Annotated in this window: 108 protein-coding genes, 1 tRNA gene and 1 pseudogene (1 of these 110 running past the window's edge); 45 read left to right on the top strand and 65 right to left on the bottom strand. The window is 65.2% G+C overall.

Annotated elements, in window-relative coordinates; translation table 11 throughout:
- Positions 1–1520, bottom strand: the 5' portion of a protein-coding gene (locus CI41S_RS26845; protein WP_139862346.1) for a glycoside hydrolase family 17 protein. 106 nt of this gene lie to the left of the window's left edge; the window shows 1520 of its 1626 coding nt (coding positions 1–1520); the start codon lies at positions 1518–1520; its stop codon lies off the left edge, out of view.
- 244 nt (positions 1521–1764) lie between these two features.
- Here CI41S_RS26845 and CI41S_RS26840 point away from each other — a divergent pair, with 244 nt between their 5' ends.
- The 5 genes from CI41S_RS26840 to CI41S_RS26820 all read left to right on the top strand — a co-directional run bounded on the left by CI41S_RS26840 (position 1765) and on the right by CI41S_RS26820 (position 7284).
- Positions 1765–2367 carry a beta-1-3, beta-1-6-glucan biosynthesis protein gene (locus CI41S_RS26840; protein WP_139862345.1) on the top strand — a complete coding sequence of 201 codons (603 nt, stop codon included), beginning with the start codon at positions 1765–1767 and terminating at the stop codon, positions 2365–2367.
- Between the two features lie 190 nt (positions 2368–2557).
- Complete coding sequence (locus CI41S_RS26835; RefSeq protein ID WP_139862344.1) at positions 2558–5425, top strand: glycosyltransferase; 2868 nt, start codon at positions 2558–2560, stop codon at positions 5423–5425.
- 215 nt (positions 5426–5640) lie between these two features.
- Positions 5641–5716: transfer RNA gene (locus CI41S_RS26830), tRNA-Lys, on the top strand.
- Between the two features lie 113 nt (positions 5717–5829).
- Positions 5830–6297, top strand: a complete 468-nt coding sequence (locus CI41S_RS45410; RefSeq protein WP_139862343.1) for a deaminase — start codon at positions 5830–5832, stop codon at positions 6295–6297.
- Positions 6298–6990: 693 nt separating this feature from the next.
- Positions 6991–7284, top strand: coding sequence for a hypothetical protein (locus CI41S_RS26820; RefSeq protein ID WP_139862342.1), 294 nt, complete (start codon positions 6991–6993; stop codon positions 7282–7284).
- Between the two features lie 261 nt (positions 7285–7545).
- Here CI41S_RS26820 and CI41S_RS26815 read toward each other — a convergent pair whose 3' ends face one another.
- Positions 7546–7755 carry a hypothetical protein gene (locus CI41S_RS26815; RefSeq protein WP_139483462.1) on the bottom strand — a complete coding sequence of 70 codons (210 nt, stop codon included), beginning with the start codon at positions 7753–7755 and terminating at the stop codon, positions 7546–7548.
- 586 nt (positions 7756–8341) lie between these two features.
- Between CI41S_RS26815 and CI41S_RS26810 the strand changes: the two genes are divergently transcribed.
- Positions 8342–8563: a hypothetical protein gene (locus CI41S_RS26810; RefSeq protein WP_139862341.1), complete on the top strand. Its 222-nt coding sequence runs from the start codon at positions 8342–8344 to the stop codon at positions 8561–8563.
- Positions 8564–8573: 10 nt separating this feature from the next.
- Here the strand turns inward: CI41S_RS26810 and CI41S_RS26805 are convergent, their stop codons facing one another.
- The 4 genes from CI41S_RS26805 to CI41S_RS26795 form a co-directional block, all read right to left on the bottom strand.
- The gene (locus CI41S_RS26805; RefSeq protein WP_139862340.1) at positions 8574–9032 is read right to left on the bottom strand and encodes a hypothetical protein; all 459 of its coding nucleotides are present in this window, start codon (positions 9030–9032) and stop codon (positions 8574–8576) included.
- Positions 9033–9059: 27 nt separating this feature from the next.
- Complete coding sequence (locus tag CI41S_RS43695) at positions 9060–9224, bottom strand: hypothetical protein (protein ID WP_172628208.1); 165 nt, start codon at positions 9222–9224, stop codon at positions 9060–9062.
- Positions 9225–9382: 158 nt separating this feature from the next.
- On the bottom strand, positions 9383–9637 hold the full coding sequence (locus CI41S_RS26800; RefSeq protein WP_139862339.1) for a DUF3551 domain-containing protein: 255 nt from the start codon (positions 9635–9637) through the stop codon (positions 9383–9385).
- A gap of 642 nt (positions 9638–10279) precedes the next feature.
- On the bottom strand, positions 10280–11131 hold the full coding sequence (locus CI41S_RS26795; RefSeq protein ID WP_139862338.1) for a 3-hydroxybutyryl-CoA dehydrogenase: 852 nt from the start codon (positions 11129–11131) through the stop codon (positions 10280–10282).
- 570 nt (positions 11132–11701) lie between these two features.
- Here CI41S_RS26795 and CI41S_RS26790 point away from each other — a divergent pair.
- The 8 genes from CI41S_RS26790 (at position 11702) to CI41S_RS26755 (ending at position 16998) form a co-directional block, all read left to right on the top strand.
- Positions 11702–12028: a hypothetical protein gene (locus CI41S_RS26790; protein ID WP_139862337.1), complete on the top strand. Its 327-nt coding sequence runs from the start codon at positions 11702–11704 to the stop codon at positions 12026–12028.
- 439 nt (positions 12029–12467) lie between these two features.
- Entirely contained in the window at positions 12468–12767 is a 300-nt protein-coding gene (locus CI41S_RS26785) for a hypothetical protein (protein WP_244626709.1), read from the top strand.
- A gap of 103 nt (positions 12768–12870) precedes the next feature.
- The gene (locus tag CI41S_RS26780) at positions 12871–13074 is read left to right on the top strand and encodes a hypothetical protein (RefSeq protein WP_139862336.1); all 204 of its coding nucleotides are present in this window, start codon (positions 12871–12873) and stop codon (positions 13072–13074) included.
- 139 nt (positions 13075–13213) lie between these two features.
- Complete coding sequence (locus CI41S_RS26775) at positions 13214–13537, top strand: hypothetical protein (protein ID WP_244626708.1); 324 nt, start codon at positions 13214–13216, stop codon at positions 13535–13537.
- Between the two features lie 434 nt (positions 13538–13971).
- Complete coding sequence (locus CI41S_RS26770; RefSeq protein WP_139862335.1) at positions 13972–15261, top strand: hemolysin family protein; 1290 nt, start codon at positions 13972–13974, stop codon at positions 15259–15261.
- A gap of 104 nt (positions 15262–15365) precedes the next feature.
- Positions 15366–15962: a formyltransferase family protein gene (locus CI41S_RS26765; protein WP_139862334.1), complete on the top strand. Its 597-nt coding sequence runs from the start codon at positions 15366–15368 to the stop codon at positions 15960–15962.
- 189 nt (positions 15963–16151) lie between these two features.
- Positions 16152–16487 carry a hypothetical protein gene (locus CI41S_RS26760; protein ID WP_139862366.1) on the top strand — a complete coding sequence of 112 codons (336 nt, stop codon included), beginning with the start codon at positions 16152–16154 and terminating at the stop codon, positions 16485–16487.
- Positions 16488–16620: 133 nt separating this feature from the next.
- A complete protein-coding gene (locus CI41S_RS26755; protein WP_139862367.1) occupies positions 16621–16998 on the top strand; it encodes a hypothetical protein in 378 nt (125 codons plus the stop codon).
- Positions 16999–17071: 73 nt separating this feature from the next.
- Here the strand turns inward: CI41S_RS26755 and CI41S_RS26750 are convergent, their stop codons facing one another.
- Positions 17072–17467 (bottom strand): RidA family protein, encoded by a 396-nt coding sequence (locus CI41S_RS26750; RefSeq protein WP_139862333.1) that lies wholly within the window; start codon positions 17465–17467, stop codon positions 17072–17074.
- 144 nt (positions 17468–17611) lie between these two features.
- Here CI41S_RS26750 and CI41S_RS26745 point away from each other — a divergent pair, with 144 nt between their 5' ends.
- Positions 17612–18490, top strand: coding sequence for a DMT family transporter (locus CI41S_RS26745; protein WP_139862365.1), 879 nt, complete (start codon positions 17612–17614; stop codon positions 18488–18490).
- 64 nt (positions 18491–18554) lie between these two features.
- Here CI41S_RS26745 and CI41S_RS26740 read toward each other — a convergent pair whose 3' ends face one another.
- Together CI41S_RS26740 and cysK are read right to left on the bottom strand one after the other, a co-directional pair.
- Positions 18555–18794, bottom strand: a complete 240-nt coding sequence (locus tag CI41S_RS26740) for a BrnA antitoxin family protein (protein ID WP_139483442.1) — start codon at positions 18792–18794, stop codon at positions 18555–18557.
- Between the two features lie 3 nt (positions 18795–18797).
- Complete coding sequence (gene cysK, locus CI41S_RS26735) at positions 18798–19772, bottom strand: cysteine synthase A (protein ID WP_139862332.1); 975 nt, start codon at positions 19770–19772, stop codon at positions 18798–18800.
- Positions 19773–20001: 229 nt separating this feature from the next.
- Between cysK and CI41S_RS26730 the strand changes: the two genes are divergently transcribed.
- Positions 20002–20217 carry a hypothetical protein gene (locus CI41S_RS26730; RefSeq protein WP_139862331.1) on the top strand — a complete coding sequence of 72 codons (216 nt, stop codon included), beginning with the start codon at positions 20002–20004 and terminating at the stop codon, positions 20215–20217.
- Positions 20218–20226: 9 nt separating this feature from the next.
- Here the strand turns inward: CI41S_RS26730 and tgt are convergent, their stop codons facing one another.
- Positions 20227–21372, bottom strand: a complete 1146-nt coding sequence (gene tgt, locus CI41S_RS26725; protein ID WP_139862330.1) for a tRNA guanosine(34) transglycosylase Tgt — start codon at positions 21370–21372, stop codon at positions 20227–20229.
- 240 nt (positions 21373–21612) lie between these two features.
- Between tgt and CI41S_RS26720 the strand changes: the two genes are divergently transcribed.
- The 4 genes from CI41S_RS26720 (at position 21613) to CI41S_RS26705 (ending at position 25821) form a co-directional block, all read left to right on the top strand.
- On the top strand, positions 21613–22743 hold the full coding sequence (locus CI41S_RS26720) for a patatin-like phospholipase family protein (RefSeq protein ID WP_139862329.1): 1131 nt from the start codon (positions 21613–21615) through the stop codon (positions 22741–22743).
- A 96-nt stretch (positions 22744–22839) separates the two neighbouring features.
- Entirely contained in the window at positions 22840–23589 is a 750-nt protein-coding gene (locus tag CI41S_RS26715; protein ID WP_139862328.1) for a TetR/AcrR family transcriptional regulator, read from the top strand.
- A gap of 249 nt (positions 23590–23838) precedes the next feature.
- A complete protein-coding gene (locus CI41S_RS26710) occupies positions 23839–24498 on the top strand; it encodes a PepSY domain-containing protein (RefSeq protein WP_244626707.1) in 660 nt (219 codons plus the stop codon).
- Positions 24499–24795: 297 nt separating this feature from the next.
- Positions 24796–25821: an aspartate-semialdehyde dehydrogenase gene (locus CI41S_RS26705; protein ID WP_139862327.1), complete on the top strand. Its 1026-nt coding sequence runs from the start codon at positions 24796–24798 to the stop codon at positions 25819–25821.
- An 84-nt stretch (positions 25822–25905) separates the two neighbouring features.
- Here CI41S_RS26705 and CI41S_RS26700 read toward each other — a convergent pair whose 3' ends face one another.
- From CI41S_RS26700 to CI41S_RS26670, 7 genes are all read right to left on the bottom strand, one after another.
- Positions 25906–26838: a sugar-binding protein gene (locus CI41S_RS26700; protein ID WP_139862326.1), complete on the bottom strand. Its 933-nt coding sequence runs from the start codon at positions 26836–26838 to the stop codon at positions 25906–25908.
- Between the two features lie 94 nt (positions 26839–26932).
- On the bottom strand, positions 26933–28015 hold the full coding sequence (locus tag CI41S_RS26695; RefSeq protein WP_172628205.1) for an ABC transporter permease: 1083 nt from the start codon (positions 28013–28015) through the stop codon (positions 26933–26935).
- Complete coding sequence (locus CI41S_RS26690; protein WP_139862324.1) at positions 28015–28809, bottom strand: ATP-binding cassette domain-containing protein; 795 nt, start codon at positions 28807–28809, stop codon at positions 28015–28017. The genes CI41S_RS26695 and CI41S_RS26690 overlap by 1 nt, the downstream gene beginning before the upstream one ends.
- Positions 28810–28915: 106 nt before the next feature.
- Positions 28916–30232, bottom strand: coding sequence for a carbohydrate porin (locus CI41S_RS26685; protein ID WP_430650046.1), 1317 nt, complete (start codon positions 30230–30232; stop codon positions 28916–28918).
- A gap of 178 nt (positions 30233–30410) precedes the next feature.
- Complete coding sequence (locus CI41S_RS26680; RefSeq protein ID WP_139862322.1) at positions 30411–31472, bottom strand: ABC transporter permease; 1062 nt, start codon at positions 31470–31472, stop codon at positions 30411–30413.
- Entirely contained in the window at positions 31469–33010 is a 1542-nt protein-coding gene (locus CI41S_RS26675; protein ID WP_139862321.1) for a sugar ABC transporter ATP-binding protein, read from the bottom strand. The genes CI41S_RS26680 and CI41S_RS26675 overlap by 4 nt, the downstream gene beginning before the upstream one ends.
- A 62-nt stretch (positions 33011–33072) precedes the next feature.
- Positions 33073–34038 (bottom strand): sugar-binding protein, encoded by a 966-nt coding sequence (locus CI41S_RS26670; RefSeq protein ID WP_139862320.1) that lies wholly within the window; start codon positions 34036–34038, stop codon positions 33073–33075.
- Between the two features lie 264 nt (positions 34039–34302).
- Here CI41S_RS26670 and CI41S_RS26665 point away from each other — a divergent pair, with 264 nt between their 5' ends.
- Together CI41S_RS26665 and CI41S_RS26660 are read left to right on the top strand one after the other, a co-directional pair.
- Positions 34303–35583, top strand: a complete 1281-nt coding sequence (locus CI41S_RS26665; protein WP_139862319.1) for an ROK family protein — start codon at positions 34303–34305, stop codon at positions 35581–35583.
- A gap of 77 nt (positions 35584–35660) precedes the next feature.
- Positions 35661–36419: an SDR family NAD(P)-dependent oxidoreductase gene (locus tag CI41S_RS26660; RefSeq protein WP_139862364.1), complete on the top strand. Its 759-nt coding sequence runs from the start codon at positions 35661–35663 to the stop codon at positions 36417–36419.
- A gap of 110 nt (positions 36420–36529) precedes the next feature.
- On the opposite strand, the gene queA is transcribed toward CI41S_RS26660, so the two are convergent.
- From queA to coaD, 5 genes are all read right to left on the bottom strand, one after another.
- Positions 36530–37627: a tRNA preQ1(34) S-adenosylmethionine ribosyltransferase-isomerase QueA gene (gene queA / locus CI41S_RS26655; protein WP_139862318.1), complete on the bottom strand. Its 1098-nt coding sequence runs from the start codon at positions 37625–37627 to the stop codon at positions 36530–36532.
- A gap of 62 nt (positions 37628–37689) precedes the next feature.
- Positions 37690–38154 (bottom strand): peptidylprolyl isomerase, encoded by a 465-nt coding sequence (locus CI41S_RS26650; RefSeq protein ID WP_139862317.1) that lies wholly within the window; start codon positions 38152–38154, stop codon positions 37690–37692.
- On the bottom strand, positions 38130–38567 hold the full coding sequence (locus tag CI41S_RS26645) for a hypothetical protein (RefSeq protein WP_139862316.1): 438 nt from the start codon (positions 38565–38567) through the stop codon (positions 38130–38132). Before CI41S_RS26645 ends, CI41S_RS26650 begins: the two co-directional genes overlap by 25 nt.
- A 6-nt stretch (positions 38568–38573) precedes the next feature.
- A complete protein-coding gene (locus CI41S_RS26640) occupies positions 38574–39116 on the bottom strand; it encodes a peptidylprolyl isomerase (protein WP_139862315.1) in 543 nt (180 codons plus the stop codon).
- 47 nt (positions 39117–39163) lie between these two features.
- Positions 39164–39661 (bottom strand): pantetheine-phosphate adenylyltransferase, encoded by a 498-nt coding sequence (coaD, locus tag CI41S_RS26635; protein WP_139483413.1) that lies wholly within the window; start codon positions 39659–39661, stop codon positions 39164–39166.
- Positions 39662–39949: 288 nt separating this feature from the next.
- Between coaD and CI41S_RS26630 the strand changes: the two genes are divergently transcribed.
- The 4 genes from CI41S_RS26630 to CI41S_RS26615 all read left to right on the top strand — a co-directional run bounded on the left by CI41S_RS26630 (position 39950) and on the right by CI41S_RS26615 (position 43892).
- Positions 39950–40207: a hypothetical protein gene (locus CI41S_RS26630; RefSeq protein ID WP_139483412.1), complete on the top strand. Its 258-nt coding sequence runs from the start codon at positions 39950–39952 to the stop codon at positions 40205–40207.
- A 187-nt stretch (positions 40208–40394) separates the two neighbouring features.
- Positions 40395–42260, top strand: coding sequence for a potassium transporter Kup (locus CI41S_RS26625; protein ID WP_139862363.1), 1866 nt, complete (start codon positions 40395–40397; stop codon positions 42258–42260).
- A 101-nt stretch (positions 42261–42361) separates the two neighbouring features.
- On the top strand, positions 42362–43321 hold the full coding sequence (locus tag CI41S_RS26620) for a phosphotransferase family protein (RefSeq protein WP_139862314.1): 960 nt from the start codon (positions 42362–42364) through the stop codon (positions 43319–43321).
- 121 nt (positions 43322–43442) lie between these two features.
- The gene (locus tag CI41S_RS26615) at positions 43443–43892 is read left to right on the top strand and encodes a hypothetical protein (protein WP_139862313.1); all 450 of its coding nucleotides are present in this window, start codon (positions 43443–43445) and stop codon (positions 43890–43892) included.
- 135 nt (positions 43893–44027) lie between these two features.
- On the opposite strand, the gene gyrA is transcribed toward CI41S_RS26615, so the two are convergent.
- The 3 genes from gyrA to CI41S_RS26600 all read right to left on the bottom strand — a co-directional run bounded on the left by gyrA (position 44028) and on the right by CI41S_RS26600 (position 48085).
- Positions 44028–46754, bottom strand: a complete 2727-nt coding sequence (gyrA, locus tag CI41S_RS26610) for a DNA gyrase subunit A (RefSeq protein ID WP_139862312.1) — start codon at positions 46752–46754, stop codon at positions 44028–44030.
- Between the two features lie 214 nt (positions 46755–46968).
- Complete coding sequence (locus tag CI41S_RS26605) at positions 46969–47367, bottom strand: DUF2306 domain-containing protein (protein ID WP_139862311.1); 399 nt, start codon at positions 47365–47367, stop codon at positions 46969–46971.
- A 229-nt stretch (positions 47368–47596) separates the two neighbouring features.
- Entirely contained in the window at positions 47597–48085 is a 489-nt protein-coding gene (locus CI41S_RS26600) for a single-stranded DNA-binding protein (RefSeq protein ID WP_139862310.1), read from the bottom strand.
- 435 nt (positions 48086–48520) lie between these two features.
- Between CI41S_RS26600 and CI41S_RS26595 the strand changes: the two genes are divergently transcribed.
- The 3 genes from CI41S_RS26595 (at position 48521) to uvrA (ending at position 53482) form a co-directional block, all read left to right on the top strand.
- The gene (locus tag CI41S_RS26595; RefSeq protein ID WP_139862309.1) at positions 48521–49276 is read left to right on the top strand and encodes an outer membrane protein; all 756 of its coding nucleotides are present in this window, start codon (positions 48521–48523) and stop codon (positions 49274–49276) included.
- Positions 49277–49584: 308 nt separating this feature from the next.
- The gene (locus CI41S_RS26590; RefSeq protein ID WP_139862308.1) at positions 49585–50244 is read left to right on the top strand and encodes an outer membrane protein; all 660 of its coding nucleotides are present in this window, start codon (positions 49585–49587) and stop codon (positions 50242–50244) included.
- A gap of 259 nt (positions 50245–50503) precedes the next feature.
- Entirely contained in the window at positions 50504–53482 is a 2979-nt protein-coding gene (gene uvrA / locus CI41S_RS26585; protein WP_139862307.1) for an excinuclease ABC subunit UvrA, read from the top strand.
- 130 nt (positions 53483–53612) lie between these two features.
- On the opposite strand, the gene CI41S_RS26580 is transcribed toward uvrA, so the two are convergent.
- From CI41S_RS26580 to CI41S_RS26560, 5 genes are all read right to left on the bottom strand, one after another.
- Positions 53613–53945, bottom strand: a complete 333-nt coding sequence (locus CI41S_RS26580; RefSeq protein ID WP_139862306.1) for a PRC-barrel domain-containing protein — start codon at positions 53943–53945, stop codon at positions 53613–53615.
- Between the two features lie 183 nt (positions 53946–54128).
- On the bottom strand, positions 54129–55061 hold the full coding sequence (locus CI41S_RS26575) for a YVTN family beta-propeller repeat protein (protein WP_139862305.1): 933 nt from the start codon (positions 55059–55061) through the stop codon (positions 54129–54131).
- 217 nt (positions 55062–55278) lie between these two features.
- The gene (locus CI41S_RS26570) at positions 55279–55818 is read right to left on the bottom strand and encodes an SRPBCC family protein (RefSeq protein WP_139862304.1); all 540 of its coding nucleotides are present in this window, start codon (positions 55816–55818) and stop codon (positions 55279–55281) included.
- A gap of 148 nt (positions 55819–55966) precedes the next feature.
- The gene (locus CI41S_RS26565; RefSeq protein ID WP_139862303.1) at positions 55967–56761 is read right to left on the bottom strand and encodes an AAA family ATPase; all 795 of its coding nucleotides are present in this window, start codon (positions 56759–56761) and stop codon (positions 55967–55969) included.
- A 1-nt stretch (position 56762) separates the two neighbouring features.
- Positions 56763–57512 carry an AAA family ATPase gene (locus CI41S_RS26560; RefSeq protein ID WP_430650045.1) on the bottom strand — a complete coding sequence of 250 codons (750 nt, stop codon included), beginning with the start codon at positions 57510–57512 and terminating at the stop codon, positions 56763–56765.
- 126 nt (positions 57513–57638) lie between these two features.
- Here CI41S_RS26560 and CI41S_RS26555 point away from each other — a divergent pair, with 126 nt between their 5' ends.
- A complete protein-coding gene (locus CI41S_RS26555; protein ID WP_139862301.1) occupies positions 57639–57962 on the top strand; it encodes a hypothetical protein in 324 nt (107 codons plus the stop codon).
- Positions 57963–58782: 820 nt separating this feature from the next.
- Here the strand turns inward: CI41S_RS26555 and CI41S_RS26550 are convergent.
- The 4 genes from CI41S_RS26550 to CI41S_RS26535 form a co-directional block, all read right to left on the bottom strand.
- Complete coding sequence (locus CI41S_RS26550; RefSeq protein ID WP_139862300.1) at positions 58783–59658, bottom strand: PCC domain-containing protein; 876 nt, start codon at positions 59656–59658, stop codon at positions 58783–58785.
- A gap of 4 nt (positions 59659–59662) precedes the next feature.
- Entirely contained in the window at positions 59663–61303 is a 1641-nt protein-coding gene (locus CI41S_RS26545) for an acyl-CoA synthetase (RefSeq protein WP_139862299.1), read from the bottom strand.
- A gap of 231 nt (positions 61304–61534) precedes the next feature.
- Positions 61535–61936, bottom strand: coding sequence for an SPW repeat protein (locus CI41S_RS26540; protein ID WP_139483369.1), 402 nt, complete (start codon positions 61934–61936; stop codon positions 61535–61537).
- Positions 61937–62098: 162 nt separating this feature from the next.
- On the bottom strand, positions 62099–63043 hold the full coding sequence (locus CI41S_RS26535) for a tetratricopeptide repeat protein (protein WP_172628204.1): 945 nt from the start codon (positions 63041–63043) through the stop codon (positions 62099–62101).
- Between the two features lie 100 nt (positions 63044–63143).
- Here CI41S_RS26535 and CI41S_RS26530 point away from each other — a divergent pair, with 100 nt between their 5' ends.
- Entirely contained in the window at positions 63144–63416 is a 273-nt protein-coding gene (locus CI41S_RS26530) for a GNAT family N-acetyltransferase (protein ID WP_139483368.1), read from the top strand.
- Positions 63417–63427: 11 nt separating this feature from the next.
- Here CI41S_RS26530 and CI41S_RS26525 read toward each other — a convergent pair whose 3' ends face one another.
- Positions 63428–64219, bottom strand: coding sequence for a fumarylacetoacetate hydrolase family protein (locus tag CI41S_RS26525; RefSeq protein WP_139862298.1), 792 nt, complete (start codon positions 64217–64219; stop codon positions 63428–63430).
- Positions 64220–64306: 87 nt separating this feature from the next.
- Positions 64307–64714, bottom strand: a complete 408-nt coding sequence (locus CI41S_RS26520; RefSeq protein ID WP_139483366.1) for a DUF3597 domain-containing protein — start codon at positions 64712–64714, stop codon at positions 64307–64309.
- 288 nt (positions 64715–65002) lie between these two features.
- Between CI41S_RS26520 and CI41S_RS26515 the strand changes: the two genes are divergently transcribed.
- Both CI41S_RS26515 and CI41S_RS26510 read left to right on the top strand, forming a co-directional pair.
- Positions 65003–65911, top strand: a complete 909-nt coding sequence (locus tag CI41S_RS26515) for a DUF2189 domain-containing protein (protein WP_139483365.1) — start codon at positions 65003–65005, stop codon at positions 65909–65911.
- A gap of 255 nt (positions 65912–66166) precedes the next feature.
- Positions 66167–66982 carry a lytic murein transglycosylase gene (locus CI41S_RS26510; RefSeq protein WP_139862297.1) on the top strand — a complete coding sequence of 272 codons (816 nt, stop codon included), beginning with the start codon at positions 66167–66169 and terminating at the stop codon, positions 66980–66982.
- A 78-nt stretch (positions 66983–67060) separates the two neighbouring features.
- Here the strand turns inward: CI41S_RS26510 and CI41S_RS26505 are convergent, their stop codons facing one another.
- On the bottom strand, positions 67061–67321 hold the full coding sequence (locus CI41S_RS26505) for a hypothetical protein (protein WP_139862296.1): 261 nt from the start codon (positions 67319–67321) through the stop codon (positions 67061–67063).
- 758 nt (positions 67322–68079) lie between these two features.
- On the opposite strand from CI41S_RS26505, the gene CI41S_RS26500 reads away from it, so the two are divergent.
- The 4 genes from CI41S_RS26500 to CI41S_RS26485 all read left to right on the top strand — a co-directional run bounded on the left by CI41S_RS26500 (position 68080) and on the right by CI41S_RS26485 (position 71275).
- On the top strand, positions 68080–68232 hold the full coding sequence (locus CI41S_RS26500) for a DUF1127 domain-containing protein (protein ID WP_016846063.1): 153 nt from the start codon (positions 68080–68082) through the stop codon (positions 68230–68232).
- Between the two features lie 121 nt (positions 68233–68353).
- Entirely contained in the window at positions 68354–69787 is a 1434-nt protein-coding gene (gene trmFO / locus CI41S_RS26495; RefSeq protein WP_139862295.1) for a methylenetetrahydrofolate--tRNA-(uracil(54)-C(5))-methyltransferase (FADH(2)-oxidizing) TrmFO, read from the top strand.
- 5 nt (positions 69788–69792) lie between these two features.
- The gene (locus tag CI41S_RS26490) at positions 69793–70911 is read left to right on the top strand and encodes a serine/threonine protein kinase (protein ID WP_139862294.1); all 1119 of its coding nucleotides are present in this window, start codon (positions 69793–69795) and stop codon (positions 70909–70911) included.
- Between the two features lie 79 nt (positions 70912–70990).
- Positions 70991–71275: a DUF1488 family protein gene (locus CI41S_RS26485; protein WP_139483409.1), complete on the top strand. Its 285-nt coding sequence runs from the start codon at positions 70991–70993 to the stop codon at positions 71273–71275.
- Here CI41S_RS26485 and CI41S_RS26480 read toward each other — a convergent pair.
- From CI41S_RS26480 to yajC, 5 genes are read right to left on the bottom strand one after another with little or no spacing between them, the layout of a single operon-like run.
- On the bottom strand, positions 71272–72159 hold the full coding sequence (locus CI41S_RS26480) for a phytoene/squalene synthase family protein (protein WP_139862293.1): 888 nt from the start codon (positions 72157–72159) through the stop codon (positions 71272–71274). The two genes, CI41S_RS26485 and CI41S_RS26480, sit on opposite strands and share 4 nt — an antisense overlap.
- Complete coding sequence (locus CI41S_RS26475) at positions 72156–72539, bottom strand: Mth938-like domain-containing protein (protein WP_139862292.1); 384 nt, start codon at positions 72537–72539, stop codon at positions 72156–72158. The genes CI41S_RS26480 and CI41S_RS26475 overlap by 4 nt, the downstream gene beginning before the upstream one ends.
- A gap of 7 nt (positions 72540–72546) precedes the next feature.
- Positions 72547–73572: a protein translocase subunit SecF gene (gene secF / locus CI41S_RS26470; protein ID WP_139862291.1), complete on the bottom strand. Its 1026-nt coding sequence runs from the start codon at positions 73570–73572 to the stop codon at positions 72547–72549.
- 10 nt (positions 73573–73582) lie between these two features.
- Positions 73583–75184: a protein translocase subunit SecD gene (gene secD / locus CI41S_RS26465; protein ID WP_139483357.1), complete on the bottom strand. Its 1602-nt coding sequence runs from the start codon at positions 75182–75184 to the stop codon at positions 73583–73585.
- Between the two features lie 38 nt (positions 75185–75222).
- Positions 75223–75579, bottom strand: a complete 357-nt coding sequence (yajC, locus tag CI41S_RS26460) for a preprotein translocase subunit YajC (protein ID WP_139483356.1) — start codon at positions 75577–75579, stop codon at positions 75223–75225.
- A gap of 201 nt (positions 75580–75780) precedes the next feature.
- Between yajC and CI41S_RS26455 the strand changes: the two genes are divergently transcribed.
- Complete coding sequence (locus CI41S_RS26455; RefSeq protein ID WP_139862290.1) at positions 75781–76758, top strand: ATP-binding protein; 978 nt, start codon at positions 75781–75783, stop codon at positions 76756–76758.
- 249 nt (positions 76759–77007) lie between these two features.
- Here CI41S_RS26455 and CI41S_RS26445 read toward each other — a convergent pair whose 3' ends face one another.
- Both CI41S_RS26445 and CI41S_RS26440 read right to left on the bottom strand, forming a co-directional pair.
- Positions 77008–78378 (bottom strand): M23 family metallopeptidase, encoded by a 1371-nt coding sequence (locus CI41S_RS26445; protein WP_139862288.1) that lies wholly within the window; start codon positions 78376–78378, stop codon positions 77008–77010.
- Positions 78379–78488: 110 nt separating this feature from the next.
- Positions 78489–79139, bottom strand: coding sequence for a protein-L-isoaspartate(D-aspartate) O-methyltransferase (locus tag CI41S_RS26440; RefSeq protein ID WP_430642099.1), 651 nt, complete (start codon positions 79137–79139; stop codon positions 78489–78491).
- A gap of 383 nt (positions 79140–79522) precedes the next feature.
- On the opposite strand from CI41S_RS26440, the gene CI41S_RS26435 reads away from it, so the two are divergent.
- A complete protein-coding gene (locus tag CI41S_RS26435) occupies positions 79523–79900 on the top strand; it encodes a response regulator (protein ID WP_139483407.1) in 378 nt (125 codons plus the stop codon).
- Between the two features lie 126 nt (positions 79901–80026).
- On the opposite strand, the gene surE is transcribed toward CI41S_RS26435, so the two are convergent.
- The 12 genes and pseudogenes from surE to CI41S_RS26375 form a co-directional block, all read right to left on the bottom strand.
- A complete protein-coding gene (gene surE, locus CI41S_RS26430) occupies positions 80027–80794 on the bottom strand; it encodes a 5'/3'-nucleotidase SurE (protein ID WP_139862287.1) in 768 nt (255 codons plus the stop codon).
- Positions 80795–80860: 66 nt separating this feature from the next.
- Positions 80861–81784, bottom strand: coding sequence for a hypothetical protein (locus tag CI41S_RS26425; RefSeq protein WP_139862286.1), 924 nt, complete (start codon positions 81782–81784; stop codon positions 80861–80863).
- Between the two features lie 144 nt (positions 81785–81928).
- Entirely contained in the window at positions 81929–83260 is a 1332-nt protein-coding gene (gene serS / locus CI41S_RS26420; RefSeq protein WP_139862285.1) for a serine--tRNA ligase, read from the bottom strand.
- Positions 83261–83338: 78 nt separating this feature from the next.
- Positions 83339–84139 (bottom strand): twin-arginine translocase subunit TatC, encoded by an 801-nt coding sequence (tatC, locus tag CI41S_RS26415; RefSeq protein WP_139862284.1) that lies wholly within the window; start codon positions 84137–84139, stop codon positions 83339–83341.
- The gene (gene tatB, locus CI41S_RS26410; protein WP_139862283.1) at positions 84136–84669 is read right to left on the bottom strand and encodes a Sec-independent protein translocase protein TatB; all 534 of its coding nucleotides are present in this window, start codon (positions 84667–84669) and stop codon (positions 84136–84138) included. The genes tatC and tatB overlap by 4 nt, the downstream gene beginning before the upstream one ends.
- A gap of 160 nt (positions 84670–84829) precedes the next feature.
- Positions 84830–85063, bottom strand: coding sequence for a twin-arginine translocase TatA/TatE family subunit (locus CI41S_RS26405; protein ID WP_139483348.1), 234 nt, complete (start codon positions 85061–85063; stop codon positions 84830–84832).
- 203 nt (positions 85064–85266) lie between these two features.
- Positions 85267–86052, bottom strand: a pseudogene (scpB, locus tag CI41S_RS26400) (SMC-Scp complex subunit ScpB); the annotation flags it as partial.
- Positions 86053–86074: 22 nt separating this feature from the next.
- The gene (locus tag CI41S_RS26395) at positions 86075–86896 is read right to left on the bottom strand and encodes a segregation and condensation protein A (RefSeq protein WP_139483346.1); all 822 of its coding nucleotides are present in this window, start codon (positions 86894–86896) and stop codon (positions 86075–86077) included.
- On the bottom strand, positions 86893–87915 hold the full coding sequence (gene nagZ / locus CI41S_RS26390; protein WP_139862281.1) for a beta-N-acetylhexosaminidase: 1023 nt from the start codon (positions 87913–87915) through the stop codon (positions 86893–86895). Before nagZ ends, CI41S_RS26395 begins: the two co-directional genes overlap by 4 nt.
- Before the next feature lie 46 nt (positions 87916–87961).
- A complete protein-coding gene (locus tag CI41S_RS26385; RefSeq protein WP_139862280.1) occupies positions 87962–89503 on the bottom strand; it encodes an SPOR domain-containing protein in 1542 nt (513 codons plus the stop codon).
- 118 nt (positions 89504–89621) lie between these two features.
- A complete protein-coding gene (gene argS / locus CI41S_RS26380; RefSeq protein ID WP_139862279.1) occupies positions 89622–91418 on the bottom strand; it encodes an arginine--tRNA ligase in 1797 nt (598 codons plus the stop codon).
- Positions 91419–91427: 9 nt separating this feature from the next.
- Positions 91428–92639 (bottom strand): deoxyguanosinetriphosphate triphosphohydrolase, encoded by a 1212-nt coding sequence (locus CI41S_RS26375; RefSeq protein ID WP_139862278.1) that lies wholly within the window; start codon positions 92637–92639, stop codon positions 91428–91430.
- A gap of 167 nt (positions 92640–92806) precedes the next feature.
- On the opposite strand from CI41S_RS26375, the gene erpA reads away from it, so the two are divergent.
- Entirely contained in the window at positions 92807–93136 is a 330-nt protein-coding gene (gene erpA / locus CI41S_RS26370) for an iron-sulfur cluster insertion protein ErpA (RefSeq protein WP_139483341.1), read from the top strand.
- Between the two features lie 6 nt (positions 93137–93142).
- Here erpA and CI41S_RS26365 read toward each other — a convergent pair whose 3' ends face one another.
- From CI41S_RS26365 to CI41S_RS26355, 3 genes are read right to left on the bottom strand one after another with little or no spacing between them, the layout of a single operon-like run.
- Positions 93143–93985, bottom strand: a complete 843-nt coding sequence (locus tag CI41S_RS26365) for an amidohydrolase family protein (protein WP_139862277.1) — start codon at positions 93983–93985, stop codon at positions 93143–93145.
- 2 nt (positions 93986–93987) lie between these two features.
- Positions 93988–97110, bottom strand: coding sequence for an efflux RND transporter permease subunit (locus CI41S_RS26360; protein WP_139862276.1), 3123 nt, complete (start codon positions 97108–97110; stop codon positions 93988–93990).
- A gap of 3 nt (positions 97111–97113) precedes the next feature.
- Positions 97114–98247: an efflux RND transporter periplasmic adaptor subunit gene (locus CI41S_RS26355; RefSeq protein WP_139862275.1), complete on the bottom strand. Its 1134-nt coding sequence runs from the start codon at positions 98245–98247 to the stop codon at positions 97114–97116.
- Between the two features lie 219 nt (positions 98248–98466).
- On the opposite strand from CI41S_RS26355, the gene CI41S_RS26350 reads away from it, so the two are divergent.
- The gene (locus CI41S_RS26350) at positions 98467–98892 is read left to right on the top strand and encodes a GNAT family N-acetyltransferase (protein ID WP_139862274.1); all 426 of its coding nucleotides are present in this window, start codon (positions 98467–98469) and stop codon (positions 98890–98892) included.
- Positions 98893–98949: 57 nt separating this feature from the next.
- Entirely contained in the window at positions 98950–99747 is a 798-nt protein-coding gene (gene xth, locus CI41S_RS26345) for an exodeoxyribonuclease III (protein WP_139862273.1), read from the top strand.
- 36 nt (positions 99748–99783) lie between these two features.
- On the opposite strand, the gene CI41S_RS26340 is transcribed toward xth, so the two are convergent.
- The 6 genes from CI41S_RS26340 to CI41S_RS26315 all read right to left on the bottom strand — a co-directional run bounded on the left by CI41S_RS26340 (position 99784) and on the right by CI41S_RS26315 (position 109263).
- Positions 99784–100614 (bottom strand): tetratricopeptide repeat protein, encoded by an 831-nt coding sequence (locus tag CI41S_RS26340; protein WP_172626905.1) that lies wholly within the window; start codon positions 100612–100614, stop codon positions 99784–99786.
- A complete protein-coding gene (gene ilvD, locus CI41S_RS26335) occupies positions 100601–102325 on the bottom strand; it encodes a dihydroxy-acid dehydratase (protein WP_139483405.1) in 1725 nt (574 codons plus the stop codon). The genes CI41S_RS26340 and ilvD overlap by 14 nt, the downstream gene beginning before the upstream one ends.
- Before the next feature lie 1007 nt (positions 102326–103332).
- A complete protein-coding gene (locus CI41S_RS26330; RefSeq protein ID WP_139862271.1) occupies positions 103333–104235 on the bottom strand; it encodes a hydroxymethylglutaryl-CoA lyase in 903 nt (300 codons plus the stop codon).
- Entirely contained in the window at positions 104232–106241 is a 2010-nt protein-coding gene (locus CI41S_RS26325) for an acetyl/propionyl/methylcrotonyl-CoA carboxylase subunit alpha (protein WP_139862270.1), read from the bottom strand. Before CI41S_RS26325 ends, CI41S_RS26330 begins: the two co-directional genes overlap by 4 nt.
- 2 nt (positions 106242–106243) lie before the next feature.
- On the bottom strand, positions 106244–107848 hold the full coding sequence (locus CI41S_RS26320) for a carboxyl transferase domain-containing protein (RefSeq protein WP_139862269.1): 1605 nt from the start codon (positions 107846–107848) through the stop codon (positions 106244–106246).
- Positions 107849–108090: 242 nt separating this feature from the next.
- The gene (locus CI41S_RS26315; protein WP_139862268.1) at positions 108091–109263 is read right to left on the bottom strand and encodes an isovaleryl-CoA dehydrogenase; all 1173 of its coding nucleotides are present in this window, start codon (positions 109261–109263) and stop codon (positions 108091–108093) included.
- A gap of 192 nt (positions 109264–109455) precedes the next feature.
- Between CI41S_RS26315 and CI41S_RS26310 the strand changes: the two genes are divergently transcribed.
- The 3 genes from CI41S_RS26310 to CI41S_RS26300 all read left to right on the top strand — a co-directional run.
- A complete protein-coding gene (locus CI41S_RS26310) occupies positions 109456–110118 on the top strand; it encodes a TetR/AcrR family transcriptional regulator (RefSeq protein WP_244626706.1) in 663 nt (220 codons plus the stop codon).
- Positions 110115–110612 (top strand): Lrp/AsnC family transcriptional regulator, encoded by a 498-nt coding sequence (locus CI41S_RS26305; RefSeq protein WP_139862267.1) that lies wholly within the window; start codon positions 110115–110117, stop codon positions 110610–110612. The genes CI41S_RS26310 and CI41S_RS26305 overlap by 4 nt, the downstream gene beginning before the upstream one ends.
- Positions 110613–110833: 221 nt before the next feature.
- Positions 110834–111392 (top strand): IS110 family RNA-guided transposase (locus CI41S_RS26300; RefSeq protein WP_139862266.1); only part of this gene is annotated, 559 nt, incomplete at its 3' end.

Below are 111392 nucleotides of genomic sequence, written 5' to 3'. Positions count from 1 at the left end.
AGCATGTAGGCCGCGGCGATCGTCAGCAGCCCGGCGAACACCGATTCGGCAAGCGGGCGGGCGCCCTCCTTCGGACGGTTGAGCATGGTCAGCAGCGCGAACGGCACCACCGCCATGGTCAGCGAGGCGTAGGGGAAATCGCGGTAGCGCGGATCGAAGGTGAAACCGAGCGCGGTCTCGGCCGCGATCACGGTGGTCACCACGAGGGCGAGCGCCAGGAGCGCCATCAGTGCGCCCTTGCCGCGATAGTCGCGCGGCCCGATCAGTTCCAAAAAGGTCGGCAGCGAGCGTCCGGCGATCAGCGCATGCGCCGACAGCAAGGGCGCGGCAATCGCCGCCGCCAGCAGCACGCCCCAATGCACCCAGCCGGCGGCGCCGTAGCTCTCATAGGCCATCTTGTCGGCGGCGATCCCGACCAGCGTCCCCGCCGTCGTCGCCGAGATCGCGACCGCGATCCAGGCCGACGGCCGCGGCGTCCAGGGCCGCCGCCGCAGCGTCAGCCAGGCCGCGAGAAAGGTGGCGACGCTGAGCGCCATGCCGCAGCCCATGTACAGTTTCCAGGCCGGATAATTGGTGATCGCCACCCCCGGCGGATATTTCACCTGCCGATGCACCGAATCGAACAGGCCCCAAAAGCCGCCGACGGTGCCCTCGAGCATGCGCTTCCAGGGCTGGTCGTAGGCCTCGATCAGGTTGACGCGAAAGCCCTCGCGCCGGGCGAGATCGAGAATCTCAGAGACCACCCGCGCCTGGTTGGCGCGTGACGGCAGCGCGCCTTCGCGCATCCGTCCGGTGCTCGGCCAGCCAGTCTCGCCGATCAGGATCTCCTTGGCCGGGAACGTGACCGCCATCCGCTTGCGGATGTCATCGACATGCGCCGCGGCGTACTTCGCCTTGATCGGCACGTCCTCCCAATACGGCAGGATATGAATGGTGACGAAATCGACCGCGTCGTAGATCTCGCGGTTCTTCAGCCAGTACTCCCAGACATCGGCATAGGTCACCGGCACGCTGGCCTGCGCCTTCACGGCGCGGATGTTGGCGGCGAGGTCGGCGGTGGTCATCTCGCCGCGCAGCAGCACCTCGTTGCCGACGATCAGCGAGGTGATGACGGCCGGATATTCCTTGGACAGCCGCACCGCGATGCCGATCTGCTGCAGATTCTTGAAGCGGTTGCTGCCGAGCCAGATGCCCTGCATTACCTTCAGCCCGAGCTTGGCGGCGACGCCCGGCACCTGGTCGAGGCCGTTCTCGATCGAATAGGTGCGCACGCAATCGGTGATCTTGGCGAGATCGGTGAGGTCCTGCTCGATCTGCTCGACTGGAATTTGGGTGGTGGGATCGAGCGGCGTCTGCGCGCCGCGGAATGGCGTGTACGACACGCATTGCAGCTTCGCATTGGGATCGATCGGGGCGCGCGCAAGCGTGATCGGCGTGGCAAGCCACCACCACACGGCTGCAATCACGGAGAGCGAGATCAGAAGAAGCGCCAGCGGCGTACGAAGCGAAATCGGTTCCATCCTCCGGGGGACCGTCGACTTAGCCGGTCACAGCCCGTCTGCCAAGTGCGGGATTAGGTCAATACCATGGTTGTCCTGCGACAGTTTTGCGCTGCTGCGATAAAGTTGTGAGTTTGCTGGACAAAATAACAAATTCACGTCATGGGATTCCGCCAGCATCTCCCCGCATTGGAGACTGTTGGACGGCACCATTCGAGCCGTTAGGATGATCCCTGCGGGGGCAGGAACATATATCGGGGAATGCATGCGTCGACGGCTGCTTGAGTTGAAGAACACTGGTTTGCGCCATCTTGCCGCAACGGGCCTTGCGCTCATGATCGGCACCAGTGGCGCTTTCGCCCAGAGCGGCACGCCCAATCCGCAGGACCAGGCCAAGCAGCAGTCCGGCAATCCGGCCGACACCGCAAATGCCGCGCGGGAAGCCAACCAGCGCAAGGTCGAGGAATTCGTCGAGGCGCAGCAGGCGATCAACGGCCCGGCCGGCAACCCGGAATGCGTCTGGCTCGGCCGCCGCGTCGTCCGCCTGATGTGGAACGACGACCTCGACACCGCCTTCCGGCATCTCGACCTCTACGACCGGTTCGGCTGCCCCGGCGGCCACGTCCAGGCCACCTTTCGCTGCCTGACCCGGTTCGGCGCCCAGATCGACGACAAGGTGCGCGGCAGCCTCGACGGCCGCATCCACGCCTGCTGGATCAACCCCGGCGCCCAGCCGCAGGCCGCGACGGCGGCCGCCACGCCGCCGACGCCTTCGCCGTCAACGGCGGGTAATGCCGCCCCCGCGCCGGCCGCGTCCCCCTCGCCTGCGCCGGCGCCGTCGGCCTCGCCGGCGCCGCCGGCCAAATAGCCGCATCGGGTCGGGCGCCGGCCGTGATTTTTTTCGCTGCCGGAACGGCTTGGCCCTTAAAACGCCATCGCGGCATACCAGTTGTTAAATCGTGTGGCGGAGATATCCTTAGCCCCGCCGCCACGCCGGTCGAACCCAGGGGACGGGTTCGCTTTATCCTCAATCTCAGGCCCCGTATGGTTTAACCGCGATGCGCGCCGTCGTCGCCGTCCTGTTGCTTGTCACCGCCGCTCACGCCGCCCTGTGGGGCCTGTTCCAGGAGAAACAGTCGGCGCCTGATTTCCGTGGCACGCTGCCGAGCCTGTCCTACGCTCCGTTCGAGCCGGGCCATGTCGCCGTCGACGGCGACGCCGAGAAGGTGCGCGCCGACCTCCGAAAGCTGTCCACCCTCACCAAGGCGGTCCGCCTCTATTCGTCGACCGAGGGCAACGAGATCGTGCCGCCGATCGCCGCCGAGTTCGGCATGAAGGTCACGGTCGGCGCCTGGATCGACAAGAACGGCGACCGCAACAGCCGCGAGCTCTTGGCCGCCATCAATCTCGCCAAGCGCAACAGCAACGTCATCGGCATCATCGTCGGCAACGAAACCGTGTATCGCGGCGAGCAGGTCCCGATCGAGAATCTCGGACCGCTGCCCAAGCCCGACCCCAGCCCGGAAGAAGCCGAGCGCTTCCGCGAGGAATTTGCCCGCTTCATGCGCGACGACGCCCCGCGGATCCAGCGCGAGGAGGACGCGCGGCTTCGCGACGCCGAAGTGCAGCCCGAGGACAAGCGGTCCGAGGCGATGAAATGGGCGATTGCCGAAAACAACGTGCACCGCCTGATCAGGGTGGTCCAAAGCGTCAAGAAATCGGTCAACGTTCCCGTCACCACCGGCGAAATCTGGAACATCTGGCGCGACCATCCGTCGCTCGCCAATTCGACCGACTTCGTCGCCGCCCACGTGCTGCCGTACTGGGAAAACTTCACCGACAAGCAGGCGGTGGACCAGGCGGTCGACCGCTACAATTTGCTGCGCGATTCATTCCCCGGCAAACGCATCCTGATCGCCGAGTTCGGCTGGCCGAGCCAGGGCTACAACCTGCGCAGCGCCGAGCCCGGCGCGTTCCAGCAGGCCACGGTGCTGCGCAACTTCGTCTCGCGCGCCGACGCCATCGGCATGGACTACAACATCGTCGAGGCGATCGATCAGCCCTGGAAGTTCTTCGAAGGCGGCGTCGGTCCCTATTGGGGCGTTCTCAATGCCGACCGCGAGGCCAAGTTCGCCTGGACCGGCCCGATCACCAACCTGAACTACTGGAAGATCGCGCTGGTCGCCGTCCTCGTCGGGCTGTTCATGTCGCTGCCGATCCTGCGGCTGGATTCGCCGACCGTGATGCAGGCCTTCGCGCTGTCGGCCGCGGCCAACGGCGTCGGCGCCTGGGTGGCGACCGTGTTCGCCTACTGGACCACGCACTACTTCGTCTGGGGCTCGGCCTTTGCGCTCACGCTCGGCCTCGTGCTGCTTGTTCCCCTCGTACTTATCGCGATGGCGCGGATCGAGGAGATCGCGGCGGTCGCGTTCGGCCGCGGCCCGCGCCGGCTGATCGGCCAGAGCGCGCCGCTGGCGCCCGCCACGATGGGCGAAAACCTGTCGTTTCCAAAGGTCTCGATCCACATCCCGGCCTATTTCGAGCCGGTCGAGATGCTGAAGCAGACGCTCGATGCGGTGTCGCGGCTCGACTACCCGAACTTCGAATGCGTCTGCATCATCAACAACACGCCGGATCCCGACTTCTGGCGGCCGATCCAGGATCACTGCCGGCAGCTCGGCGAGCGCTTCAAGTTCATCAACGCCGAGAAGGTGCAGGGTTTCAAGGCCGGCGCGCTGCGCATCGCGATGGAGCGCACCGCGGCGGATGCCGAAATCATCGGCATCATCGACGCCGACTATGTCGTGCACCCGGACTGGCTGAAGGACCTCGTGCCGGCGTTCGCCGATCCGCGCGTCGGCCTGGTGCAGGCGCCGCAGGAGCACCGCGACGGCGACCGCTCGCTGATGCACTACATCATGAACGGCGAATATGCCGGCTTCTTCGACATCGGCATGGTCCAGCGCAACGAGTTCAACGCCATCATCGTGCACGGCACGATGTGCCTGATCCGCCGCGCCGCGATGGACAAGGCCGGCGGCTGGTCAAGCGACACGATCTGCGAGGACACCGACCTCGGCCTCACCATCCAGCAGCAGGGCTGGCTCACGCACTACACCAATGTGCGCTACGGCGAGGGCCTCTTGCCCGACACCTATGAAGCCTTCAAGAAACAGCGCCACCGCTGGGCCTATGGCGGCTTCCAGATCGTCAAGAAGCATTGGCGGCGCTTCCTTCCCGGCGCCAGCCGCCTGACGCCGGATCAGCGCCGCGAGTTCTCGCTCGGCTGGCTCAACTGGCTCGGCGCCGAAAGCCTCGGCGTCGTGGTCGCGATCCTCAACCTGATCTGGGTGCCGATCGTCGCCTTCGCCGACATCGCGATCCCCGACAAGATCCTGACGCTGCCGATCATCGCCTCCTTCATCGTCTCGCTGGTGCACTTCGTCGCGCTGTACCGGCTGCGGGTGAACATCAAGGCCGGCCAGATGCTGGGCGCGATGATCGCCGCGATGAGCGTGCAGTGGACGGTGTCGCGCGCGGTGGCGCAGGGCCTGATCACCGAGCACCTCGCCTTCGCCCGCACCTCCAAGGGCGGGCTGTCGCGGATGTCGATCGAATTCCAGGCGTTCTGGGAGGCCGTGATCGGCGTGCTGCTCTTGGTCGGCGCCGCCGTGCTGGTCGCCACCAACGGTTTCAAGCAGGTGCGCGAGATCTACATCTTCGCCGGCGTGCTGGTGCTGCAGAGCCTGCCGTTCCTCGCCGCGGTGTCGATCGCGATCCTGGAGAATTCCCGCATCAACGAGTTCGCGTTCTGGCGCAACGGCGCGATCCGCACCGCGGAACTGATCGGCCTGCGCCCGGTCAGCCTGCCCTCGGTCGCCGCCCCCAGCCAGCCGGTCGCCAGCGAAATGCGCCAGGACGGCTGAGACGGCGGCCCGAACGCCGTGGACGGCGCCGCCGGCAGGGTGAAGACATTCTCCTAACCACCGGCGCCGCCAAGGCAAATTTAGCCACACGGGAACGCCGTCGCGGCGCCCTCGGCTATTGACCCGATGGGCCCCGCCCCCTACACAGCGCGGACTGGAGCGTGATCCACGGATGCAGGCCACCGCCGACATCCGGATGCTATGCTCAGGTGAGTGAGCGCGTAGCTCAGGCGGTAGAGCACGTGACTTTTAATCATGGGGTCGAGGGTTCGAGTCCCTCCGCGCTCACCAAATCGCTACTAAAATCAGCAACGTATAGCTCCACGCCGCGCTGCGCAGAGGGCAACAAATTCCGTGTAATCAGGGTATCAACAGGCGATCGGGCTTCACAACTGGTTAAGGTAATGGACCTGATAGAGTTCGGACGTGATATCCATGCCGAAATGTCGGCGATAACAGATGCGGCCCGAAACGGAGTGCCTGTTACTGGAGCGACTTTGTACAGCACGACCTTTCCATGTCACCTCTGCGCCAAACACATAGTGGCCGCCGGCATAAGGCGCGTTGTCTCGATAGAACCTTATCCCAAGAGTTACGCAGAAGAACTGCATTCGGACTCGATCGAAGTCGATGGCGACGGGAAAGGTCCTCGCGTCAGCTTCCAGCGGTTTCTCGGAATTTCGCCGTTTCGATATCGCGAGTTGTTCGAGAAAGGAAAACGCAAATATTCGACCGGAGAAGCTCAGCGTTGGAACCGCGGAGTTCGCAAACCGATGATTGATGTCATTTATCCCTCATATTTCCAGGCTGAGACTCACGTCGTTAGCTTGCTACAGCCTCGGTTGGCCGCACTTAGCAAGCGTACAAAATAGCCGCACCCGGCGATGCCCTCACAACTGATGCCAATAAGAACGGCCCCAGCGCGGGCGGCGCGCCGAGGCCGTCACTACGAACGGCCTCAGCAAAGGGGGATCGTTGAAGCCGTCGTTCCGTCTGCTGTAGCGCGGGCGCCAGTGGGCAGGCCGCCTCGGTTCAGCAGAGCGCGCCGGTACATCCGCGGCAGCCCCGAACTGTACTCCACGTCGCCGTGCACCTGACAAAATCTGACGAGGTACTCCGCTGGAGCGGGAAAACGGCCTCCGTTAGCAAATCAGCAACCTCATAGGCGCAGGCTTCTCCAAGGGACGGGACCGTTGGGGACGACAGTAGAGTACGGTCACGTTTCGGAGGGGCTGGCGTACAGCCCTGGCGTCAGCCTCTCTTTTTCAATTTGTGTGAACCAAGCAACAGTTCACCGGTTTGATCATTTGCTAGGTTTTGGCCACTGGGGATTTCAGGGCCCAGGGCTGGAAGAACGTGACGCCGCCGGGATGCTGCATTTCAAGCTCGGCGGCGTGGTTTTTTGTGCGGGGCCCACATTGACGATCGCGAGGGCTCATCGTCGTCAAACCGATAACCTTGCCGTGAACGAAACATCATTTCGGCCCGCTTGAAGCGAAGGCGAAACAAACGACGCCCATCATTGCTGCATTGTTTGCTTACCTGCAAATTTCAGGGGTCAAGCCATGCAGCATGACAGTGGCATTCAATTCCAGGATCTCGACCAGGTTTTGCGTAACGCCCAGCTCCGCCGATCGGCCGACTTGGGCGCCTGGTTGCGGCGTCGCCGGCAAGGCGCGGCCTTCGCCGGAACATGGGCAGGCAGCTTGCGGATGCTTGCCATCGCAGTTTGTCTGGCCGCGGGGGCGGTTCTATTGATCGCGGTCACCGGTCCCAAGCACGTCTCGAGCGCCGCGCTCGGCAGCGACTGGCAGTGCAGCAAGACCGTGTTCGTAACAACCTGCCGTCCACTGTCCTAGATGATGAAGGCCTGTGGCACAGGCCATGCAGCCCGTGGCACAGGCCATGCAGTATGAGTGACGCTGGGGATTTCAGTGTCCCAGTTCAGGAAGGAAACGTCGCCGGGCGTGTATTTTTGAGACCGGCGGCGTACTTTTCCCGGGACAACCAGAGGCCTGATGGGCGTCGCCTGCCCTTCCCGTCGCGGGCCGACGCCCGGCAACGCTTCCGCATGTCTTCGATCGGCAAGCAGTGCCGTCGTAAGAGACCCGTGTCCGCGCTCACGTCAGCATCGAAATAATCGTCTGCACCTGATCCGACGCTGACGCCACGAGGCCGTCGTAGGAGGTCTGGCCGTGCGCGGCGGTGACCAGGATGTATTCGGCGACTGCGGCCTTGAGGCCGAACACGACCTGGTCTCTCGGCACCTTGGCCATCACAGCTTCTAACGCATCACGCATCGTCTGGACGAGTTCGGCGCTGTATTTCATCGCTGCCCTCCGGGCCACCAAAATAGTCGCACCGACTCCGTCTGCCACTCACAAGCCTGCGAGATCACGTTGCGATTTCTTAATGCGATGATTGGGTCCGGCAGCGCTGCGCAGGTGATGCTGCAGTCAGCAACGCGCACCGCAATTGCCGCGCGCCCTGCTCGCGGCGTTTTGCTTTTGGAAGGTCTCCACTTCCAGCGCATGTGATTGGCAACGCCCGGCGTGACGATGCAACATCAACCTGCCTCCAAGGCTCGTGAAAGGCTCCCCCAGGAAAGCCCCGCTCCAGAGCTCACGCTCGGCGGGGCTTTTTCTTGCAAGCACGGGGGTCGTCTGTCCCGCGGTTGCCGAGCGCGCAAAGCTGCGACGTCTCGGTCGCCTTCATTGCAGATCGACCGCTGGATCCGCGCCAATTCCCGAATTCCGGCAAAACTACCTCCGGTGCTATACGGTTCATAATACCACCTCTTGCACGAAAGGAATCAATGCCTTAGTGCTGCCACTTCGAGCTTGATGATGGAGCGGAACGTTCCTCCGAGCCGACCGGGCCCAGATGTGGCCGCGGAACGCCGCAACGGGTTTGGCCTTGTTCGAGCTGATGAAGAAACGCGATTGGGCTTTCGTCGCGGCGTGTGCCGCCGGCGCGCTGCTGTTCGGCGTCTGGAGCGTGCAAATGGGCATCGCGTATCACCGATCCCGGCTCGGCGTGACCGATCTCTCCAGCTCGCATCGGCAGGCCGGGCACGGCGCTCCGACCGAAGGCTCCGCGGCCGACGAGCTCGAACCTCAGATCGGACGGCCGCAATAGGCGCGGCGATCTATGCCCAGGCGAGGCCCGGCATCACGGCACCGTCATCATCGTCCGTTGTGGCGCGGCCGAGGTGCTTGCGGCGGGTGCTGTCCTTGGCGCGGCGATGGCGGAGATCGAGCCGGCGCAAGGTGCCCGGCACGCGCTGCAACAGCCTGCGCGCGAGATCGACGGCCTGCTTGACCACGACCAGGACGGTCGACATCCGCGTCAACAGGCCGATCAGGAAGACCATCGAGAACACGTCGATATAGGCAAAGAGATCGCCGACCAGCATCAACTCCGGAGGAACCGGAATCCGGTGCACATAGGCCGCGATCACCAGGACCAGCGGGATCAGCGCGATGATCCTGCGCAAGGTCAGCCGATCCAGCAAGGCCGCGAAATCGACGACCAGGACCTGCCACAGCAAGTCACCCAGCGCCGCCGGCTTGTCGATCGTCCATGTCAGCCACAACCGTTTCCACATCGCCCGCTCCCCAGCTCGACTACGCGCTCAAGGTTCGGACGACACCTGGTCTGCGTTACTTCCGGACGTACCTGTCTCGGCCTGTCCGGAGCCGCCCGACGGAAAGATGCGCTCATAGTTGGCGCGGGCCTCGCGGATCAGGCGCGCGCGCTCGCGTTCGGCTTTCGGGATGAATCTGATGATCTCGCCCATGTGGCTCTCCAATGCAGAGGAATGGATGCGCCCCATTTGACGCACCGGATACCGTCGGATCCTGCAACCATCGTGCCGGATGGTGGCGCAGCGCGGCCCCCGCCCTCTGCCGGCGGCAAGCCGCACGCTGCTTTTCGTGATTTCGGTCGCGCCGGTTCTCAGCGGTATGCCCGCGGCGAGGTCCGCGGCTGGCTGTACCCGACGCGCGGATTGACGCCGCAATAGGCGTCGCGGCCGGACACCGAGGCCTGGCACTGCTCGTAGGTCCGGTAGTTGCAGTCGCCGGGATATCCCTCCTGCCGGCCCTGGGCGCACCAGGGATAGTCATGCGTCGCAGCCGCGGCCGGCGACGCCGCGCCCGCCAGCGAGCCGAGTGCCGTGAACGCCAAAGCCGCCCAAATCGTCCTGCGCATTATTCCAGTTCCTTCTCACCTTCGGCTCCCAGCCGTGATGTAGGGTACGGGCGGCGGCGATGCGAGGTTTCCGGCCGCCGCTCAACTCACTGTGAGGCTGCGCGTGGGTGGACGGCACGCCCCTCACCTGCGCGTCCGCATACAAGGATGACGGGTTGGTTTGCTCAATTTGCTCGGTGTCATCACCCGCGCACGCGGGTGATCCAGTATTCCAGAGGCAGTGGTGAATGAACCGAGAAGCCGCGGCGTACTGGATCGGCCGGTCAAGGCCGGGCGATGAACAGCGGTGTGTGAGGACAAAGCCTCACATCCTCTCAGGTGCGCAATCGCGCACCTGAGAATCCGAGATGAGTCCTCATAACCTCAAGATTCCGGGTCTGCGCCTGCGGCGCATCCCGGATGACCGAGAATGCTGACGCAGCGACCGCGCCGTTGATTTTTCCAGAGCGTGAGCAAAGCCCGTAGACTGCGGGCGCCCGCAAAAACAACACGAGGCCCGGTGTGCCTAGGAGCCCGGGCCTCGTGTCTTTTGTCCCCCGCCTCACGCGGCGGATGAGCCGCGTGTTACGTCAGGTCTTGCGTGCGATCCATTCCGGATCACTACGGTGTCTGCGCCGGCAGCGGCGCGCACACCGAAAGACGTCACTTGCTGTAGCTGTAGAATCCCTGGCCGGTCTTGCGGCCGAGATGACCGGCATCGACCATCTCCTTCAACAGCGGCGCCGGCCGATATTTTGGATCATTGAAGCCGGTGTAAAACACCTCCATCACCGACAGCATGGTGTCGAGCCCGATCAGGTCGGCGAGCGCGAGCGGCCCGATCGGGTGATTGCAGCCGAGCTTCATGCCGGCATCGATCTCCTCGGCGGTCGCAATGCCCTCCTGCAGCGCGAAGATCGCCTCGTTGATCATCGGGCAAAGGATGCGGTTGACGGCGAAGCCCGGGCTGTTCTTCGCCGTGATCGCGACCTTGCCGACGCGCTTTGCAAACGCATCGGCCTTGGCGACGGTGTCGTCAGAGGTCTGCAGGCCGCGGATCAGTTCGAGCAGCGCCATCACCGGCACCGGATTGAAGAAGTGCATGCCGATGAATCGGTCGGGGCGATCGGTCGCCGCCGCAAGCCTGGTGATCGAGATCGACGAGGTGTTGGTCGCGACCAGCGCGCTCGGCTTCAGGCCGGCGCAGAGATCCTTCAGAATCTTGACCTTCAGGTCCTCGTTCTCGGTCGCCGCCTCGATCACGAGGTCGCAGGCGGCGAGCTTGGCCTTGTCGGTGGTCGCAGTGATGCGCGCCAGCGTCGCGTCGCGATCGGCCGCGGTCATCTTGTCCTTGTTGACCAGGCGCTCGAGGCTCGCCCCCACCGTCTTCAGGCCGCGTTGCACGGCCGCGTCGGAAATATCGACCATGGTGACGTCGAGCCCCGCCGCTGCGCACACCTGGGCGATGCCGTTGCCCATGGTCCCCGCGCCGATGATGCCAACCGTCTCAATCATTGCATTCGTCCTTCTCGTCGCTTGCGCCCGTCCCCGTGACGCGCATCGCCAAAAGCGGACCTGCCGTCCGCCGCTGCCGCATGCATAGCAGCCCGGTCCGGCCGCCGATACGGGGGCTCGCAGGTCTTCGTGGAGGCGCTATTCGGGGCGCGGCGGCAACGGGCGCCTGGGCGGAACGGCGGTCCGCGGCGGCAGGTAGGTCCGTGTCGGCTCGGCGACGCGGGACGGCTCGAACATCCGATTGAACCGGACGATCCACCAAGCCAGCCGTCCATAGCGCTGGCGTAACGCGGGTACGATTCGATCGTCGGTGTCGTTCTGCCTGTCCATGATCCGAATTGCTAACCCGCATCCTTGAAGGAACTGTGTGATGCGCTCACAGCCTGCACCCACAATTCTTAGGAATTCACTAACCAACTCAGGTAGATCGGTGCCCCCTAGCCGTCCCGGACACTGCGCTGAAAGGCGTGGCTAACTGCCGCGTCCCCCGCCAACCGATATTGCCCAATTGTGGCGACTTCGCTAAATTGTCACAATTGTGGCAATGGGCGGCAATGCCCGAGGGGTGCGGTGTTTCGCGTGGTTCAATGGTGGAAGGCAAGCAAGCTCGCGCTGGCTTGCCCGACCTGCAAACAACCCGCGTCGCCAGAGACGTTCCGGCATGGACGATATCTGGGCGGCGGCACGCCATTGCGCTGCGAACATTGCTCGGTAGCGGCGCCCGTCACCCTGTGGCGCTTTGAGGCGTTATCCCAAGAGCTCGACGCGCCTGCCCGCTGCGTGACCACGCAGCGCGGGCTGGTTCCCGAGCGCAGCGCCCGCCAGGCCGACGAGGCGCTTCAGGCGCCCTGGAAGGTCACGGCTGCGACAAGCCCGGGCGGCACGGATGGCCGGTAATCTCACGGATTGAACATCGACGCACACGCGCCGCAGCATCGCAGTGCCGGCGTGAATCGCATTTTGTTGATTGAATTGTCCAGCGAGCGCCCGCGACGTACGGGAATACACGACGAGGGCTACGCCCATGCTTGCCGAAAAATTCTTTTTGTATCTCGAGACCCTGCTTAACGGCCAACCCCGCAATCCCGATGGAAGCCCGCGTGTGGTGAGCACCTCGCCGCACGTCCCGGTCACGCTGCCGCGCGGGAAATAGAGCATGATCCGGAAAAGTGTGAAGCGGTTTTCCGAAAGGATCATGCTCAAACAAAGAGCTAAAGCGCGATGATGATTCAACCCAATCTCATCGCGCTTTAATCCGCGGCAGGCCGTGGACCGTCAGCGGGATTGCTGGCAACCTTGTCCCACCGGCCGCGTCGGCCGGCGATGAGGTGAGCAGATGAAACGCGCTCTGGCGCTTGCCGCGATCGCCACCCTTGCCACCCTGGCCCTGGTGGCCGCCGAACGGTCTGCGCAGGCCGTGGAACGCTGGCCGGCCATCCCGCCCGAGCTCGCCGTGGTGACGCCGTATCCGCCGAGCCCGACGCCGTATCGCTGCACGACAGGCCCGGTGTACAACGCCTATCATGGCGCGCTCTACAGCGAGCCGCCGGCGATCTACCGCGGCTTCGCCTACCGGCCGTATTATCGCTACACCGCCGCCCGCGTCGTGCCGCGCACCTATTTCTGCGTCGAGTAGCTGCTTCCTGCGAGGGGTAACCGCGCAACGCGGGCGTGATCCAGCTCATAGGCGCGCCGGTCTCCGCCGCGCTACACCGGCTCCGCAAGCAACCGGCGGCGCCATGGACAGCAAGATCGATTTCGCCAGCATCATCGTCGCGGTCTGCGTGGCCGGATACGCCGCGATCATGCTCGCTTATGTCGCCCAGAACGATCTCGGCCTGTCGGCGGTGCAGACCCGTCACCTCTCGATGATCACGGCGCTGGTCGTCGCGCTGCCGCTCGCGCTGGATCTGGTGCGCTCCCCTCCCGACGAGACGCGCTGACGCAGCGTCCACTCTCGCATCGCCCGCCTGCCGCAGTGCCGCGCCGGTGCATACAGCTTCGTCGCTCAAGATGGCGCTAGGTGAAACGACGCGAATCAGCGTTACTTCACAACCGATCGCTTCCTGGGATATCGGCGACATGGCCCACCCCGAAGTCTCGCATCAGAAAGCCTCGTATCAAAAGGCCCTGGATCAATGGGCCCAGGATCAGAAGGTCCTGGACCAGAAAGTTCTGGATCAAAAGATTCGCGAACTGCAGGAATGGCTGCGGCAGGCCTGGCAACAGCTCGCCGATCCCTCGATGACCACGTTCTCCCGCCGCGAATTGCGCAACCAGATGAAGCAGTGCACCGCGGATTTGCGCATGCACCTGCAGGAGGCATCCGATCGACCGCCGGTGCCGCCGGCGACTCCCTCCAAGAGGTTCGCCAAGCCAGAGCTGCGGCTGCTGGCCTGGAGCTAGCTGCCGCTCCCGCTTTGGTTCGCGCCCGCCGTCGACGCCAAAGCTTTCGCAGACGCCAAAACTCTCGCAGGAGCCAGGGGCTTCCGCATAGGGCTACCGGCCACGCCCGCGTCGCATCCGCCACGATTTCGGAATTTTGGAAAAATAACGCTGACTTGCCCGACGTGTCAAGTTGCTCGTTTCGAGCGTCTGCCCACCGGCTACTTTGCATGGGGTTGTTTTTCGGGTTTTGGATGCGCGCCCCCCTGCGCGACGGCGGTCGACGCGCTCACCGCACGCCGGCGCGCCAAAATGCCGCGATTTTCAGCTGCATGCGCGTCATGCGTATCGACGGTTGCGCGTGGCCGCACAAGGCACAGCAAAACCGCAACGGTCCGGCTATATAGGGGCCGTCGTGCCGCGGCGAACGCCGCCAAAATGCTTCAGGGACTCCCGTGCTTTATCTGGAACTTGCGATCGTGGCGGTGTTGATCGTCGTCAACGGTCTGTTGTCGATGTCGGAGCTCGCCATCGTGTCCTCGCGCCCGGCGCGGCTCGCCGCGCTGGTCGAGAAAGGCGTCAGCGGCTCGCGCCGCGCGCTGGCGCTGGCCTCCGATCCCGGAAAATTTCTCTCCACGGTGCAGATCGGCATTACCCTGATCGGCGTGCTGTCGGGCGCGTTTTCCGGCGCGACGCTCGGCCAGCGCCTGTCGGCATGGCTGCTCGAGTTCGGGATGTCGTCGAGCCTTGCCGACGCGGTCGGCGTCGGCGTCGTGGTCGGCGTGATCACCTATGCCTCGCTGATCGTCGGCGAGCTGGTGCCGAAGCAGATCGCGCTGCGCGATCCCGAGTCGATCGCGGTGCGGGTGGCGCCGGCGATGACGATGATGGCCAAGCTGTCGTTGCCGGTCGTATGGCTGCTGGATCGCTCCGGCAAGCTTTTGCTGTGGCTGCTCGGCCATCGCGACGATGCGCAGGACCGCGTCAGCGAGGACGAGATCAAGACGCTGGTGGTGGAGGCCGAGAACGCCGGCGTGCTGGAGCCCGGCGAGAAGGAGATGATCGCCGGCGTGATGCGGCTCGGCGATCTGCCGGTCGGCGCCGTGATGACGCCGCGCCACGAGGTCAGCCTGATCGACCTCGCCGACCCCGCCCCCGACATCCTGGCGGCGCTGCAGAAGAGCAATCACTCGCGCTGCGTGGTGTTCGACGGCAACCGCGACCACGCGCTCGGCATCGTGCAGGCCAAGGACGTGCTCGACGTCTATCTCGCCGGCCAGACCCCCGACGTCCGCGCGCTGACCCGCGATGCGCCGATCATCCCGGAGACCGTCGACGCCCGCGACGTGGTCGCGATCCTGCGCGACTCCGCGGTCCATATCGGCCTCGTGCATGACGAGTACGGCACCTTCCAGGGCGTCGTCACCAGCGCCGACATTCTGGAGGCGATCGTCGGCGCCTTCCACACCGAGCAGGGCCCCGCCGAACCCGCCTATGTCAGGCGCGACGACGGCTCCTATTTGATCTCGGGCTGGATGCCGGCGCTCGAGTTCAGCGAGCTGCTCGGCGTCGCGCTGCCCTCGCCGCGGCCCTACCAGACGGCGGCGGGATTTCTGCTGCACGAGTTCGGCGCGATCCCCGATGTCGGCGCCAAAACCCTGGCGCAGGGCTGGGAGTTCGAGATCGTCGATCTCGACGGAAGGCGCATCGACAAGGTGCTGGCGAGTCGCAAGCCAGCCGCCTGACATTGCCTCCCGGCCGTCCTGTTGATAACGGGCAGGACAGCGAAACGGACAGCCCCACTGTGCTATCGGCATAACCCTCCCGGCCAACCCACGGAACGGATCCCATGCGAATTACCCTTGTCGGCTCCCGCCATTTCGGCGTGACGACCCTGAACATGCTGCGCGACCACGGCATCGTAATCGCCAGGGTCGTGGTCCATGACGGCGAGGACCGCCTGGCGGCGGCCGCCAGGGCCGCGGGCCTCGATGTCGTGGTGCAGGCCAATCCGAAGATTGTGGCGGCGTCCGAGATCGCGCCGGGCACCGAACTGATCGTGACCGCCCACAGCCATGCCCGCGTCAGCAAGGAAGCCCTCGCCGCGAGCCGGCTCGGCGGCATCGGCTACCATCCGTCGTTGTTGCCGCGGCACCGCGGCATCGCGGCGGTGGAATGGACCATCAAGGAGCGCGATCCGATCGCCGGCGGCACCATCTACCACCTCGCCGACCGGATGGATGCCGGCGCGATCGCGGCGCAGGACTGGATCTTCGTCAAGAAGGGCGAGACCGCGCGCGAATTGTGGGAGCGTGCGCTGGCGCCGCTCGGCCTGCGCCTGCTCGCCCAGGTCATCGACCACGCCAAGACCCACAAGACCCTGCCCGCCGAGCCGCAGGACGAGGAATTCGCCACCAAGGCGCCCAGTCTGGACGGCAAGCACTAAATTGTGTGACCTGCGGGCCGAAACCGGTTCCGCGACCGGAACCAAATTCACCATGATGTGCTTGAATCCACAGGAACATTCTCCGGTTCCGCGGCGCACCAAATTCTGGTCACATTGTGCCCGGATAAGCCGTGTCATCTCACCTAAATGACAGGAAATTGATTCATGCGTCCGATCCGCATCCGCAACATGTTTTTGGCCTCGTTGGCCGCCGCCGCGACCGTCGTCGCCGCCGCTCCCGTTTCCGCTCAGCAGCCCTATGACGGCCTTTGGCAGGTCACTGTGGTCACCAAGACCGGCAGCTGCGAGCCCTCGACCAGCTCGACCGTGACCGTCAGCGAAGGAAAGATCTCGGCGCAGGGCGCGGCGATCTCCGGCACCGTCGGCAGCGGGGGACTTGTGCGAGTCTCGATCAATGGTGCATATGCGAACGGTCAACTCAGTGGCAAATCCGGATCGGGGAAGTGGAATGGGGCATCAGCTGGCGTACCGTGCAGCGGCCGATGGGAAGCGTCCCGTCAGTAAGATCAGCGCACCAGGATTGTTCGCCAAGAGATTTTTCGAGATGGCGCGGCGGCCTGCATTTGCAGCCGTCGCGTTTTTCGTGACGGCGCTCGCAAGCGGCACCGGCCACGCCCAGTCCGGCCCGTTCGCCGGCATGGCCGGCACCTGGTCCGGCGGCGGCTCGGTCACCCTGGACGACGGCTCCAGCGAGCGCATTCGCTGCCGTGCGACCTACCATGTCGCCGGCCCCCGGATGACCATGGGCCTCACCTGCGCCAGCGACGCCTACAAGTTCAACCTCGCCGCCGACGTGCAGGCCGAGGGCAACGCGGTGAGCGGCACCTGGAGCGAGACCAGCCGCAATGTCAGCGGCTCGATCGAGGGGCGCGGCGGCGGCGGCAACTTCCAGGTTCTCGCCAGCGCCCCCGGCTTCAACGCCAACATCGCGCTGCAGACCCGCGGCAACAAGCAGTCGGTCTCGATCCGGGCCGACAGCCAATTCCGCGGCGCCAACATCTCGCTGTCGAAGTAATCGATTGCACCGACGAGAAAGCCCCCGGGCCGCGCCCGGGGGCTTTTTTATTGGCTGAATCCAGCAACTGGCCTTACGCGCCGGGCACGAACGCCGTGACCTCGATCTCGACCTTGGCGCGCTGATCGACCAGCCCGTCGATGTAGAGCAGCGTCGAGGGCGGGAAATTGCGGCCCAGCGTCTCCTTCCAGGCCGCGCCGATGCCACCGCCCGCGGCCTCGTATTCGCTGCGGCTGGTGAGATACCAGGTCAGGCGCACGATGTGCTCCGGGCCCGCGCCGGCTTCGCCCAGCAGCTTGACGATGCGCTTCAGCGCGGTGCCGACCTGCGCCGCCATGTCGGGCTGGTACTCGCCGTTCTCGCCGCCGGTCTGGCCGGCCAGCACGATCCATTTACCGGGGCCGTCGAACGCGACGCCGTGCGAGAAGCCGCGGGGTTTCGACCATTCGGCCGGTTGCAACACGCGCATGAGCAGATCCTCCTTTGACCCTTTTGGCATTCGAGGCTGCTTAGCACCGATCGCATGGACGGCGTATCCGCATCGGCAGAATTGCGCGTTGCAAATCAGTATCAGCTCGCCGATACCGGCTCTCCCCTCACCTTGCTTCCCGCCATGGATCGCACGCCCTCAAAGACCCGCGCCGCGCTGTGGATGTCCGGCTGGCTCGCACTGATGCTGATCGTGACGGTGGCCGGCCGCGAAGCGACGCGCGAGGTCAACGTCTTTCAGCTGATGGCGGTTCGCGGCGTCCTCGGCCTCGTGATGCTGTCGCCGCTGATCGCCATGAGCGGCGGCCTTGCGGTTCTGAAAACGGCGCGGGTGCATCTGCACATCACGCGCAACCTGATCCATTTCTCCGCACAGCTCGGCTGGTTCTATGCGCTGACCCTGATCCCGATCGGCCAGCTGGTCGCGATCGAGTTTACCATGCCGATCTGGACCGCGATCCTTGCCGCCAGCTTCCTCGGCGAGCGCATGACGGCGTGGAAGATGACGGCAATCGCGCTCGGCCTCATCGGCGTGCTCGTGATCGTGCGGCCGGCGACCGGCGCGATCAATCCCGGCCAGTTGATCGCGCTCGTCGCCGCCGTGGGCTTCGGCGTCTCGGTCGCCGTCGTCAAGCTGCTGACGCGGACCGAGCAGACGGTGACGATCATGTTCTGGATGCTCTTGGTGCAGTCGCTGGCGAGCCTCGGGCCAGGCCTCTACGTCTGGACCTGGCCGCCGCTCGCCACCTGGGGCTGGCTCACCGTGATCGCGTTCTGCGGCACCTTCTCGCACTACTGCATGGCGCGCGCCCTGCTGCATGCCGACGCCACGGTGGTGATCCCGATGGATTTCCTGCGCGTGCCGCTGACCGCGATCATGGGCTGGCTGGTCTATGCCGAGCGGCTCGACGCCTTCACGGTGCTCGGCGCGGCGATGATCCTGACCGGCAACCTCCTGAACCTGAGGCCGGGCGCTCGGGTGCCGGTCCGCGCCGGCACCTGATGGTTTGCAAGCCAGCGACGGCAACAGGCCCGGGATCGACCCGGGCCTTTTGTTTGCGATGGCGCTACTTCCCCGCGGCCTTGCGGAGTGCCGCGTTGATGCGGTCCTGCCAGCCGGGGCCGCCTTCCTGGAAGTGCTCCAGCACGTCCTTGTCGATCCGCAGCGTGACCTGCTCCCGCACGCCGGGGACCGCAACGGTCTTCGGCGGCGCCTCCGCGACCTTGGTGGTGGCGCGCTTGAAGGCCGCTTCGGCCTCGCTGCGGGGGTCGTTCAGGGTACGCGGTCGCCTGGGCTGATCGGGCATGTCTCAGATTCCTTCGAAGAGCACAGTCGAGAGATAGCGCTCCGAGAATGAAGGTACAATCGCCAGGATGGTTTTGCCGGCCGCCTCCGGCCGCTTGCCGATCTGCATGGCCGCGGCGATCGCAGCGCCGGACGAAATGCCGCCGGGGATGCCCTCGCTGCGCGCCAGCGCACGTGACGTCTCGATCGCGCTCGCGCTGTTGATCTTGATGATCTCGTCGATCACCGAGCGGTCGAGGATGTCGGGGACGAAGCCGGCGCCGATGCCCTGGATCTTGTGCGGCGTGTGCTGGCCGCCCGACAGCACCGGGCTTTCCTCGGGCTCCACCGCGACGACCTTGAGCGAGGGCTTGCGCGGCTTGAGCACCTGACCGACGCCGGTGATGGTGCCGCCGGTGCCGACGCCGGCGACGAAATAGTCGATGTTGCCGCCGGTGTCGTTCCAGATTTCCTCGGCGGTGGTGCGGCGATGGATTTCCGGATTGGCGAGGTTCTTGAACTGCTGCGGCATCACCGCGTTCGGCGTCGTGCGCACCAGCTCTTCCGCGGTCGCGATCGAGCCCTTCATGCCCTGCGCCGCCGGCGTCAGCACGATCTCGGCGCCGAGAAAGGCCAGCATCCGCCGCCGCTCGATCGACATCGATTCCGGCATCACCAGCTTCAGCCGGTAGCCGCGCGAGGCCGCGACATAGGCGAGCGCGATCCCGGTATTGCCCGAGGTCGGCTCGATCAGCACGGTGTCGGCGTTGACGATGCCCGCCTTCTCCATCGCCACGATCATCGCGGCGCCGATGCGGTCCTTCACGCTGGCCGCCGGATTGAAATATTCCAGCTTGGCGAGGATGGTCGCGTTGACGCCAGCCGCCTGCGGCAGTCTGTGCAGGCGCACAATCGGCGTATTGCCGATCGCATCGACGATGGAGTCAAAGACGCGTCCGCGTCCGGATTGCAGTGCACTCGTTGTCGACGGCGCGTCCATCAGCGGCGGCTCCTTGGGCCCAAATGTGCGGGGAAGATGTGGCTCTCGCGCATTAGACGCAGTGCGGCAACGAGGCGCAAGTGACAACCGGCTGATCCGTTCTTCGTTGCATCGCAAAATCAGAATCTGCACAAATATCGTCAAACCAACGCATTTGTGTTGCGACAAGGTCAAACAATTCAGGCTATATACTTTCGTCAGTGAAGCTCAGAACGCAAAGGAGGTCACGATGCCAGCATTTGCTGAAATCCTGTCGACCGTCGCGTCTAAGCCCGATCCGCGCGGCAGCGATCTGCCGACCTGCCCGGTGTGTGCGGATTCGATGGTCGCGGCCGAGGCGTCCGCGTACCTTCGTGACAATCTGATCAGCTATCTCTGGACCTGCGACACCTGTGGTTACGGCTTTGTGACAAAACACTCGGTGAAGCCGATCGTGTGCAACTGATCACACAGCTCACATCTGAGCGATGTCACCGCGCGCCCATCCGGCGCGCGTTTGCATTTTGAATTCCTCGAACGTGCCGCTTGCGATCGCCGCGCGTATGCCCTGCATCAGCTCCTGGTAATAGGCGACGTTGATTTCGGACAGCAGCATTGCCCCAAGTGTTTCGCCCGCGCGCACGAGATGATGCAGATAGGCGCGCGAATAGTTGCGCGCCGCCGGCCACGGGCTCTCCTCGTCCAGCGGACGCGGATCGTCGATGTGGCGGGCGTTGCGCAGGTTGATCTGGCCGAACCGGGTGAAGGCCATGCCGTGGCGCCCGTTCCTGGTCGGCATCACGCAGTCGAACATGTCGACGCCGCGCGCCACCGCTTCCAGCATGTCCTCGGGCGTGCCGACGCCCATCAGATAGCGCGGCCGGTCGGCCGGCAGCACCGGGGCCGTCTCGTCGATCATCGACAGCATCACCGCCTGCGGCTCGCCGACCGCGAGCCCGCCGATCGCGTAGCCGTGAAAGCCGATCTCGGTGAGCCCCCGCGCGCTGACATGCCGCAGCGCGGGCACGTCGCCGCCCTGCACGATGCCGAACAGCATGGTGTCGTCCGCTGCCGTCTCGAACGCCCGCTTGGAACGCTCGGCCCAGCGCAGCGACAGTTGCATCGCCCGCTCGATGTCGGCGTGCCCGGCCGGCAGCCGGACACATTCATCCATCTGCATCACGATGTCGGAGCCGAGCAGCCGCTGCACCTCGATCGAGCGCTCCGGTGACAGTTCGAGCTTGGTGCCGTCGATATGCGAGCGGAACGTCACGGCCTGCTCGGTCACCTTGCGCAGTTCCGACAGCGACATCACCTGGAAGCCGCCGGAGTCCGTCAGCATCGGGCCGCCCCAGCCGGTGAACCGCTGCAGGCCGCCCAGCGCGGCGATCCGCTCGGCGCCCGGCCGCAGCATCAGATGGTAGGTGTTGCCGAGCACGATATCGGCGCCGGCATCACGCACCTCGCGCCAGTGCATGCCCTTCATCGCGCCCGCGGTGCCGACCGGCATGAACGCCGGCGTCCGCACCACGCCATGCGGCGTGGTCAGGCGCCCGGTGCGGGCGGCCCCGTCGGTGGCCAGCAACTCGAAATGATTGGCAAGATGATTGGCAGGACTCATGCGGCTGCTTATTGCGTGTCGCCCGTGCGTGATCAACCCGGCACAGGCACGCCGGACTTCGTGAACGCGGCAGAGGGACCCAGGCTTGCACCCGGCGCGACGTCTTGTTAAACAAAACGAAACCGTTTCGTTTTATGCCGAGAATATGGCGGCGGCCCGGCCGCTGCATCGAGCGTCACCGCGAAGAGCACCCGGCATCCGATGTTCCCCCAAGTCAGGGCTATCAGCGCCGACCACCGGATGACGGCCCGCGCGCTCCGGCTGCTCGTGCTCTGCAGCCTCGTCTTTGCACTGGCGGCCTGCAGCTCGCTGCCGCGCACGCCCTACACCGCGGCCGACGCCGCCAGTTCGCGCGTGCTCGATCTCGACGGGCTCCGGCGCTATGCGGATGAACCGGCGACGAAATTCCGCATCGAGAAGGAAATCCCCTCGCGTGCCATCACGACCTATCTGGCGCTCTCCGGCGGCGGCGCCGACGGCGCCTATGGCGTTGGCGTGCTCAACGGCTGGACCGCCGCCGGCACCCGTCCCGCCTTTTCCGTCGTCTCCGGCGTCAGCACCGGTGGGCTAATTGCACCGTTTGCGTTCCTCGGTCCGGCCTACGACGAGACCTTGAAGGAGGTCTATACCTCCGGCATCGCGGAAAGCCTGCTGCAGGATCCCAGCATCGTGCGGGTGCTGTTCGGCTCCGGCCTGTTCGGCAACAAGCGGCTGCGCGAACTGGTTGCCCGCTATGTCGGACAGGACATCCTCAATGAGGTGGCGCGCGAGCACGCCAGGGGCCGAAAGCTCCTGATCGTCACCACCGATCTCGACACCCAGCGCACAGTGATCTGGGACATGGGGCGGATCGCCGCCGTCGGCACGCCCGAGGCGCTGCAGCTGTTTCGTGACGTGATGGCGGCCTCCGCCAGCATCCCGCTGGTGTTTCCGCCGATCATGATCGACGCCGAGGGCCAGGGCCGCCGCTTCCAGGAGATGCATGTCGACGGCGGCGTCACCGCACCGGTGCTGACGCTGCCGGACGCGCTCTTGTTCCGCGAGCGCGGATGGCCGGCCAACGGCCGCCTCAACATCTACATTCTCGTCAACAAGAAGCTCGAGGGAAATTTCGAGCTGGTGTCAAACTCCACCGTCGACGTCGCCTCACGTAGCATTTCCGCGATCACCCAGGCCCAGACCCGTTCCGTCATTCTCTCGACCTACGATTTCGCCCGGCGCAACCGGCTCGGCTTCCACCTGTCCTATATCGAGCGCGACTACCCCGCGCCGGAGACGCCAGGGTTCGACACCGCCTATATGCGCGCGCTGTATCAGTACGGCTACCAGAAGGCCGCTTCCGGCCGGGCCTGGACCACGACGCCGCCGTGAACGGTGGGCAACGGACGCCCCCGCGTTGGACGAATCCCGCCGCCGCGGGTTATAGACCACAAGTGGCCCGTCCGGCGTGCAACGAGATGAAGGGCAATGGGATTGACGGCAACCAAGGTCAGGGCAGCAAAGCGCAGCGTGACGAAGTCGCGCGGCGGCCGGCCGACCCGGGACGCCGCGATCGAGCGCGACCAGCGCCTGATCGAGGTCGCCACCCGCCTGTTCCTCGAGCGCGGCTTCGACGCCACCTCGATCGACGCGGTGGCCGAGGCCGCCCGCGTCAGCAAGCCGACTGTCTACGTGCAGTATGGCGACAAGCGCGGCCTGTTCACCGCGGTGCTGCGGCGTGAGATCGCGCGCTGGCTCGCCCCGCTGGCCGCGGCGGCGTCTGACATCCGGGTCGACAGTGCATCCGATCGTTCGGTCGAGCAGCGGCTGATCGATCTCGGACGCCAGCTCTTGATTCTGAATTGCAGCGCGGACTCGATCGCGTTCAGCCGGATCCTGACCGCGCAGGCGATCAATTTTCCCGAGGTGGCAAAGCTTGCGGTCGACGAAGGCTGGTCGAAAGCGGTCGCAACCACCGCCGAATTCTTCGATCAGCTGGTCGACAGCGGCGCACTCGACCTCGAGGACACCACCATCGCGGCCGAGACCTTCCTCAACATGGTGGTCGGCCATGCCCACCGCATGGCAACCTTCGGCATCCCGTTCGAGCTGGAGGCGGCCGAACAGCGGATGGAGGTCTCGATCCGGCTGTTCCTGGCCGGGGCCGTCGGCCCGCCGGACCGGCTCCACGACGCCGGCAAGGATCCAACCAAGCCCCGCCGCCGATCGCCGCGCTGACGGTTCCCACAGGAACATGCTGATGCCCCGCGCGTCATCACAATAAGTTGGGCTTGACCAAAACAAAACGAAACCGTATGGTTTTGTTATAACAGGCGCGAATCCCTGCTCAGCCCCCTCGGGTCTCGCGCCGCCTAAGCAAACTTCGATCGCCGTCGCGGAGCCGTCGCCGTCGCTCCGACTTGGAGTTCGGCGGCCGGCCTCTACTTAAGAGGTCGGCCGCGCATTTCCACCGACACGGCCCCCTGGATGCGCGAGGGCGACGCGCGGAGCACGGGTTCCATGATGACGACCGGACGACTGCGCAGGCTGGGGTATTGGGCACTTGGAACCCGGCTGTTTGCGATTGCGCTGCTGTCCCTGCCATTTGCCGCGCCGGCCCATGCGATCGCGACCACGGATGCCGCTGCGGGCCTGCCTCAAGCCCAGGAAGACGAGGCCGCGCTCGACACCCACGAGGTTCGCCGCGAGCTCGACAGTTTTCAGGCCGCCCAGATCTCGTTGCGTCAGGCGATGGCGATTGCAGAAAAACTCCACACCGGCTCAACGACCGCCGATATCAGCTTCGACGCCGCGGCGGAAACCGCTGTGTACCGGGTCAAGACCGTGCAGCACGATCGAGTCTGGCGCCACACCATCGACGCCACGACCGGCGCCGTGTCCGGCAGCGAGGCCGCCTCGCCCCTCACCTCGCTGGACAGTGAGGACCGCGGCAACCTCGTCGTGCTCAGGGCGCTCCGGCACCGCCTGGCCGATGCGGTGCAAGTCGCCGAGCGTGCGACCTCCGGAAAGGCGATCAGCGGCGGCCTGACCCGCGAACGCGGCAAGCTGAATTTCGTCATCGTGGTGGTCGCCGGCAGCGATCTGAAACAGGTGATCCTGGAGCCGCCCGGCGGCCGCATGCGCTGATGCCGGCCGGGGCACCGCCCGGATTTCGCCCAAAAGCCGTTGACGACCGCCGATCTCTCCCGCATAAGTCCGCCCCATGATCAGCGCGACCAAACGCACGACCAAAACCACCAAGCCCTCCGGGGCCTCGGGAGGCGTGCGCGCGTAGTCGGTCGAACCGCATCATCTCTACCCGAAGCCCCGGCTGATGAAGGTCCGGGGCTTTTTTATTGCCTGCAGCACACAGCATGATCCGGAAAAGTGGAAACCGGTTTTCCGATCAGATCATGCCCAACCGAGACTCAAACGGAGAACACAGTGAGTAACGATCCCGTCGTCGCGATTGTCGGCGTCACCGGCGCCGTCGGCGCCGAATTCATCGCCACCATGGACAAGCGCGGCTTCCGCGTCGGCAGACTGAAGGCGCTGGCGAGCGCCCGCTCCGCCGGCAAGACCATCGACTTCCGCGGCAAGCCTGTCGTGATCGAGGAGCTCACCGAGCGCGCCTTCGAGGGCGTCGACATCGCATTGTTCTCGGCCGGCAGCGGCATTTCCAAGAAGTTCGCGCCGCTTGCGGTGAAGTCCGGCGCCGTCGTGGTCGACAATTCCTCGGCCTTCCGGATGGATCCGAACGTGCCGCTTGTCATCCCCGAGATCAACGCGAACCGCATCCGTGATCACAAGGGCATCATCGCAAACCCGAACTGCGCCGCGATCACCGCGCTGGTGCCGCTGTGGCCGATCCATCAGAAGAACCGCATCAAGCGCGTGATCATCTCGACCTACCAGGCCGCCAGCGGCGCGGGAGCAGCCGCGATGGACGAGCTCGTCGAATCCACCCGCGCCCATCTCAACGGACAGGTCTATGCGCCGAAGGTGATGCCGCATCCCTTCGCGTTCAACCTGTTCAACCACAACACCGCCATCGATCCGGAGACCGGCTACAACGACGAGGAGACCAAGGTCATCAAGGAGACCCGCAAGATCTTCGAGGATGAGACGATCGCGGTCGGCGTCACCTGCGTGCGCGTGCCGGTGCTGCGCGCGCATTGCGAGGCGATCACCTTCGAATGCGAGCGGCCGATCACCGAGGACGAGGTGCGCGCGATCATGGCGCGGGCGCCGGGCGTCAGGATCGTCGACGACCGCGCCAAGAACTACTTTCCGATGCCGGTCGACGCCTCCGGCCAGGACGACGTGCTGGTCGGCCGCATCCGCAAGGATCTCAGCGATCCCTCGGGACACTCGATCGCGATGTTCGTCGCGGCCGATCAACTGCTCAAGGGCGCTGCGCTCAATGCAGTGCAGATCGCCGAGCTGCTGCCCGAGCGCGCGATGGCGTGAGGCCGAGCGCGCATGTGAACCTCCTCGCGCGGCCTCTTCCCGAACCGGAGGAGGTCGCGCGGCAAGGTTGGCCCTGCGAACCTCCTACTTCAACATTTTCGCGACGTTCTCCTTCGTCACGATGTCGAGACCGGTGTAGATGATGTCAGACACCTTCTCGCCCTTCTTGATCGCAAGCAGCGTATCCATCGCTTTCTCGCCCATCTCGAACGGCCGCTGGCCGACCAGGCCATTGGCATAACCCTCCTTGAGCAGTTCGAGCTGCATCCTGAGCGTATCGGCGACGACGAGCGTGAACTTGCCGGCGTCGATATCCTTCTTGCTCTTGCTGGCGAACGCCTTGAAACCTTCCGGCGCGAACATCGGCCAGCCGCCAACCGGGATGATCGCCGCGAGGTCGGGCGTTGCGGTGCGCAGATCGGTCATCTGCTGCACGCCGAGCGCGGGGTCGTCGTTGCAGAAGCTCGGCGAGCCCGGCACCTCGCTCCACTTCGAACCCTTGAGCGCTTCACGCACGCCATTGACGCGCTCGGCAAGGTTCTCCGCACCCGGCCCGCCGGAGATCATGGCGTATTTGCCGCCGTCGGGCCGCAGCTTCAGCAATTGCTTGCCGAGCGCCGTGCCGAATTCCTTGTTGTTGGTGCCGATATAGGCAATCCGCTTCGAGCCGGGCGCGTCCGAGTCGAAGGTGATGACGGGAATGCCCGCCGCGGACGCCGCCGCGATCGACTTGGTCATCGCGGCGACGTCGGCAACCGAGATCGCGAGGCCGTCGACCTTCTGGGTGACGAAATCCTGAATGATCTGCGCCTGCGTGGCCGGCTCGTGCTCGACCGGACCCTTGTAGATGCATTCGATGTTGCCGAGCTCCTTGGCGCGCTTCAGGCAGCCGTCGCGCGCGAAATCGAAGAACGGATTGTTCATGGCCTTGGGCACGATCACGAACTTGTAGCTCTGCGCCAACGCCGGTGTGGCCATCATGGCAACGGCCACGGCGGCAAAAAGTGTCTTCCTCATCGCTTCCCTCCACATTTTTTGCGCCCATCCTTGACGTCAGCGGCCTCGGGAGGCGGATAGGCGATCATGTCGCGATCCTCCCGGAGCAAATGGTTCAAGCCATGCGGGAGCGGACGCGATCGACCAGCACCGCCGCGATGATGATCACGCCCACCAATGCTTGCTGCCAGTACGAGTTGACCTGCGCCAGCACGAGGCCGTTGCGGATCACCTCGAGCAGCATGCAGCCGACGATGGCGCCGAGCGGACCGCCGATGCCGCCGGCAAGATTGGCGCCGCCGATCACGGCGGCCGCGATCACGTTGAGCTCGTAGGAGGTCGCCATGTTGGCCGGCGCGGAGCCCAGCCAGCCGGAGACGATGATGCCCTGCAGCCCCGCCGCGAGGGCGCAGATCACGTAGACCTCGATCTTGACCCGGACCACCGGGATGCCAGTCAGCGCGGCGGCCTTCTCATTGCCGCCGATGGCGAAGACGTGGCGGCCGAAACCGGTGTGATGCAGCACGACCGCCATCGCCACCGCGAGCACCACGAGGTAAATGAACGGCGCCGGCATGCCGAACACGACGCCCGACGTCAGCGCGTAGAAATAATCCGCGTCGGGACCACCGGGAAAACTGCCGCGGCCGTTGGAAACGACATAGCCGAGGCCGCGCACGATCGAGAGCATGCCGAGCGTGGTGACGAACGGCGACAGCCCGAGCACCGCGATGCAGAAGCCGTTGACGAGGCCGACGATCAGCGCGACGCCGAGCCCTGCCAGGACCGAGATCAGCAGGATCAGACCGGGCAAATTGGCGATCACCGTCTTGCCGTCGTCGGCGAGATGCACGAACCACTCCGCGCCGGGCGCGCCCGGGGTCGAGAGCTGCGTCATCACCATCGAGGTGATCATCGCGGAGAAGCACATCATCGAGCCGACCGAGAGATCGATGCCGCCGATGATGATGACGAGGGTGACGCCGAGCGTGGCGATCGCGATGAACGAAAAGTTCTTCGCGACATTCTGCATGTTGCCCTGGGTGAAGAAATACGGGCTGGCGAAGTTCATCACCACGAACAGCACCGCCAGCGCCAGCAGCACGTAGCCGGTCTGCGAGGCAAACAGGCCGCTCTGCCACCATCGGGCCTTGCCGACATTGCTGAAGGTGATGGGAGATTCCAGCGGCGTGGCCATCACGCAGCCTCCTTCGCGCCCGTGATCAGGGAGGTGACCTCCTCCGGGCTGGTGTCGCCGATCGCCTTGTCGGCGCGCTTCTCGCCGCGGCGCATGACGACGACGCGATCGCAGACCGCGAACACGTCGGGCATGCGGTGCGAGATCAGCATCACCGCGACGCCCTGCTCCTTCAGGCGATGGATCAGGCCCAGCACCTGCTCGACCTGGCGGACCGAGATCGCCGCGGTCGGCTCGTCCATCATCACGAGCTTGGCATTGGAGAGCCGCGTCCGCGCGATCGCGACCGCCTGCCGCTGGCCGCCCGACATCTGCCTGACGAGGTCGTGCGGACGGGTCTCCGAGCGCAGCTCGCCGAACAGCTCCAGCGCACGCGCCGCCATCGCCTTGTGATCGAGCAAGGCGAACGGACCGAATTTGCGCTTGAGCTCGCGGCCGAGAAAGACATTGGCGGCCGCCGTGAGATTGTCGGCGAGCGCGAGGTCCTGGTAGACCACCTCGATCCCGACTGCGCGGGCATCGATCGGACGGGCGAAATGCACCGTCCTGCCGTCAAAGCGGATCTCGCCATGGCTCGGCGGGAAATTGCCGGCGATGATCTTGACCAGCGTCGACTTGCCGGCGCCGTTGTCTCCCATCAGGCCGACCACCTCGCCGGGAGCGACGCGCAGGTCGACATCGTGCAGCGCGCGAATGGCGCCGAACTCCTTGCCGATGCCCTTCAACTCCAGCACGGGCTGGTTCAATGCCGATTTGTCCAGGGCTGGCTGCCCGGCAGCTTGAGAGGTTACCATCGCGGTCCTCGCTCAAACGATCGACAGGAGGCGCCGTGAGCGGGCATGCTCACGGCTTTGGCGTTGCCGTCGTTCATTGCCGTGACCCGGGCAGCCAGCCGTCGCATCAGAAGTGCACCAGCGTGCGGATGCCGAGCACCCAAGCATTGCTCGTCTTGACGCCGGCGGCATTATAGCCGCGCCCGCCGGGATTGATCACGTACTGGGCGTCGAACTTGAGGTTCATCCAGCCGGTCGCCTGCCAGCCGTACCAGGCTTCGATCGGGACTTCGTTGCCGCCGGCATTCGGGGTCAGCGCCGCCGAGTTCACGTGGGTCGTGCCCACCGCAAAGCCGACTTCGTCCCTGGGGCGCCAGCTGAACGTGCCGGTGTGCCGGAAGCCCAGGGCGATCTGGTAGTCCTGATAAGACGTGCGGTGATCGGCGACGGTCGTATTGAGGAAGGTGTACCAACCCTGCGCGTCGGGACCGTCGACGGTCAGCCGCTGCAGGATCGATTCATAGATGCCGTAGCGGCCGCGTTGATCTCCGATGTTCTGGTCCGGGCCCCCATTGCTGCCCGGGACAATCGCCAGAATGCCCGGAAGGCCGCCGTCGATCGAGGATGCGCTGTCATACCAGCCACCGAACCGCCAGGTGCCGTCCAGCGGGCCGCTCGGCGCCCAGACCAATTCGACCGGCACCAGCACGCCGGCGGCGGGATTCGAGTTCGGCACGCCCGGCAGGAAGTAAGTGGTGGGGTCTGTCGTCGTCAGATAGTTCGAATTGGCGTCGTAGACGCCGACCGACAGCTGGAATCCCTTGGCAAAGTTGTAGTGGACCACACCGCCCCACTGGCTCACCGGCCAGTTGTAGATGTAGCCGCCCTGGATGTTGCCGGGCTGGCCGCCGCAGAAGGTCAGATTGATGAACTCGCACAGGCCGAAGAAGAAGTCGGAGCCGACCGGAAGGCGGCCGCCCTTCAGTTCGAGTTGGCCATCGAACAGCTTCTGCGAGTAGTAGAGCTCGGTCAGGCGCAGGATGTTGCCGCGGCCGAACACTTCGTTGGTCAGCTGCAGGGCCGGAATGCCTGCTTCGTCATTCAGGTTGTGGCCGAAGCGGTCGACCAGCGTGAGGCCGACGAGGCCACCCTGGATGCCGGCCAGCTTGGCCATATCGAACTTGGCCTGGAAGAACAGCTGCCCGGCCTGGGTCGCGGTGTTCCTGTTGCCGCCCGAGAGGTTGCCGACCGCTTCGTCACCCAGCGTCAGCGCCAGCGAGATGCCGCGTTCCTTCAACTGCGTCCTGCCGAGATCGCCGAACAGATACGGTCTCGTCCAGAAATCGTCGGTCTCGGCATAAGGGATCGGCGGAGCCTTCGTCATGAGATCGGCCGCATGTGCTCCACCGCTGAGCAAAGACAATAGTATCCCTGCGCCGCACATGCGTGCGGCGGTCACAGACCAGTGCAACATTTTCGTAGTCCTTCCAGCTTCCCCAGGCTTTGTCTGTTTTGCATCACGTTCCTGCCCAAGCCCACGAGCTGGAACGTGCCCCCGTCTCAGCACGCGCCGATTTCAGCCGCTGACGCAGCGACCGTGTGTCAACCGGAGCATGAAGCTGTCATCTCTGTTCGTCCGTTGTCGCAGACAACGCGGCCGCGCCGCGCGGTGTTGTGCTGTGGTTTCCCTGCACATGTGTCGATTTCGGCGCCTTGCGGGCGAGGCCGGCCAGCGCCGCCTTGCGCCGCCGGCGGCTCTGCAATTGCTGATCCGCCAGCACGCCGACCAGGATCACCGTCCCCATCACCGCGAAGTTCAGCGAATTGGGAATGCCGAGGATGTTGACGAGGTTCTGCAGCACCTGCAGCAGCGCCGTCCCCAGCACGATCCCGAGAATCGAGCCCTCGCCGCCGCGCAGGCTGCAGCCGCCGAGCACGGCAGCCGCGATGGCATAGAGCTCGTAGAAATTGCCGAAAGAGCTCGGCGAGACCGAGTTGGTGTAGAACACGAACAACACGGTGGAGACGCCGGCGAGCCCGCCGCTGATGATGTAGGCGGTCGCGATCACGACGTTGGTGTTGATGCCTGAGAACCGCGCCGCCTCCTCGTTCTTGCCGACGGCATAGAGCCAGCGGCCGTAGACCGAGCGGTGCAGCAGCACCCAGAGGATCAACGCGAGGACGATCAGGAAGATGAAGGTGTTCGGGATGCCCGCGACATTGCCGGAGGCGATACTGCCCAGCGTACTGGCCTCATCGCCGTAGCCGAAGCCGCGGGTCGAGTCGCTGGTATAGTAGCGCGCCGCGCCGCGATAGATCAGCAGCCCGCACAGCGTCACGATGAAGGGCTGCATCTTCAGCCGGGTGATCAGGAAACCCTGGATGGCTCCCAGCACCAGCCCGCCGAGCAGGACCAGCAGCAGCGCGAGCGGCCAGTCGACCTGATAGGTCACCAGCAGGTCGACGAAGATGACGCCGAGCAGCGCGAACATCGAGCCGAGCGAAAGATCGATGCCGCCGGTGATGATCACCAGCCCCTCGCCCAGCGCGAACACGCCGAACAGGCCGATCAGATTGGCCATGTTCAACAGGTTCACCACCGACAGGAACGCCGGATTGATCGCGCCTGTTATGGCGGAGATCACCGCAAGCAGCAGGAACAGGCCGAGTTCTTTCTTCATCATGTCGCAGCGGCTTCCATGGTTTCCAGCGCCTGGGTCTCCAGCTGCTGCCCGATCGCCAGCCGCAGCACGTTGTATTCGCTGAATTGCGCGCGCTCGAGCACGCCGCTGACGGCGCCCTCATGCATCACGGCGACGCGGTCGGAGACGCCGATCACCTCCTCCATGTCCGAGGAGATCATCACGATCGCGACGCCCTGGTCGGCGAGCTCGCGCATCAGCGCGTAGATCTCGCTCTTGGCGCCGACATCGATGCCGCGGGTCGGCTCGTCGAAGAACATCACGCGCGGCTGCATCGACAGCCATTTGCCGAGCACGACCTTCTGCTGGTTGCCGCCGGAGAGCGTCACGGCCTCGATATCGATGCTCGGCGCCTTGATGGACAGGCGCCGCGCCTGGTCCTGCGCCACCTTGCGCTCGGATGTGCCATGGATCAGCCACATCCACGCATGGCCCAGCAGGTTCGCGAGCGTCACGTTCTCCCGGATCGGCAATTCCAGCACCAGCCCGGATTTCTTGCGGTCCTCCGGCACCAGGTAGATCCCCTGCCGGATCGCATCGCGCGGCGAGGCGACACCGACCGGCGCACCGTCGATCCTGATCTCACCGCCGAGCAGCGGGTCGATGCCGAACACCGCACGGGCCAGCGAGGTGCGGCCGGCGCCGACCAGCCCGGCGAGGCCGAGGATCTCGCCGCGGCGCACCGAAAGGTCGATCTGGCGGTCGGGAAAGGCGGTCGTCACGACGCCGGCGATGTCGCAGCCGCCCGGCTGCGCCGGCCGCTTCGGCGGCGTGTACAGCGCCTTGAGGTCGCGGCCGATCATCAACCGGATCATGGCGGCGTGGCTCAGCTCGTCGCGCGCGAGCTCGCCCACCGTGCGTCCGTCGCGCAGCACCACGACGCGGTCGGCGCAGGTCATGATCTCGCCGAGCCGGTGCGAGATGTAGATCACCGAGATGCCGTGCGCCTTCAGGTCGGCGATCACCTCGAGCAGCCGTTCGGTCTCCGAAATCGTCAGGCTGGAGGTCGGCTCGTCCATGATGATGACGCGGGCGTCGATCGAGAGCGCCTTGGCGATCTCCACCATCTGGCGCTCCGCGATCGACAGGTTTTCGACCAGCGTGTTTGGCGTGAAATCGGCGCCGAGCCGCTGCAGCAGCGGCGTCACGCGGGCGCGCATCTCGGCGTTGTCGACCAGCCTCAAGGGGCCGCCGGTCAGCGGCTCGCGGCCGATGAAGACGTTGGCCGCGACGTCGAGATTCTCGAACAGGTTCAATTCCTGGTGCACGAAGGCGATGCCGCATCGCGTTGCCTCGGTCACCGTCATCTCGGCGTGGTCGATGCCGCCGATCCGGATCACGCCCTCGCTCGGCGCGACCACGCCGCCGAGGACGCGCATCAGCGTCGACTTGCCGGCGCCGTTCTCGCCGATCAAGCCGAGCACCTCGCCGCGGCAGACGCGCAGGCTGACATTGTCGAGCGCCCGGACACCGGGATAGGTCTTGCTGATCCCCGCGAGCTCCAGCAACGTCTCGGCCATTCGTGGTCCTCCGGCACAGCGCCCGGCCGCCTGGGGCGGCCGGGCGGTGAAGCACGCTGAAGTCACTTCTTCAGCAGGTCCTTCAGGGATGCGGCGAACTCGGCGACGTTGGTCTTGCTGATCACCTTGGTCGGGACGATCAGCTTCTTGTCCGCCGGGATCCAGGACTTGTCGCCGTTCAGCGTCTTGATGATGTTGGTGGCGGAGAGGTAGCCGAACTCGTACGGCTGCTGCACGACCGTGGATTCGATGGTGCCGTCGGAGATGCCGCGCAGCGTGCGCTGGTCCTCGTCGAAGCCGACGATCTTGACCTTGCCGGCCCTGCCCGACGCCTTCACGGCGTCATAGATCAGCGGCGTCTCGTAGCTCCACAGCCCGGACATCAGCGCAATGTCGGGATATTTGACCAGCACGTTCTCCATGTTCGCCTTGGCCTTGGCGAAGTCGACCTGGTCGGTGAACACGTCGACCAGCTCGACCTTGGTGCCGGCGATCGATTCCTTGATGCCCTGCACCCGCTCGCGGGCGTTGTCGGCGTCCATCGTGCCGACGAACAGCGCGATCTTGCCGCCATTCGGCAGCGCCTTCTTGATCTCCTCGCCGGCCTGCCGCCCGGCAGCGACGTTGTCGGTGCCGATATAGGCGAGGCGATTGCTCTGCGGCGCGTCGCTGTCCGTCGTGATCAGCACGGTCTTGGCCGCAACCTTGTTGAGCTGTTCGGTTGCATGCGGCGCATCGTCGACCGAGATGGAGATGCCGGCGACGCCGCGCACCAGGAGGTCGTCGAGCTCGCGCCGCTGGCCCGCCGCGGTGCCTTCGTTGGTGACGATCAGCTCGATCTTATAGTCCGGGTGCTCCTTCTGCGCCTTCTCCAGCCCGCGGCCGGCGATGGTCCAGAAGTCGGCGGGGACGTTGGTCACCAGCGCGATGGTCTTTTTCTGCTGCGCCTGCGCCACGCCCGTGGCCATCGCAAGCGCGGCTGCGCTCGCCAGGACAGGCAGGATCAATTTCTTCATTGGGCCCTTCATGAGCACCTCCCCTTTTGTGACCCCACTTTGAGGGCCTCACACACGCGGCGCTTTTCGCGCCCTATTTTATTTAGTCGGTGAAGAAACTAGACCGACGAAATATCCAGTCAAGGATGTTTCTTATTGTTTCTTCAAGCATGAATGGTACACGAGGGACGATATTAGTAAATATGCTGCGACATATCAGCCCCAAACTGTGCTTTTTAGATTACACTTGCATCTGCACGCGTTGATTAACTTCAGAAGGCGAATTAAAAAGACCCCATGAAAGACCCCGTGGATGAGCAGCCCGAACCGTCGAAACGTGCCCTGAACCCGGCCCGCGGATCGAACCGCGGCCGTCTTGTCGACGTCCTGCGGCGTCAGGGACCGATGCCGCGCGTCGAACTCGCGCGGAGCACGGGGCTGAGCTTTGCGGCGATTTCCGCCATAACGTCGAAACTGATCGCCGAAGAATTGCTGTGCGAGGCCGAGCCCGACGCGGTGGCCTGGGCCGACGATGCCGATGAGGACGATGGCGACGGCCTTTCCGTCCGCCGCCGCGGCCGGCCGGCGGTGCTGCTGACGCTGAACCCGGAGTTCGGCCGCATCGTCGCGGTCTCGCTGCGCATGAACCTGATCGAGACGCTGATCGCCGATTTCAGCGGCTCCGGCCTCGCGCAATCGCGGCTTGAAATCCCGACCCGCGCGCTCGATGCAAGCGCGCTGCGCGCGCTGGTGATTGCCCAGATCGATGCCATCCTCGATGCGACGGCCACGCCGCGGCATCGGCTGCTCGGCATCGGGATCGCGCTGCAAGGCATCGTCAACGCCGATACCGGCCGGCATCTGTGGAGCCCGGCGCTGTCGGCCACCGACGTCGATCTGGCGACGCCGATCCGCGAAGCGTTCGGCGTCGAGCCCGTGATGGCGAACGACGCGGTCGCGGTTGCGCTGGCGCTCACCGCCGCGGAGCCGGCGCTGGCGCAGGGCCTCTCGGCCAGCATCGTGGTCGGCCATGGCGTCGGCATGGGCGTCGTTGTCGACGGCGAGCCGCGCTGGGGCACCGACGCCGGCAGCGAGATCGGCCACGTCAAGCTGGCGCCGGATGGTCCGCAATGCCGCTGCGGCCAGCGCGGCTGTATCGAGGCCTATCTCGCCGACTACGCGCTCTACCGCGACGCCCGCACCTTTCTCGACCTGCCGCCGGCGGCGGCACAGCAGCCGTCCGAGGCCCAGATGACGTTGCTGCGCGAACGCGCCCAGGGCGGCGATCCCCGCCTCGAACATCTGTACCAGGCGGCGGGCCGCTCGCTCGCAGGGGCGGTCGCCGCCACGATCTCGGTGCTGCGCCCGCATCACATCATCCTGGCGGGCCCCGGCCTGCAGGCCTTCGAGATGATGCGGCACGCCTATGAGGAGCGGCTCGAGCAGGCGGTGCTGCCGTGGCTGCTCAAATCCACCGCGATCTATGTCCGTCCGAGCGAGTCGGCGGCGATCGTCGACGGCATGGTGCGGCGGACGCTGCGGGTGGTGGACCGCAACCTGCTGGAAACGGCCGAGTGAACACTGGAAGCGCGGCCCTTCTCTGGACCATAATCAAGCAACCGACGCCGTGAAGGCGCAAGATCGAGAGAATGAACATGCAGGGCGCGACCTATCCAAGCCTCAAGGACCGGACTGTGCTGGTGACCGGCGGCGGTTCCGGCATCGGTGAAGCCATCGTCCGCCAGTTCGCCGACCAGGGCGCGCGGGTCGGCTTCATCGACATCGATGCGAAGGCCTCGCAGCAGCTGCTCTCCAGCCTGCCGGCACACGCGCGCGTGCAGTTCGAGCACGCCGATTTGCGCGACATCGCGGCGCTGCGACGCGCGATCGCGGCCATCCGCGAGACGCTTGGGCCGATCACCATCCTGGTCAACAACGCGGCCCGCGACGACCGTCACGCGATCGCGGACGTCACGCCGGAATATTGGGACGAGCGCTTCGCGGTCAATCTGAAGCACCAGTTCTTTGCCGCCCAAGCGGTCGCGCCTGATATGACCAGGGCCGGCGGCGGCGCGATCATCAACATCGGCTCGGTGAGCTGGGTGATCGGCCAGGGCAACATGCCCTGCTACACCACGGCCAAATCGGCGGTACAGGGCCTCACCCGCGCGCTGGCGCGCGATCTCGGACCGAACAATGTGCGGGTTAATTCGATCCTGCCCGGATGGATCATGACCCAGCGGCAGCGGGACAACTGGTTGACGCCCGCCGGCGAGGCCGAGCTGATGCAGCGGCAATGCCTCAAGCGCAAGCTGGTGCCCGACGACATCGCCCGCGTCGTGCTGTTCTTCGCCGCCGACGACAGCGGCGCCTGCACCAACCAGAACTACATCGTGGACGGCGGCTGGGTGTAAGCTGCGCGTGACCACGAGGATTTGTAGGGTGGGTTAGGCGAAGCCGTAACCCGCCATTACGCCGGTTGCGGAACGATGGTGGGTTACGCTTTGCTAACCCACCCTACGCCCTACAGGTCTACATCGCCGTGGGGCTCGTGCGCCCGGAACAGCAGGCACGCATCGCCATACGAATAGAACCGGTAACCGTCCTTGATCGCATGTGCGTAGGCGCACTGCATCGTCTCCAGGCCCGAGAAGGCCGAGACCAGCATGAACAGCGTCGAGCGCGGCAGATGGAAATTCGTCAGCAGGATGTCGACCGCGCGAAAGCGATAGCCCGGGGTGATGAAGATCGACGTATCGCCCGCGAACGGCTGCACCGTGCCGTCGGGCGTCGTCGCGCTTTCCAATAGCCGGAGCGAGGTGGTGCCGATCGCAACGATCCGGCCGCCCTTGGCGCGCGCCGCGTTCAAGGCCGACGCGGTCGCTGCGGTGATGCAGCCCCATTCGGCGTGCATCCGGTGCTCCGAGGTCTCCTCGACCTTGACCGGCAGGAACGTCCCTGCCCCGACATGCAGCGTCAGCCGGTGCAGCTCGACGCCGCGGTTCTTCAGCGCAGCCTCCAGCGCCGGCGTGAAATGCAGCCCCGCGGTCGGCGCGGCCACCGCGCCTTCATTGGCCGCGAACATGGTCTGGTAGTCGCGCGCATCCTGATCGTCAGGCGTGCGCTTCGAGGCGATGTAGGGCGGCAGCGGCGTGATGCCGACATCTGAGATCGCCTGGTCGAGCGAGGGGCCGTGGAACGAGAACGACAGCGTCACCTCGCCTTCCGGCCCCTTGGCCTCGACCTGCGCATCGAGATGGCCGAGCAGGCAGACCCTGCCCTCATTACCGAACCTGACAGTGTCGCCCTCGGCGAGCTTCTTGGCCGGCTTGACCAGCGCCTGCCAGCGCGAGCCGTCGAGCCGCTTGATCAGCGTCGCCTCGATCTTCGGCTCGGTCTCGCGCCCGATGCGCCGGCCCTTGAGCTGCGCCGCGATCACCTTGGTGTCGTTGACGACGATCTGGTCGCCCGGCTCCAGCCAATGCGGCAGATCGGCGATGCCCTGGTCGCGCAGCACGCCGTCCGGATGCACCACCAGCATCCGCGCGGCATCGCGCGGACTCGCGGGGCGGAGCGCGATGCTTTCGGGCGGGAGTTCGAAATCGAAAAGGTCAGTGCGCATGATTCAACATCGTCATTCCGGGGCGCGCAAAGCACGAACCCGGAATGACGGAGAGTGTTGGTTTACGCCGCGTCGGCGGCCATCCGCGCCTTGACGATCTTGTCCGGGTTCTGCACCGGCTCGCCGCGCTTGATCTTGTCGACGTTCTCCATGCCCTCGGTGACCTTGCCCCAGACCGTGTACTGGCCGTTGAGGAAGGAGGCGTCGTCGAAGCAGATGAAGAACTGGCTGTCGCCGGAATCCGGATTGGCGGCGCGCGCCATCGAGGCGGTGCCGCGGACATGCGGCTCCTTGTTGAACTCGGCCTTCAGCTTCTTGCCGCTTCCGCCCATGCCGGTGCCCTGCGGGCAGCCGGTCTGCGCCATGAAGCCCTCGATCACGCGGTGGAACACGATGCCGTCGTAAAAGCCCTCGCGCACCAGCTCCTTGATCCGCGCGACATGGCCCGGCGCGAGATCCGGACGCATCTCGATCGTGACGGGGCCCTGCGTGGTCTCGAGGATCAGAGTATTTTCGGTAGCAGCCATGCTCGTCTCTCCTGGCTCTTGGGTGGATATTTCTTGTTCCTGAACGGGATTGCAAACGGGCGGCCGGCCACCGCGCCGCCCAGACTCTCGGAAAATGGCAACGGCGTGCAGCGTTGCAACGCCTCCATCACGGCAATCCGGTATTGTACCCGGTCGTTATCGCTGGCCCCCTGCGATTCATAGGTGATCCTGGGGTGCCCGAGGATCGCGCCGGCGCGGTTGAAACTGACGATCACGGTGATGTCGATCAGGCCGGCCTTGTCCGGCGGCGGCGGCCGCCAGCAGCGGTGAATGGCCAGCACGACATCCCTGATGGTGTCGAGCTGTTCCGACTCGGCCGCGGCGGCGGTGGTCAGCCCAAGCCACAGCAGCGGCGTTGCAAGCAAGGTCCATGGCCTGCTGCGCGCCGCCATCATGCGTCACTTGATGTCGGATGCGACCTGCACCTTCACCATCTTGTCGGGATCGGCAACCGGTTCACCGCGCTTGAGCTTGTCGACCACGTCCATGCCGGACACCACCTCGCCGATCACGGTGTACTTCCCGTTCAGGCTCGAGCCGTCGGTAAACATGATGAAGAACTGCGAATTCGCCGAATTGGGATCGCTGGTGCGCGCCATGCCGACGATGCCGCGCTTGTAGGGCACGTTGGAGAATTCGGCCGGAAGATTTGGATATTTCGAGCCGCCGGTGCCGTTGAAATTCTTGCCGTCGCCGGTCTGCGCCATGAAGCCCTCGATGACGCGGTGGAACGGCACGTTGTTGTAGTAGCCGTCGCGCGCCAGCTGCTTGATGCGCTCGGCGTGCTGCGGTGCGAGGTCGGGGCGCAGCTTGATGACGATGCGGCCCTTGGTGGTGTCGATCACGATCGCATTGGCCTTGTCGAGATTGGCCGGCAGCGGCTGCGCGACCGCGGGCACGACGCAGAGCAGCGCGGCAACGAATGCAAGAATGCGGATCATGGAAACTCCGGATCTCTGAACGTTCGGGATATAGCGGATGGCCGGCATCAGCCGGCGAACTTGGCCTTCAGGCTAGCGGCGACTGATGACGGCACGAAGGCTGAGAAGTCGCCGCCCATCTGGGCGATTTGGCGCACCAGTGTGGCGGTGATCGGACGGACCGCGGGTGAGGCCGGGACGAAGACGGTATGCACCTCCGGCGCCATGGCCTCGTTCATGCCGGCCAATTGCATCTCGTAGTCGAGATCGGTGCCGTCGCGCAGGCCGCGAATCATGATGGTGGCGCCGAGCTTGCGCGCCGCCGTCACCGTCAGATTGTCGTAGGTGGTGCACTCGAGCGTGCAGCCCGCCTGCTGGACCACGGGACCGCACACCTCCTGGAGCATCTGCAGCCGTTCCTCGGTCGAGAACAGCGATTTCTTGCCGGGATGCACGGCAACCGCCACGACCAGGCGGTCGCACAGGACGGCGGCCTGCCGGACCACGTCCAGATGGCCGTTGGTGACGGGATCGAAGGAGCCGGGATAGAGCGCAATACGGGGCATGGGTCCCCTCTAACCCGCCCGGCCCGCCGCGGCAAGCCAGCCCGGTTCCGCCGCTCCCCGGCTCCGGGCCAAGTCGGCCAACGGACTTTTGTCCGTCGGCCACTGAACCAGCTCTGGGATGCCAGCGTCTACCAGGCCGAATGTTTCGTCGCCCGCTGGCGGACGAAACACAACCGGCCCGGGATGAAACCATTTTCCGGCGTGGCGAAGACGTCAGGAAACTTGCGGCCGGTACATCTCGGACAACGAAACGACGGGCCCGGGGGGCCCGATCAAATGGGGACCGTCATGATCAAGGCATTTTCCGCCATCGCGATTGCTGCGTTCATCGCCGCCGCGCTCACCGTTCTTCCGGGCTTCGCCCCGCAGGTCGAAGCCTCGACCCCGCAGCCGCTCGCCAAGGGCGACCGCCTCGATGTCCACCCGATCGGCAAGGGCTGCTCGCAGCAGGCCTGGCCGAATTTCGAGGCCTCCTGCCTGCGCTCCGCCGGCAGCAAGACAGTGGTTCGCGAAGCCCGCCTCGTCACCGCCGATCGCACCCCGTAGTCACGTCTGCCCGTGCAGCGTCACGTCTGACCGTCACACAAATCCCGATGGTAATTTGCGACGACCCGTCGCAGACTAACGTCTAAGGCGCTCGCACGGATCACCCGGCGGGCGCCAAGCCATCGGGAGATCGCACGTGACCAGCACACCCGCCGTCGTCTCCTCCGGCCACCCTCCCACCAGCCCGCTGCCGTTTGCCGTCACCCTCGGTGCGCTGGGCGTCGTCTATGGCGATATCGGCACCAGCCCGCTCTACGCGCTGAAGGAAGCGGCCAAGGCCGCCACCCATGGCGGTCCGCTCACCGAGAGCGCCGTGCTCGGCGTGGTCTCGCTGATCCTGTGGGCGCTGATCCTGATCATCTCGCTGAAATACGCCATGCTGATCCTGCGCGCCGACAACCGCGGCGAAGGCGGCATCGTGGCACTGCTAGCGCTGCTCTCGGCGCGCAATGCGGCGCCCGGCACCTGGCGCGCCCACCTTCTGGTGGTCGGCCTGATCGGCGCCGCCCTGCTCTATGGCGACGGCGCGATCACACCGGCGATCTCGGTGCTGTCGGCGATCGAGGGCTTGAAGGTCGACGCGCCGTCGCTGTCATCGGCGGTGGTGCCGATCACCGTCGTAATCCTGATCGGCCTCTTCATGATGCAGAAGCAGGGCACCGGATTCATCGGCAGGATCTTCGGCCCGGTGATGCTCTTCTGGTTCTTCGTGCTCGCCGCGCTCGGCATCCACGGCATCGTCAAGGCGCCCGGCGTGCTGGTCGCGCTCAGCCCGTATTATGCGTTCGATTTCCTGATCCACCAGAATTTCCATGTCAGCTTCGCCATCCTCGGCGCCGCCTTCCTCGCGGTGACCGGCGGTGAGGCGATGTACGCCGACATGGGGCATTTCGGCCGCTTCCCGATCCGGCTCGCCTGGTTCGCGGTCTGCCTGCCGGCGCTGGTGCTGAACTATTTCGGCCAGGCCGGCGAGCTGATCTCCGACCCCAACTCGATCGACAACCCGTTCTTCCAGCTCGCGCCGGACTGGGCGCACTATCCGCTTGTCGCGCTCGCGGCGGTCGCCACCGTGATCGCCTCGCAGGCGATCATCTCCGGCGTGTTCTCGCTGACCCAGCAGTCGATCCAGCTCGGCTTCCTGCCGCGGATGCATATCCAGCACACCACCAGCGATGCGATCGGGCAGATCTACGTGCCGCTGGTGAATTGGCTGCTCGCGGCCGGAACACTCGGCGCGGTGCTGGCCTTCGGCACCTCGGATGCGCTGGCCGGCGCCTACGGCATCGCGGTGTCGCTGCTGATGGCGATCACCACTTTGCTCGCCGCGCTGGTGGCGATCCAGTGGGGCTACGCGCCGATCCTGGTGATCGCCGTGAACGGCTTCTTCTTCATCATCGACATGATCTTCTTCGCGGCGAATTCGACCAAACTGTTCGAGGGCGGCTGGTTCCCGCTGCTGCTCGCCGGCGCGGTGGCGTTCCTGATGCTGACCTGGCGCGGCGGCGTCAAGCTGGTCGAGAAGGCGCGCGGCCAGCTGCGCCAGCCGGAGGAGGATCTGATCGAGACCGCGGTCAACAAGTGCCACAGCCGGCTGCCGGGCACCGCGATATTCCTCGCCTCCGCCCCCAACGGCGTACCGCTCGCGTTGACCCAGTTCGTCAAGCACAACCACGTGCTGCACCAGCGGGTGCTGCTGGTCACGGTACAGATCGAGGAATCCCCGCGCATCTCGGACGAGGACCGTGCGGTGATTCACGACGTCACCCCGGGCATCATCCGGGTCATCCTGCGTTACGGCTTCATGCAGTATCCGACCGTTTACGAAGGGCTGAAGCTCGCCTGCCGCCAGGGCAAGCTGCCCGGTGTCCGCCTGACCGACGTGACGTACTATATCGGCCGCGAGACCATCATCCCGCGCGAGGACATTCCGGGCATGTGGGTGTGGCGGGAATCGCTGTTCGCCTTCCTGCAACGCAACGCCGAGCGGTCCGCGGCCTTCTTCGGCGTGCCGACCGGTCAGGTCGTCGAGTTCGGCACCGAGATCGAGATCTAGCACCTGTAGCCGGATGCAGCGAAGCGCAATCCGGGACGGCCGCCGCCGCTTCGCAAGACCCTGGATTTCGCTTCGCTGCATCCGGGCTACGGGTTCAGGGAATGTCCAACGATCCGCCGCTTCAGCTCAAACCCCGGCTGACGGTCTCGGTCGACCAGGCGCAGGCGATCATGGCGCGCGTTGCGCCGCACGCGACGGTCCGTGACGTCATCGAGCTGCAAGGCGGCGAGATCAGCACGATCCTGGAGATCGTGCTCACCGATGCGCCGAACTGCATCCTGAAGATCTATCCGACACAGCTGCAATGGAAGATGGCGAAGGAGGTCCACGTCCTCGGGCTGCTCGCCCGGGTCGACATCCCCGTCCCCCGCATCCTTCTCGCCGACGACACGCGCGCGGCGATCGACCTCAACTTCGTGCTGATGACGAAGCTCGACGGCATGGTGCTCGGCCACCGCGAGCCGGCGCTGACGGACCAGGAGCTGTCTGCGATCTACGCCGAAATGGGTGCAGCGATGCGCCGGATCAACGACGTCACCCTCGACAGTTTTGGCTATATCGGTCCCAACGGGGTATGGACGCCGCACCCGACCAATCGCGCCTACATGTCCGCCCAGTTCGATCGCAAGCTAGACGAGTTCTGCATACGCGGCGGGGATGACGCGCTGGCGGAACGGCTGCGGGGCAGCGTCGCCGCCCGCCGCCATCTGCTCGACGCTGCCGAGACGCCCCGCCTCTGCCACTATGATTTCCATGCCGGCAATGTGCTGGTGACGGCGGAAGGCAAGCCGCGCCTCACCGGCATCGTCGATTTCGAGAATGCCACCGCCGGCGATCCCCTGATGGATATCGCCAAGGCGCTGTACTATTTCACCGCGAAGGACGCGCCGAAGCGCGACGGCCTGCTCGCCGGCCACGGCACGCGCGACCGGCCGGACTGGGAAGCCACGATCGCGCTCTACCGGCTCGCCTGCACGCTGGAGCTCTGGTGCTGGATGGCGCAGATCGGCCGGCCGGATGCGCTGCCCGCTCTCACCGCGGAGTTGGAGAGCGCAACGTGATTGCGTAGCCCGGATGCAGCGAAGCGCAATCCGGGAAAGTCTATCCGCGGTGCCCCCCGGATTTCGCTTCGCTTCATCCGGGCTACAAGAGAACAAAATGTTCTGAACAGATGCGACCGGGATGCGCCGAACGTTACAACATCATCGTGGCGGCTGGAGCCGCAGAGCGGCGTTGGCTTTCGCGGCCGGCGTCGTTCTCGCGTGGATTGGCACCGCTGCGACATTGGCGGCAGAAGCACCCGACGATCCATCGAAATACTGCACGAACGCCAGCGATCCCTATTGCAGGTATCTCAAGGACCCGATCCCCTATTGTCTTTCCTATATCGCCATGAATCGGGATTGCGATCGCGAGACCAAGGACAATCCCTGGGTGTGTCGCAAGGCTCAACGCGATCTGGTCCAGGAAAATTGTATCAAATGGGATGAGGCGTCGATCGCGAAATTCTGCCGGGGATGGACCGATGGCAGTTCGATCTTTGGTGAAGAGCCGGCACCGAAATTCTGCAACGGCTCCTGCTGGCTCGACATCGGCATCCTTCCTGGCTTCCGGTGTATCAATCCGAAGTGAGGTGACAAGCGGCACAGCCCGTAGCCCGGATGGAGCGAAGCGCGATCCGGGAACAGCTTGTCCGCGGTGATGCTTCCCCGGATTTCGCTTCGCTCCATCCGGGCTACGGATCTCCCGCCCGCAACAACGGCGGCACTAGCCGCCGTTGCCGTTCTCGCCGTTTTCCTCTTCCGGAATGTGCTCGACCGAGACGACGTGCTCGTCCTCGGCGGTGTCGAACACGATCACGCCCTGGGTCGAGCGGCCGGCAACACGGATGTCGGCGACCGGGCAGCGGATCAGCTGCCCCTTGTCGGTGACCAGCATGATCTGGTCGGCGTCCTCGACCGGGAACGAGGCCACCAGCTTGCCGTTGCGGTTGTTGACGCTCATCGCGACGATGCCTTTGCCGCCACGGCCGGTGGTGCGGTACTCGTAGGACGAGGTTCGCTTGCCGTAACCGTTGACCGAGACGGTCAGCACCACCTGCTCCTTGGCCGACATCTCGGCGTAGCGCTCCTGGGTGAGCTGGATCGAATCGGCGGTCTCCTCGCCCTCGGCATCCGCCGGCTCGTCGGCCGCGGCCTCGCCGGCGACGGCGCGGCGCATCTTCAGATAGGCCGAGCGCTCGTCCGACGTGGTGTCGACATGACGCAGGATCGCCAGCGAGATCAGCCGATCGCCCTCGGCGAGCGCGATGCCGCGCACGCCCATCGAGGTACGACCGGTGAACACGCGCACGTCGGTGACGGGGAAGCGGATGCACTGGCCGCCATCGGCGGTCAGCAGCACGTCGTCATGCTCGGTGCAGATCTGCACGTCGACGATCGCCTCGCCGTCGTCGAGCTTCATCGCGATGATGCCGGAGCGGCGGACATCGACGAAGTCGGACAGCTTGTTGCGGCGAACGTTGCCGCCTGTCGTCGCGAACATCACGTCGAGATTGCCCCAGGAGGATTCATCCTCCGGCAGCGGCATGATGGTGGTGATGCGCTCGCCCTGCTCCAGCGGCAGGATGTTGATCAGCGCCTTGCCGCGTGCATTCGGCGCCGCCACCGGCAGCCGCCAGACCTTCTCCTTGTAGACCTGGCCACGCGAAGAGAAGAACAGCACCGGCGTGTGGGTGGAAGCCACGAACAAGCGCGAGACGAAATCCTCGTCGCGGGTCTGCATGCCGGCGCGGCCCTTGCCGCCGCGGCGCTGCGCCCGATAGGCCGAGAGCGGCACGCGCTTGACATAGCCGGCGTGCGACACCGTCACCACCATGTCCTCGCGCTGGATCAGGTCCTCGTCCTCGACCTCGCCTTCCTGCTCCATGATCACGGTCTTGCGCGGGGTAGCGAACTGGGCCTTCACCTCGGCGAGTTCGTCTTTCACGATGCCTTGCACCCGCGCACGCGAGCGCAGGATCTCGAGATAGTCCTTGATCTCGGCGGCGAGCTTGTCGAGCTCTTCGGAAATCTCGTCCCGGCCCAGTGCGGTGAGCCGCTGCAGCCGCAGGTCGAGGATCGCCCTGGCCTGCTCCAGCGACAGCCGGAGCGTGCCGTCATCGTTGATACGATGCCGGGGATCGTCGATCAGCGTGATCATCGCTTCGACATCCCGTGCCGGCCAGTCGCGCGACATCAGGGTGTCGCGCGCGGTGTTCGGATCGGGCGAGGTGCGGATCACCCGGATCATTTCGTCGATATTGGCGACCGCGATCGCGAGGCCGACCAGGATATGGGCGCGGTCGCGTGCCTTGCCGAGCAGGAACTTGGTCCGGCGCGTCACCACCTGTTCGCGGAACGCGACGAAGATGGTGAGCAGATCCTTCAGATTCATGGTCTGGGGCCGGCCGGAGTCCAGCGCCAGCATGTTGGCTGGGAAACTCGTCTGCAGCGGCGTGAACCTGTAGAGCTGATTCAGCACCACGTCGGGCACGGCGTCGCGCTTCAATTCGATCACGACGCGGTAGCCCTCGCGATCGGACTCGTCGCGCATCTCGCCGATGCCCTCGATCTTCTTCTCGCGCGCCAGTTCGCCGATGCGCTCGACCATCGAGGCCTTGTTCACCTGATACGGAATCTCGGTGATGATGATCGCCTCGCGACCGCCGCGGATGGTGTCGATCGTCACCTTGCCGCGCATCATGATCGAGCCGCGGCCGAGATGATAGGCCGAGCGGATACCCTGGCGCCCCAGGATGACGCCGCCGGTCGGGAAATCCGGTCCCGGGATGATGTTGATGAGCTCGTCGATCGTAAGTGCCGGGTTGTCGATCAGCGCCACGCAGGCGTCGACCACCTCGCCGAGATTGTGTGGCGGGATGTTGGTCGCCATGCCGACGGCGATGCCGCCGGCGCCGTTGACCAAGAGGTTCGGGAATCTCGCCGGCAGGACCGACGGCTCCTGCTCGGAATTGTCGTAGTTGGGCTGGAAATCGACAGTGTCCATGTCGATGTCGGCGAGCAGGGCAAGCGCCGCCTTGGTCAGCCTCGCTTCGGTATATCGGTAGGCCGCGGGCGGATCGCCGTCGACCGAGCCGAAATTGCCCTGCCCGTCGATCAGCGGCACGCGCAGCGAGAAGTCCTGCGCCATGCGAACCATGGCGTCGTAAATCGACTGGTCGCCGTGCGGGTGATACTTACCGATCACGTCGCCGACCACGCGGGCGGATTTCACATACTTCTTGTCCGGCGTGTGTCCCTGCTCATGCATCGAGTAGAGGATGCGCCGGTGCACCGGCTTCAGTCCGTCGCGCGCATCGGGCAGCGCACGCGACACGATCACGCTCATCGCGTAATCGAGATAGGACTTCTTCATCTCCTCGAGAATGGAAACGGGACGAATATCGGAGGGTCCCGGCTGCTCGCCGGGCTTGTCGTCTTCGCTATCGGACAAAGGGGAAATCCGCTCAGTTTTACTCGGGAATCATATAGCGTATCGGGGGCCCGAAAACCACCCCCACGCGGCTTTGCTGCTCGGTTTTTCCGTCTGTTTTTTCATGCACTTACGGGGAAGCTCGCAAGTTCCCGAACGACGCGATTGAGGGCCGAATAGTGAATGGCGAACAGCGAACGGAAAAGCCCTCTTCGCTTTCCCCCATTCGCTGCTCTCACGGCCCGAATACCGCCGCGTGCATGATGCGGCCCGGCATGAAGGTGAAGAGGCCGGCGATGACCAGCGCGCCGAAGAAGATGCCGATCATCGTGAACCTGTGCCGGCGGATGTTGTGGGTTCGCGCGGCCATCACGCCCAGCACCAGCATCGCCAGCGAGAAGATCGACAGCAAATGGATCGGACTCCACGGGCCGACCAGCTTGATCTGGTGGATCCAGAACGAGCTCCCGGCCACCACCAGCATCAGGATCACCCAGATCCAGCCCAGCGTCCGGTGCGGCAGCGTCCCTTTGGGCGCGGCGAGCTGGATAGAGCCGAGCACGAAGGCGGCCATCGCGGCAAAGGCGTGGAGCGGGATCGCAGGCGCGGCGTCGAGCAACGGTGCGAGGCTCATGATGACAGCCCTCAGGCGCTTCGCGGCAACCACAGCGCATTGCCGGCGCCGATGTAAATACCATTAACATCAGGCTGTGTCAAAAGCCGAGGGAACCTTGAACAGCCAGAACAAATGCCTGTATCTTATCAGATAGATATGGAGCTATCCCACTTGTCCACTTGAACAAGTTTCCATCGCGCATCATAACGCCCGTCCTGAGTGCGCTGCCTGGAAACGCCGCCGCCGGTCAGAACGGAATGTCGTCGTCCATGTCGCTGTTGCGGCTGCCTGCGGCGACCGGGCGGCGCGGCGCGGAAGAGACCGGACCGGCCGAGCCGAAATCGCTGCCGCCATCGTCGGAGAAGCTGCTGCCGCCTCCGCCACCGCGCCCGTCAAGCATCGTGAGGTTGGAGTTGAAGCCCTGCAGCACGACCTCGGTCGAGTATTTCTCGACGCCGCTCTGGTCGGTCCATTTGCGGGTCTGCAGCTGGCCCTCGATGTATACCTTGGCGCCCTTCTTCAGGTACTGCTCGGCCACCTTGCAAAGGCCTTCGTTGAAGATCACGACGCGGTGCCACTCGGTCTTTTCCTTGCGCTCGCCCGTACCCTTGTCGCGCCAGGTTTCGGAGGTGGCGATGGAGAGGTTCGCGATCGGACGACCGTCCTGCGTCCGCCGGATCTCCGGATCCTTGCCGAGATTGCCGACCAGAATCACCTTGTTCACGCTTCCCGCCATCGCTTCTTCTCCACTCAACCGGGCAGCCGGACATCGGCCGCCACTCTCAACCTTCGCCACTTACTGCAGGCGTCGCGAACGACCCTATACGCCGACACCGGCCCGCCGCCTGTGCCGTCGCGCGGGTTATCCACGCCATTATCGACATATAGCACTCCGGCAGGCGGTGTTCCAGTTTTGTTCCTTGCAACTCTCCGTAGCAACGGAACTATGGCCGATTTCGCGCTCCAGCCGCCCATCGTTTGGTGGAGCCGCGACAAAAGCGCAGGAAAAACAGCAACTTGCGTATTTTGCACTTCTTACGCGAGTGTGGCTTTTGGGAGACGGCCTTGGCGGTTGAATCAGGCTATAGCTTGAATCCATGACGCGGGCGCTCGCGTCTGAGATCGCGCTTCGGGACCACAGGAAGCCGATCACGAGCTGGGAGATTTGACGATGAAGAAATTTTTACTCGGTACCGTCGCTCTGATTGCGTTCGCTGCGCCTGCCGCTGCCGCCGACCTCGCTGCCCGCCCCTACACCAAGGCGCCGCCGCCCGTCATCGCTCCGATCTACGACTGGACTGGCTTCTACATCGGCGCCAACGGCGGCTGGGGCTCGAGCCACAACTGCTGGGATCAAATCGTCGGCGGCGTGAATATCGGATCGGATGGTTGCCACGACGCGACCGGCGGCACCGCCGGTGGTCAGATCGGCTATCGCTGGCAGTCGGGCACATGGGTGTTCGGCCTCGAAGCCCAGGGCAACTGGGCTGACTTCAAGGGCAGCAATAACGCTGCACTGTTCGCGCCCGGCGCGTTCACCAACCAGACCAAGATCGACGCCTTCGGCCTGTTCACCGGCCAGATCGGCTACGCCGTCAACAACGTGCTGCTCTACGTCAAGGGCGGTGCTGCTCTGACCGACAACCGCTATCGCACCTTCGCCAACGTGCCTGCCCCGGTCGTCGCGGGCCAGACCGACGAAACCCGTTGGGGTGGAGCCGTCGGCGCCGGCATCGAAGTCGGCTTCGCGCCGAACTGGACCGCCGGTGTCGAGTACAACCACTTCTTCATGGAAGACCACACCTACACTCTGAGGACTCCGGCTGGCGGCCTGCTGTTCAGCAACACCCGCATCAGTCAGGACGTCGACGTCGTCACCGTCCGCGTCAACTACAAGTGGGGCGGCCCGGTCATCGCGAAGTACTGATCGCGCGATCGGATTTCAGACCATCGAAAAGGCCGGCCTTGTGCCGGCCTTTTTGTTTGCCCGCCCGCCGATGCCGCCCGCCGGCCTCGCGCCGGCCTTTTGCTGTTCAGACGAAAAGCTGTGATCCGGTGCCGCCAAAACACCTTAGGTTGTGTGTTTCCGGCGCATTGTTGTTTTCCGGGCACACACATTCTGTGTCCGGCTGTGTAGAAGGATGACAACGTCAGGCAATCCTGCGTGATGTCCTGCACGGGGCATGAAGGGTCGACGATAGCGTCGACAAGACAATCGGGACTGGGAATTTGGAAATGAGGAATCTGTTGCTGGCTTCGGCCGGTTTGCTTGTATTGAGCGCGTTTGCACCGGCCAGCGCCGCGGACATGGCGGCCCGTGCCCCCTACGTGAAGGCTCCGCCGCCCGCTGCCATCTATAACTGGACCGGCTTCTACATCGGCGGCTTCGGTGGCTACGCCAGCGAAAACTCCGGCAACCCGAAGATGGAAGGCGGCTTCGGCGGCGGCACCATCGGCTACAACTGGCAGGCCGGCAACTTCGTGTACGGCCTCGAGGCCGACGGCGCCTGGGCGGACGTCAATGCGTCGGTCAGCGGCTTCGGCGTCACCGTGAAGAGCAAGATCGAAGCGCTCGGGACCGTGCGCGGCCGCGTCGGCTTCGCCGTCGACCAGGTGCTGTTCTACGGCACCGGCGGCTACGCCTGGGTCGACAACAAGCTCAGCGTCACCGCGCTCGGCGTCACCGCTTCGCAGAGCAACTTCCACTCCGGCTGGACCGTCGGCGCCGGCATCGAGGCGTTCATCGCGCCGCAGTGGTCGCTCAAGGGCGAGTACCTGTACCGCAGCCTGGACAGCGAGACCTATTTCGGCGTGCCCTCCGGAACGCTCGAACTGCACAGCGTCCAGTTCGGCGTGAACTATCACTTCGGCGGCCCGGTGGTCGCGAGGTACTGAGCACTGAGCAACTCCTGATCGCACGATCGGGACCCGAAGGCCGGCCCTGGTGGCCGGCCTTTTTGCTTTGCCGGAACCGGCCCTGCTGACGGCTGCTGCCATCGAGCGAACTATCCGTTGATGGAATCAACTCGGCACTGGAAATCTGCCGCCGTTCTTCCTACGTTCCAGTCCTCACACCACCATCGGCGCAGGGTCCCGGCATCACCGGTGGCGCGCGCCCAAAAGGCGCAACGTTCAGGCGCCCGGAACTGTCGCAATGGATGAAGTGCTCAAGGCGAAGCGTCAACAGGCCGGCTCCTCGTCGCGCGCCATCACGATCCGCGGCGCGCGCGAACACAATCTGAAGAACATCGACGTCGAGATTCCCCGCGACAAGCTCGTGGTGTTCACCGGCCTGTCCGGCTCGGGAAAATCCTCGCTCGCGTTCGACACCATCTATGCAGAGGGCCAGCGCCGCTACGTCGAGTCGCTGTCGGCCTATGCGCGCCAGTTTCTCGAGATGATGCAGAAGCCCGACGTCGACCAGATCGACGGCCTGTCGCCGGCGATCTCGATCGAGCAGAAAACCACGTCGAAGAACCCGCGCTCCACCGTCGGCACCGTCACCGAGATCTACGACTACATGCGCCTGTTGTGGGCCCGCGTCGGCGTGCCCTATTCGCCGGCAACCGGCCTGCCGATCGAGAGCCAGATCGTCTCGCAGATGGTCGACCGCGTGCTGGCGCTGCCCGAGGGCACCCGCCTCTATCTGCTGGCGCCGGTCGTGCGCGGCCGCAAGGGCGAGTACAAGAAGGAGCTCGCCGAGTACCTCAAGAAGGGCTTTCAGCGCGTCAAGATCGACGGCACCTTCTACGAGCTGTCGGAGGCGCCCGCGCTCGACAAGAAATTCCCGCACGACATCGACGTCGTGGTCGACCGCATCGTGGTGCGCCCGGATCTCGCGCAGCGCCTCGCCGAGAGCTTTGAGACTGCGCTCAAGCTTGCCGAAGGCCTCGCCGTGATCGAATACGCCGACGCGCCGGCGGCGGCCGCTACGGCGGACGACAAGAAGAAGACCGCAAAGATTCACGACAAGAGCGGGCCCGAGCGCATCCTGTTCTCGGAAAAATTCGCCTGCCCGGTCTCCGGCTTCACCATTCCCGAGATCGAACCGCGCCTGTTCTCCTTCAACAATCCCTATGGCGCCTGCCCGGCCTGCGGCGGCCTCGGCGTCGAGCAGCATATCGACGAGGACCTCGTCATCCCCGACAAGGAGCTGACCCTGGGCAAGGGCGCGATCGCGCCCTGGGCGAAATCGTCGTCGCCGTATTACATCCAGACCCTGACCGCGCTCGGCAAGCACTACAAGTTCACGCTGAACACCAAGTGGAAGGACCTGCCGAAGAAGGTGCAGCAAGCGCTGCTGCACGGCTCCGGCGACGACGAGATCAAGTTCTCCTATGAGGACGGGGTGCGCTCCTACGACACCAAGAAGCCGTTCGAGGGCGTCATCACCAACATCAACCGCCGCTATCGCGAGACCGAGAGCGAGTGGGCGCGCGAGGAGCTCGGCAAGTATTTTTCCGACGTGCCCTGCGCCGGCTGCAACGGCTACCGCCTGAAGCCGGAGGCGCTCTGCGTCAAGATCGGCGGCAAGCATATCGGCGAGATCGCCGACCTCTCGGTGCGGCGCGCCGGCGAATGGTTCGAGACGGTGCCGGCGGCGCTGAATGCGCAGCAGAACGAGATCGCGGCACGCATCCTCAAGGAGATCCGCGAGCGGTTGACCTTCCTGCTCGATGTCGGCCTGAACTACCTGACGCTGTCGCGCTCCTCCGGCACGCTGTCCGGCGGCGAGAGCCAGCGCATCCGCCTCGCCTCGCAGATCGGCTCGGGTCTGACCGGCGTGCTCTACGTGCTCGACGAGCCGTCGATCGGCCTGCACCAGCGCGACAATGCCCGCCTGCTCGACACCCTGAAGCGGCTGCGCGACCTCGGCAACACCGTGGTCGTGGTCGAGCATGACGAGGACGCCATCCGCCTCGCGGACTACGTGCTCGACATCGGTCCCGGGGCCGGCATGCATGGCGGCCACATCGTCGCCGAAGGCACACCTGCCGACATCATGCGCAACCCGAAGTCGCTGACCGGAAAGTATCTCACCGGCGAGCTGTCGGTTGCGATCCCGGAGCGGCGGCCGCCGAACCACCGCCGCACCATCAAGGTGATCAACGCCCGCGGCAACAATTTGAAGAACGTCTCGGCGGAAATCCCGCTCGGCCTGTTCACCTGCGTCACCGGCGTCTCCGGCGGCGGCAAGTCGACCTTGCTGATCGACACGCTGTACCGCGCCATCGCCCGCAAGCTGAACAACGCCAGCGAGGGCGCCGCGCCGCACGACCGCATCGAGGGCCTCGAGCACATCGACAAGATCATCGACATCGACCAGTCGCCGATCGGTCGCACCCCGCGCTCGAACCCGGCGACCTATACCGGCGCCTTCACGCCGATCCGCGAATGGTTCGCCGGCCTCCCCGAGGCGAAGGCGCGCGGCTACGAGCCCGGGCGCTTCTCCTTCAACGTCAAGGGCGGCCGCTGCGAGGCCTGCCAGGGCGACGGCGTTATCAAGATCGAGATGCACTTTTTGCCCGACGTCTACGTCACCTGCGACACCTGCAAGGGCAAGCGCTACAACCGCGAGACGCTCGAAGTGCTGTTCAAGGGCAAGAGCATCGCCGACGTGCTCGACATGACCGTCGAGGAAGCCGCCGAGTTCTTCAAGGCGGTGCCGCGCGTGCGCGAGACGTTCCAGACCCTGCACCGTGTCGGGTTGGACTACATCCACGTCGGCCAGCAGGCCACGACACTCTCGGGCGGCGAAGCCCAGCGCGTCAAGCTCGCAAAGGAGCTGTCAAAGCGCGCCACCGGCCGCACGCTCTACATCCTGGACGAGCCGACCACCGGCCTGCACTTCCACGACGTCGCCAAGCTTTTGGAGGTGCTGCACGAGCTGGTCGCCCAGGGCAATACGGTAGTGGTGATCGAGCACAATCTCGAAGTCATCAAGACCGCCGACTGGGTCATCGACCTCGGCCCCGAAGGCGGCGACGGCGGCGGCGAAATCGTCGCCTGGGGCCCGCCGGAGGATATCGTCAAGGCGCCGCGGAGCTACACCGGCAAATTTTTGGCCCCGGTGCTGAAGAAGGCGAACAGCAAGCCGCGGAAGAGCGGCACGGCAAGCGAGGCGGCGGAGTAGCTAACGCGCCACCTCTGATACGTAGCCCGGATGAGCGAAGCGACATCCGGGGCCATCAGTGCAATATGACGACGATCCCGCATCTCGCTTCGCTCATGCGGGCTACGGCTCCTACAATTCCGGCCCGCCGTTACACCGCCCAGTAGTTCGGGTGCGTGTAGGAGCGCGAGCGGTCGCCCCAGTCGAATTCGTCGCCGTCGAATTCGCAGGGGCCGGTCTGCAGCTCTTCCAGCGTTGCCTCGGCCTCGTAGGCCAGACGCTCGGGATCGTATTTGAGCGCGCTCCACTTGATGGGATAGTGATGGTGGGTACTCAGCATCCCGCCGGTCTTGATCACCGCATAGGCGACCGTTCCGGTCAACTTGTCGAGCATCAGCCGCTCGATCGATCCGAGTTTCGTGCCGTTGCGGCCGTAGACGTTGACGTGCTCAACGCGGTCACTGGGCACCAAGGTATGACTCATGGCGTCCTCCCAGTTTCAGTGGGTTTGAACGGCACCATAGCACGAATGGGCAGGCGCAGGGGCGGACCGGCGAGGCGCAATCGCCGCACCTGCCGCAAACTCGGCGGCGTAGCCCGGATGAGCGAAGCGACATCCGGGAACATTTCGTCCCGCATGTCGCTTCGCTCATGCGAGCTACAGCCCCTACTTCGTCCTCCTGAGAAACGCCCCGAACGCCCGTGGTCCATCGCCGACCTTGATCTCGCCCACGACCTTCAGCTCGGCGGCGTCGATCACGCTGAGCGTGTTGCTCTCCCAATTCGCGACCACGATGCGCTTGCCGTCGGCGGTGGCCTCGATGCCTTCGGGGTAGTCGCCGACGCTGATCCGCCTCACGGGCTGCAGGGTCGTAAGGTCGAACACGCTGACGGTGCCGTCATACTGGTCGGTGACAAAGCCGCGGCCCTGCGCCAGCGCCACGGCGTAGGGGCGCAGGCCGGCATGGACGCGGCCGATCTCGCGGGCAGTGGCGATGTCGATCACCGAGACGTCGTTGCTGCCGACATTGGCGGTGTAGGCGCGCTTGCCCTCGAGGTCGATGGTGACGCCGAACGGGCAGGTGCCGACCTTCACGACCCCTCTCCGCTCGCGCGTGCCGGTGTCGATGATCGAGACGCTGTCGTCGTCGCGGTCCGCCGACAGCAGCAGGCGGCCGTCCGGCGTCACGGCGAGCCCGGACGGCGATGCGCCGACCGCGATGCTGGCGGCGACCTTGCGCTCATTCGCGTCGATCACCCGCACCGCGGCGGCGTACCAGTCGGCGACATAGACCGTGGCGCCGTCGGGCGCGACCGCGATGCCGAGCGGCCCGCCGCCGACATCGACTCGGCCCACGACCTTTCGCGCCGATGCGTCGACCACGGTGAGCACCTTGGCGTCAGGGCTGGTCACATAGGCGAAGCGGCCGTCCGCTGAGATGGCGACGCCCGCCGGCTTGCCGCCGATCGCGATCGTCGCGACCGGTTTTGAGATCACAAGATCGACCACGGTGAGGTCGTCGCTGAGCTGGTTGGTGACGAACGCCTCTTCCGCTCGCGCGGCGCCGGCGAGGAGTGCCGCCAGGACAATGAAGGGCACGGCTAAAGCGCGATGAGCTCGAGTCGGAGCAATCTCGCCACAGACTCGCTGCACCTCTCCCGCTTGCGGGGGAGGTCGGATCGCATCGATCGATGCGATCCGGGTGGGGGCTCCCTCCAGGATTCGACTCGCGGTGAGAGCCCCCACCCTAGCCCTCCCCCGCACGCGGGAGAGGGAACGCAGTCCCGCTGCTGCTGAAACCTGATCTCATCACGCTTCAGCTGCCGCTCTCGATCTTCTTCTTCAGCGCCTCGAGCCCGCTGCGGTAGAGCCCGCTCACCGCCTTGACCGCGGCCTCGTCGCTCAGCTCCGGCGGCGGGTCGTTGTTCGGATAGCCGCGGTAGAACGCGCCGGTCCATTCCAGCTTGGTCTTGCCGTCGGGCGCCGGCGACACCGTCAGCGTCGAGGAATAATTGGTCACCGGCAGCACCTTCACGTCGACCGCCGTGATCCGGTACGAGTAGCTCATCATCTCGGGCTCGTATTTGTAGAGCTCCTCGTCGACGGTGGCGCCCGGCGCCAGGGTCAGCCGCCGGGTCGCGCCGATCTCGTTGCCCTTCTCGCCTTCGGTCTTGCTGACGCCGGCGAGCCAGCTCATGTCCTGAAAATTGCCGATCACCGCCCACACCTTGGCCTGCGGCGCGTTGATCTCGATCGACTCCCGCACCTTCTGGCGGGTCGGCCCGTGCGCCCACGCGGCTCCCAATACGGCCAATGCCGCCATCACGACGCAAGCATTCGCGATCGCTCTCCTCATCCCGTCTCCTCAATGTGTGTTTGGCCAGCGCCGCAAGCGCCGGCCGATTTTTTTGATCCCGGCATTGTGGCCTGGATGGAGAGCGGCTGCTTGCACCAGAGCGAAGTCGCGGCGGCCGTCTTCCCCCCGAGACAAGCCCGCAACGGGCTCACTCCTCGATTGTCGCCTCGATGAATCCGCGCGGGTCGGCGCAGAATTCGCGCATCACCCGGTAATGATCGGTCTGCTCCACGCTGATCGGCTCGAGCCCGTATTTCGCCAGCCGCAGCAGGGTTGCGCCGGGATAGGCCATCAGCATCGGCGCGTGGGTTGCCATGATGACCTGGCAATGGCCGGATTGATCCATCCGGCGCAGCAGTTTCAGGAACTCGATCTGGCGCGCCGGCGACAACGCCGATTCCGGTTCGTCGAAGATGTAGATACCCTGCTTCTGGCAGCGTTCCTCGAAGAAGGCGATGAAGCCCTCGCCGTGCGAGAACGACAGATAGTCGGGCGCGAATTGCGGCGCCGCGCCGGTCACCGCGCCGAGATCCTCCTGGGCCGCGATCGCCGAGCGGTCGAGATATCGCGCGACCGAGAAGAACGTCTCGGCGCGGAAGAACCAGCCATAGGGGACCTTAGGCAACCAGGCCGCGCGCAACGCCGATGACAGGTCGGCGCCGGTCACCTCCAACCCCTGTTCGACCGAGTTGTGTCCCTTGCCGCCTCCGCCGCTGTCAAAGCCGGCGATCGCGGCGATGCCTTCAAGTATCGTCGATTTGCCGGCCCCGTTCTCGCCGACAATGATGGTGACCGCGGTCTCGAAGCCGAGATCGAACCCGTCGCTGAAGATCGGCAGGCAGAACGGATAGGCGTCCTGGTCCGGGATGGCGGCACGATCGAGCCAGACCCGTCTGAGATACGGCGCCGACAGCGTGGTCGGACGGATGCGTCGTCGTGCCATGCTAGTCCGCAGCCCCCGTCAGCGCGCCCTCGACAAACCCCTCGGGGTCATCGCAGAACTCGCGCATGACCTTGAAGTGATCGGTATCCTTCAGGCTCACCGGCTCCAGCCCGTACTTGGTCAGCCGCAGCAGCGTTGCGTCGGGATAGGCCATCAGCACCGGCGAATTGGCCATGATGACCTGACAATGGCCGATCGCGTTCATCCGGTGCAACAGCTTTAGAAACTCGATCTGCCGCGACGGCGACAGCGCCGACTCCGGCTCGTCGAAGATGAAGATACCCTGGCGCTGGCAGCGCTCGTCGAAGAAGCGCAAAAAGCCTCCGCCGTGGGAATGCGACAGGAAGTCGGGCGGAGGTCCGCCAAAGGGATCATCGAGCGCCGCTTCATCGAGGTAGCGCGCCACCGAGAAAAAACTCTCGGCGCGGAAGAACCAGCCATTGGTGATCTTCGGCAGCCAGCTCGCGCGCAGCGCGGTCGCGAGCGAGCCGCCCGTTTCCTCCAGCGCCCTGGAATGGTCGACCGGCCGATAGCCCTTGCCGCCGCCGGCGTCGTCGAAGCCCGCCAGCACGGCGATGCCTTCCAGCAAGGTCGACTTGCCGGTGCCGTTCTCGCCGACGATCATGGTGATGGCCTTGTCGAAGGTGAGCTCGAAATCGTCGCGCAGCAGCGGCAGCACGAACGGATAGACATCGCGGTTCGCAATGCGCGCGGGATCGAGCCAGACCCGCCGGAGATACGGCGCCGGCATGTTAATCGTCCGGTTTCGCCGTGCCACGCGCCCCCACCCCGATCCGTCACGCAATTGCTGCGATACAATCGCAGATTGGATGGAAGCCGTCAAGAACGAAACAAGAACATTATACCGCAATCCCGCATGCCCAGCCCCGCCTACACCCTCTTCCGCAAGGCCATCCTCACCGAGCAGCAGGTGGTCTGCCTCTACGACGGCCGCCCGCGCGAGCTCTGTCCGCACATCATCGGCCACAACAAAAGCGGCGAAGAGGTCGTGCTGGCCTGGCAGTTCGCCGGCGAGAGTTCCGGCAAGCTGCCGCAATGGCGCTGCTTGCGGCTCGCCCGGGTCGGCGACACCGGCCTGCGCAGGGGCCGCTGGCACGAGGGCGGCTCGCACCAGACGACGCAGACTTGCGTCAGCGCGATCGATCTCGATATCAACATCCATGTGCGGAAGCGGCGGTAGCGCAGCGATCGCCGATTTGCCGGCGGCCACGAATTCTGTTTTGGCGCGCCTTGGTTCGTATTTTCCGAATTTGTTCTTGACAGGCACCCCAACTCACGGATTTAATGCGCGCCGTCTCACCCGATCGAGGGGCGCTGCGCATCGTCATAGTGTTGCGGTGAGATGCGGTGGACGGTTCGCATGTCAGTGACGACAGCATGCGAGGCGGACGGTGAAGTCGTGCAGGCCTGACGCCCTAGTGGCAGGTGTCCCTCGCAAGACGCGTAGCGTCTTGTCGAGCGCGGTGACAAAAAGCCCAGTCTCGCCGGGGAGAGCACGTATAAGCCGTAACCCATCGCGCAGGGAAAGCCGGGTTGTTTCCGGTTACACCTGTGGTCCTACCCCGGTGCTTTTTGTTGCACCGGGCCCATGGGTGCAATCGGCACCCGGCCTTCCCTGCGCCCTCTGTTCTTAGAGCGGCGAAACGAAATGCAAAGCTCGGGCATCCATGTCGCGAGATGGCGAAGCTGCGTCCCCACCCACAACTGTCATCGCCCGGTTTAACCGGGCGATCCAGTACGCCGCGGCCCATCGGTTCAATCACCGGCGTCTCTGGAATACTGGATCACCCGCCTGCGCGGGTGATGACACCGAGTTAGCTGTTTGACAGGTGAATCAAACCAACGCTCACCCCGTCATCCTGAGGTGCGAGCCTCTTCGGCGAGCCTCGAAGGATGAATCGGCCGGCTCGTAGCCGTGCGGAAAGAGCCGGGCCGTCGATCCTTCGAGGCTCGCAAGTGCTCGCACCTCAGGATGACGGAACACCTTCCCGCACGCCCCCCTACGGCCGCTCCGCCTCTTCCAGCACCTCAAGCACCAGCTCCATCGTCATCAGCACCGGATTGTCGCCGCGCACCAGGTGTCCCTCGGCGATGCCGCCGAGATAGTCGACCAGCGCGACGTCGAGGCTGGCGCGCAGGCGGCGGTTGGCGTCGGGCGCAATCTGGCCCGCGGTCACCGCAAGCTCGGTAGCGAACGGCACCACGCTGTGGCCGTCGCTGAACACGGCGCCGATGGTCGAGCCGACGCCGCCATGCAGCCGCGCCCGCAAAATGCCGTGCTGGCGGCAAAAGCCCTCCAGCGCGTCGGAGAAATCCTGGTTCGGCCGCAGCCTGAGCGCAAACGCGCGGCTCGTCGTCTTCGCGCCGGTAGGCTCGGTTGCGACCGGACCGAACAGCTTGAAATTGGTCTCGCGGTCGGGCTCGGCGAGGAAGGTCGCGCCGTCGATCCCGAACGCGCTGACCTCGAACGGTTCGGCGACGACGGTCTCCTCCGGCAGCATGTGGCCGCCATTGAAGCGGCCGTCGACCTCGGTCCACAGCCCATGGCAGTGAAAGAACGGCGCACCGTCGCGCATGCCAAAGGTCAGTGCCGCAAGCTTGAGCCTGGTCAGACCCGGAGGACGAAACGTCTCGCTGTAGAACGCGGCATTGGCACCGTCCTTCGACAGTGCCGGCATCACATAGGCGAACGGTCCGAGCGCTCCGCCCCGCGCGCTCAGCACACCGCCGGAAAAACCTTCCGCCGCAAAGCCGCGGCGCACCGCTTCAAGCAAGGGCATGCCGGCTTTGAGCGTGAATGAAAAGGCGCGGCCGCGCGCCGCGACCCACTGGATGCGCTCCGGGATCGGAGCGCCGGGCTGGGCGATGCTGCGCATCGCCTCAACCGCCCGTCGATTTGGCGATGACCTCGAGCAGCCCGAGCGCCGCGAGCTCGTCGCGGATCAGCCGCTTCGGCACCTTGCCGTAGCCCGATTTCGGCAGCGCCTCCCAGAAGAAGAACCGCTTCGGCATCTTGTAGCGCGGCACTTTTGGCGCGAGATACGCTGCAAGCTCCGCTTCGCCGACGGGGTCCACGCCCTCGCGCGCGACACAGACGGCGACGCCGACCTCGCCCCAGAACGGGTCGGGCACGCCGAGCACCGCGACCTCGCCGATGGCGGGATGAGTGAGGATCTTCTCCTCGATCTCGCGCGGATAGATGTTGGAGCCGCCGGAGATGTACATGTCGGAGGCGCGGCCGGTGATGTAGACAAAGCCCTCGGCGTCGATGTGGCCGAGATCGCCGGTGCGAAACCAGCCGTCGCGAAACGCCTTGGCGTTGGCCTCGGGGTTGTCGTAATAGCCCGCGAACACACCGGGACCGATCACGCAGATCTCGCCGGTCTCGAACGGCTTCATCTCGCGCCCGTTGTCGCCCTGGATCTGGACCTGCATGCCGGTGCGCTCGAAGCCGCAGGTGCCGATCCGCGCATGCGGACCGTCCTCGGGATCGTGCAGCGCGGGTGGCAGCACGGTGATGTTGCCGGTGACCTCGCCGAGCCCGAAATACTGCACCAGCACGCCGCCGAGCTTTGCCAGCGCCGCCTTCTGATCCTCGCGATACATCGGCGCGCCGGCATAGATGATGTAGCGCAGCGAGGAATGGTCGTGCTGGTCGGCGGCGGGATGCTCGACCATCATCTTCAGGATCGTCGGCACGGTGAACATGTTGCTGACGCGGTGTTTGGCAATCAGCCGGAACGCCTCGGCGATGTCGAATTTTTCCGACGGCAGCAAAATGGTCGGAACGCCGCGCGCGCTCTGCACCAGCTGATGCACGCCGGCGCCATGCGACAGCGGCGCCACCACCAGCGAGGCGTCGTCCTCGGTGGTGCCGGGCATCAGGTCGGCGAGATGGTTGGTGATGACGAAGGCCATCTGGCCGTGGGTCAGCACCGCGGCCTTGGAGCGGCCGGTGGTGCCGGAGGTGAAGAAGAACCAGCAGGGATCGTCGTACTCGACCGCCGCGTTCTCGACCTCGGCGCCGGCGTGTTTGGCGATGACGTCACCAACCGTGGCCTCGCCGAAGGTGCCCTCCTCGCCGATCCGCCAGGTGAATTCCAGCGCGGGATTGGCGGCGGCCTTGGCGTGCTCGGGAAAGTCGCCATGGCAGAGGAACGCCTTGGCGCCGGACGCCGTCGCCAGATAGGCGACCTCGTCGGGCATCAGGCGAAAATTGGTCGGCACCCAGACCGCGCCGAGCCGGAAGGCGGCGAACATCGACCAGAACATCTGGTCGCAGTTCTTGGAATGCACCAGGATGCGGTCGCCCTTGACGATGCCGCGCGCGGCAAGCGCCGCCGCCAGCGCCGAGACGTTCTGGTCGATATGGCGCCAGGACCAGGTCTTCTCGTTCCAGATGAAGCCGGGCCGGTCGCCGTGGCGGCGGGCGTTCTGGGTCAGGATGTAGGCGAGGTTCATCACCCGGCGCGATACCCGCGCGATCCCGCCGCGCGGCGCAGTGGCAGCCGCCCCGCTCATCGCCGCCCCGCCGCCACGCAAAACACAGGGGGAATGCTCAGGACAATCATCGGCTATTTCCTCGGTCAAAACCGGGCGTCTTCAAGCGCCGCAAGGGGGAAGGTCGCACCCGGTTTATCGCCAAGGCGCAGTCCTCGGCAAGGGCCGCAAAAAGGCCGACGCGCGGCCTCGCGGCGGCCGCACGAAGGCGGCAGGCGTCGCGCTCGCCTGCCCGTCTCGCCTGCAGGCGGGCTATTGCGGATGCCTGGCCAGTTCCTGCTCGCTCAGGTTCCAGTCCTGCCAGAGCTGCAACGCGCCGACGATGACAACCAGCGCGCCGAGCAGGACGTGCCAGGCCTGCAGCCCATGATCGGCGGAATAGCCGAGGATGAAGGGCGATGCGATCAGCCAGAGCCCGAGCAGAATGCTCGCCACCTCCTCCCAGCGATGCAGCGCGACATATTCCAGCTGGGCGAGGCCCAGCACCAGCATGCCGACCACAAAGCTGTTGAGCACCAGGTGGCTGTGTTCGGCATCGATGATGTCGCTCGCCTGCACCGGAAACCAGGGCGAGACCATGATCAGCACGCCGAGCGCCATGCCGACCCAGTCCTCCCAGGGACGATGTGTAGAGAAGAAACGATTGTCCGACATGACGAACCTCCTCCCGACAAGAGGCATACGTCGGCGGCCGGCACTCCGTTCCAGACCATCCGGCCGCAGCGGGGGCGTATGTCCGAGGTCAAGCCTAATCGAACCGCATCGGCCCGCAAGTCCTCGCGTGCCTGTGTGCGATGCGGGATCGCCCGTCGAGCGTCATCGTGTCGCGCCGAGGCGCGCCAGCGCCTCCTGTGCGGTGTTGAGGTCGGGGCGCAGTTCGAGCGCCTTGCTCAAATCGGCCGCCGCCCCCTTCTTGTCGCCCAGCCGCAGCTTGGCCTGGCCGCGGTTATTCCAGGAATAGGCGTCGTTCGGATCGTATTGCAGCGCCTTGTCGTAGTCGGCGATGCCGCCTTTGTTGTCGCCCTTGAACAGGCGGATCATGCCGCGGTTGCGCCAGCCGCGCGCATCGGTCGGCGCGATCCTCGCGGCCTCGCCATAGTCGGCGGCGGCGCGATCGAGCTGTTCGGTGTCGCGGTAGACATTGCCGCGGTTGATATAGGCGAGCACGTTCGGCTCGAGCTTGATCTCGGTGGTGAAGTCGGCGATCGCATGCGCCGCGTCACGCTTGCGGTAGTAGACGAAGCCGCGGTTGCCATAGGCGCCCGCAAGCTTCGGATTGTATTTGATCGCGAGGCTGAGATCGGCCAGCGCACGGTCGAGATCGCCCTTGTTGAGCCAGGCGTCGCCGCGGTTGTTGTAGGCCAGCGCAAAGCTCGGATCGATCCGGATCGCCTCGTCGTAGTCGGAGATCGCGCGATCGAGGTCGCGCTTGAAGGCGTAGACGCGGCCGCGATTGGTATAGGCGCAGGCATAGGCGGGATCGAGCTTGATCGCCTCGTTGAGGTCGGCGAGCGCGGCGTCGAGCTCGCGCTTCTCGGTGAGCCCGTAGCCGCGGTTGCAATAGGCCGCGGCGAGCCGCTTGCCGGCCTCGGTCCTGCCCTCGATCACGGTGTTGCAGGCCGCGACGCGGTCGCCTGGGGTCGCCGACAGGCTGACGCAGGCCTGCCAGCTTGGATCGTCAGCGGCGGAGGCCCTGGAGGCGTGGGCGAGCGTGAAAGCGGCGCCGAGCAATGCGGCGGTCAGGCAGGCCAGAATGCGCATATCGTCAATCCACAAATGCCAATTTGCCCGTTGGTCGCGGCTTTGCGCGGACGGGTTCACGCGCTTAGATCAGACGCAGTGAATCAACCGGGATTTTGCAATGGCTGCCGTCCGCGACAACAAGACCGAAAACCGCTTCGAACTCGACGCCGGGGGCGGCCTCGCCTTTGCCAACTACCGGCGGACGCCGTCGGCTGTGATCATCACCCATACCGAGACACCGCGCGCCCTGCGCGGCCGCGGCATCGCCTCCGAGCTGGTCAAGGGAGCGCTGGAGCTGATCCGCGCCGACGGCCACAAGGTGGTCGCCGGCTGCGGGTTCGTGGTGGACTATCTGCGCAAGCATCCGGAATACGCAGACATTGCCGGGTAGAACCCTGCCCGTCAGACGATCTTGATCGACATGTCGGGCAGGCCCTCGAGCTTGCACAGCAGCACGTCGCCCTTGACGACCGGACCGACATTTTCCGGCGTGCCGGAATAGATGATATCGCCGGCCTTCAGCTCGAACGCCTCCGAGAGCTTTGCGATCTGCTCGGCGACACTCCAGATCATGTTCTTCAGGTCGGAGTTCTGCCGCACCGTGCCGTTGACCGCGAGCGAGATCGCCCCGGCGGTGAAGTGGCCGGTCTTATCAGCCGGGTGGATCGGCCCGAGCACGGCGGCGTGGTCAAAGCTCTTGCCGATCTCCCACGGCTTCTTCTCCGCGGCCATGCCGTTCTGCAGATCGCGCCGTGTCATGTCGAGGCCGAGCGCATAGCCATAGACGTGATCGAGCGCCTTGTCGGCCGGAATGTTGGTGCCGCCGGATTTCAGCGCCGCCACCAGCTCGACCTCGTGGTGATAGTTCTTGGTCAGCGACGGATAGGGATGATCGGCGACGGTGCCGACCGCGACGTTCTGGATCGCGTCGGTCGGCTTCTGGAAGAAGAACGGCGGCTCGCGGGTCGGATCGGAGCCGCGCTCGATCGCATGCGCCGCGTAGTTGCGGCCGATGCAGTAGATGCGGCGGACCTGGAAGACCTCGGCCTCGCCCACGATCGGGATGGTCACAGCCGGGACGGCAAAGATCGGCTTCGGCGCGGCCTGCGCCTTAGCTGGCGCGGATTGCGCAGCGGCACCGGCCAGCGCCAGGGCGCCGGTCGTCAGCATCGTCCGGCGGTCGAGATCAGTCATGGGCGTTCTCCTTGTTGTTGTTGTTGGTTGCTCTACAAAAAAAGGCCCGCGATGTCGCGGGCCTCGTTGATGACTGCGGCGATGCCGTCAGTGCTTGATATCAGCCGGCAGCTTGCCGCCATTGGCGGCGAGCTTGGCCATCACCTGCTTGTGCAGCCAGATGTTCATGCTGGCGGAATCGCTGGTGTCGCCGGTATAGCCGAGCTCATGGGCGAGCTCCTTGCGCGCCGACAGGCTGGAGTCGATGTCGAGCGCCTTCATCAGGTCGACGATCGAGGTGCGCCATTCCAGCTTCTCGCCCTTGGCGGCGACCGCCTTGTCGAGGATGGGCGCGACGTCGACGGTCGCGGCAGGCGCCGCACCGCCGGCGGCCGGAGCCGATGCGCTGCTGGAGGATCCACCGGCGGGAGCTGCGCTGGTGGCCGTTCCGCCAGCGGGCGCGGCCTGCGCGCTGCTGCCGAAGATCGCGCCCATGATTTTTCCGAATATGCTCATCGTTGGCTCCCAGAAGAGTTGAGATGGTGTGAGGGCCAGACGGCGCTGAGACGCCTGGCCGCGGTCGCAGTTCAACTGTACCGCCCCCTCCATAGCTTGCCAATGCGACATTCACTTAAGCGTGAGTGCTTTTGGCGACGTTTGGGAGTAGCCTCACGCGACAGTTCGCGGCATGGCCAGTTCCCTGCTTTGTCTTTCGCGTCTGGCCGGTTCGTGATCGCTTCGAGGGCGGCACGCTTGTGCCCGCGTGCGGGCGCAAGACGCGGCTGCCAGTGGGAGACAACGACCATGGCCAGTTCAATTCAAGGCAATGTCACATCGGTGACGCAGAGCGAAGGCGCTGCGTCCGCACCCATCATCCGGACCATCGGCCTGTCCGATTTGCACCAAGCGCTGCGTCTCGGCTGGGAAGACTTCAAGGCGATACCGACCCATGCCATCATCCTGTGCCTGATCTATCCCGTGCTCGGCCTCGTGCTTGCGCGCACGGTGCACGGCTATTCCGTGCTGCCCCTGCTGTTTCCGTTGGCCGCGGGCTTCGCCCTGCTCGGCCCGTTTGCCGCAATCGGCCTCTACGAGATGAGCCGCCGCCGCGAGAACGGCGAGGAAGCGTCCGCGTGGACCGCCATGGAGGTATTCCGCTCGCCGTCGTTCGGCGCGATGCTCGGGGTCGGCACGCTGTTGTTCGCCCTGTTCGTGACCTGGATCGCCACGGCGCAGGCGGTCTACACCGCAGTGTTCGGCTACGAGACCGCGGCCAACATGCCCGATTTCGCCGAGCGCGTCCTGACCACCCAGCAGGGCTGGTGGCTGATCGTGGTCGGCTGCAGCATCGGCTTTCTGTTTGCGCTGGTGGCGCTGTGCATCAGCGTCGTCGCATTCCCGATGATGCTCGACCGCCAGGCAACCGCCGGCGAGGCCATGGTGACTTCGATGCGCGTCGTCGCGCAGAACCCGGTGCCGATGCTGGCCTGGGGCCTGATCGTCGCGGTGCTGCTGGTGGCGGGCACGATCCCGTTCTTCCTCGGGCTTGCCGTCGTGATCCCGCTGCTCGGTCACGCCACCTGGCATCTCTATCGCGCGGTCATCGTCAAGGATCCCAATGCGCGGCCGGTGATCCCGGAATCGCGCGCGCGCAAGCCGGCCGCCGATTTCCCGGCCAACCTGTTCCCGTGGCGGCGGAGCGACCGCGGCTAGGTGCTGGCCGCATCCGTCGCGAGCAATGCCGATCCATCCCCCAAACCGTCGGCCGCGCCTCGGCCGGCGGTTTTCGGTCGCATGCGGCCGGCGCCGGCCGTCAACGGGATGTGAACCTGGCGTGTGATTTGCTCCGACACAGGAGATCGACAGGTCGAAGACGGAGCCTTGTTTTGGCCGCTGTTGCCGCGAACATACCCGCTGGGTTCCGCGACCAATGTCGATGACATCGCAGACTCCGGAGTGAACCGCCCTATGACCTCTCGTGTTTCCCTTGGTACCCTCGCTGTCGGCGCATGGCTCCTGACCTCGACGGCATCGGCGCTCGCGGCGCCCTGCGGGACGGGCAGCTTTGAAGCGTGGCTCGACGACTTCAAGAAGGAGGCGGTGGCCAAGGGCATCTCGCAGAACGCGATCCAGGCCGGGCTTGCCGGCGTGACCCAGGACAAGGCGATCGTGGCGCGCGACCACTCGCAGCAGGTGTTCAACCAGACCTTCGAGCAATTCTCCGGCCGCATGGTGCCGCCCCGCCTCACCCGCGGCTCCGACATGTTGAAGCGCTACGGTTCGGTGCTGTCGCGGATCGAGGAGGCCTACGGCGTGCCGGGCGAGATCATCGTCGCGATCTGGGGGCTGGAGACCGACTTCGGCGTCAACACCGGCAAGTTCTCCACCATGCGCTCGCTCGCGACGCTGGCCTATGATTGCCGCCGCTCCGACATGTTCAAGGCCGAGATGCTGGATGCGCTGCGCATCATCGAACGCGGCGATCTTTCGCCGCAGGAGATGCGCGGCGCCTGGGCCGGCGAGATCGGCCAGACCCAGTTCATGCCATCGTCCTACATCAAGTTCGCGGTCGACTTCGACAACAACGGCAAGCGCGACCTTCTGCACAACGTGCCCGACGTCCTGGCGTCGACGGCAAACTTCCTGAAGAGCTATGGCTGGAAGAAGGGCAAGGACTGGGAGCCCGGCAGCGAGAATTTCGCGGTGATCAAGCAGTGGAATAAGAGCGAGGTCTACGCCAAGACCATCGGCTACTTCGCCACCCAGCTCGCCCGCGCGCCGTAGCGCGTCGTCGATCGAAGCGAACAAAATCAAAGGGCCGATCGCCCCAGGCGACCGGCCCTTATCGCCTTGAGCAAAGGCTTACTTCGCCATGCTGGCGCGCGCAGCCTTGGTCAGGTGCATGCCGCAGGCGCCCATCTTGCCATTGAGCATCGCGTCCTGAGCCAGCGACATTTCCTTCTCGGCGGCGAATTTGACCTCGGTGTCGGCCATGGCTTCGATAGCGGATTCGGTCTTGCCGAGGTTGTCACCACTGCATCCGACGCCCCTCTTGGCGGCGTGAGCGGGAACAGCGAACGCAACGGCAGCCATTGCGGCTGCGCCGATCAATGTTTTGATCATGGGAATTATCCATCTTTTTTCTTAGACAGAAACCAGCGTGATTGCGGAATCTGCGAAATGATTATTCGCCTGTTCCCGACAGCGTTCAGAATGAAATCCGCGCGATGCAAATGTGATGAGCGCTGCACGCGTAGCGCGCATGCGTTGCATCGTGTTTTGATTACAAGCCGGTAAGGAAGTGCACTGCGATCGCATCTGCTGCAGCGCCACTTCAATCGAGCCGCTGAATGGTTCGCAGTTGCGATATTCAGCAATGCATCCTGCGCGATCATGCGCGGTCGATTGCGGACTTGCCCGTCCAGACGGACGAGAATACCTGCATCGTCAATGCAGCGGATTGCCGCTAATGCTCTTCGCCCGCAATCCTCGACATGAAGTGAACTAAAGATCATTTTTATGTCTTCAGGTTGCATGCGAATCGCGCATGGAACCCGATCGAAACCGAGTTGGGCCCGGGACAACCGGCGCTTGATTTACCGGTCCTGAATTACCACCTCTTGGGCGATGGGGTGGAGACGAAATGTTCGAACAAGGTACTGACAAAGCAGAGTTTCTTTCGGTTGGCATCGGCTAGGAGGAACTCTATTCCCTGCACCTCCTCCGCTGGACCGAAACATTTAATCAAAACTTAGCGTCGCCATGCATTTTGGGCTTAGCTGCATCGCAACATCGGAACTACTGCAGTGCAAAATCCGATCTATATTCATTTCAACGATTTGGCCCCGGAAGGGCTGAATCTGAACTACTAGGAGACTACTATGCTGCTCTCGCTCATCCGCATGATCCAGGCTTTCCGGGATTATCAGCGCAATGTCAGCGAACTGTCCCAGCTCAGCGATCGCGAGCTGGCCGATATCGGCCTCGATCGCTCGGACATTCCGCGCGTTGCTGCCGGTACCTACAACGGCTAATCGCCGGCAAGCCATCTGGAAGCCATTTGAATGACGGATAACGCCCGCTCCCGCAGCGGGCGTTGTCGTTTGTGGCGCGGTTTCAGATGCATGCGGGACCGAAACGCGCTAACGCTGCGCGATGACACCGCATCACTCCTCTTCCCAACCCGTGCACATCGTGGGCGCGGGGCTCGCCGGCTCGGAAGCCGCCTGGCAGGTCGCCAATTCCGGCGTCCGCGTCGTCCTGCATGAAATGCGTCCGCAGCGGATGACCGAGGCGCACCGCACCGACGGCTGCGCCGAGCTGGTCTGCTCGAACTCGTTCCGCTCCGATGACGCCGCCAACAATGCGGTCGGGCTGCTGCACGCCGAGATGCGGCGGCTGGGCTCGCTGATCATGCGGTCGGCCGACGCCAACCAAGTGCCCGCCGGCGGCGCGCTGGCGGTCGATCGCGACGGCTTCTCGGCGGCCGTGACAAAAGCCCTGCACGAGCATCCAAACATCGAGCTCAGCCGCGAGGAAGTCGCCGGCCTGCCGCCGGCCGACTGGAGCAACGTGATCGTCGCGACCGGCCCCCTCACCTCGGCGCCGCTTGCCGATGCGATCCGGCAGCTGACCGATGAGAGCGCGCTGGCGTTCTTCGATGCGATCGCGCCGATCGTGCACAGGGATTCCATCGACATGTCGGTGGCCTGGTTCCAGTCGCGCTACGACAAGGTCGGGCCCGGCGGCACCGGCGCCGACTACATCAACTGCCCGATGACGAAGGAACAGTACGATGCTTTCGTTACGGCGCTGCGCGAGGGCGAGAAGGTCGACTTCAAGGAGTGGGAGACCAACACGCCCTATTTCGACGGCTGTCTGCCGGTCGAGGTGATGGCCGAGCGCGGGCACGAGACGCTGCGCCACGGGCCGATGAAGCCGGTCGGGCTCACTAATCCGCACAATCCGACGGTGAAGCCGTATGCGATCGTCCAGCTGCGGCAGGACAACAAGCTCGGCACGCTCTACAACATCGTCGGCTTCCAGACCAAGCTGAAGCACGGCGCGCAGCAGCGCGTGTTCCACACCATTCCCGGCCTCGGGCAGGCGGAGTTCGCCCGCCTCGGCGGCCTGCATCGCAACACCTTCCTCAACTCGCCAAAACTGCTCGACGCCCAGTTGCGCCTGCGCGCCCAGCCGCGGCTGCGTTTTGCAGGACAGATGACCGGCTGCGAGGGCTATGTGGAGTCGGCGAGCGTCGGCCTCATCGCGGGCCTCTGCGCCGCCGCCGACGCGCGCGGCGCCTCGCTGACGCCGCCGCCGGCTACCACTGCGCTCGGCGCGCTGCTCGGCCACATCACCGGCGGGCATATCGAGACGATCGAGCAAGGGCCGCGCTCGTTCCAGCCGATGAACATCAATTTCGGCCTGTTCCCGCCGCTCGCCAGTCCGCCGACGAAAAAACCGGACGGCTCGCGGCTGCGCGGCAACGAGAAGACGGTCGCCAAGAAGCAGGCGATCAGCGCCCGCGCGCTTGCCGATCTCGATCACTGGATCGCAGAGCACCTGCGCGTAGCGGCGGCGGCCTGATCATCATGAGCCTGCCGAAAGACGACGCGGCCACCCTGTCGGCGCGATGGAGCCAGGGCGTGCTGCTCAAGCGCGACGTGTTCTCGACCGTCGAGCGCGGCCGCTTCCGCAGCGCCGACGGCGAGGTCGAGGGCGTGCTGCGCCGGCTCGACCAGGTGCCGTTCTGGTCGTTCGGCCTCGCGCTGCATTTGTTCTGGCGCGAGCGCCGCGCGCTGATGCTGGCGCGCGATCTCGACGTCGGCCCAAAACTGCTGTGGGCCGGCCGGCGCGCGCTGGTGCGCGGCTTCATCGACGGCGTGGCGCTGCATCTGGCCAAGCCGCACGGTGACCTCGCCTACTTCCGCTCGGCCAAGGCCGCGCTGCGCAAGCTGCATCGCGCCGGCATCTGCCACAACGACCTCGCCAAGGAGCAGAACTGGCTGGTCGGCCGCGACGGCCGCGCCTATCTCACCGACTTCCAGCTCGCCGCCTGCTTCAAGACCCGCAGCCGGCTGTTCCGTATCGCAGCCTACGAGGATCTGCGCCATTTGCTGAAGCACAAGCGCAGCTACGCGCCGGAGGCGCTGACGCCGAAAGAGCGCAAGGTGCTGGCGCGAAAGTCGCCGTTCGCCAGCATCTGGCTGAAGACCGGCAAGAAGGTCTATCAGGCGATCACCCGCGGCATCTTCAATTTCACCGACCGCGAGGGCGGCGGCCGGCGGCTGGTCAACGACGCGCCGGTTCTGGTCGACCTGATCCGCCGCAATCCGGAGGTGCGCGATACCGCGATCGTGGCGTTTGCCGACCGCCGTGTCGGCGTCGGCCTCTATGCCTTCGTCGAGGCGGATCAGTCCGCGCTGGAGAAAACGCTGCGCAGCGAGCTCGCCGCGGCGAAGGGCGTCAAGCCGCCCGAACATATCCAGGTGGTGCACGCGCTGCCGCGCGACGCCGCCGGCAAGCCGCGCACCGAAATCCTGCAGCTCGTCGCGATGAACCAGGTCGATCTGATCGAGCCGATGATGCGCAGCGATGCCGACCGTGAATTCCTCAAGGACATTCTCGAGCAACGCAAGAACCTGCGCGACCGCTTCAACTTCGAAGTGGCCGAGATGGACCAAGCGTCAGCCAAGAGAGAGGCGTCGTAGAGAGGCCTCGTAGGCCTCGACAAACACGGCGCGAAGCCCCACTCTTGCAGTGGCAGCGCGCGCTCAAGGGACAAGTTTGATGCCACTCACCCGTGGCCGTATCGGGGGTTATGATTCCGAGCGGATGGCGTTCGGATTCACCATGATGAACGGCGATCAGGAAATCGAATGCCAGATCAGCGACGCCGCGATGGATGAACTGGCCGGAACGCGGGGCACGCCGAGCATGGCGCGCCAGGCGCAGTTCGTCGCGCTGCGCGACATGATTGAGCAAATCGCGTCCGGCATCCACGACAGCGCCCCGCCGGTCAAGGGCGCGACGATCCGGATCTTCACCAAGCACATCCCCAAGCAAGAAAGTTAACCGCCGAATTCCCGCGTGCGGGCGGCGCGCCATAGCGCCCAGAGAATGCGCAGGCGCGACGCCGGCCTTGCCAGGAACGGATCGCTGTCGGCCCGCGCCATCAGCTTCAGCTCGCGCCTGACATGCGCCAGCGGCAGGAACACCGGCCGCACCTCGCGTGGAACATCCGCCAGCAGCGCCAGTGCGGTCGCAAGATGGGTCTGCGCCTCGCCAGCGAGCTGATCGACCGCGGCACGGATGTTCGGCGTCAGCCTGCCGGCAAACACCTCCTCCTTGCTGCTGCCATGCTGCTGCAAAAACTGCTGCGGCAGGAACAGCTGCTGCCGCGCGGCGTCCCGCGCCAGCCTGGTGATCACCTGCGTCATGCCCTGGGCAAGGCCGGCATGGCGCGCCACGTGTTCGATCGCCTCCGACGGCCGCACTATCACGCGCGCGGCGAGCGAGAACAGTGCCGACGCCGTGGCGTCGAGATATCCCTCGAGCGCGGCCAGCGACGGCATTGGATCGTTGTAAAGATCGAACTGGTGGTCCTCGACCAAGCGCGACAGCGCCGAGACCGGCAGGCGGTGGTTGCGGATGGTGTGCAGCAGTTCGGCTGCGACGGGATTGCCTTCGACGCCGCCATGCCCGCTGCCGGCCAGCATGTCGGTCCACCATTGCAGCCTGATCTCGCCGGGCAGCGGCTGGCTGACCTGCTCATGCACGCGCGAAATCTCGACGTTGAAGGCGTAGATCGACAGCAGCGCGCGGCGTTCCGGACCCGGCACGAACAAGGTCGAGGCGTAGCGCACGAAATCATGGGTCTTCACAAGATCAGCGCAGAAGGCCGCGCCGTCCTTTGGCGTTTCCTTGGGTGTGTCGCTGGGCGCTTCCGTCGCGCTCATGGCACCGCGATCAGCGCCGCCGCGACGCGCCGCCGCTCGCCCAGCATGACGTTGTAGGTGCGGATCGCCGGGCCGGTCTGCATGGCATCGAGCACCACCCGGACCGCGCGCAGGGCCTCACGCAGGCCCCTGGGCGGCACCCAGACCTCGTTGCCGGTGCCGACGATCAGCGTGTCGATCGCGTTGGCGGCCGCGAACACCTTCTGCAGCGAATATTCGTCGATCTGCTGCGGGCTGGTCACCGGCCAGGCCCAGATCGCGTCAGGCAGGCACAAGAGCGAGCCGCGATGCGACATGTCGGCGAACGCGAAGCCGCCCTTGCCGTAGGCCTCGATCGGCGCCGACCTCGGAAGATGGGGAGCGTCCGAGGAGTTGCTCATGACCGGGCTACTTCTTGGCTGCCGCGCCCGGCTTCTTTTCCGCCGCTTCCGGCGCTTCGCCGCGCGTGCTGTGAACGCCGAGATAGATCAGGATCGGCGCTGCGATGAAGATCGAGGTGTAGGTGCCGACCAGCACCACGCCGAACATCATCACCGCGGTGAAGCTGTGGATCGCCTGGCCGCCGAACAGCAGCAGCGCGAGCAGCGCCAGGGTCACGGTGACGTGGGTGATGATCGAGCGCGACAGCGTCGAGTTGATCGATTCGTTGAGCAGCTGCGGCATCGGCATCTTCTTGTAGCGCCGCAGCATCTCGCGGATACGGTCGTAGATGACGACGGTGTCGTTGAGCGAGTAGCCGAGAATGGTCAAGAGCGCCGCGATGCTGGTGAGGTCGAAGTCGACCTGGCTGATCGACATAAAGCCGATCGTGAGCACGATGTCGTGCACGTTGGCGATCATGGCGCCGAGTGCGAACTGCCACTCGAAGCGGAACCAGAGATAGATCAGGATGCCGACGATCGCGAGCATCAGGCCGAGCATGCCGAACGCGAGCAATTCGCCGGAGACGCGCGGTCCCACCACCTCGACGCGGCGGTACTCGACGGACTCGCCGAGCGCACCACGGACCTTGCCGACGGCGTCCTGCTGCGCCTTGTCGCCGCCCGGCTGCTCGGCGACGCGGATCAGCACCTCGGCCGGGCCGCCGAACTGCTGCAGCTGCACTTCGCCGAGGCCGAGACCGTTAAGGCTCGTGCGCATCGCCGCGATATCGGCGGTGCCAGACTTGGCACGCACCTCAAGCAGCGTGCCGCCCTTGAAGTCGATGCCGAAGTTCAGGCCATGGGTGAAGAACAGCGTGATCGCCAGGATCGACAGCGCGGCCGAAACCGGAAAGCTGATGCGGCGGAAGCGCGTGAAGTCGAAATGCGTATCATCGGGCACGATGCGCAGCGACGGCATCAGGCCGAGCGCCGCGACCACCGTCAGAACGACGATCAGAATGCCAAGGCCGATCAGAACGTAATGAGTCACGACAGGCCTCTCAGATCGGCACGGTTTGCGGCCGCTTCCAGCGCACCCACGTGGCGACGATCAAGCGCGTCATCGTGAAGGCGGTGAACACCGTGGTAATGATGCCGATGCCGAGCGTCACGGCGAAGCCGCGCACCGGTCCGGTGCCGATGTAGAACAGCACCGCGGCAGCGATGAAGGTGGTGATGTTGGAGTCGAGAATGGTGGCCAGCGCCCGGGTGAAGCCGGCGTCGATCGCCGAGATCGCGTTGCGGCCGCCGCGCAGCTCCTCGCGGATGCGCTCGTAGATCAGCACGTTGGAGTCGACCGCGATACCGACGGTCAGCACGATGCCGGCGATGCCGGGCAGCGTCAGTGTGGCGTTGAGCAGCGACAGCAGGCCGAAGATCATCGCGACGTTGATGGTCACGGCGATGTTGGCGAACACGCCGAACAGGCGGTAGGTCACCAGCATGAACACGATGACCAGGATCGAGCCGACATAGGCCGCGAGTTCGCCCTTTTCGATCGAATCCTGACCGAGACCCGGACCGACCGTGCGTTCCTCGACCACCGTCAATGGCGCGGGCAGCGCGCCGGCGCGCAGCAGCACCGCGAGGTCGTTTGCTGACTGCACAGTGAAGTTGCCGGAAATCTGGCCCTGTCCGCCGGTGATCGGCTCGCGGATGACCGGCGCCGAGATCACCTCGTTGTCCAGCACGATCGCGAACGGCAGGCCGACATTCTCCGACGTCGCCTGGGCGAATTTACGCGCGCCGGTCGTGTTGAATTTGAAGCTGACGATCGGCTCGCCGGTGCGCTGATCGAACCCCGGCTGGGCATCGGTCAACTCGCCGCCGGAGACCAGCACCTGCTTCTTGACGACATACGGCACCTTCGGCGACGACGTGCTCATCAAGAGTTCGGAGTCCGGCGGCACCCGACCCTGCTGGGCCTGATCTGGCGACACCGAGGTGTCGACCATGCGGAATTCCATCTTCGCGGTCTTGCCGAGCAGTTCCTTCAAGCGCGTCGGATCCTGCAGGCCGGGCACCTGCACCAGAATGCGGTCGGTGCCTTGGCGCTGGATCACCGGCTCCACGGTGCCGAGCTCGTTGACGCGGCGCTCGACGATCTGGATCGACTGTTCGATGGTCCGGCGCAGCAATTCGGTGATCGCGGCCTGCGGCACGGTGAACTTGATCAGCCCGCCTCCGGCGTCGGTGACCTCCATGCTGCGCTGGCCGTTCGATCCGAGCAGGCCGCCGAGCGGCTGCGACAGCTCGCGAAGCTTGCTCAGCGCGGTCGGCAGATCGCTCTCCTTGGAGATGCGCACCTCGACCGCATCGTTGCGGACGGCAAGGCCGGTGTACAGGATGCGGTTCTCGCGCACCACCTTCTGCACGTCACCGCGGATCTGGTCGAGCTTCTGCTTTCTGACGTAATTGGCGTCGACCTCGAGCAGCAGATACGAGCCGCCCTGCAGGTCGAGGCCGAGCACGAGGCGGCGCTGCGCCCAGGCCGGCCAGCTCTTGACCTGCGCCTCGGGAAAGAAATTGGGCACGGCGCACAGACAGACCACCAGCGCTGTCAGAACGATCGCCAGCGCCTTCCACCGCGTGAAATACAACATCGAGTTGACCTGTCAGATTCCAGTGAGGCCGCGCGCGATCAGCTCGCGGACGCCTCGTCCTTGGCTTCGCCCTTCGCCGGCTCGCCCTTGGCGCGCACGCCCGAGATCATCTGGCGCATCTGCCGCACGCGGACGCCGTCCGAAATCTCGAACTCGACCTGGTCGTCATCGACCACCTTGGTGACCTTGCCGACCAGGCCGCCGGAGGTCACGATGGTGTCGCCACGGCGGATGTTCTTCACGAGATCGGCGTGATCGCGCACCTTCTTCTGCTGCGGACGCAGAATCAGGAAGTACATGATGACGAAGATCAGCGCGAATGGCAGCAGCGACATCAACATGCTGTTGGCATCACCACCGGCTCCAGCCTGAGCAAACGCAGGAGTAATCAGCATTCGGACGATCCTCGGATAAGACGGGAAAGGACCGGCATCGCCCTCCAGTCCCTTGAAGTCCCTGGGCGGTATGGCGGTCCGGACAAATTCGCGCGGACTATAGCGGCCGCGGTCCCAATTGCAACGTTAACAGCCTTCCATTTAGGCCGCTTGCGGGAGCGGCGCCAGCCCGATAAGGCTGCGCCGTCAGGAACTGGAAAAATGCCGAAAAAAGCCAACAAAACAGCCAGCAAAACCACGTCCAAAGCCGCCGCCAGGACGCCGGTAAAAGCCGCGACAAAACGCCCGGAAACGGCCTTCGATGGCACGACCGCCGAGCGGATTGCCACGGCCCTCGAGAGCATCGCCATACTGCTCGCGGCCGCCTCCCCGGAGCTCGACCCGGAGCTGGGCGAGCCGTTCGCCGACGCGGACGCCTTCGTCTGGCATCCCGATGGCCGCCTCACCCCGGTGCCGCGCGTCAGCCGCGTCGAGATCGGCCTGCTCAAGGGCGTCGACCGGATGCGCGACATCCTGATGGAGAACACCGAGCGCTTCGCCAACGGCTTTCCCGCCAACAACGCGCTGCTCTGGGGCGCGCGCGGCATGGGCAAGTCGTCGCTGGTGAAGGCCGCGCATGCCAGCCTCAATCTCGACCGCAAGCCGGCCGACCGGTTGAAGCTGATCGAGATCCACCGCGAGGACATCGAGAGCCTGCCCGGCCTGATGGAGCTTTTGCGCTCCTCGTCGTTCCGCTTCATCGTGTTCTGCGACGACCTCTCCTTCGACGGCAACGACGCCTCCTACAAGTCGCTGAAGGCGGTGCTGGAAGGCGGCATCGAGGGCCGTCCCGACAACGTCATCCTGTACGCGACCTCGAATCGGCGGCACCTGCTCGCGCGCGAGATGATCGAGAACGAACGCTCGACCGCGATCAATCCGGGCGAAGCGGTCGAGGAGAAGGTGTCGCTGTCCGACCGCTTCGGCCTCTGGCTCGGCTTCCACCGCTGCAGCCAGGACGAGTATCTCGCCATGGTGAAGGGCTATTGCGACCACTTCGGCATCAAGATCGCCGACGAGGAGCTGGAGCGCGAGGCGCTGGAATGGTCGACCACCCGCGGCTCGCGCTCCGGCCGCGTCGCCTGGCAGTTCACCCAGGAATTGGCGGGACGGCTGGGCGTGCGATTGAGCACGAAGTAGCCGCGGATTTTTCAACGCACGCCGCTGTCGTCCCCCGGCTTGACCGGGGGACCCAGTACGCCGCGGCCTCTCGATCAATCACCACTGTCTCTGGAATACTGGATCGCCCGGTCAAGGCCGGGCGATGACAGCCGCCGTGGCGCTGCAGCTAGGCGATGACAGTATGAGTGGTGCGAGCAAGACAAAACGGGGGAGGCTTGCGCCACCCCCGTTGCCTTTGTCGTGAGCTTTGGAAGTCCGGCGCGTGGCTTACGCGCCGTTGAGGAACTGGAGCGGGTCGACCGGCGACGAGCCCTTGCGGATCTCGAAGTGCAGCTGCGGCGAGCCCACCTCGCCCGATTGACCGGACTTGGCGATCACCTGACCGCGCTTGATGGTGTCGCCGCGCTTCACCATGATCTCGCTGGCATGGGCGTAGGCGGTAACGTAGCCGTTGGAGTGGCGGACCAGCACGAGGTTGCCGTAGCCCTTCAGCTCGTTGCCCGAATAGGCGACGACGCCGTCTTCGGCGGCCTTCACCGGCGTGCCCTCGGGCACCGCGACGTTGATGCCGTCATTGACCTTGCCGTTGGTCTTGGAGCCGTAGGCGGTGATGACCTTGCCGCGCACCGGCCAGCGGAAGGTCGGCAGTGCGCCGGTCGCCTCGCTGGACTTGGTGACAACAGGCGTTTCCGCAGCGGCAGGCGGCGCTTCGACATTTGCGGTCGGCTGCGCCAGCCGTGCGCTTTGCTGCGGCAGCGCGGTCGCGACCACCTTCGGGGCGCCGAGGGCCGGTGCCGGCGCAGCGGCAACCGGCGCGGTCGCAACGGCGGGGGCCGCGGGCGCAACCGCCGTGGTCTTGGCGCCGGGCACGACCAGCTTCATGCCCGGGCTAAGCCGGGCCGACGCGTCGAAATTGTTGGCGCGGGCGAGCTCGGCGACCGGGATGTGGTGCTGGCGGGCGATGCTGTGCAGCGTGTCACCGCGGTTGACATAGTGGACGCCGGCAGGCGCCGCCGCGACGGCAGCCGGTTTGGCGGCCACCGCGGGCGCGGCAGCGGTTGCGCCCGGGCGCGGAATGATCAGCTGCTGGCCGGGCGACAGCGCGCGCGGACCCTTGTAGCCGTTGGCGCGCAGGATCTCGGCGCTCGAGACGTTGTAGCGCTTCGCCAGCACCTCCAGCGTATCGCTGGTGCCGACGATGATGGTGGTGCCGTTACCGTGCCCGGCATGGGCCGCCGCGACCGAACGCGGCACGGTGCCGGTGGATTCGATCTGCGGACGCGCCGGGGGCGGCGTGTAGGACGAAAGCCCGCGCCCTCCTCCGGAAACGCCAGTGCCACTACCGGACACCGGATAAGACTGCGGCGCCGCCGCGACCGGCGGCGGCAAGGGCTGCGACTGGTACTGCGAGTATTGCGGCGACTGCGGCCTCGAATATTGCGGCAGCTCGCGCGGCGGTTGCTGCTGCACCGCGCCGGTCGGCTGCGGATCGAAGGCGAACGGATTTTGCGAGTATGAGTTTTGCGAGAAGCGCGACGACATGTCGGCGCTGCAACCGGCAAAAGCCACGGACATCAGCGCCAGCACCGCGACCTGCGGCACGCGACGCGAGCGAAGCAACTCGACAACCCCAGACATGGTTACTCACTCGTACGCAACAAAAGACTGTTTTGAGTAAACACGTACCGAGTAAACAACCGCTTAAGCCTGCGAATAAGGCGTTGGCGGCAAGCGGCAATCCGCGGTTTCTAGAGCTCGCGCGCAATTCCCGGCAGCGCCGGCACAAAGCGCACGTCGACCAATTCCTTGCGGTCGAAGCCGGTCGCGGTCCGCACCATCCGGACCAGGGTCTGGGTGCCCTGATGCGGCCCGACCGGGGCGATCAAGATGCCGCCCACCTCCAGCCGTTCCGCGAGCTTGTCGGGGACCTGCTCCATCGCCGCGGTGACGATGATGCGGTCGAAATCGCCGGCGCCGGCCGGGACGTCAAATCCGTCGCCGAGCAGCACCTCGACGTTGTAGTAGCCGAGCTTCTCCAGCCGCTGGCGGGCGCCGTCGGCTAGGGTGCGGTAGCGCTCGATGGTCAGCACCTGCTTGCACAGCCGGGACAGGATCGCCGCCTGGTAGCCCGATCCGGTGCCGATCTCCAGCACACGGTGGGTCTTCTGCAGCTGCAGCTGCTCGGTCATGTAGGCCACCACAAACGGCTGGCTGATGGTCTGGCCGCAGGCGATCGCAAGCGCGCTGTCGCGATAGGCATCGTCGCGGTCGCGCGCCTCGACGAAGACTTCGCGCGGCACCTCTTCCATGGCCCGCAGCACCGCCTGGTCGCTGATCCCACGCCGCCGCAGGGTGAGCTGAAACATCATCTTCTCGGGCGGGTCTAAGGTCACGGCCATGCTCGTCAACGTCGCGGGGTGGCAATGCGGCCCGCTCTAGATGCCATCGAAATTCGAAATGCCGCGTTAAGGAAAACTTTCCCGTCGCCGCTGTTCCGGATCAGGAACCAGCTCCCGATCTCCGGTTGGCATCGCGGTGACTGCTCCCCATATGGAGCCGCAGTGACGCGCAATGAAGCCCCGGTATGACTGAGACCGGGCAGTTCGAGTGAAGACGTCCCGGCCACCAGTGCCGAGCCTCTTCCAACGCGCTCGACAAGGCCAACAACGCCATAGAACGATTCGCGGTTGCGCGCTGCAAAATGCGGCAATTCCCGAACGTTTGCATTGCGCCTCTTGATGTTATTTGCGAGCTTGGTTCAGCGACGGGCAAGGATTCCATCATGACAGCGACACGGCCGGCGGGCTGTTCAGTTTTCCTCGTTGAGGACGAGGTCATGATCCGGATGATGGTCGCCGATATGCTGGAAGAACTCGGCCATAGCGTTGCAGCCGAGGCTGGCGAGATCGGCGAAGCGGTCAAGCTTGCGCAATCCACCGAATTCGACCTCGCGATCCTCGACGTCAACGTCAACGGCAAGGTGATCACCCCGGTCGCCGAGCTGATCAACGCCCGCAACCGCCCCTTTATTTTCGCGACCGGCTATGGCTCGTCCGGCCTGCCGCCGGAATATCGCGACCGCCCGGCGCTGCAAAAGCCCTTCCAGCTGGAGACGTTGGCGCAGGTGATCTTCAACGCCATGAAGGGCGCACCGGTCTAACCGCAAAACTCGGAGCCGTAGCCCGGATGAGCGGAGCGACATCCGGGAAGGTCTATCGGCGGAGATGGCGGCCCCCGGATATCGCTGCGCTCATCCAGGCTACGAAACTGCATCCGGGCTACAAGGTCACTTCAACGTCGCGGCCAGCGCTTCCGAAAACGCCTCATCGGTGCGGTCGAGCCGCAGCGGGGTCACCGAGACGTAGCGCGCGGCAAGCGCGGCCAGATCGGTGCCTTCGGCCGGCGTATCCATCATCGCGGCGCGCTCGAAGCCGATCCAGAAATACGGATTGCCGCGCCCGTCGTGACGGCGGTCGATCTTCAGAAAACCCTGATTGCGCTTGCCCTGCCGCGTGATCCTGATGCCCTTGACGTCATCGGGCATGCAGGACGGGAAGTTGACGTTGACGACAGTATTCCTGGGGACGCCGGCATCGATGACCTTGCGGATGATGTCGGGTCCGAATTTCAGCGCCGTCTCCCACAGCGGCGCATTGCGCGTGTCGATGGAAAACTCCTGCGACAGCGCGAACGACGGAAAGCCCAGAATGGTGCCTTCCAGCGCGCCGGCGATGGTGCCGGAATAGACCACGTCCTCGGCGACGTTGCGGCCCTTGTTGACGCCGCTCAGCACCAGATCGGGCAGCTTGTCGCCGAGAATGTGGCGCGCACCCATGATCACACAGTCGGTCGGCGTGCCGCGCACCGCGAAATGACGCGGACTGACTTCGCGCAGGCGCAGCGGATCGTTCAGCGACAGCGAGTGCGAGACGCCGGACTGATCGAGCTCGGGCGCGACGATCCAGACGTCATCGGACAAGGCCCGCGCGATCTGCTCGACCACTTGCAGGCCGGGCGCGTGGATGCCGTCGTCATTGGTGCAGAGAATTCGCATCCGTCAACGTGCCTTTTTGTTCTGATTCGACGCGGGTTTCTTCAACCTGGCGGTCGTCTTAACCGGCTAGGGCCGCGGAGGCAAACCCGGTGAAATCCAGCGCGCGCGCCATGGGCTGACAAACCGGGCGCTGCCGGCGATTTTCCGGCTGAACACCGGCAAAATCGGCTTGGGCGGCCCCGGCGGCCGAACGATCCGGATCGGAATCGGCACCGGCCTGCGCGAGTTGGCTTCGGCCGCTGCGGTTTGGGGCTGTTCGGACTTCGGAGATTCAGCCTGCCGCGGCTTGGGCTGCGATGGCTCGGGCTTGGACGGCTCGACCTTGGACGGTTCAGCCTCGGACGGTTCAGCCTTCGAAGGTTCGGCTTTGGGCTCGAGCCCGACCTCCGCAAACGGACGAAGCGTGAGCTTGTGCAATTTGGCGGGTTCAGACTCGGCAGCCTCAGACTCGGCAGCCTCAGGCTTCGGCAACTCGGGCTTCGGCGGCTCGGGCTTGGCCTGCACGATGGGGCGAAGCTCGGCGTTGGCAGGTTCGGGTCTGGCAGATTGAGGTTCGGTCGGTTCGAGCCTCGGCCGCTCGGTTTGGCCGAGTTCGGACTTTGGATCATGCGCAGGTTCAGACGCGGCACGCTCAGGCTTCGCAAGCTCCGGCTTGGAAAGCTCCGGCTCCAGAAGCTCTGACATGGGATTGGACCGCTCCGCCTCAGGCGGCGCGGCGACGCGCGCATCCGCCGGCTGCGCGGCTGGCGCTGAAGCCGCCGACCTCGCCTTCAGCTTGGCGAGCAGCTCCTCAAGCGAAGGCCCGGTTGGCAGCTCGGCCGGCGCCCGCGTCACGGGCGGTGCGGCGGGCGGCATCGGCGCAACGGCTGGCGCGACCGCCGGTTGATAATCGGCCGGCGCCGTATGGGCGAACTTGCCGCGCGCAACCTCGACCGCCTTGTCGAAGTCGGCGCGGTTGATCCAGGCCTTCGACTGCATCGCCTCGATCACGCCGGGCTCCCAGAGCCGCGCGACCTCGATGTCGTAATAGCCCATCTGCTTCTGATTGATCAGCTGCAGCCCGTGGCCGGTCACGGCCCATTGGCGACCAAGCCAGTGGATGTCACGGTGCAGTGGCATCACACTGGCTCCCCCTTACATGCCGTGCTCGATGACCTTGAGCCCGCCCATATAGGGCTGCAGCACATCGGGCACCGCGATTGAACCATCCTGCTGCTGATAGGTCTCCATCACAGCGATCAGCGCGCGTCCGACCGCCGTGCCGGAACCATTCAGCGTATGCACGAAGCGTGGCTTGCCGTCCCCCGCGCGATAGCGCGCGTCCATGCGGCGGGCCTGGAAGTCACCGCACACCGAGCAGCTCGAGATCTCGCGATAGGCGCCGCCGTCGCCCTGCCCCGGCATCCACACCTCGATGTCGTAGGTCTTTTGCGCCGAGAATCCCATGTCGCCGGCGCACAGCGTCATCACGCGGTAGTGCAGGTCGAGACGGCGCAGCACCTCCTCGGCGCAGGCCAGCATGCGCTCGAGCTCGTCCTTGCTGGCTTCCGGCGTCGTGATCGACACCAGCTCGACTTTTGTAAATTGATGCTGTCGGATCATGCCGCGGGTGTCACGCCCTGCCGCACCTGCCTCGGCGCGAAAGCACGGCGTCAGCGCGGTGAGCCGCATCGGCAGCTCCTTCTCATCTAGGATGGATTCGCGCGCGAGATTGGTCAGCGAGACCTCGGCGGTCGGGATCAGCCCGAGCCGCTCGCTGCGCAGATCGGCATTCGGCGTTGCCAGCAATTCGCCCTTGATCGCCCAGAACTGGTCGTCCTCGAACTTCGGCAATTGCCCGGTGCCGAACATCACGGCGTCGCGCACCAGGAGCGGCGGATTGATCTCGGTATAGCCGTGCTCGCCGGTGTGCACATCGAGCATGAACTGCCCGATCGCACGCTCGAGACGCGCGAGCCCCTTTTTCAGCACCACGAAGCGCGCGCCGGACAGTTTTGCCGCCGCCTCGAAATCCATGTCGCCGAGCGCGGTGCCGAGGTCGTCGTGCAGCTTCGGCGCAAAGCCGTAGTCGCGCTGCTTGCCAAACACATGGTGCTGGACGTTGCCGTGCTCGTCGGCGCCGTCGGGCACCTCGTCGAGCGGCAGGTTCGGAATTGAGGACAGCTCCCGGGTCAGTTCCTCGTCAGCCGTCTTCGCCGCAATCTCGAGCTCCGGCATCGTGGTCTTGAGCTCGGCGACCTCGGCCATCAGCTTGGCGGCGCGCGCCTCGTCCTTGGCCTTCTTGGCGTCGCCGATCTCCTTCGAGGCCGCGTTGCGGCGCGCCTGGGCCTGCTCGGAGGCCAGGATCGCGACCCGGCGCCTCTCGTCGATCGCCAGCAGCGACGGCGACAGCGCGCCCAGACCGCGGCGCTTTAGGCCGGCGTCAAAGGCGGTCGGGTTGTCGCGGATCGCTTTGATATCGTGCATGGCGGGACTTTCAGGATCGTGCCTTGAGGGCCGTTTCCAGTACCCGAAATGGGGCGAATTTGGAACAGCGAAGACGGGTTACTCGGCCGGATTGGTCGCCGACCCCGACGAGGCGGCCGTGGTCGTGGCCTTCTTCTCCACCATCCGCACCGCGATGATGGCGCCCTCATAGAGCGCAAGCAGCGGGATCGCCAGCGAGGCCTGGCTCAGCACGTCGGGCGGCGTCAGGACGGCCGCGATGATGAAGGCGATGACGATGAAATAGCGCCGCTTCTCGCGCAGCATTTTTGACGTAACGATGCCGATGCGGCCGAGCAGCGTCAGGATCACCGGCAGCTGGAAGGCGATGCCGAAGGCGAAGATCAGCGACATCATCAGCGAGAGATACTCGCCGACCTTGGGCAGCAACTGGATCTGCGCGGTCTCCGCGCCACCGGACTGCTGCATGCCGAGCGAGAACCGCACCAGCATCGGCAGCACCACGAAATAGACCAGCGCGGCGCCCATCACGAAGAACACCGGGGTGGCGATCAGATACGGCAGGAAGGCGTTGCGCTCGTGCCGGTAGAGGCCCGGCGCGACGAACTTGTAGATCTGGGTCGCGACGATCGGAAACGAGATGAAGCCGGCGCCGAACAGCGCGAGCTTGAGCTGGGTGATGAAATACTCCAGCAGCGCGGTGTAAATGAACTTCGAGTTCTCCGGCCCCGCGATCCAGACGAACGGCCACACCAGCACGTTGTAGATCTGCTTGGCGAAGAAGAAGCAGAAGATGAAGGCCACGCCGAAGCCGAGCAGCGCCTTGATCAGGCGCGAGCGCAGCTCGATCAAATGGTCCATCAAGGGGGCCTTGCTGGCCTCGATATCTTCGGCGCTCATGACGCTTTGGCGTCCTTGAACACGTGGGGCTCCGCCGGCGCCGCATCATGCGGCTCGGGCTTGACCTCATTGCTGATCGCGAGCGGCTCACCCGCCGCCGCGTGGGTCTCGGCCTCGACGAAGGTTTCCGGCGTCGGTGCGGCCGGCGTCGTCGGTGTCAACGGATCGGTTGACGTCACCGGTGCGTCACTTGACGTCACCGGCGCGTCGATCGCGGACGCCACCTGGGCATCGACCGGCTTGTCGATCTGCAGGGCGTCGCTGACGTCCTTCTGCAGCGAGGTCATGACATTGCCGCTGGTGATCCCGGTGGCGGCTTCCTTGACCTCGTCAAAGCTCTTCTTGAGGTCGGCCATCTCGGCCTCGCGCATGGCTTCCTGGAACTGGCCCTGGAATTCGGCGGCCATCTTGCGGGCCTTGCCCATCCATTGCCCGACCATGCGCAGCACGCCCGGCAGCTCTTTCGGGCCGATGGCGATCAGCGCGACGACCGCGATGACGACCAGTTCACTCCACCCGATGTCGAACATGAATGCTTCCGCCTAAGCGCGCCGCTGACGACCCCATCTGCCTTAACAGGATTTGGGGCGGCCGGCGCCTTTCTCAATCGGCGTCCATAGCGCTTTCACGCGGCGGCGTCACCGTTTCGCGCAACAAAAAACGTCGAAATATCGGTTCGGGACAAGGGCTTTAGACGGCCTTGCTGCCGACGTCCTGGCGCGCCGCGGTCGGCGCCGCGTTGTGATCGATGGCCTTTGCGGGCTCGGTCTTCTCGGCGACCTTGTCGTCGTCCTGCATGCCCTTCTTGAAGGCCTTGATGCCCTGGGCGACGTCACCCATCAGGTCCGAAATCTTGCCGCGTCCGAACAGCAGCAGGACCACTGCGATCACGACGATCCAGTGCCAAATGCTAAGCGAACCCATCCTGCAACCCTCCAGAAATGGCCGGCATTGCCGACCTGAGCTTTGCCCGGAAGGTAGGCCCGCGGGGTGTCAAAAACAAGGACTTCAGCCGCGGCAAATCGCTGTCGCGGCTACGTAATATTGCTAGGCTTAACCGGGAATATTCCGGACTATTCGCCCTTCTCCTCGGCCTCATCGCCGTGGTCACCGGCACGGGCTTCATGCTCCGTGGAATCCGGTGCGGCCGCTTCAGCTTCAGTCGCTTCCGGTGCGGAAGCTTCCGCCTCGGGTGCGGCTTCAGCCTCCGGCTCAGCCGATGGCGCGAGCAACAGTTCCAGCGTGTCGCCAGGCTCGAGCGGCTCCTCATCCTCGCGCAGCGTCGCATCGTCGGTCGGCGACGGAACGCTGAAGCCGGTGGGCAGGCGGGAATCCAGCAGACCCGTTCCCTTCAGCTCCTCGAGCCCCGGCAGATCGCCGAGCGCCTCGAGGCTGAATTGCGACAGGAACCCGTCGGTGGTTCCGAAGGTCAGCGGACGGCCCGGCGTCTTGCGGCGGCCGCGCGGCCGGATCCAGCCGGTCTCCAGCAGCACGTCGATGGTTCCCTTGGACGTCACGACGCCGCGGATCTCCTCGATCTCGGCGCGGGTCACCGGCTGGTGGTAGGCGATGATCGCCAGCACCTCGATCGCGGCACGCGACAGTTTTCGCGTTTCGGTGCTCTCGCGGGTCATCAGCCACGACAGGTCGCCGGCGGTGCGGAACGTCCACTTGTTGGCCACGCGAACCAGATTGACACCGCGCGGCGCATACTCGGCCTGCAACTGCGCGAGCGCCTTCTTGATGTCGACGCCGTCGGGCATCCGCTTTGCCAGCGTCGCCTGGTCGATCGGTTCGCTCGATGCAAACAGCAGGGCTTCCAGGAGCCGCAATTCCTCAGGACGCGCCATATGATCCACCGGAGAAACCTCCTCCTCGGGCTCGTCCATGCGCACTTCCGCCAAGCTTGCCATCGGCTTGCTCTCCTTCTTCCACTTACTCAACCGACAGGTCCGGCGCAGCCATTGCGGCCTGCGCGGGGCGCTTTCGGAAATAGATCGGCGCGAACGCCTGCTTCTGATTGATCTCCATCTCGCCTTCACGGACCAGTTCGAGGGCCGCGGCGAAGCTGGAGGCGAACACCGTCGCCTTCTGGGTGGGATCGGCGACGTAATTCATCAAATATTCGTCGAGACAGCTCCAATCCTCGGAAATGCCGACCAGCCGCTCCAGCGAGGCGCGCGCTTCGGCCAGCGACCACACCGTGCGCTTGGCCAGGTGCACCGACGTCAGCACGCGTGCCTGGCGCTGCGTGGCATAGGCCGATAGCAGGTCGTACAGCGTCGCGGTGAATTTCGGATGCTTGATCTCCGCGATCGATTCCGGATTGCCGCGCGGAAAGATATCGCGCTGGAACTGGGGCCGGTTCATCAGCCGGTTCGCCGCCTCGCGGATTGCCTCCAGGCGGCGCAGCTGGTTGGCGAGCGCGGTCGCCATCTCCTCGGCGCTCGGCCCCTCCGCGCTCGGCGGTTCCGGCAGCAACAGCCGCGACTTCAGGAAGGCGAGCCAGGCCGCCATCACCAGATAGTCGGCCGCGAGCTCGAGCCGGATTTTTCGCGCGGCTTCGATGAACGAGAGATACTGGTCGGCGAGCGCCAGGATCGAAATCTTCGACAGATCGACCTTCTGCTGCCGCGCCAGCGTCAACAGCAGGTCGAGCGGGCCCTCATAGCCCTCGACGTCGACCACCAGCGCCGGCTCGCCTTCGGCGAGGTCGGCCGGCCGCCCGGTCTCGAACGATAGAATTTCCGCGGTCATGCCGTCCCTACCCGATCCAACAACGCATCCAGTTCCGCCCGCGCCGCCTGGCGGTCGAGCGGCTGCGGCTGCCGCCGCGCGGCCAGCGCCCGATCGGCGCGCTCAAGCGCCCTGCCGGCCAGCTCCGGCGTTTCCCGCGCGACCTCGCGCATCTCGTCGAAATTGCCGTTGCAGTGCAGGACCATGTCGCACCCGGCGCTGACGATGGCTGCCGTTCGTTCGGCGATCGATCCAGCCAGCGCATTCATCGACACGTCATCACTCATCAACAGACCTTCAAACCCGATCCGGCCGCGAATCACCTGTTCGATGATTGTCGCAGAAGTCGTCGCGGGTTGGGCGGGGTCCAGCGCGCTAAACACAACATGTGCGGTCATGGCCATCGGTAGGTCGGCCAAGGGCTGGAACGCGGCAAAATCGGTCCTTTCCAGCTCGATTCGAGCGGTATCGACCGTCGGAAGCCGAAAGTGGCTGTCTGCGGTGGCCCTGCCATGGCCGGGTATGTGCTTGAGAACCGGCAGCACGCCGCCCTGTTCCAGTCCTTCCGTGACGGCCCGGGCGATCGCCGCGACCTTGCCGGGTTCGGTTCCATAGGCCCGGTTGCCGATCACCGCATCGGCGCCGGAGACCGGAACGTCAGCCAGCGGCAGGCAATCGACCGTTATTCCGAGGTCGGCCAGATCGGCCGCAATCAGGCGGGAGCTGAGCCGCGCCGCGGCCAAACCAAGCTTGGGGTCGATGTCGTACAGCGCGCCAAAACTCGCGCCCGGCGGATAGACCGGCCAGTGCGGCGGCCCGAGCCGCGCCACCCGTCCGCCCTCCTGATCGATCAGGACCGGCGCGTCGGCCATCCCGGCCGCTGCCTTGAGTTCCGCAACGAGAGCCGAGACTTGTGCCGGGCTCTCGATGTTGCGCTTGAACAGGATGAAGCCCCATGGCCGCTCGGCGCGAATGAATTCGCGTTCGGCGTCATTGAGGGTCAGCCCGGATATGCCGGTGATGAATGCGCGGTTCGTCATTCGGCCGATTAGGCCGCATGCCGCTCACCGGTCAAGGAAACGGCCGCTAATTTCTTTGGATGAAGCAGTTCGGCAAGCCGGCTGACTTCAGGCTCTTGCAGAGCTGGTTCGCCTCCTCCGCGGAGCCGAGCGGGCCGGCGAAGGCGCGGTAGTACACGCCCTTCTCGGCCAGATCGACACGTCGCACCACCAGCGGCTGGGAGGCGAGCAGACTGGAATACTTGTTCTGCAGCACCTTGTACGACGCCTGCGCATCCGCCTCGTTCTTCTGCGACGACACCTGCACCAGGTAGCCACCACTGCTGACCGAGGCCGTCGTGGTCGAGGCCACTCGGGTCGGAGGCGCGGCCGGGGCCTCGGCCTGGCCAGGCGTCAGCGACAACGGCGAATTCACGCTGGCGTTGGCCGATGCCGGGTTGCTGCGCGGAACCTGCGGCTTGGGGGGTGCCGGCGGCTTGGCTGCGGCCTGCGCACCGTCAGGCGTATCGCCCTTGACCGACAGGGTCCGGACCTTACGCGGCTCGTTGTTCGGCAGCGTCCCGTTCGCCGTGGCCGGCGCCGGTGGGGGCGGCGTGGTCTGCACGCTGGACAGCGGCGGCGGATTCGGATTGGCGACCAGCGGCACGACGCGCGGTCCTGAGACCTTCGCGCTGGGGTCGACCGGGGTTTCCTCGCGCGACACGATCTTCTCGGTGCCGTCGCCCGCGGCCATGCGGTCCGGCGTCTTCGCTGGCGCGTCGGCCTGCGCCGGGATCACCTTGGTCGGCGTGTTGTCGGCCTTGATGATCGGCGGCTCGCCGCTGCGGGCCGAACCTACATAGGTGCGGTACGCGAACGCGCCCCCGGTCCCGATCACCGCGAGCGCGAGCACCGCGGCAACCGTCATCACGCCCCTGCTGCGCCGGCGCGGCTCGGGTTCTTCCTCATAGTCCTGATAGGCGTAGGGATCGTCCGGATAGGCCGGATCGCGCTGCAAATCGTGCTCGCCGGTGGCTTCCAGTTGCCCGTACAGGGCGTCGTCATAGCGCGACGGATCGTGGTCTTGACCGTGACCTTGGCCGTGACCTTGGCGACCGTCGTCCTGATGCCGAAACTCCTCGTCGAAACCGTCGGCCTGCTGGAAGGCCGGAGCCGGCTGATACGGCACGACAGGTTCCGGCTCGGGCACAGGCGCCGGCTTGGCGGCATAACGGTGCAACGGATGCACCGCGCTCGGCTGATAATCCTGCTCGGGCTCTTCATCGTACGCCACCGGCGCGGGCGGCTGAGGCTCCTGGCGAGGCTGCTCTTGGCGAGGCTCTTGGCGCGCACGCTGCATCCAGGGCGGCGGGCCCGCAGGTCGCGTATCCTCATCTTCCGCCGGCGGTTCATGAGCATGCTGCTGGGCTGGCGGCCGCGCATTGGCACGCGACAGCAGCGGATGCGGCGGCTGCGTCTTGCTCGCGGTCCCGAACGGATCAGTCTGGCCGATCAGCCGGGCCAGCTCGGCAAGCGGGTCGCCCTCGGCCTTCGGGGCCGCGTCGGGATAAGCACCGCGATCGTAATCGTCAGCGGCGGGAAAAGGTCGGTCCTGATATCGATCAGCCATCGTGATGATGCATCCCCTTCGGGACAGCGCCAAGATCGCCGGCGCTGCCGGTCCGAACGAATTGGCCCCTGCCAGATGCTCTCACAAATCCCCACTCGTGAGAGCCAAATGCCCCTGCCTACCGCATCTCGGTCGGAGCGTGGACGCCTAGAACAGCTAAGCCCGATGCCAGAACCGAGACGACGCCCTGAACCATTGCCAGTCGCGCCTTTGTGATTTCTGCATCATTATTGATAATGAAGCGTAAATAGGGCAAATCCCGCCCCTTGGTCCACAGCGCATGAAATTCGCTGGCCAAATCATACAGATAAAATGCGATTCGGTGCGGCTCATGCGCAATGGCCGCAGCCTCGATCATCCGGGGATAAAGCGCAAGCCGCTTCAGCAGGTCGAGCTCGGCCGGGTCGGTCAGCCGCTCCACGGCGGCACTCCGCAAATACGCCAGCCGGGCCTCGTCCGCCTGCGGCAGATCCGGAACCGCCTCCTCCCGCGCATTGCGGAAGATCGAATGGCCCCGCGCATGGCCGTACTGGACGTAGAACACGGCGTTGTCCTTGGACTGCTCGATCACCTTGGCGAGGTCGAAATCGAGCACCGCGTCGTTCTTGCGGAACAGCATCATGAACCGCACCGCGTCGGAGCCGACCTCGTCGACCACCTCGCGCAGCGTGACGAATTCGCCTGAGCGCTTCGACATCTTCACCGGCTCGCCGTCGCGCAGCAGTTTGACGAGCTGCACGATCTTGACGTCGAGCACGGCCTTGCCCGCGGTCACCGCCTTCACCGCCGCCTGCATCCGCTTGATGTAGCCGCCGTGATCGGCGCCGAACACGTCGATCAGGTTGGTGAAGCCGCGCTCGAACTTGTTGCGGTGGTTCGCGATGTCGGATGCGAAATAGGTGTAGCTGCCGTCCGACTTGATCAGCGGACGGTCGACGTCGTCGCCATAGGCGGTGGCGCGGAACAGCGACTGCTCGCGGTCCTCGTAATCCTCGACCGGCTTGCCCTTCGGCGGCGGCAGCCGGCCCTCGTAGATGTCGCCCTTGGCGCGCAGGAAATCGATCGTCTCGGCGACCTTGTTGTTGCCCGATGTGATCAGCGAACGCTCCGAGAAAAACACGTCGTGATGGATGTTGAGCGCGGCGAGATCGCCCTTGATCATCTCCATCATCATGGCGATCGCCTTGTCGCGCACGATCGGAAGCCACGCGGACTCCGTCATACCAAGCAGCTTGTCGCCGTACTCCTTCGCGAGCGCCTCGCCGACCGGCACGAGGTAATCGCCGGGATAGAGCCCTTCCGGGATCGCGCCAATGTCCTGACCGAGCGCCTCGCGGTAGCGCAGGAATGCGGAGCGCGCGAGCACGTCGACCTGAGCGCCGGCGTCGTTGATGTAATATTCGCGGCAGACGTCGAATCCGGCGAATTGCAGCAGGCTGCACAGCGCGTCGCCGAACACGGCGCCGCGGCAGTGCCCGACATGCATCGGCCCGGTCGGATTGGCCGAGACGTATTCGACATTGACCTTTTCGGCCTTGCCGACGTCGCTCTTGCCATACGCCGCACCGGCCGCCAGCACGGCGCGCAGTGCGTCGGCCCAGATCTGCGGCTTCAAGGTCAGGTTGATGAACCCGGGACCGGCGACATCGACCGAGGCCACCAGGTCGTCGGCGCGCAGCCGCTCCGCGATCTTGTCGGCGAGCTCGCGCGGCTTGGCCTTGGCGTCCTTGGCGAGCACCATCGCGGCGTTGGTCGCCATGTCGCCATGGCTGGCATCGCGTGGCGGCTCGACCACGACGCGGGACAGATCGATGCCGGCGGGCCAGTTATCTTCGGCTCCGATCGCGGCGCAGATCGCGTGCACGCGCGCCAGCACGTCGGCAAAAAGGTGTGGTGAAGCAGGGGTGTCGGCCATGGCAGGGCGCTAACGCAAATCCGGGGTCGAGTCAAAAAGCCTGTGGTGTTCGATCAGGGCGAAACGGTCGGTCATCCCGGCGATGAAATTGCCGATCCGCCTGTTCCGCTCACTGTCGGTCTCCTGCTCGGTGCCCTCGATCCATTCCGCCGGCAGGTCGCCCGGCGACTGCCGGTAGCGCTCGTAGAGGTCGCGGACCACCTGCTCGGCGTCACCCATGATCTGCATCACCCGGTGATGCCGGTACATCCGCCGGTACAGGAACGCCTTGATCGCCGCCTCCTCCTCCGCCACGTCGGGCGGGAAGCCGATCAGGGGCGCATGGTAGTGGCGGACATCGTGGGCCGACTGCGGCTGGGCGGCGGCCAGGCGCTGGCTCGCCTCGGTAAACACCGCGCTGATGAAGTGGGAGATCAGCTCGCGCACCAGCTCGGCGCCGCGCTTGATCTCGTCGAGCGCCGGATAGTGCCGGTCGATCTCGCCGATGATCTCGGCGGTCAGCGGCATCTCCTTGAGATCATCGACCGCGAACAGGCCGGCGCGCAGGCCGTCATCGATGTCGTGCGCGTCGTAGGCGATGTCGTCGGCGAAGGCCGCGATCTGCGCCTCGAGCGAGGCGTAGCTCCAGAGCTCGAGGTCGTAAGTCTTGGTGTAATCGGCAATGCCGACGGGAATGCCGCCGCTCTCCAGATAGCGTCCGATCGGCGCGCCGCTGCGCGCGGTCAGCGGGCCATTGTGCTTGACGATGCCCTCGAGCGATTCCCAGGTCAGGTTCAGCCCGCCGAACTCAGGGTAGCGGTGTTCCAGCGAGGTCACGACCCGCAACGTCTGCGCATTGTGGTCGAAGCCGCCGTCGCCTTTCAGGCATTCATCGAGCGCCCGCTCCCCGGCGTGCCCGAAAGGCGGGTGGCCGAGGTCGTGGGCCAGCGCCAGCGTCTCGGTCAGATCCTCGTCGAGCCCGAGCTGGCGGGCCAGCGCGCGGGCGATCTGGGCCACCTCCAGCGAATGGGTCAGCCGGGTGCGGTAGTGGTCGCCCTCGTGGAAGATGAAGACCTGGGTCTTGTGCTTGAGGCGGCGGAACGCGGTGGAATGGATCACCCGGTCGCAGTCGCGCCGGAACGGGCTGCGGGTCCGGCTCGGCGGCTCGGCGACCAGCCGGCCCCGGCTGCGATCGGGGTCGCAGGCATAAGGCGCGCGGGGAGCAGCCATTCCGACCGACACGGTATTTTAGTCCTTATCCATTTGATTCCATGGCCCGACGCACTTAACTATTGATAGCGGCGGATACCAAATAAAATGGGTATGACGCGCGAGCATGATCCGGAAAAGTGGCCACCGGTTTTCCGATCAGATCATGCTTCAAATAAGAGGACCGGAGACCGATGACCATGACTGCTGCCATCACTGTCAGCGAACGGGCCGCCCGCCGTATCGGGCAGATCCTGAGCAAGGAAGGCGACGGCGCAAAACTTCGCATTTCCGTCGAGGGTGGCGGCTGCTCCGGTTTTCAGTACAAATTCGATGTCGAGCATACCCAGGCCGATGACGACCTCGTGATCGAGCGGGACAGCGCCGTCGTGCTGGTAGACCCCGCCTCGGTCCCGTTCCTGGCGGGCTCGGAGGTCGACTTCGTCGACGACCTGATCGGCGCCTCGTTCCGCGTCGTCAACCCGAACGCTACCGCCTCCTGCGGCTGCGGCACCAGTTTCTCGATCTGACCTCGATCAGCGCGCGGCGAACAGCGCCCGCGCGTTGCCATGCGCGATCTTCGCGGCGACTTCAGGCGCCAGCTGATCCAGCCAGCCGCGATAGCCGGCCATGATCTCGCCGTAGCTCGCCCAGCGCTCCGAGATCCAGGTGTCGGAGCCCAGCATGAAGCGATCCGGAAAGCGCTCGAACAGCGACCGCCATTCCGGTGTCAGCTTCCCTGCCCCGTCGACGATACCGCCGCGATAGGACAGCTCGCCCCATAGCTTGGGATATTTCGTCAGCATCTCCGCCACGCGATCGGTCGCGAGACCGAAGCCGGTATGCGCCCAGATGATCCGCGCCCGCGGATTGTGCCGCATCAGGATCTCGACGGCTTCGGCATCGGAATGGGCGTGAAGATAAAGATCGTTGGCGACCGCGAAGTCGACCATCTTCTTCACCCATTCGCTCTCCGCCGCCTTGCCGTGGAGATGAAACTCGCCGATGCCGCGATAGTAGCCGCGTTTGAATTCGTCCTGGATCAGATCGAAAATCGTGGGGTCGTTGAACCAGGTCTGGATATCCGGCCTGACGCGATAGGGCCGGATGAACGGCACCACCTGCAGACCGTCCGCCTTGCGCTCGACCAGCACATGCGTTCCGGTGTTCGGACGGCTGGTGGCGAGGATGCCGGTGACATGGTGCTTGCGAAACAGCGCCAGCACCTCGTCGGGCTGGTAGAACGGTTTCGGCTCCCAATTGTAGTGCAGATGCGCGTCGAAGATCTCGATCGGCTCGGCCGCCGCCGCGGACCAGGATGCCAGCGCGGCCAGCGCTGCGATCCCGGCGACGACGAGATGGTGCGCGCCGCGCAGCATCGTCACTCCGCCGCGACCACCTGCGGCCGCTCGACCTCGGCCTCAAGCTGCGGATCGAGCTTGCGCCGCAGCCTGCGGTCGATGCGGTCGAGATAGATGTAGATTACCGGCGTGATGAACAGCGTCAGCAGCTGCGACACGCAGAGGCCGCCGACCACGGCAACACCGAGCGGCTGGCGCAGCTCGGCGCCGGCGCCGGCGCCGAGCGCGATCGGCAGCGTGCCGAAGATCGCCGCGAACGTCGTCATCATGATCGGTCGGAAGCGCAGCAGCGCCGCCTCGCGGATCGCGTGCTCGGCGCTCAGCCCGACGCGGCGCCGCTCCAGCGCGAAGTCGACCATCATGATCGCGTTCTTCTTGACGATGCCGACCAGCATCACGATGCCGATCATCGCAATCACCGACAGCTCCATGTTGAACAGCATCAAGGTCAGGATCGCGCCGATGCCGGCCGACGGCAGGCCGGAGATGATGGTGATCGGATGGATGAAGCTCTCGTAGAGAATGCCGAGGATCACGAAGGCGGCGAACACCGCGGCGAGGATCAGCACGCCCTGCCCGCGCAGCGAATCCTGGAACACCTGCGCGGTGCCGGAGAAGCCGGTCACGATGGTCGGCGGCAGATTGGCGCTTTGCTCGAGCTCGGTGATCTTGTCGACCGCGTAGCCGAGCGACGTGCCCGGCGCGAGGTTGAACGAAATCGTCACCGCCGGCTGCTGGCCCTGATGGTTGATCTGGAGTGGCCCGACAGTCGGAACGAGCTTCGCCACCGCATCCAGCGGAATGGTCTGGCCGGTGCCGGTTTTCATATAGAGCTTGGACAGGTCGGACGGATCGACCCGGAACTGCGGCTGCACCTCCAAAATGATTTGGTAGTCGTTGGAGGGCATGTAGATGGTGCCGACCTGGCGCGCGCCATAAGAGTTGTAGAGCTGGTTGCGCACCTGGTCGACGGTGATGCCGTAGACCGCCGCCTTCTCGCGGTCGATGTCGACCGTCATCTGCGGGTTCTTGATGTAGAGGTCGGTGGTGACGTCGAGCAGGCCCGGGATCTTCTCGATCTTGTCCCGCATCTCCGGCGCCAGGCGGTACAGCGCCTCGGTGTCGCCGCTCTGCATCACATACTGATACTGGCTCTTCGAGACCCGGCCGCCGATATTGAGGTTCTGGACGCTCTGGAAGAACGCCTGCATGCCCGGGATCTGGCGGGCCTTCTGCCTCAGGCGGCCGATCACGACCGCGGCGTTGTCGCGCGTCTTCTGGTCCTTCAGCGCGATGAACAGGCGGCCGTAGTTGGTGGTCGGATTGGGACCGCCGGAGCCGACGGTGGAATTGACGTAGTCGACCGCCGGATCGGTGCGGAGCACTTCGACCAGCGCCTGCTGGCGGACCTTCATCGCCTCGAACGAGGTGTCGGTCGCCGCTTCCGTCACGCCGATCAGGAAGCCGGTGTCCTCCTGCGGGAAGAAGCCTTTCGGCACTATCATGTAGAGGTAGATGGTGCCGCCGAGCGTCGCCAGCGTCACCACCAGCATCAGGGCCTTCTTGGCGAGCACCCAGTCCAGCGCCCATTCATAGGCTTTCAGCCACGACTCGAACACCGCCTCGAACGCCCGCAGCACGATGTTCGGCCGCTTGGTCGCGTCATGCGTCCGCAGCACGCGCGCACACAGCATCGGGGTCAGCGTCAGCGAGACGAAGCCGGAGACGATGATCGCGACCGAGATCGTCACCGCGAATTCGCGGAACACACGGCCGACGATGCCGCCCATCAAGAGCACCGGGATGAACACGGCGATCAGCGAGAAGGTGATCGAGATGATGGTGAAACCGATCTCGCGCGCGCCCTTCAGCGCCGCCTCGAACGGCTTCATGCCGTGCTCGATGTGGCGCATGATGTTTTCCAGCATGACGATGGCGTCGTCGACCACGAAGCCGACCGAGAGCGTCAGCGCCAGCAGCGTCATGTTGTTGATGGAGTAGTCGAGCGCATACATCGCCGCACAGGTGCCGAGCAGCGAGATCGGCACCGCCAGCGCCGGAATGAAGGTCGCCGAGGCCGAGCGCAGGAACAGGAAGATCACCAGGATCACGAGCCCGATCGCGATCAGCAGGGTTTCCTCGACGTCGCTGACCGCCTGCCGGATCGAGACCGAGCGGTCCATCATCACCTGCATGGTGACCGACGGCGGGATCGCCGCGCGCAGCGCCGGCAGCTTGGCCAGCACGGCGTCGACCACCGCCACAGTATTGGCGTCGGGCTGCTTCTGGATCGCGAGCACGATCGCCCGCTCGTCATTCATCCAGGTCGCGATCTTGTCGTTCTCGACGGCATCATAGACCTTTGCGATCTCGTCCAGCCGCACCGGCGAGCCGTTGCGCCAGGCGACGTAGATCTGGCGGTAGTCGGCCGCCTTGTCCATCTGACCGGAGGCCTGCAGGGCGACGTCCTGCTTCGGACCGTTCAGCGTGCCGACCGGGGTCGAGGAATTGGCGCGCGACACCGCGGCGCGGATGTCCTCCATCGAGACGCCGCGGGCGGCGGCGGCTTCCGGATCGGCCTGGACCCGGATCGCGAATTTCTGCGCGCCGTAGATCAGCACCTGGGCGACGCCGGGCAGCTGCGACAACGCCTGCCCAATCGTGATGTCGCCATACTCGTTGACCGACGACAGCGGCAGCGTCGCCGAGCCGAGCGAGACGAACAGCACCGGGAAGTCCGCCGGGTTCACCTTGCGGAAGCTCGGCGGAATCGTCATTTCGATCGGCAGCCGGCGCTGCGCGATGGTCAGCGCGGTCTGCACGTCGAGCGCGGCAGCATCGATGTTGCGGTTGAGGTCGAACTGAATGGTGATGACACTGGTGCCCTGCGACGAGTTCGACGACATCGAGGAGATGCCGGCGATGGTCGAGAGCTGGCGCTCGATGATGCCGGCGACCGAGGCGGCCATGGTGTCGGCACTGGCGCCGGGCAGCGTCGCGGTCACCGCGATGGTCGGGAAGTCGACCTTGGGCAGCGCCGAGACCGGCAGCAGGCGGAAGCCGAACACGCCAAACGCGATGATCGACGCCGTGATCAGCGTGGTCATCACCGGGCGGCGGATGCAGAGCTCGGACAGCGTCATCGGCTAGGCTCCAGCCTTGCGCGCCCGCGGCTCGACCCGCGATCCGTCTGACAGCAGCAGCTGGCCGTCGACGACGATGCTTTCATCGCCCGCAAGCCCGTCGGCGATCACCGAGGTGCCCTGGAAGGTGCGGTCGACCTTGACCGGCTGAACTTTTGCCACGCCGTCTCTGACCACGAAGACGAAATTGCCGTTCTGGCTGCGCTGCACCGCGACCGTGGGCACCACGACCGCGTCCTCGTTGCGGATGATCAGCTTGGTCTGCACGATGGTGCCGGGCCACAGCGTCTCGCTCTCATTGTTCATGATGCCGCGCACGGTGACCATGCCGGTGGTGGCATCGACGGTGTTTTCGACCATCGCGACCTTGCCGCTCTCGGAGCGCTGGCGGCCTGGAATGGTCGCGAGCACCTGCGGGTCGCCCTTCCCCATCGCGTCGCGCAGGTCGACCAGCGCCTTCTGCGGGACGGCAAAGGTGACATAGACCGGCGCCATCTGGTTGATGGTTGCAAGCGGCTGGGTGTCGGCAGGGCGCACGAAATTGCCGACCTTGACGTTGGCTGCGCTGATCCGGCCCGCGAACGGCGCACGAATGACCGTATAGCTCTTCTGGACCCGGAGATTGTCGAGCGACGACTGGTCGGCCTTGATGGTGGCGATCAGGATGTCGGACTGGGTCTTGGCGTTATCGAGATTGACCTGGGTGGTTGCGCCCTTGCCGACCAGCTCGGTGTAGCGGCGCAGGTCGCGCTGCGCGCCTTCGAGCTGCGCGCGGTCCCTCGCCAGCACACCCTCGGCCTGCTCGATCTGGGCGTCGATCTGCCGCGCATCGAGCGTGAACAGCAGATCGCCTTCACTGACCTTGGCGCCGTCCTCGAAATGCACCGAGACGATGGTGGTCTCCAGCCGCGACTTCAGCGCGACGCTGGAGATCGGCGTCACCGAGCCGATCGCATCGACATCGACCGGCACCGATCTGCGTTCGGCCTTGGCGAGATCGACCGAGACGACGCGGGCACGTGGGCCGCCCTGCGCCGTGGCGGCGCCGCCATTCATCCATGAGGATCGGGTCGTGTAAGCCGCCCCGGCCGCAATGCCGAGCACGGCAACAATCAAAAGGAAATTGCGTCTCTTCATAAGTTTTGCACGCGCGCCGCCCCCATCGTCAAAACCAGGACGGTTCGTAGCTCCCCCTCGGCAATTGTTGCGCCTTGTTTCCCTTCAGGGTTAGCACAGGCAGGCCGCACATGGTATGCCACCTAAGATAAATTGTGCGGCCGTCTTCGCTTGTGCATTGCCGGAAGTTCGCAAGAATGGGCGTGGCCCATCAACATCGAGCCGTTCCGATCGCCGTTCATGTCCGCCTCCGTCCTCGTCTGCCGCTGGGAAGAAGCCCAGGAGCGCGCCAAATCCATCCGTTACAGCGTCTTTGTCGAGGAACAGGGCGTGCCGGTGGAATTGGAGTGGGACGACAAGGACGCGACGAGCTGGCATGCGCTGGGCTTTGCCGAGGACGGTACGCCGGTGGCGACCGGCCGGCTGCTAGCCGACGGCCATATCGGCCGCATGGCGGTCCTCAAGCCGGCACGCGGTACCGGCGTCGGCGCGCGTGTCCTGGACGCGCTGATGGTCAAGGCGGCCGAACTCGGCTATCCCCGATTGATCCTCAACGCGCAGACGCACGCGGCGCCGTTTTACGCACGCGCCGGGTTCGAGCCTGTCGGCGAGGAATTCGTGGAGGCCGGCATCTCGCACATCGAGATGCGGAAACGCTTGGTCTGACGGGCTGCGGATGGCGGGGCCGCTAACGCGAAAACCCATTGGAATAGAGGAACTTTGATGCCAGTTCGCGTAGCAACATGGAACGTCAATTCGGTCCGGCAGCGGATCGAGCCTCTCATGAGCTGGCTGAAGGAGTGCTCGCCCGACATCGTCTGCCTGCAGGAGATTAAGTGCGTCGATGAGGCGTTTCCCCGGCTCGAGATCGAATCGCTCGGCTACAATGTCGTCACCCACGGCCAGAAGACCTTCAACGGCGTCGCGCTGCTGTCGAAGCTGCCGTTCGACGAGACCAAGTCGGGGCTGGCCGGCGACGACGAGGACGCCCATGCCCGCTTCATTGAAGGTGTCGTCACGTTGAAGCAGGGCGTGGTGCGGGTGGCGTGTCTTTATCTGCCCAACGGGAACCCGGCGAACACCGACAAATATCCGTACAAACTCAAGTGGATGTCGCGGCTTCTTGAGTACGCGAAGGAGCGGCTCAAGGCCGAGGAGCCGCTGGTGCTGGCCGGCGACTACAACGTCATCCCGGCGGCCCGCGACGTCTACAATCCGGCCGCCTGGGCCGACGACGCGCTGTTCCGCCCCACCACGAGGGAGGCCTTCCAGTCGCTGCTCGGCCTCGGCCTCACCGACGCGCTGCGGGCGGTCAATGACGACCCCGGCCAGTACACCTTCTGGGATTACCAGGCCGGCGCCTGGCAGAAGAACTGGGGCCTCAGAATCGACCACCTGCTGCTGTCGCCGCAGGCCAGCGACCGGCTGATCGACGTCGGCATCGACAGCTATGTCCGGGGCTGGGAAAAGCCCTCCGATCATGTCCCGGTCTGGGCCGATCTCGATTTCGAGACCGCCTGAGCCGGGCGGGCCGCGCACGGGGCCGACCGCGGGCGATTAATCCCGCCGGCCCTGCACCCAGTGCTCGAGCATCTGCAGCGCCATGGTCTTGTCGTCCTCGGACGCCTTGGCGACGGCGCGGTTGTAGCTTTCGCGGATCCAGTTCTCGTCCGGCGTCGCGCTGTCGCGCGCGAGCGTCAGCCACATCAGGCCGCGCGCCCGCTGCGGCGGCAGACGGTCGCCGTTGAACAGCATCTGGCCGAGCAACGCCTGGGCCTGATGCTGACCCTTCTGGGCGGCAAGCCCGAGCCAGCGCGCGCCGTAGCGGAAATCATCGCGCGAGGCGTCCGGGGTCTTCAGATACAGCCGGGCGAGGTCGTACTGGGCGTCGGCGTTGCCGAAATAGGACGCCGCATAGGAGAACATCTCCCTCGCGCGCTCGGTGTCGGCCTTGACCTTGGAATTGGGAATCCCGCTCAGATAGTAGCGGCCGAGCGCCACGAAGGCGTTGGCGACGATCGAGGCCTGCGGTGCCGACGGCGAATCCTCGGCATGCGCATTGGCGATCCGGCTGAAATATTCGAAAGCGCGGAGGTCGTCCTGGGCGACGCCGTCGCCTTCGGCGTACATCTTGCCGAGCTTCCACTGCGCCACCGGGTGGCCGGCCTCGGCGAGCGACATCACGCTGGAATTGGAGTTCGGCAGCGCCGTCGGCGCGATCGGCGCGGCAGCCCGCTTCAGCGCGGCGGCGGCGCCTGGCTGCGGGGAAACCACCGGGATGGTTGTGTCCTGCGGGTTGACCGGGGCGCCGTCGAATCCGAATCCGGGGCCCGCCACCGGAATGGCCCCTAACGCAAACGCAAATATCGTACGCCTAAACGTCCGCATAACACTGTTTCTCGTACGCGCCACCCGGATGGGTAACAGCGCCATCCACCGCCGGCCCCACTTGCTCGGCGTACTTCCACAGCGCACCAGATGTATGGTTCGTCGCGCGAGGGGCCCATTTGGTCTTACGATTTGTGAGCTCGGCGTCACTCAACTTTACGTCAAGAGTGCCGGCGACCGCATCGATCTCGATGATGTCGCCGTCCTGCAACAGCCCGATCGGCCCGCCGATGGCCGCCTCGGGTCCAATATGTCCAATGCAAAAGCCGCGCGTGGCACCGGAAAACCGGCCGTCGGTGATCAGGGCGACCTTGCCGCCCATACCCTGCCCGGTCAGCGCCGCGGTGGTCGCCAGCATCTCCCGCATCCCGGGGCCGCCCTTCGGCCCCTCGTAGCGGATCACGATGACTTCGCCTTCCCTGTAGGTGCGGTTCTGCACGGCCTCGAAGGCGTCCTCCTCGCGGTCGAAGCACCGGGCGGGACCGGTAAACCTCAGGTTAGACATTCCCGCGACCTTCACGATCGCACCCTCCGGAGCGAGATTACCCTTCAAACCGACAACGCCACCGGTCACGGTGATCGGATTGTCGGCGGGCCGCACCACATCCTGGTGCGGATTCCACTTCACGCCTTTGAGGTTTTCAGCGATCGTTCGGCCCGTGACGGTTAAGCAATCCCCGTGCAGGTGGCCATTGTCGAGCAGCGTCTTCATCAACAGCGGAATGCCGCCAACCTCGAACATGTCTTTGGCAACATAACGGCCGCCCGGCTTCAAATCCGCGACGTAAGGAGTCTTTTTGAAGATTTCGGCAACGTCGAACAGGTTGAACTTGATGCCGCACTCATGGGCGATTGCCGGCAAGTGCAATGCAGCATTGGTCGAGCCACCTGAGGCTGCAACCACGGCCGCAGCATTTTCAAGGGCTTCGCGGGTGACGATGTCACGGGGCCTGATGTTTTTCTCGATCAGCTCCATCACCTTCTCGCCGGCGGCGGCGCAGAAGGAGTCACGGATCTCGTAGGGCGCCGGAGCTCCGGCAGAATACGGGAGCGCGAGGCCGATCGCCTCGGAGACGGTCGCCATGGTGTTGGCGGTGAACTGGGCGCCGCAGGCCCCGGCCGAGGGGCACGCCACCCGCTCGATCTCGTCGAGGTCCTCGTCCGACATGGCGCCGACCGAGTGCTTGCCGACCGCCTCGAACATGTCCTGCACCGTGACCGGCTGGCCGCGGAAATTGCCCGGCAGGATCGAGCCGCCATAGATGAAGATCGAGGGCACGTTGAGACGGACCATCGCCATCATCATGCCCGGCAGCGACTTGTCGCAGCCGGCGAGCCCGACCAGCGCGTCATAGGCATGGCCCCGCACGGTCAGCTCGACCGAATCGGCGATGCATTCGCGCGACGGCAGCGACGAGCGCATGCCGTCGTGGCCCATCGCGATGCCGTCGGTCACGGTGATGGTGCAGAACTCGCGCGGCGTGCCGCCGGCGGAGGCGACGCCCTTCTTCACCGCCTGCGCCTGGCGCATCAGCGAGATGTTGCACGGCGCCGCTTCATTCCAGCATGAAGCAACGCCGACAAAGGGTTGATGAATCTGGGCTGTCGTCAGCCCCATGGCGTAGAGATAGGAGCGATGCGGGGCGCGCGCCGGCCCTTCCGTCACGTGACGGCTGGGCAGCCTGCCTTTGATGTTCGTCTTCGCATCCACCTTGGCGTCCATCGCAACCCTGCTCCCAGCACTCTTTTGCTCTGTAACGCCGGAACCGGTCGAATCGTCCCGTCGCGAGTGCTGGCCATTCAGCTTTGTGAACATCCTTTCATGTCGGGGTGTGGCCAAAAAGCGGCGCGACCGCGAACCGGCTGTGATTAGGGTTAAATGTTCCAATCCTGTGGCGCAGACGCAACATTCGTGGCTCTCGGGCAACCATGTATTATCGAAGCTTATGGGAACCGACGGAGCCGGCGGAGATTGATCAGAGGTTGATATATACGAATAAATTTCGCCTGAGTTGTGCTACGACAAACTAGCTCGATGTCATCACCCGCGCAGGCGGGTGATCCAGTATTCCAGAGGCGGCAGTGCTTGAGCCGAGAGGCCGCGGCGTACTGGATCGCCCGGTCGAGCCGGGCGATGACAGCGTGGAGGGGGACGCAGCTTCGCATTCTCGCGACATGATTTGCCCGAGCTTTGCTGTTCGTTCCGCCCTCTCTCGTAAAGAGGGCGCAGGGAAAGCCGGGTGCCGATTGCACCCGTGGGCCCGGTGCAACAAAAGAGCACCGGGGGTAGGACCACAGGTGTAACCGGAAACAACCCGGCTTTCCCTGCGCGATGGGTTACGGCTTATACGTGCTCTCCCCGGCGAGACTGGGCTTTTTTGTCACCGCTTCGGCAAAGACGCTTGCGCGTCTTGCCGGAGGACACCTGCCACTAGGGCGTCAGGCCTGCACGACTTCACCGTCCGCCTCGCATGCTGTCGTCACTGACATGCGAAACGTCCACCGCATCTCACCGCAACACTATGACGATGGCCAGCGCCCCTCGATCGGGTGAGACGGGCGGATTAGACAGTGAGTTGGGGGCCGCCGTCAAGGAAGATTTCGGAAAATACGCATTCGGTTTTGCCGAGTTCCGCGCCGACGGCTCCGATACCCATCGCGCTGGGCCTTGCGTCTTCCCTTCTTTGCTCTGGGCCGCGGATACCGGCAGCGCGCCGGTCAATTCGCGCGCTTGCGCTTCGCATTCAACGCGGACGCGACGCGGCTGACCGGCGGATGGCCGAGCAATCCGGCCATTTCGTTGGTCGCGGCGAGCAGCTTGTCCATGTCGATGCCGGTTTTCACGCCCATGCCCTCGAGCATGTAGACGACGTCCTCGGTGGCCACATTGCCGGTGGCGCCGGGGGCGTAGGGGCAGCCGCCGAGGCCGCCGGCGGCACTGTCGATGACGCGGACGCCCTCCTCCATGCCGGCATAGAGATTGGCCAGCGCCTGGCCGTAGGTGTCGTGGAAATGCATCGCGAGGTTGGCAACCGGAATCTCAGCGCCGACCGCGCTCAGCATCGCCTTTGCCTTGAGCGGCGTGCCGACACCGATGGTGTCGCCGAGCGAGATCTCGTAACAGCCGAGGTCCCACAGCGTGATGGCGAGATCGGCGACCGCTTTCGGCTTGATCTCGCCGTCGAACGGACAGCCGAGCACGCAGGAGATATAGCCGCGCACCTTGACGCCATCGGCCTTGGCGCGCGCCAGCACAGGCTTGAAGCGCTCGATCGACTCCGCGATCGAGCAGTTGATGTTGGCGCGGGAAAAGCCTTCGGAGGCGGCGGCGAACACCGAGACCACCTGGGCGCCGGCGGCGCGCGCCGCGTCGTAGCCTTTCTCGTTCGGCACCAGCACGTGGAATTCGGCGTCCTTGATATGGCTGACGCCGCGCAACACCGCATCCGAGCTCGCCATTTGCGGGATCGCCTTCGGCGAGACGAAGGCGCCGACCTCGACGGTGGTCAGGCCCGCCGAGACCAACGCCTCGACGAAAGCGATGCGCGCTTCGACGCTGACCGGCGTCTTCTCGTTCTGCAGGCCGTCGCGCGGCCCCATCTCGACGATCTGGATGCTCATGACGCGGCCACAGGTTCGACTTCGGCCAGTTCGACGCCCTCGCCGACGATGTCGCCGACCTTGCATTTCAGCTTCTTCAAGACGCCCGCATAGGGCGCGCGCAGCGTTTGCTCCATCTTCATCACTTCCAGCGTGAGGATCGCCGCGCCTTTCTCCAAGGTGGCGCCCTCCTCGGCCAGCAGCGCGACCACGGTGCCCGGCAACGGCGCGACGATCTTGTCCTCGCCGACCTGCTCCTCGCTCTCGCCGCCGAACGGATCGACCCAGTGCAGGTCGAAGCGGCCATTGCGGGTGCGCAGATAGAGCTCATGGCCCTCGATCACCGACGCGACACGCGTCTTCACGCCGTCGAGCGTCAGGTCGAAGCCGGCCCCGTCCGCCGACGAGATCGCGAACGGGATGTCGCGCCCGCCGACCGACAGCGTCAACGGTCCGCGGCCATAATGCAGCGTGATGGTGTGCGGGGCTTCATGGCCCTGGCGGAACGAGAACACGCGCTGGCGGCGGCCGACCGGCTGCCAGCCAAAGGTCTGCCAGGGTGAATTGGCCTCGCTGCGCGCCGCCGCTCGCTCGGCGTTGACGATCGCCGCGACCGCCGCGCACAGCTCGAGCTCGCGGGCCGCGCCGGTCTCGGCGGTGAGGTTTTTCAGCTCGCGCTCGATGAAGCCGGTGTCGATCGCGTTGTCGCGGACGTTCTGATGCGTCACCAGCGCCGACAGGAACGGGATGTTGGTGACGATGCCGCGGACGTCGGTTCCTTCCAGACCGCGGTTGAGCTTTTCGATCGCGCCTTCGCGGGTCGGCGCCCAGGCGATCACCTTAGCGAGCATCGCGTCGTAATACGGCGACACAGCATCGCCGCTGCGATAGCCGGCGTCGATGCGCAGGCCGTCGCCTTCCGGCGGCGTCCGCCAAGTCTTGATGCGGCCGACCGAGGGCATGAAGTTCTTTTGGGGATTTTCGGCGTAGACCCGTGCCTCGATGGCGTGGCCGTTCAGCCTGATCTCGTCCTGCTTCAGCGGCAGCGCCTCGCCGAACGCGACGCGGAGCTGCCACTCGACCAGGTCGACGCCGGTGATCAGCTCGGTGACGGGATGCTCGACCTGCAGCCGGGTGTTCATCTCGATGAAGAACACGTCCTTGCCGTCGGAGACGAACTCGATGGTACCGGCACCGACATAATTGACCGCGCCGGCTGCCTTGCGCGCGGCCTCGCAGACCGTGTCGCGCTGCGTGGCGTTCAGCGTCGGCGACGGCGCCTCCTCGATCACCTTCTGGTGCCGGCGCTGCAGCGTGCATTCGCGCTCCCACAGCGAGAGCAGATGACCATGGCTGTCGCCGATGATCTGCACCTCGATATGGCGCGGGTTCTGGACGTATTTCTCGATCAGCATGCGGTCGTCGCCGAACGCCGCCTTGGCCTCGCGTTTGGCGCTGGTGATCGCCGCCGACAATTCACCGGCCGAATTGACCACGCGCATGCCGCGGCCACCGCCGCCGGCCGACGCCTTGACCAGCACCGGAAAACCGATCCGGTTGGCGGCCTCCGCCAGGGTGGCCTCGTCCTGGGCCTCGCCGTGATAGCCGGGCACCAGCGGCACGCCGGCCCTCTCCATCAGCGCCTTGGAGCCAGACTTCGAGCCCATCGCCGTCATCATCTCGGCGGTCGGGCCGACGAACACCAGCCCGGCCGCGAGACAGGCCTCGGCGAACTCGGCGTTTTCAGACAGAAAACCGTAGCCGGGATGCGCGGCCTCGGCGCCGGTCTGCTTGGCCGCGGCGATGACGCGCTCGATGTTGAGATAGCTGTCGCGGGCCCGTGCCGGGCCGAGCAGCACGGCCTCGTCGGCCAGCGCGACATGCATCGCGTCGCGGTCGGCCTCGGAATAGACAGCGACGGTGCGCAGCCCCAAGGCACGCGCGGAGCGGATGACGCGGCAGGCGATCTCGCCGCGGTTGGCGATCAGAAGCGTGCGGAAACGCCGGTAGAGTTTTGAGCGGTCCATGATCACATCCTGAACAGGCCAAACTTGGTGGGTTCGATCGGCGCATTGGCGGCGGCCGACAGGCCGAGCCCGAGCACCAGCCGCGTGTCGGCCGGATCAATCACGCCGTCGTCCCACAGCCGTGCGGTGGCGTAATAGGGATTGCCCTGCTTCTCGTATTGCGCGCGGATCGGCTCGCGGAATTTATCTTCTTCTTCCGCCGACCAGGTGTCGCCCTTGGCCTCGATGCCGTCGCGCTTGACCTGGCTCAGCACCATCGACGCCTGCTCGCCGCCCATCACCGAGATGCGGGCGTTCGGCCACAGCCAGAGGAAGCGCGGTGAGTAGGCGCGGCCGCACATGCCGTAATTGCCGGCGCCGTAGGAGCCTCCGATCACGACGGTGAACTTTGGTACGCCGGCGGTTGCCACCGCCGTCACCAGCTTGGCGCCGTCGCGCGCGATGCCGCCGGCCTCGTACTTCTTGCCAACCATGAAGCCGGTGATGTTCTGCAGGAACACCAGGGGAATGCCGCGCTGGCAGCACAGCTCGATGAAATGCGCGCCCTTCAGCGAGCTCTCGCTGAACAGGATGCCGTTGTTGGCGATGATGCCGACCGGATGGCCCCAGATATGGGCAAAGCCGCAGATCAGCGTGGTGCCGTACAGTTTCTTGAACTCGTCGAACTCCGAGCCGTCGACGATCCGCGCGATGATGTCGTGCACGTCGAACGGTTTGCGGCCGTCGGCGGAGACCACGCCATAGATCTCCTCGGCGGGAAACAACGGCTCCAGCGGCGGGCGCATGTTGAGCGGCGCCTTGGCCGGCTGCTTCAGCGTGGCGACGATGCGCCGCGCGATGCCGATCGCGTGGGCATCGTTCTGGGCGTAGTGGTCGGTGACGCCGGACTGCCGCGAATGCACGTCGGCGCCGCCGAGCTCTTCGGCGGTGACCACCTCGCCGGTAGCCGCCTTCACCAGCGGCGGACCGCCGAGGAAGATGGTGCCTTGATTGCGCACGATGATGCTCTCGTCCGACATCGCCGGCACATAGGCGCCGCCGGCGGTACAGGAACCCATCACGATCGCGATCTGCGGGATGCCCTGCGACGACATCTGGGCCTGGTTGTAGAAGATGCGGCCAAAGTGCCGCTCGTCGGGAAAGATCTCGTCCTGCAGCGGCAGGAAGGCGCCGCCGGAATCCACCATGTAGACGCAGGGCAGATTGTTCTGCCGCGCGATGTCCTGGGCGCGCAGATGCTTCTTCACCGTCATCGGGTAGTAGGTGCCGCCCTTGATGGTGGCGTCATTGGCGACGATGATGCATTCCCGCCCCGAAATGCGGCCGACGCCGGTGATGACGCTCGCCGAATGCACGTCGCCGCCATAGAGGCCGTTGGCGGCCAGCGGCGACAGCTCGAGAAAGGCGGTGCCGGGGTCGATCAGGAGATCGACGCGGTCGCGCGCCAGCATCTTGCCGCGCGAGGTGTGGCGCTTGCGCGAACTCTCGCCGCCGCCACCGGAGACGACGTTGAGCTTGTCGCGGAGCTCGGCGACCAGGCCGCGCATCACCTCGGCGTTGCGGGCGAATTCGGATGATGTGGGATCGATCGTCGAATGAAGCGGCATCTGTGTTGCACGTTTCGTTGGAGGTGGGTCTGCGAATTAGATCATCGCGCCGAAGCGCACGATAGCCAGTGTCGCGGAAGCCGTTCCTGACCTCGCCCCGCCTGCTGGGAGAGGTCGGATCGCATCGAAGATGCGATCCGGGTGAGGGGGAGCCTCCGCGAACACTTCTGCCACCGTTGATGCGGTGACAGCCCCTCACCCCGACCCTCTCCCCGCAAGAGCGGGGCGAGGGAGAAGAGAAGCTACGCCGACTTGGCGAACAGCTCGCGGCCGATCAGCATGCGGCGAATCTCGCTGGTGCCGGCGCCGATCTCGTAGAGCTTGGCGTCGCGCAGCAAGCGCCCGGTCGGATAATCGTTGATGTAGCCGTTGCCGCCCAAGAGCTGGATCGCATCCAGCGCGCATTGCGTGGCCTTCTCGGCGGCGTAGAGGATGGCGCCGGCGGCGTCCTCCCGCGTAGTCTCGCCGCGGTCGCAGGCCTTTGCCACCGCATAGACGTAGGCGCGCGAGGCATTCATCGTGGTGTACATGTCGGCGATCTTGCCCTGCACCAGCTGGAACGAGCCGATCGGCTCGCCGAACTGCTTGCGCTCGTGGACATAGGGCATCACCACGTCCATGCAGGCCTGCATGATGCCGAGCGGACCTGCCGCCAGCACCGCGCGCTCATAGTCGAGACCAGACATCAGCACGTTGACGCCGCGGCCGACCTCGCTGAGCACGTTCTCCTCCGGCACCTCGCAATCCTCGAACACCAGCTCGCAGGTGTCGGAGCCGCGCATGCCGAGCTTGTCGAGCTTTTGCGCGGTGGAGAAGCCCTTCATGCCTTTTTCGATGATGAAGGCGGTGATGCCGCGCGGGCCGCCGTTCGGATCGGTCTTGGCATAGACCACCAGCGTCTCGGCGTGGGGACCGTTGGTGATCCACATCTTGCTGCCGTTGAGCACGAAACGGTCGCCCTTCTTCTCGGCGCGGGTCTTCATCGAGACCACGTCGGAACCGGCGGATGGCTCCGACATCGCGAGCGAGCCGACATGTTCGCCCGAAATCAGCTTTGGCAGATACTTCCGCTTCTGCGCCTCGTTGCCGTTGCGGCGGATCTGGTTGACGCAGAGGTTGGAATGCGCGCCGTAGGCCAGCCCGACCGAGGCGGATGCCCGCGAAATCTCCTCCACCGCAATGCAGTGCTCGAGATAGCCGAGGCCCGACCCGCCATACTCCTCCTCGACGGTGATGCCGTGCAGTCCGAGCGCGCCGATCCTGGGCCAGAGGTCGCGCGGAAAGCTGTTGCTGCGGTCGATCTCGGCGGCGCGCGGCGCGATCTCGTTGGCCGAGAAATCGCGCACGGTCTCGCGGATCGCATCCGCGGTCTCGCCAAGGTCGAAATTGAAGACTGCCGCCTGGTTCGAGGCCATGATCCCTCCCTACAGTTTCCTCTTTCAATTAAACGATCATACGTTTTTTTCTTGGCTTCGCAAGCGGACCTGCTATGATCGCTGCAAGAAATCCGCATTCCATTGAATTTCCTTGGATTTCATGCGATAAACATACGGTCGTTCGCTTGTTTCCGGCCTCCCCTGGCAAGCCAACACCCCTCCGAGGCCCCGATGGCACGCACGATCGGCTCACATGGCCCCACAACGCTGGAGGCGATCCGCAAGGCCGGCGTGCGCCTGATCTACGAGAACGGCTACGAGGCGATGAGCCTGCGCAAGCTCGCCGCCGAGGTCGGCATCCAGGCCGGCTCACTCTACAACCATATCTCAACCAAGCAGGACCTGCTGTTCGATCTGGTGCAGGACCATATCAACGATTTGCTGCGCGAGCTCGATCTTGCCCTGGCGGGCAAGGCCGATCCGGTCGAGCAGCTGCGCGCCTTCGTGTCCTTCCATGTCACCTATCACATGACCCGCAAGCGCGAGGTCTTCATCGCCAATTCCGAGCTGCGCAGCCTCGAGCCGAAGAACTACGATGCCGTCGTGGCGCTGCGCGGCGCCTATGAGCAGCGGCTGGCGCAGATCCTGACCGACGGGGTGTCCGACGGCGTGTTCGAGGTCGTCGACATCCAGGTCGCGACCTTTGCAATCCTGGCGCTGTTGACCGGGCTCTGCACCTGGTATCGGCCCGGCGGCCGATTGACCCGGGAGGCGATCATAGCAGCGCATGAGAAGCTGGTGCTCTCCGGCGTCGGAGCGGCGCAGGCGGTGACCGGGGAAGTGCGCGAGACCGGCAGGCTGCCGCACGGCGCCGCAGCGGGTGCGCGTTCGTGACGGAGCGCCAACAATTCGATGACGTCGACCTCAAGATCCTGTCCGAATTGCAGACGGACGGCCGGATCCGGATCAACGAGCTCGCCGCACGGGTCGGCATAACCGCCCCGCCCTGCCTGCGCCGGGTCCGCGCGCTGCGCAGCCGCGGCGTGATCCAGGCGGTCCGCGCCACGTTGAACGAGCGGGCGCTCGGCTACGAGGTGACGACCTTCGTCCTGATCCAGCTCGAGAGCCAGACGCTGGCCGCGATCGAGGCGTTCGAGGCGGCGGTGGCGGCCGTGCCGCGGTTCCTGCAATGCTGGCGGATCTCGGGCGATGCCGATTTCATGCTGAAATGCGTCGCGCCCAGCGTCGATGACATACGCCAGCAGCTGCTGCAGTTCTCGGGCCTGCCGAACGTGCGCAAGATCAGGAGCTATCCCGTGCTCGGCGTCTCCAAGGATGCGCCGCTGCCGATCCCAGGCCACCTCGCCGCGCCGAGCCCGGCAGGGTGATACTGCCTGACGGGCCGTTCCAGACGGCCTGTCATTGCGAGGAGCGCTTGCGACGAAGCAATCCATCGATCCCCGAGTTGAGGCGTGGATTGCTTCGCGGAGCCTGTCATCGGGCGCGCGTTCGCGCGACCCGTTGGCTCGCAAAGATGGGGTGGACGGCCCCCAACGGCATCAGTGTGCCAGACTGGTGATGTTGATTCGACCAGACAAGGGGACCGTCCATGACGAAGATTAGCACGATTGGTTTGGACTTGGCGAAGAACGTGTTTCAAGTTCACGGGGTTGATGCGGCGGGAGCTGTGGTGCTGAGGCGGCAACTTCGGCGGGCCGCCGTGGAGAAGTTTTTTGCGCAGTTGCCGCCGTGCCTGGTGGGCATGGAGGCCTGTGGCAGCGCGCATCATTGGGCACGGGTGATCGGGAAGTACGGCCACGAAGTCAAGCTGATGCCGCCGGCCTATGTGAAGCCTTATGTGAAGCGCAACAAGAACGATGGCCGGGACGCGGAGGCGATCTGCGAGGCGGTGAGCCGGCCGACGATGCGCTTTGTGGCGGTGAAGAGCGTCGCGCAGCAGGCGGCGCTGGCGGTTCACGGCACCCGCGCGCTGCTGGTTCGGCAGCGGACGATGGCCGCGAACGCGCTGCGGGCGGCGCTGAGCGAGCTCGGGATCGTGGCGGCGCAGGGCTATGAGGGGCTGCGCGAGCTGATGGCCCGGCTCGAGAAGCCGAGTGAGGAGATCCCGGAGATCATGCGCGGCGCCCTGTTGGTGCTCGCCACACATT

This window comes from Bradyrhizobium ivorense, assembly GCF_900696085.1.
Classification (GTDB): Bacteria; Pseudomonadota; Alphaproteobacteria; order Rhizobiales; family Xanthobacteraceae; genus Bradyrhizobium; species Bradyrhizobium ivorense.
Note: the sequence above shows the minus strand (reverse complement) of the source record. Positions and strands in the feature narration are given on the sequence as shown.

What these genes read in the sequence shown, in the direction of transcription:
- CI41S_RS26840 (WP_139862345.1), top strand. Translation starts at nt 1,765, where the DNA reads ATGCGTCGACGGCTGCTTGAGTTGAAGAACACTGGTTTGCGCCATCTT.
- CI41S_RS26835 (WP_139862344.1), top strand. Translation starts at nt 2,558, where the DNA reads ATGCGCGCCGTCGTCGCCGTCCTGTTGCTTGTCACCGCCGCTCACGCC.
- CI41S_RS45410 (WP_139862343.1), top strand. Translation starts at nt 5,830, where the DNA reads ATGGACCTGATAGAGTTCGGACGTGATATCCATGCCGAAATGTCGGCG.
- CI41S_RS26820 (WP_139862342.1), top strand. Translation starts at nt 6,991, where the DNA reads ATGCAGCATGACAGTGGCATTCAATTCCAGGATCTCGACCAGGTTTTG.
- CI41S_RS26815 (WP_139483462.1), bottom strand. Translation starts at nt 7,755, where the DNA reads ATGAAATACAGCGCCGAACTCGTCCAGACGATGCGTGATGCGTTAGAA.
- CI41S_RS26805 (WP_139862340.1), bottom strand. Translation starts at nt 9,032, where the DNA reads ATGTGGAAACGGTTGTGGCTGACATGGACGATCGACAAGCCGGCGGCG.
- CI41S_RS43695 (WP_172628208.1), bottom strand. Translation starts at nt 9,224, where the DNA reads ATGGGCGAGATCATCAGATTCATCCCGAAAGCCGAACGCGAGCGCGCG.
- CI41S_RS26800 (WP_139862339.1), bottom strand. Translation starts at nt 9,637, where the DNA reads ATGCGCAGGACGATTTGGGCGGCTTTGGCGTTCACGGCACTCGGCTCG.
- CI41S_RS26795 (WP_139862338.1), bottom strand. Translation starts at nt 11,131, where the DNA reads ATGATTGAGACGGTTGGCATCATCGGCGCGGGGACCATGGGCAACGGC.
- CI41S_RS26785 (WP_244626709.1), top strand. Translation starts at nt 12,468, where the DNA reads ATGAAACGCGCTCTGGCGCTTGCCGCGATCGCCACCCTTGCCACCCTG.
- CI41S_RS26780 (WP_139862336.1), top strand. Translation starts at nt 12,871, where the DNA reads ATGGACAGCAAGATCGATTTCGCCAGCATCATCGTCGCGGTCTGCGTG.
- CI41S_RS26775 (WP_244626708.1), top strand. Translation starts at nt 13,214, where the DNA reads ATGGCCCACCCCGAAGTCTCGCATCAGAAAGCCTCGTATCAAAAGGCC.
- CI41S_RS26765 (WP_139862334.1), top strand. Translation starts at nt 15,366, where the DNA reads ATGCGAATTACCCTTGTCGGCTCCCGCCATTTCGGCGTGACGACCCTG.
- CI41S_RS26760 (WP_139862366.1), top strand. Translation starts at nt 16,152, where the DNA reads ATGTTTTTGGCCTCGTTGGCCGCCGCCGCGACCGTCGTCGCCGCCGCT.
- CI41S_RS26755 (WP_139862367.1), top strand. Translation starts at nt 16,621, where the DNA reads ATGGCCGGCACCTGGTCCGGCGGCGGCTCGGTCACCCTGGACGACGGC.
- CI41S_RS26750 (WP_139862333.1), bottom strand. Translation starts at nt 17,467, where the DNA reads ATGCGCGTGTTGCAACCGGCCGAATGGTCGAAACCCCGCGGCTTCTCG.
- CI41S_RS26745 (WP_139862365.1), top strand. Translation starts at nt 17,612, where the DNA reads ATGGATCGCACGCCCTCAAAGACCCGCGCCGCGCTGTGGATGTCCGGC.
- CI41S_RS26740 (WP_139483442.1), bottom strand. Translation starts at nt 18,794, where the DNA reads ATGCCCGATCAGCCCAGGCGACCGCGTACCCTGAACGACCCCCGCAGC.
- cysK (WP_139862332.1), bottom strand. Translation starts at nt 19,772, where the DNA reads ATGGACGCGCCGTCGACAACGAGTGCACTGCAATCCGGACGCGGACGC.
- CI41S_RS26730 (WP_139862331.1), top strand. Translation starts at nt 20,002, where the DNA reads ATGCCAGCATTTGCTGAAATCCTGTCGACCGTCGCGTCTAAGCCCGAT.
- tgt (WP_139862330.1), bottom strand. Translation starts at nt 21,372, where the DNA reads ATGAGTCCTGCCAATCATCTTGCCAATCATTTCGAGTTGCTGGCCACC.
- CI41S_RS26720 (WP_139862329.1), top strand. Translation starts at nt 21,613, where the DNA reads ATGACGGCCCGCGCGCTCCGGCTGCTCGTGCTCTGCAGCCTCGTCTTT.
- CI41S_RS26715 (WP_139862328.1), top strand. Translation starts at nt 22,840, where the DNA reads ATGGGATTGACGGCAACCAAGGTCAGGGCAGCAAAGCGCAGCGTGACG.
- CI41S_RS26710 (WP_244626707.1), top strand. Translation starts at nt 23,839, where the DNA reads ATGCGCGAGGGCGACGCGCGGAGCACGGGTTCCATGATGACGACCGGA.
- CI41S_RS26700 (WP_139862326.1), bottom strand. Translation starts at nt 26,838, where the DNA reads ATGAGGAAGACACTTTTTGCCGCCGTGGCCGTTGCCATGATGGCCACA.
- CI41S_RS26695 (WP_172628205.1), bottom strand. Translation starts at nt 28,015, where the DNA reads ATGGCCACGCCGCTGGAATCTCCCATCACCTTCAGCAATGTCGGCAAG.
- CI41S_RS26690 (WP_139862324.1), bottom strand. Translation starts at nt 28,809, where the DNA reads ATGGTAACCTCTCAAGCTGCCGGGCAGCCAGCCCTGGACAAATCGGCA.
- CI41S_RS26685 (WP_430650046.1), bottom strand. Translation starts at nt 30,232, where the DNA reads ATGTGCGGCGCAGGGATACTATTGTCTTTGCTCAGCGGTGGAGCACAT.
- CI41S_RS26680 (WP_139862322.1), bottom strand. Translation starts at nt 31,472, where the DNA reads ATGATGAAGAAAGAACTCGGCCTGTTCCTGCTGCTTGCGGTGATCTCC.
- CI41S_RS26675 (WP_139862321.1), bottom strand. Translation starts at nt 33,010, where the DNA reads ATGGCCGAGACGTTGCTGGAGCTCGCGGGGATCAGCAAGACCTATCCC.
- CI41S_RS26670 (WP_139862320.1), bottom strand. Translation starts at nt 34,038, where the DNA reads ATGAAGGGCCCAATGAAGAAATTGATCCTGCCTGTCCTGGCGAGCGCA.
- CI41S_RS26665 (WP_139862319.1), top strand. Translation starts at nt 34,303, where the DNA reads ATGAAAGACCCCGTGGATGAGCAGCCCGAACCGTCGAAACGTGCCCTG.
- CI41S_RS26660 (WP_139862364.1), top strand. Translation starts at nt 35,661, where the DNA reads ATGCAGGGCGCGACCTATCCAAGCCTCAAGGACCGGACTGTGCTGGTG.
- queA (WP_139862318.1), bottom strand. Translation starts at nt 37,627, where the DNA reads ATGCGCACTGACCTTTTCGATTTCGAACTCCCGCCCGAAAGCATCGCG.
- CI41S_RS26650 (WP_139862317.1), bottom strand. Translation starts at nt 38,154, where the DNA reads ATGGCTGCTACCGAAAATACTCTGATCCTCGAGACCACGCAGGGCCCC.
- CI41S_RS26645 (WP_139862316.1), bottom strand. Translation starts at nt 38,567, where the DNA reads ATGGCGGCGCGCAGCAGGCCATGGACCTTGCTTGCAACGCCGCTGCTG.
- CI41S_RS26640 (WP_139862315.1), bottom strand. Translation starts at nt 39,116, where the DNA reads ATGATCCGCATTCTTGCATTCGTTGCCGCGCTGCTCTGCGTCGTGCCC.
- coaD (WP_139483413.1), bottom strand. Translation starts at nt 39,661, where the DNA reads ATGCCCCGTATTGCGCTCTATCCCGGCTCCTTCGATCCCGTCACCAAC.
- CI41S_RS26630 (WP_139483412.1), top strand. Translation starts at nt 39,950, where the DNA reads ATGATCAAGGCATTTTCCGCCATCGCGATTGCTGCGTTCATCGCCGCC.
- CI41S_RS26620 (WP_139862314.1), top strand. Translation starts at nt 42,362, where the DNA reads ATGTCCAACGATCCGCCGCTTCAGCTCAAACCCCGGCTGACGGTCTCG.
- CI41S_RS26615 (WP_139862313.1), top strand. Translation starts at nt 43,443, where the DNA reads ATGCGCCGAACGTTACAACATCATCGTGGCGGCTGGAGCCGCAGAGCG.
- CI41S_RS26605 (WP_139862311.1), bottom strand. Translation starts at nt 47,367, where the DNA reads ATGAGCCTCGCACCGTTGCTCGACGCCGCGCCTGCGATCCCGCTCCAC.
- CI41S_RS26600 (WP_139862310.1), bottom strand. Translation starts at nt 48,085, where the DNA reads ATGGCGGGAAGCGTGAACAAGGTGATTCTGGTCGGCAATCTCGGCAAG.
- CI41S_RS26595 (WP_139862309.1), top strand. Translation starts at nt 48,521, where the DNA reads ATGAAGAAATTTTTACTCGGTACCGTCGCTCTGATTGCGTTCGCTGCG.
- CI41S_RS26590 (WP_139862308.1), top strand. Translation starts at nt 49,585, where the DNA reads ATGAGGAATCTGTTGCTGGCTTCGGCCGGTTTGCTTGTATTGAGCGCG.
- uvrA (WP_139862307.1), top strand. Translation starts at nt 50,504, where the DNA reads ATGGATGAAGTGCTCAAGGCGAAGCGTCAACAGGCCGGCTCCTCGTCG.
- CI41S_RS26580 (WP_139862306.1), bottom strand. Translation starts at nt 53,945, where the DNA reads ATGAGTCATACCTTGGTGCCCAGTGACCGCGTTGAGCACGTCAACGTC.
- CI41S_RS26570 (WP_139862304.1), bottom strand. Translation starts at nt 55,818, where the DNA reads ATGAGGAGAGCGATCGCGAATGCTTGCGTCGTGATGGCGGCATTGGCC.
- CI41S_RS26565 (WP_139862303.1), bottom strand. Translation starts at nt 56,761, where the DNA reads ATGGCACGACGACGCATCCGTCCGACCACGCTGTCGGCGCCGTATCTC.
- CI41S_RS26560 (WP_430650045.1), bottom strand. Translation starts at nt 57,512, where the DNA reads ATGCCGGCGCCGTATCTCCGGCGGGTCTGGCTCGATCCCGCGCGCATT.
- CI41S_RS26555 (WP_139862301.1), top strand. Translation starts at nt 57,639, where the DNA reads ATGCCCAGCCCCGCCTACACCCTCTTCCGCAAGGCCATCCTCACCGAG.
- CI41S_RS26550 (WP_139862300.1), bottom strand. Translation starts at nt 59,658, where the DNA reads ATGCGCAGCATCGCCCAGCCCGGCGCTCCGATCCCGGAGCGCATCCAG.
- CI41S_RS26545 (WP_139862299.1), bottom strand. Translation starts at nt 61,303, where the DNA reads ATGAGCGGGGCGGCTGCCACTGCGCCGCGCGGCGGGATCGCGCGGGTA.
- CI41S_RS26540 (WP_139483369.1), bottom strand. Translation starts at nt 61,936, where the DNA reads ATGTCGGACAATCGTTTCTTCTCTACACATCGTCCCTGGGAGGACTGG.
- CI41S_RS26535 (WP_172628204.1), bottom strand. Translation starts at nt 63,043, where the DNA reads ATGCGCATTCTGGCCTGCCTGACCGCCGCATTGCTCGGCGCCGCTTTC.
- CI41S_RS26530 (WP_139483368.1), top strand. Translation starts at nt 63,144, where the DNA reads ATGGCTGCCGTCCGCGACAACAAGACCGAAAACCGCTTCGAACTCGAC.
- CI41S_RS26525 (WP_139862298.1), bottom strand. Translation starts at nt 64,219, where the DNA reads ATGACTGATCTCGACCGCCGGACGATGCTGACGACCGGCGCCCTGGCG.
- CI41S_RS26520 (WP_139483366.1), bottom strand. Translation starts at nt 64,714, where the DNA reads ATGAGCATATTCGGAAAAATCATGGGCGCGATCTTCGGCAGCAGCGCG.
- CI41S_RS26515 (WP_139483365.1), top strand. Translation starts at nt 65,003, where the DNA reads ATGGCCAGTTCAATTCAAGGCAATGTCACATCGGTGACGCAGAGCGAA.
- CI41S_RS26510 (WP_139862297.1), top strand. Translation starts at nt 66,167, where the DNA reads ATGACCTCTCGTGTTTCCCTTGGTACCCTCGCTGTCGGCGCATGGCTC.
- CI41S_RS26505 (WP_139862296.1), bottom strand. Translation starts at nt 67,321, where the DNA reads ATGATCAAAACATTGATCGGCGCAGCCGCAATGGCTGCCGTTGCGTTC.
- CI41S_RS26500 (WP_016846063.1), top strand. Translation starts at nt 68,080, where the DNA reads ATGCTGCTCTCGCTCATCCGCATGATCCAGGCTTTCCGGGATTATCAG.
- trmFO (WP_139862295.1), top strand. Translation starts at nt 68,354, where the DNA reads ATGACACCGCATCACTCCTCTTCCCAACCCGTGCACATCGTGGGCGCG.
- CI41S_RS26490 (WP_139862294.1), top strand. Translation starts at nt 69,793, where the DNA reads ATGAGCCTGCCGAAAGACGACGCGGCCACCCTGTCGGCGCGATGGAGC.
- CI41S_RS26485 (WP_139483409.1), top strand. Translation starts at nt 70,991, where the DNA reads ATGCCACTCACCCGTGGCCGTATCGGGGGTTATGATTCCGAGCGGATG.
- CI41S_RS26480 (WP_139862293.1), bottom strand. Translation starts at nt 72,159, where the DNA reads ATGAGCGCGACGGAAGCGCCCAGCGACACACCCAAGGAAACGCCAAAG.
- CI41S_RS26475 (WP_139862292.1), bottom strand. Translation starts at nt 72,539, where the DNA reads ATGAGCAACTCCTCGGACGCTCCCCATCTTCCGAGGTCGGCGCCGATC.
- secD (WP_139483357.1), bottom strand. Translation starts at nt 75,184, where the DNA reads ATGTTGTATTTCACGCGGTGGAAGGCGCTGGCGATCGTTCTGACAGCG.
- yajC (WP_139483356.1), bottom strand. Translation starts at nt 75,579, where the DNA reads ATGCTGATTACTCCTGCGTTTGCTCAGGCTGGAGCCGGTGGTGATGCC.
- CI41S_RS26455 (WP_139862290.1), top strand. Translation starts at nt 75,781, where the DNA reads ATGCCGAAAAAAGCCAACAAAACAGCCAGCAAAACCACGTCCAAAGCC.
- CI41S_RS26445 (WP_139862288.1), bottom strand. Translation starts at nt 78,378, where the DNA reads ATGTCTGGGGTTGTCGAGTTGCTTCGCTCGCGTCGCGTGCCGCAGGTC.
- CI41S_RS26440 (WP_430642099.1), bottom strand. Translation starts at nt 79,139, where the DNA reads ATGGCCGTGACCTTAGACCCGCCCGAGAAGATGATGTTTCAGCTCACC.
- CI41S_RS26435 (WP_139483407.1), top strand. Translation starts at nt 79,523, where the DNA reads ATGACAGCGACACGGCCGGCGGGCTGTTCAGTTTTCCTCGTTGAGGAC.
- surE (WP_139862287.1), bottom strand. Translation starts at nt 80,794, where the DNA reads ATGCGAATTCTCTGCACCAATGACGACGGCATCCACGCGCCCGGCCTG.
- serS (WP_139862285.1), bottom strand. Translation starts at nt 83,260, where the DNA reads ATGCACGATATCAAAGCGATCCGCGACAACCCGACCGCCTTTGACGCC.
- tatC (WP_139862284.1), bottom strand. Translation starts at nt 84,139, where the DNA reads ATGAGCGCCGAAGATATCGAGGCCAGCAAGGCCCCCTTGATGGACCAT.
- tatB (WP_139862283.1), bottom strand. Translation starts at nt 84,669, where the DNA reads ATGTTCGACATCGGGTGGAGTGAACTGGTCGTCATCGCGGTCGTCGCG.
- CI41S_RS26405 (WP_139483348.1), bottom strand. Translation starts at nt 85,063, where the DNA reads ATGGGTTCGCTTAGCATTTGGCACTGGATCGTCGTGATCGCAGTGGTC.
- CI41S_RS26395 (WP_139483346.1), bottom strand. Translation starts at nt 86,896, where the DNA reads ATGACCGCGGAAATTCTATCGTTCGAGACCGGGCGGCCGGCCGACCTC.
- nagZ (WP_139862281.1), bottom strand. Translation starts at nt 87,915, where the DNA reads ATGACGAACCGCGCATTCATCACCGGCATATCCGGGCTGACCCTCAAT.
- CI41S_RS26385 (WP_139862280.1), bottom strand. Translation starts at nt 89,503, where the DNA reads ATGGCTGATCGATATCAGGACCGACCTTTTCCCGCCGCTGACGATTAC.
- argS (WP_139862279.1), bottom strand. Translation starts at nt 91,418, where the DNA reads ATGGCCGACACCCCTGCTTCACCACACCTTTTTGCCGACGTGCTGGCG.
- erpA (WP_139483341.1), top strand. Translation starts at nt 92,807, where the DNA reads ATGACTGCTGCCATCACTGTCAGCGAACGGGCCGCCCGCCGTATCGGG.
- CI41S_RS26365 (WP_139862277.1), bottom strand. Translation starts at nt 93,985, where the DNA reads ATGCTGCGCGGCGCGCACCATCTCGTCGTCGCCGGGATCGCAGCGCTG.
- CI41S_RS26360 (WP_139862276.1), bottom strand. Translation starts at nt 97,110, where the DNA reads ATGACGCTGTCCGAGCTCTGCATCCGCCGCCCGGTGATGACCACGCTG.
- CI41S_RS26355 (WP_139862275.1), bottom strand. Translation starts at nt 98,247, where the DNA reads ATGAAGAGACGCAATTTCCTTTTGATTGTTGCCGTGCTCGGCATTGCG.
- CI41S_RS26350 (WP_139862274.1), top strand. Translation starts at nt 98,467, where the DNA reads ATGTCCGCCTCCGTCCTCGTCTGCCGCTGGGAAGAAGCCCAGGAGCGC.
- xth (WP_139862273.1), top strand. Translation starts at nt 98,950, where the DNA reads ATGCCAGTTCGCGTAGCAACATGGAACGTCAATTCGGTCCGGCAGCGG.
- CI41S_RS26340 (WP_172626905.1), bottom strand. Translation starts at nt 100,614, where the DNA reads ATGCGGACGTTTAGGCGTACGATATTTGCGTTTGCGTTAGGGGCCATT.
- CI41S_RS26330 (WP_139862271.1), bottom strand. Translation starts at nt 104,235, where the DNA reads ATGAGCATCCAGATCGTCGAGATGGGGCCGCGCGACGGCCTGCAGAAC.
- CI41S_RS26325 (WP_139862270.1), bottom strand. Translation starts at nt 106,241, where the DNA reads ATGGACCGCTCAAAACTCTACCGGCGTTTCCGCACGCTTCTGATCGCC.
- CI41S_RS26320 (WP_139862269.1), bottom strand. Translation starts at nt 107,848, where the DNA reads ATGCCGCTTCATTCGACGATCGATCCCACATCATCCGAATTCGCCCGC.
- CI41S_RS26315 (WP_139862268.1), bottom strand. Translation starts at nt 109,263, where the DNA reads ATGGCCTCGAACCAGGCGGCAGTCTTCAATTTCGACCTTGGCGAGACC.
- CI41S_RS26310 (WP_244626706.1), top strand. Translation starts at nt 109,456, where the DNA reads ATGGCACGCACGATCGGCTCACATGGCCCCACAACGCTGGAGGCGATC.